At 56.2% G+C, this 108783-nt stretch carries 89 protein-coding genes; 53 read left to right on the plus strand and 36 right to left on the minus strand.

Annotated features, from left to right (window positions below):
* Positions 1-180 precede the first annotated feature (180 nt).
* Positions 181-732 (plus strand): transposase, encoded by a 552-nt coding sequence (locus VNX88_13035; protein ID HWY69586.1) that lies wholly within the window; start codon positions 181-183, stop codon positions 730-732.
* A gap of 104 nt (positions 733-836) precedes the next feature.
* On the opposite strand, the gene VNX88_13040 is transcribed toward VNX88_13035, so the two are convergent.
* On the minus strand, positions 837-1364 hold the full coding sequence (locus VNX88_13040) for a DinB family protein (protein HWY69587.1): 528 nt from the start codon (positions 1362-1364) through the stop codon (positions 837-839).
* 271 nt (positions 1365-1635) lie between these two features.
* Here VNX88_13040 and VNX88_13045 point away from each other — a divergent pair, with 271 nt between their 5' ends.
* Together VNX88_13045 and VNX88_13050 are read left to right on the plus strand one after the other, a co-directional pair.
* Positions 1636-2196 (plus strand): hypothetical protein, encoded by a 561-nt coding sequence (locus VNX88_13045; GenBank protein ID HWY69588.1) that lies wholly within the window; start codon positions 1636-1638, stop codon positions 2194-2196.
* Positions 2197-2532: 336 nt separating this feature from the next.
* Positions 2533-5355, plus strand: a complete 2823-nt coding sequence (locus tag VNX88_13050; GenBank protein HWY69589.1) for a DUF6600 domain-containing protein — start codon at positions 2533-2535, stop codon at positions 5353-5355.
* A gap of 62 nt (positions 5356-5417) precedes the next feature.
* On the opposite strand, the gene VNX88_13055 is transcribed toward VNX88_13050, so the two are convergent.
* The gene (locus VNX88_13055) at positions 5418-6716 is read right to left on the minus strand and encodes an ATP-binding protein (protein ID HWY69590.1); all 1299 of its coding nucleotides are present in this window, start codon (positions 6714-6716) and stop codon (positions 5418-5420) included.
* Between the two features lie 258 nt (positions 6717-6974).
* On the opposite strand from VNX88_13055, the gene VNX88_13060 reads away from it, so the two are divergent.
* The 5 genes from VNX88_13060 to VNX88_13080 all read left to right on the plus strand — a co-directional run bounded on the left by VNX88_13060 (position 6975) and on the right by VNX88_13080 (position 10824).
* Positions 6975-7604: a DUF4230 domain-containing protein gene (locus VNX88_13060; GenBank protein ID HWY69591.1), complete on the plus strand. Its 630-nt coding sequence runs from the start codon at positions 6975-6977 to the stop codon at positions 7602-7604.
* Between the two features lie 3 nt (positions 7605-7607).
* A complete protein-coding gene (locus tag VNX88_13065; GenBank protein ID HWY69592.1) occupies positions 7608-9515 on the plus strand; it encodes a pyrroloquinoline quinone-dependent dehydrogenase in 1908 nt (635 codons plus the stop codon).
* 159 nt (positions 9516-9674) lie between these two features.
* Positions 9675-9956, plus strand: coding sequence for a hypothetical protein (locus tag VNX88_13070; protein HWY69593.1), 282 nt, complete (start codon positions 9675-9677; stop codon positions 9954-9956).
* A gap of 87 nt (positions 9957-10043) precedes the next feature.
* The gene (locus VNX88_13075) at positions 10044-10496 is read left to right on the plus strand and encodes an SRPBCC family protein (GenBank protein ID HWY69594.1); all 453 of its coding nucleotides are present in this window, start codon (positions 10044-10046) and stop codon (positions 10494-10496) included.
* Positions 10477-10824 carry a metalloregulator ArsR/SmtB family transcription factor gene (locus tag VNX88_13080; GenBank protein HWY69595.1) on the plus strand — a complete coding sequence of 116 codons (348 nt, stop codon included), beginning with the start codon at positions 10477-10479 and terminating at the stop codon, positions 10822-10824. Before VNX88_13075 ends, VNX88_13080 begins: the two co-directional genes overlap by 20 nt.
* Before the next feature lie 85 nt (positions 10825-10909).
* On the opposite strand, the gene VNX88_13085 is transcribed toward VNX88_13080, so the two are convergent.
* Complete coding sequence (locus VNX88_13085) at positions 10910-11392, minus strand: hypothetical protein (GenBank protein ID HWY69596.1); 483 nt, start codon at positions 11390-11392, stop codon at positions 10910-10912.
* Positions 11393-11756: 364 nt separating this feature from the next.
* Between VNX88_13085 and VNX88_13090 the strand changes: the two genes are divergently transcribed.
* The gene (locus tag VNX88_13090) at positions 11757-11900 is read left to right on the plus strand and encodes a hypothetical protein (protein HWY69597.1); all 144 of its coding nucleotides are present in this window, start codon (positions 11757-11759) and stop codon (positions 11898-11900) included.
* A 39-nt stretch (positions 11901-11939) separates the two neighbouring features.
* On the opposite strand, the gene VNX88_13095 is transcribed toward VNX88_13090, so the two are convergent.
* A complete protein-coding gene (locus tag VNX88_13095) occupies positions 11940-12752 on the minus strand; it encodes a C2 family cysteine protease (protein ID HWY69598.1) in 813 nt (270 codons plus the stop codon).
* A gap of 348 nt (positions 12753-13100) precedes the next feature.
* The gene (locus VNX88_13100) at positions 13101-13658 is read right to left on the minus strand and encodes a BON domain-containing protein (protein ID HWY69599.1); all 558 of its coding nucleotides are present in this window, start codon (positions 13656-13658) and stop codon (positions 13101-13103) included.
* Positions 13659-14205: 547 nt separating this feature from the next.
* Between VNX88_13100 and VNX88_13105 the strand changes: the two genes are divergently transcribed.
* The gene (locus VNX88_13105) at positions 14206-14943 is read left to right on the plus strand and encodes an OmpA family protein (GenBank protein HWY69600.1); all 738 of its coding nucleotides are present in this window, start codon (positions 14206-14208) and stop codon (positions 14941-14943) included.
* Between the two features lie 352 nt (positions 14944-15295).
* Here VNX88_13105 and VNX88_13110 read toward each other — a convergent pair whose 3' ends face one another.
* Positions 15296-15928, minus strand: a complete 633-nt coding sequence (locus VNX88_13110) for a TetR/AcrR family transcriptional regulator (GenBank protein HWY69601.1) — start codon at positions 15926-15928, stop codon at positions 15296-15298.
* Positions 15929-16039: 111 nt separating this feature from the next.
* Between VNX88_13110 and VNX88_13115 the strand changes: the two genes are divergently transcribed.
* Entirely contained in the window at positions 16040-19216 is a 3177-nt protein-coding gene (locus VNX88_13115; protein HWY69602.1) for an efflux RND transporter permease subunit, read from the plus strand.
* An 8-nt stretch (positions 19217-19224) separates the two neighbouring features.
* On the plus strand, positions 19225-20475 hold the full coding sequence (locus VNX88_13120; GenBank protein HWY69603.1) for an efflux RND transporter periplasmic adaptor subunit: 1251 nt from the start codon (positions 19225-19227) through the stop codon (positions 20473-20475).
* A gap of 279 nt (positions 20476-20754) precedes the next feature.
* Here the strand turns inward: VNX88_13120 and VNX88_13125 are convergent, their stop codons facing one another.
* The 3 genes from VNX88_13125 to VNX88_13135 all read right to left on the minus strand — a co-directional run bounded on the left by VNX88_13125 (position 20755) and on the right by VNX88_13135 (position 22927).
* A complete protein-coding gene (locus VNX88_13125; GenBank protein HWY69604.1) occupies positions 20755-21174 on the minus strand; it encodes a hypothetical protein in 420 nt (139 codons plus the stop codon).
* A gap of 462 nt (positions 21175-21636) precedes the next feature.
* Positions 21637-21960: a hypothetical protein gene (locus tag VNX88_13130; protein ID HWY69605.1), complete on the minus strand. Its 324-nt coding sequence runs from the start codon at positions 21958-21960 to the stop codon at positions 21637-21639.
* A gap of 133 nt (positions 21961-22093) precedes the next feature.
* The gene (locus VNX88_13135) at positions 22094-22927 is read right to left on the minus strand and encodes an ABC transporter permease (GenBank protein ID HWY69606.1); all 834 of its coding nucleotides are present in this window, start codon (positions 22925-22927) and stop codon (positions 22094-22096) included.
* A gap of 309 nt (positions 22928-23236) precedes the next feature.
* Between VNX88_13135 and VNX88_13140 the strand changes: the two genes are divergently transcribed.
* The 7 genes from VNX88_13140 (at position 23237) to VNX88_13170 (ending at position 28098) form a co-directional block, all read left to right on the plus strand.
* A complete protein-coding gene (locus VNX88_13140) occupies positions 23237-23767 on the plus strand; it encodes a helix-turn-helix transcriptional regulator (protein ID HWY69607.1) in 531 nt (176 codons plus the stop codon).
* Entirely contained in the window at positions 23764-24360 is a 597-nt protein-coding gene (locus tag VNX88_13145; protein ID HWY69608.1) for a hypothetical protein, read from the plus strand. Before VNX88_13140 ends, VNX88_13145 begins: the two co-directional genes overlap by 4 nt.
* Before the next feature lie 34 nt (positions 24361-24394).
* Entirely contained in the window at positions 24395-25849 is a 1455-nt protein-coding gene (locus VNX88_13150; GenBank protein ID HWY69609.1) for an SPFH domain-containing protein, read from the plus strand.
* Between the two features lie 74 nt (positions 25850-25923).
* A complete protein-coding gene (locus VNX88_13155) occupies positions 25924-26142 on the plus strand; it encodes a hypothetical protein (GenBank protein HWY69610.1) in 219 nt (72 codons plus the stop codon).
* Between the two features lie 21 nt (positions 26143-26163).
* Complete coding sequence (locus VNX88_13160; GenBank protein ID HWY69611.1) at positions 26164-26826, plus strand: PspA/IM30 family protein; 663 nt, start codon at positions 26164-26166, stop codon at positions 26824-26826.
* Between the two features lie 199 nt (positions 26827-27025).
* Positions 27026-27295 carry a hypothetical protein gene (locus VNX88_13165; GenBank protein ID HWY69612.1) on the plus strand — a complete coding sequence of 90 codons (270 nt, stop codon included), beginning with the start codon at positions 27026-27028 and terminating at the stop codon, positions 27293-27295.
* Entirely contained in the window at positions 27292-28098 is an 807-nt protein-coding gene (locus VNX88_13170; GenBank protein ID HWY69613.1) for a CAP domain-containing protein, read from the plus strand. Before VNX88_13165 ends, VNX88_13170 begins: the two co-directional genes overlap by 4 nt.
* Positions 28099-28412: 314 nt before the next feature.
* On the opposite strand, the gene VNX88_13175 is transcribed toward VNX88_13170, so the two are convergent.
* The 4 genes from VNX88_13175 to VNX88_13190 all read right to left on the minus strand — a co-directional run bounded on the left by VNX88_13175 (position 28413) and on the right by VNX88_13190 (position 35082).
* A complete protein-coding gene (locus VNX88_13175; GenBank protein HWY69614.1) occupies positions 28413-29279 on the minus strand; it encodes a maleylpyruvate isomerase N-terminal domain-containing protein in 867 nt (288 codons plus the stop codon).
* A 237-nt stretch (positions 29280-29516) separates the two neighbouring features.
* Positions 29517-32675: a carboxypeptidase regulatory-like domain-containing protein gene (locus VNX88_13180; protein ID HWY69615.1), complete on the minus strand. Its 3159-nt coding sequence runs from the start codon at positions 32673-32675 to the stop codon at positions 29517-29519.
* 606 nt (positions 32676-33281) lie between these two features.
* Positions 33282-34544, minus strand: a complete 1263-nt coding sequence (ispG, locus tag VNX88_13185; GenBank protein HWY69616.1) for a flavodoxin-dependent (E)-4-hydroxy-3-methylbut-2-enyl-diphosphate synthase — start codon at positions 34542-34544, stop codon at positions 33282-33284.
* A gap of 178 nt (positions 34545-34722) precedes the next feature.
* On the minus strand, positions 34723-35082 hold the full coding sequence (locus tag VNX88_13190; protein HWY69617.1) for a tetratricopeptide repeat protein: 360 nt from the start codon (positions 35080-35082) through the stop codon (positions 34723-34725).
* Positions 35083-35203: 121 nt separating this feature from the next.
* Here VNX88_13190 and VNX88_13195 point away from each other — a divergent pair, with 121 nt between their 5' ends.
* Positions 35204-35365 (plus strand): hypothetical protein, encoded by a 162-nt coding sequence (locus VNX88_13195; protein ID HWY69618.1) that lies wholly within the window; start codon positions 35204-35206, stop codon positions 35363-35365.
* A gap of 253 nt (positions 35366-35618) precedes the next feature.
* Here VNX88_13195 and VNX88_13200 read toward each other — a convergent pair whose 3' ends face one another.
* Both VNX88_13200 and VNX88_13205 read right to left on the minus strand, forming a co-directional pair.
* The gene (locus VNX88_13200; protein ID HWY69619.1) at positions 35619-36419 is read right to left on the minus strand and encodes an SAM-dependent chlorinase/fluorinase; all 801 of its coding nucleotides are present in this window, start codon (positions 36417-36419) and stop codon (positions 35619-35621) included.
* Positions 36420-36531: 112 nt separating this feature from the next.
* On the minus strand, positions 36532-37083 hold the full coding sequence (locus VNX88_13205) for a regulatory protein RecX (protein ID HWY69620.1): 552 nt from the start codon (positions 37081-37083) through the stop codon (positions 36532-36534).
* Positions 37084-37202: 119 nt separating this feature from the next.
* On the opposite strand from VNX88_13205, the gene VNX88_13210 reads away from it, so the two are divergent.
* Positions 37203-37700 carry a GNAT family N-acetyltransferase gene (locus tag VNX88_13210; GenBank protein ID HWY69621.1) on the plus strand — a complete coding sequence of 166 codons (498 nt, stop codon included), beginning with the start codon at positions 37203-37205 and terminating at the stop codon, positions 37698-37700.
* Positions 37701-38072: 372 nt separating this feature from the next.
* On the opposite strand, the gene VNX88_13215 is transcribed toward VNX88_13210, so the two are convergent.
* Positions 38073-38516 carry a MarR family transcriptional regulator gene (locus tag VNX88_13215; GenBank protein HWY69622.1) on the minus strand — a complete coding sequence of 148 codons (444 nt, stop codon included), beginning with the start codon at positions 38514-38516 and terminating at the stop codon, positions 38073-38075.
* 63 nt (positions 38517-38579) lie between these two features.
* Here VNX88_13215 and VNX88_13220 point away from each other — a divergent pair, with 63 nt between their 5' ends.
* The gene (locus tag VNX88_13220) at positions 38580-38969 is read left to right on the plus strand and encodes a VOC family protein (GenBank protein HWY69623.1); all 390 of its coding nucleotides are present in this window, start codon (positions 38580-38582) and stop codon (positions 38967-38969) included.
* 72 nt (positions 38970-39041) lie between these two features.
* Here the strand turns inward: VNX88_13220 and truA are convergent, their stop codons facing one another.
* On the minus strand, positions 39042-39839 hold the full coding sequence (truA, locus tag VNX88_13225; protein HWY69624.1) for a tRNA pseudouridine(38-40) synthase TruA: 798 nt from the start codon (positions 39837-39839) through the stop codon (positions 39042-39044).
* 369 nt (positions 39840-40208) lie between these two features.
* On the opposite strand from truA, the gene VNX88_13230 reads away from it, so the two are divergent.
* From VNX88_13230 to VNX88_13240, 3 genes are all read left to right on the plus strand, one after another.
* The gene (locus tag VNX88_13230; GenBank protein ID HWY69625.1) at positions 40209-42296 is read left to right on the plus strand and encodes a TolC family protein; all 2088 of its coding nucleotides are present in this window, start codon (positions 40209-40211) and stop codon (positions 42294-42296) included.
* A gap of 219 nt (positions 42297-42515) precedes the next feature.
* Positions 42516-43289 carry a glycosyltransferase family 2 protein gene (locus tag VNX88_13235; protein HWY69626.1) on the plus strand — a complete coding sequence of 258 codons (774 nt, stop codon included), beginning with the start codon at positions 42516-42518 and terminating at the stop codon, positions 43287-43289.
* Between the two features lie 24 nt (positions 43290-43313).
* The gene (locus VNX88_13240) at positions 43314-44024 is read left to right on the plus strand and encodes a haloacid dehalogenase type II (GenBank protein ID HWY69627.1); all 711 of its coding nucleotides are present in this window, start codon (positions 43314-43316) and stop codon (positions 44022-44024) included.
* Positions 44025-44441: 417 nt separating this feature from the next.
* On the opposite strand, the gene VNX88_13245 is transcribed toward VNX88_13240, so the two are convergent.
* The 5 genes from VNX88_13245 to VNX88_13265 form a co-directional block, all read right to left on the minus strand.
* A complete protein-coding gene (locus VNX88_13245; GenBank protein ID HWY69628.1) occupies positions 44442-45512 on the minus strand; it encodes a DUF6599 family protein in 1071 nt (356 codons plus the stop codon).
* Between the two features lie 174 nt (positions 45513-45686).
* On the minus strand, positions 45687-46115 hold the full coding sequence (locus VNX88_13250) for a hypothetical protein (protein HWY69629.1): 429 nt from the start codon (positions 46113-46115) through the stop codon (positions 45687-45689).
* Between the two features lie 719 nt (positions 46116-46834).
* Positions 46835-49102, minus strand: coding sequence for an N-acetylmuramoyl-L-alanine amidase (locus VNX88_13255; protein ID HWY69630.1), 2268 nt, complete (start codon positions 49100-49102; stop codon positions 46835-46837).
* A gap of 82 nt (positions 49103-49184) precedes the next feature.
* The gene (locus VNX88_13260; protein ID HWY69631.1) at positions 49185-50093 is read right to left on the minus strand and encodes a lytic transglycosylase domain-containing protein; all 909 of its coding nucleotides are present in this window, start codon (positions 50091-50093) and stop codon (positions 49185-49187) included.
* Between the two features lie 495 nt (positions 50094-50588).
* Positions 50589-51548, minus strand: coding sequence for a VWA domain-containing protein (locus tag VNX88_13265; protein HWY69632.1), 960 nt, complete (start codon positions 51546-51548; stop codon positions 50589-50591).
* Between the two features lie 538 nt (positions 51549-52086).
* Here VNX88_13265 and VNX88_13270 point away from each other — a divergent pair.
* From VNX88_13270 to VNX88_13295, 6 genes are all read left to right on the plus strand, one after another.
* Positions 52087-53823, plus strand: a complete 1737-nt coding sequence (locus VNX88_13270) for a SulP family inorganic anion transporter (protein HWY69633.1) — start codon at positions 52087-52089, stop codon at positions 53821-53823.
* A gap of 294 nt (positions 53824-54117) precedes the next feature.
* Positions 54118-55305, plus strand: coding sequence for an alanine transaminase (gene alaC / locus VNX88_13275; protein HWY69634.1), 1188 nt, complete (start codon positions 54118-54120; stop codon positions 55303-55305).
* A gap of 85 nt (positions 55306-55390) precedes the next feature.
* Complete coding sequence (locus tag VNX88_13280) at positions 55391-55777, plus strand: type II toxin-antitoxin system RelE/ParE family toxin (protein ID HWY69635.1); 387 nt, start codon at positions 55391-55393, stop codon at positions 55775-55777.
* Positions 55761-56105: an XRE family transcriptional regulator gene (locus VNX88_13285; GenBank protein HWY69636.1), complete on the plus strand. Its 345-nt coding sequence runs from the start codon at positions 55761-55763 to the stop codon at positions 56103-56105. The genes VNX88_13280 and VNX88_13285 overlap by 17 nt, the downstream gene beginning before the upstream one ends.
* Before the next feature lie 471 nt (positions 56106-56576).
* Positions 56577-57398: a hypothetical protein gene (locus VNX88_13290; protein ID HWY69637.1), complete on the plus strand. Its 822-nt coding sequence runs from the start codon at positions 56577-56579 to the stop codon at positions 57396-57398.
* Entirely contained in the window at positions 57398-58702 is a 1305-nt protein-coding gene (locus VNX88_13295; GenBank protein ID HWY69638.1) for a glutamate-5-semialdehyde dehydrogenase, read from the plus strand. Before VNX88_13290 ends, VNX88_13295 begins: the two co-directional genes overlap by 1 nt.
* Before the next feature lie 218 nt (positions 58703-58920).
* On the opposite strand, the gene VNX88_13300 is transcribed toward VNX88_13295, so the two are convergent.
* Complete coding sequence (locus VNX88_13300) at positions 58921-59574, minus strand: response regulator transcription factor (GenBank protein ID HWY69639.1); 654 nt, start codon at positions 59572-59574, stop codon at positions 58921-58923.
* A gap of 19 nt (positions 59575-59593) precedes the next feature.
* Positions 59594-60517, minus strand: coding sequence for a trypsin-like peptidase domain-containing protein (locus VNX88_13305; GenBank protein HWY69640.1), 924 nt, complete (start codon positions 60515-60517; stop codon positions 59594-59596).
* Positions 60518-61064: 547 nt separating this feature from the next.
* Here VNX88_13305 and VNX88_13310 point away from each other — a divergent pair.
* The 5 genes from VNX88_13310 to VNX88_13330 all read left to right on the plus strand — a co-directional run bounded on the left by VNX88_13310 (position 61065) and on the right by VNX88_13330 (position 68091).
* Positions 61065-62195 (plus strand): AAA family ATPase, encoded by a 1131-nt coding sequence (locus VNX88_13310; GenBank protein ID HWY69641.1) that lies wholly within the window; start codon positions 61065-61067, stop codon positions 62193-62195.
* A 284-nt stretch (positions 62196-62479) separates the two neighbouring features.
* Entirely contained in the window at positions 62480-62824 is a 345-nt protein-coding gene (locus VNX88_13315) for a YbjQ family protein (GenBank protein HWY69642.1), read from the plus strand.
* Positions 62825-63142: 318 nt separating this feature from the next.
* The gene (locus VNX88_13320; protein ID HWY69643.1) at positions 63143-64552 is read left to right on the plus strand and encodes an FtsX-like permease family protein; all 1410 of its coding nucleotides are present in this window, start codon (positions 63143-63145) and stop codon (positions 64550-64552) included.
* A gap of 258 nt (positions 64553-64810) precedes the next feature.
* The gene (locus VNX88_13325) at positions 64811-65443 is read left to right on the plus strand and encodes an ABC transporter ATP-binding protein (GenBank protein ID HWY69644.1); all 633 of its coding nucleotides are present in this window, start codon (positions 64811-64813) and stop codon (positions 65441-65443) included.
* 200 nt (positions 65444-65643) lie between these two features.
* The gene (locus VNX88_13330) at positions 65644-68091 is read left to right on the plus strand and encodes an ATP-dependent Clp protease ATP-binding subunit (GenBank protein ID HWY69645.1); all 2448 of its coding nucleotides are present in this window, start codon (positions 65644-65646) and stop codon (positions 68089-68091) included.
* Positions 68092-68168: 77 nt separating this feature from the next.
* Here the strand turns inward: VNX88_13330 and VNX88_13335 are convergent, their stop codons facing one another.
* Positions 68169-69059 (minus strand): hypothetical protein, encoded by an 891-nt coding sequence (locus tag VNX88_13335; protein ID HWY69646.1) that lies wholly within the window; start codon positions 69057-69059, stop codon positions 68169-68171.
* A gap of 307 nt (positions 69060-69366) precedes the next feature.
* On the opposite strand from VNX88_13335, the gene VNX88_13340 reads away from it, so the two are divergent.
* Positions 69367-70332, plus strand: a complete 966-nt coding sequence (locus VNX88_13340) for a serine protease (protein HWY69647.1) — start codon at positions 69367-69369, stop codon at positions 70330-70332.
* A 2-nt stretch (positions 70333-70334) separates the two neighbouring features.
* Here VNX88_13340 and VNX88_13345 read toward each other — a convergent pair whose 3' ends face one another.
* Together VNX88_13345 and VNX88_13350 are read right to left on the minus strand one after the other, a co-directional pair.
* Complete coding sequence (locus tag VNX88_13345; GenBank protein ID HWY69648.1) at positions 70335-73487, minus strand: multidrug efflux RND transporter permease subunit; 3153 nt, start codon at positions 73485-73487, stop codon at positions 70335-70337.
* Positions 73488-73495: 8 nt separating this feature from the next.
* Positions 73496-74581 carry an efflux RND transporter periplasmic adaptor subunit gene (locus VNX88_13350; protein ID HWY69649.1) on the minus strand — a complete coding sequence of 362 codons (1086 nt, stop codon included), beginning with the start codon at positions 74579-74581 and terminating at the stop codon, positions 73496-73498.
* Positions 74582-75075: 494 nt separating this feature from the next.
* Here VNX88_13350 and treS point away from each other — a divergent pair, with 494 nt between their 5' ends.
* Both treS and malQ read left to right on the plus strand, forming a co-directional pair.
* On the plus strand, positions 75076-78459 hold the full coding sequence (gene treS / locus VNX88_13355) for a maltose alpha-D-glucosyltransferase (protein ID HWY69650.1): 3384 nt from the start codon (positions 75076-75078) through the stop codon (positions 78457-78459).
* Positions 78456-80009: a 4-alpha-glucanotransferase gene (gene malQ / locus VNX88_13360; GenBank protein HWY69651.1), complete on the plus strand. Its 1554-nt coding sequence runs from the start codon at positions 78456-78458 to the stop codon at positions 80007-80009. Before treS ends, malQ begins: the two co-directional genes overlap by 4 nt.
* A gap of 292 nt (positions 80010-80301) precedes the next feature.
* Here malQ and VNX88_13365 read toward each other — a convergent pair whose 3' ends face one another.
* From VNX88_13365 to VNX88_13385, 5 genes are all read right to left on the minus strand, one after another.
* Complete coding sequence (locus VNX88_13365) at positions 80302-82062, minus strand: DUF885 domain-containing protein (GenBank protein HWY69652.1); 1761 nt, start codon at positions 82060-82062, stop codon at positions 80302-80304.
* A gap of 139 nt (positions 82063-82201) precedes the next feature.
* On the minus strand, positions 82202-83029 hold the full coding sequence (locus tag VNX88_13370) for an ATP-binding cassette domain-containing protein (GenBank protein ID HWY69653.1): 828 nt from the start codon (positions 83027-83029) through the stop codon (positions 82202-82204).
* A gap of 276 nt (positions 83030-83305) precedes the next feature.
* Positions 83306-84100, minus strand: coding sequence for an ABC transporter permease (locus tag VNX88_13375; GenBank protein HWY69654.1), 795 nt, complete (start codon positions 84098-84100; stop codon positions 83306-83308).
* Positions 84101-84208: 108 nt separating this feature from the next.
* The gene (locus VNX88_13380) at positions 84209-85654 is read right to left on the minus strand and encodes a sigma-54 dependent transcriptional regulator (protein ID HWY69655.1); all 1446 of its coding nucleotides are present in this window, start codon (positions 85652-85654) and stop codon (positions 84209-84211) included.
* On the minus strand, positions 85647-88478 hold the full coding sequence (locus tag VNX88_13385; GenBank protein HWY69656.1) for an ATP-binding protein: 2832 nt from the start codon (positions 88476-88478) through the stop codon (positions 85647-85649). Before VNX88_13385 ends, VNX88_13380 begins: the two co-directional genes overlap by 8 nt.
* Before the next feature lie 552 nt (positions 88479-89030).
* Between VNX88_13385 and ggt the strand changes: the two genes are divergently transcribed.
* The 11 genes from ggt to VNX88_13440 all read left to right on the plus strand — a co-directional run bounded on the left by ggt (position 89031) and on the right by VNX88_13440 (position 100071).
* Positions 89031-90689: a gamma-glutamyltransferase gene (gene ggt / locus VNX88_13390; GenBank protein ID HWY69657.1), complete on the plus strand. Its 1659-nt coding sequence runs from the start codon at positions 89031-89033 to the stop codon at positions 90687-90689.
* Positions 90690-90829: 140 nt separating this feature from the next.
* A complete protein-coding gene (locus VNX88_13395; protein HWY69658.1) occupies positions 90830-91762 on the plus strand; it encodes an alpha/beta hydrolase in 933 nt (310 codons plus the stop codon).
* Between the two features lie 60 nt (positions 91763-91822).
* Positions 91823-92437 (plus strand): DedA family protein, encoded by a 615-nt coding sequence (locus tag VNX88_13400; GenBank protein ID HWY69659.1) that lies wholly within the window; start codon positions 91823-91825, stop codon positions 92435-92437.
* Positions 92427-93854, plus strand: coding sequence for a DUF58 domain-containing protein (locus VNX88_13405; GenBank protein ID HWY69660.1), 1428 nt, complete (start codon positions 92427-92429; stop codon positions 93852-93854). The genes VNX88_13400 and VNX88_13405 overlap by 11 nt, the downstream gene beginning before the upstream one ends.
* Before the next feature lie 104 nt (positions 93855-93958).
* On the plus strand, positions 93959-94174 hold the full coding sequence (locus tag VNX88_13410; protein ID HWY69661.1) for a hypothetical protein: 216 nt from the start codon (positions 93959-93961) through the stop codon (positions 94172-94174).
* A 96-nt stretch (positions 94175-94270) separates the two neighbouring features.
* The gene (locus tag VNX88_13415; GenBank protein HWY69662.1) at positions 94271-95725 is read left to right on the plus strand and encodes an FAD-linked oxidase C-terminal domain-containing protein; all 1455 of its coding nucleotides are present in this window, start codon (positions 94271-94273) and stop codon (positions 95723-95725) included.
* Positions 95722-97104, plus strand: a complete 1383-nt coding sequence (locus VNX88_13420; GenBank protein HWY69663.1) for an FAD-binding oxidoreductase — start codon at positions 95722-95724, stop codon at positions 97102-97104. Before VNX88_13415 ends, VNX88_13420 begins: the two co-directional genes overlap by 4 nt.
* Positions 97101-98429, plus strand: coding sequence for a (Fe-S)-binding protein (locus VNX88_13425; protein ID HWY69664.1), 1329 nt, complete (start codon positions 97101-97103; stop codon positions 98427-98429). The genes VNX88_13420 and VNX88_13425 overlap by 4 nt, the downstream gene beginning before the upstream one ends.
* Positions 98430-98500: 71 nt before the next feature.
* Positions 98501-98731 carry an AbrB/MazE/SpoVT family DNA-binding domain-containing protein gene (locus VNX88_13430; protein HWY69665.1) on the plus strand — a complete coding sequence of 77 codons (231 nt, stop codon included), beginning with the start codon at positions 98501-98503 and terminating at the stop codon, positions 98729-98731.
* Positions 98721-99140, plus strand: a complete 420-nt coding sequence (locus VNX88_13435; GenBank protein HWY69666.1) for a PIN domain-containing protein — start codon at positions 98721-98723, stop codon at positions 99138-99140. The genes VNX88_13430 and VNX88_13435 overlap by 11 nt, the downstream gene beginning before the upstream one ends.
* A 46-nt stretch (positions 99141-99186) precedes the next feature.
* Positions 99187-100071, plus strand: a complete 885-nt coding sequence (locus VNX88_13440) for an MBL fold metallo-hydrolase (protein ID HWY69667.1) — start codon at positions 99187-99189, stop codon at positions 100069-100071.
* Between the two features lie 236 nt (positions 100072-100307).
* Here the strand turns inward: VNX88_13440 and VNX88_13445 are convergent, their stop codons facing one another.
* The 3 genes from VNX88_13445 to VNX88_13455 form a co-directional block, all read right to left on the minus strand.
* Positions 100308-101351, minus strand: a complete 1044-nt coding sequence (locus VNX88_13445; protein ID HWY69668.1) for a DUF4424 family protein — start codon at positions 101349-101351, stop codon at positions 100308-100310.
* Between the two features lie 283 nt (positions 101352-101634).
* Complete coding sequence (locus VNX88_13450) at positions 101635-102921, minus strand: DUF4147 domain-containing protein (GenBank protein ID HWY69669.1); 1287 nt, start codon at positions 102919-102921, stop codon at positions 101635-101637.
* Positions 102922-102960: 39 nt separating this feature from the next.
* Positions 102961-103629, minus strand: a complete 669-nt coding sequence (locus VNX88_13455) for an alpha/beta family hydrolase (GenBank protein ID HWY69670.1) — start codon at positions 103627-103629, stop codon at positions 102961-102963.
* A gap of 92 nt (positions 103630-103721) precedes the next feature.
* On the opposite strand from VNX88_13455, the gene VNX88_13460 reads away from it, so the two are divergent.
* The 3 genes from VNX88_13460 (at position 103722) to VNX88_13470 (ending at position 107834) form a co-directional block, all read left to right on the plus strand.
* Complete coding sequence (locus VNX88_13460) at positions 103722-104714, plus strand: M20/M25/M40 family metallo-hydrolase (protein HWY69671.1); 993 nt, start codon at positions 103722-103724, stop codon at positions 104712-104714.
* Between the two features lie 93 nt (positions 104715-104807).
* On the plus strand, positions 104808-106955 hold the full coding sequence (locus tag VNX88_13465) for a thioredoxin domain-containing protein (protein HWY69672.1): 2148 nt from the start codon (positions 104808-104810) through the stop codon (positions 106953-106955).
* Positions 106956-106970: 15 nt separating this feature from the next.
* A complete protein-coding gene (locus VNX88_13470; GenBank protein ID HWY69673.1) occupies positions 106971-107834 on the plus strand; it encodes an NAD(P)-dependent oxidoreductase in 864 nt (287 codons plus the stop codon).
* A gap of 344 nt (positions 107835-108178) precedes the next feature.
* On the opposite strand, the gene VNX88_13475 is transcribed toward VNX88_13470, so the two are convergent.
* Positions 108179-108783, minus strand: a 605-nt coding sequence (locus VNX88_13475; protein ID HWY69674.1) for a lysophospholipid acyltransferase family protein, incomplete at its 5' end; no start/stop codon positions are given.

The following is a 108783-nucleotide window of genomic DNA, read 5'->3' on the forward strand; positions in this document are numbered from 1 at the left end:
AGGGGGTGCCCCACTCTCCGTGGTGTTCGGAGGGTGGGCAGCGAGGATGTGAGGAGCGTTGGGTTAAAGGTCGATTTGTATAATGCTGGACCATGCCCAGGGGATTGATACGCATACACGGCGGCGGGATTTTGCATTTCATTACTACGAGCTGCTATCGGCGCGAGGCGCTCTTGGGGAGTGGTCCGAGCGCGTGATGTATTTCTCGAGATCTTTGAGCAGGTTCGCAAGGGCTATGGTTTCGAGGTCATTGGATTCGTGGTTATGCCTGAGCACATCCATATCCTGATCAGCGAGCCAAAGCGAAAGACAATTCCCATTGTGATGCAGGTTCTGAAGCAGAGAGTGGGACTGCGACTGCTTCCTAAGCGCCGGCCTCGTGCTCAGCGTGAGTTCTGGGAGACCATCCGCCGACACTTTTGGCAGCCACGCTCTTATGACTTCAACGTGTACTCGGATCGGAAAGTGACCGAGAAGTTGCGTTACATGCATCGAAACCCGGTGCGGCGAGGATTGGTTTCTTCGCCTGAGCTGTGGAGGTGGAGCAGCTATCGGGCGTTTGCTTTCGGTGAGCAAGGAGTGGTGAAACTGAACTGGCAGCCGGAGCGCAAGAAGCGAAACGCAAATCCAAATCGGGAAAGGGGCGTCCCCGACATCCTCGCAGCCCACCCTTCGAAAACCGCGAAGGATGGGGCACCCACATTCTCGACCCATCAGCGAAAACCGAAATGAAACATGGGGCACCCGGCCTGAGTCCGTTGCTCGCCACCCGTCTCAGAAACGGGAAAGATGATGAGCCGTCCCTAGCCACCCATCCTCGCTGATACTCCGGGCCTTTAGTTCACCCCGTTCTTCGGATCCCACGAGCCTTGTTCTTTGCGGACGTAGATGATCTGACCGATGTGGTAGGCGTTGTGAGTGCTGATGTGGGTAAGCGTCTGGGCAGACTCCTTCAGTTTTGCTTCGTCTGCGGTTTCGACCCACTTCTCAAGGTCGGTGAGAACCTGATCTAGCTGTTGTACGGTTTCATTCCAGGACTTGCTGTCGAACTTGTTGAAAGTCTCGTCGTTGTTGCCGCTGAATTTTTCTGGCGTCTCGCCTTTGAGTTTGGCGAGGCTTTGCCGATTCCAGAACACCAGGTGATGGGCAAGCTGGCCAACCGAGTGATTTCCTTTGCCGTCGGTCCAACTGGCCTGCTCAGCAGTCAGTCCCTTTACTGCGGTGTTTGCCGGGACGAACCATTCCGCCTTGTTGTGTGTCGAGCGCAGCTCGGACAGTAGTAGGTCGCGAAGAGTCGTGGGTTTCTTCTCTTGCGCATAAACGGCAACAGCCAACAGCAGAAACAACGGCAAGCGTTTTGTCATTCGAAAGATTCCTCCGCGGTGTTAGACGTATCCGGCAGCCGAAGGGTATTCAGAAATCCCGTCAGGGAGGCTGGGTCGAAGCGAAGCCGAAAGAGGAAGCCTTCCGAGCCAAAACTCGTGTTCAGCAGTTACGCTGGTAATCCGAGAGCCGTGGGGCAGAATTTACTTTGCTGGCAGTCGCTGGCAAAGTGCGCTCATGCCAGTCACAGTCAATCCTTCTACTCCTCCGCAAACAAGAACGGCGGGTTCCTCGAGCCGATCGGCTGGATTCATGCCGGATATCGAACTACGCCTGAGCGGGTTGTATGCGTGGATTGTCATTGTGTCTGGTCTGGTGTTCTTCTTCCTCAGTTTGCTGTTTATGGCACCGCAATCGAAGGGTCGCAATGTTGGGCTTGGGGTCTTCCTCTGTTTGCTGTCGATCGGCGCGGTGATCGGCGGTAATTATTGGCGACACCATATGCCCGTGATGGTACGGATGAGTCGGAGCCATCTTTCTCTGCCGGGCATGTGGCCACGGAGGCTGGTTATTGGTTGGAGTGAAATCGAGGCGATCGATAAGAAGACTGTGAGTGTGCTGCGCCACGGTGTGCGGCAAAGTTCTGAGTTCGTGTGTATCAAGCTGCGAAAGACTCCTGCCGCCACTGATCCGCTCAGCCAGGCTTGGCCAGCGTATAAGCGCTTGAATGAAGCGCTGGTAAAAGGCGTAAAAACGCTGGTGGGCGGTTACGACGTATTTATCAATCCGGCGCAGGACTTTATGCGCGATACGGATTGGTTCATCGCCGAGTGCAGAAAGCGCATGCCTGCCAATTCTGCCCAATCGTCCTGACGCGATGTGCCAGCCTTGCTGCACACCCCCGGTTGGCGGCCTCCTTTCGTAATTTGCCTGCTCTTGGCAAACCGGGTGACTATCCGCAGACGGGCACTCCTTTTTAGGTTCGTCATTATCAGGCACTGATACCAGGCTCCTCCCCCGAAAATCGGTCCAATTGGCATTCCGGTCAATGTTGCGAGCGTCCGCCGGATCGCCGTTACCTAGGTAATCACTTTCGTCCCGGAACCCCCCCGCAACAGGCGGGGTCGTTCGGGGGTTGTCACCAGTGCAGGGCAAAAAAAAGTCCAGAGGCAGTGATTGGACTGGAAATTGGAAGGGAGCTTGGGGCACATGCAAACTTTCCGCAGATTCGCATTTGGAACCATCGCAGCATGGTTGTTCACCGCCTCGTGTGCGGTGATGGCGTTCGCCGACGATCCGCCGTCGCGCGTTGCCCGCCTGAAATACATCAGCGGCGAAGTCTCGATGCAGCCGGGCGGAGTCGACGATTGGGCCGCCGCAGCCATTAACCGTCCGATGACAACCGCAGATCGTCTATGGACCGACAAGGATTCGCGCGCTGAACTGCATCTGGGCAGTGCGGCCATGCGGATGGACAGCGAAACCAGTCTCACGCTTACCAATCTCAGCGACAACACAGTGCAGCTCGAACTCGCCCAGGGCACGCTGAACATGCACGTCTCACGGCTGTACGACCAAGAAATCTACGAAATTGACACGCCCAACACGGCGTTTACGCTCTTGAAGCCGGGCGACTACCGCTTCGACGTTGATTCCAACGGCGACGTTACGCTGGTGACGGTGTGGAAAGGGAAGGGAATCGCCACGGGTAGCGGCGACGCTGTGCGTGTCGATTCGAACCGCCAAGTTCGGTTCTTCGGCGGCATATCGCTGGCGCATCAGAGCTTCAACGCTCCGAGACTCGATGGGTTCGACGAGTGGTGCCGCGTCCGCTCCTCTCGTGAAGGACGTTACGTTTCGGCTCGGTACGTTTCTCCCGACGTCGTCGGATATGAAGACCTCGATGACTACGGTGCGTGGCGAGAGGTCGGCAGTTACGGAGGCGTGTGGTTTCCGACCCGAGTCGAAGCCAGCTGGGCGCCTTATCGCTACGGACACTGGGCCTGGATCGAGCCCTGGGGATGGACATGGATCGATGATGCAGCCTGGGGATTTGCGCCGTTCCATTATGGGCGGTGGGTATTCGTTACAGGACGGTGGGGCTGGGTACCGGGACCTGTACGCGTGCGTCCGTGCTATGCGCCTGCCCTGGTCGCGTGGATCGGCGGAACTGGCGTTGGCGTCAGCACTGGATGGTTCCCGCTTGGATGGGGTGAGCCTTACATTCCTTACTACCGCGTGAGCAGGAACTACTTCAACACGGTGAACGTCAGCAACACGCGCATTACCAACATCACGTACGTCACGAACACCTATTACAACGTCAACAACGTTCGCATTAACAACATTCGCTACGTAAACCAGACGACTGCGACCACGATCGTGAACAACAACGTGATCATCAACTCGCAGCGGATTGATCACAACGTTTACATCAATAACTCGCACGATCACTACAACTCGCACGATCGTTGGGTTACAAGCGGCCCTGCCTGCCCGCCTTCACACGATTCAGTACTCGGCGGCCGTCGCGACGATCACGTGCCACCCGCGCGAATCATGAACAAGCGTGTGGTGATGAAGCTGCCACCTCCTGAGCGTCCGGTTCCATTCGAAAGCAAACGTGCCGACCTTGAGGATCGTCACGGGCGTCCATTGGACAGAGACGAAGAAGACCGGGTGCGCAGGCGCATCGCGGCTGGACATGACGACCGCGACGATCATGGCCGCTCAGTTTCAGACGGCGGGCGGAACTATCCAGGACCGAAACAGCGTGACGAGAATCCTGGCAACCACAACGGCGATCGCGCGGACAACCACGGCAATCCGAACCGCGGCACAGATCGTGATGACGCCAAGCATAACGATGACTCGTCAGCGCGACAGCAGGATCCGCGTCAGCCGCATCGGCAGGATGGTCGCGATGATGATCACGGCCAGTCGGCCTCTTCAAGCGGCAACTATCCTGGGCCGAAGCAGCGTGATCAGAATCCGCGTGGCAACGATGGCGATCAGGCTAACGGCCGGGATTCTCAACACGGTAATGGCGTAGCTGAAGGGCGATTCCCGCGTCCACCACGTCGCAACAACGACGATGGCAACAACGATCACGGGCAGTCCAATTCGGGAAGCGCCTATAACCCTGCTCCTAAGCAGCGCGATCAGAATCCTGATGCTTCTGGAGATCGTGCGGGCAACAACAACGGCCAGCGCAACGCTCCTGACTCACAGGGCAATCAAGGTGACGATCGGTCTGCCCGATGGAGAGTCCTGCGTCCGCCGCGCGGCAATGACGGCGGCAACGGCAACAACAACGCCAGCAACAATGCTAGCAACAATGGCAACAACAGCGCTAGCGACAACCATAGCCAGCCTGCGTCGGCCGGCAACAACAATCCGGCTCCGAAGCAGCGCGAGGAAAATCCGAGCGTGAACGATGGCGAGCGCAGCAGCAATGGACGAGGATGGCAGCGCAACAATCCAACTCCTGAACCGGCGCAGCGGGACGATGCGTCGAACGGACGGCAGATTCCGCGTCCGCCGAGTCGCAATGACAATGGCAACAACAACGCGAATAACAGTGCCAATGACAATCGCGGGCAGTCGCCTTCGACTGGAAGCTATTCTCCAGCTCCGAGGCAACGCGATCAGAACCCACGCGGAAACGATGGGGAGCGATCTTCACCTCAGATAGACGCCATGCGTGACCGCCGGCCTAGCCCCGCAGCAGAGCGGCCGACGCCAACGCCTTCGCCGTCGAATAGCGATCGCGGCGCCGGATCTCCGCCTCCGCAGCAGGACCACACGATGATGCGGCAAGCGCAGGTCGATCGCGGCAACAGCGATTCGCATCCATCCCAGCCGGCGCCACGGCAGGCGGAAGCGCAGAGAGCTCCTGAATCGGCGCGCGCTCCGCAACCTGAGTCTCGTCCCGCACCGAGCAAAGACTCAGGATCGAACGGCAACTCAAAAGGTAGTTCTCAATACCAGGACCGAGGCCACGGAAAAGACCACGATCCCGATCCCAAATAGGGAATCGCGGATCTGGATGAGAGAGGGCGCGGCAAACCATCCGCGCCCTTCTTTTTTGGAGATTACGCTGTCAACCGTCCGGCGTTGGCTGCCGCTCCTCTGGCGAGAGCTTCATGGTGTACCTGCAACTGCACTCTCTCCGGCTTGGCGCCGACGGGAGACTTGGTCAGTTGATAGGCGATCATGTCGTCACGGCGCAAACGATCTGATTCCGTCTCGGCTAGGGCTTTCAGCAATGCCTCGCTGTGCGTCGTAATCACGAGCTGCAGTCCGTGGGCAACCGCGTCGCACAGCATCTTTGCCAGGTCGCGCTGGGCCTGAGGATGCAAGCTGGCTTCCGGTTCCTCAATCAGGATCACGCTGTTGCTTGGAGCGGCGAAGATTTGCGTGATGATGGGAAGGATCTGTTGCGCTCCGCAGCCGGCAGATTCGAAGCCCAGCGGCGTCTCAAATTCGGAATCCAAGTACCCCGCGTGTAGCAGCTCTTCCATGACCCATCCGCTGGTCAGCGATCCCAGGCCGAAGACTTCGGCCCACTGCTGGATTTTTCTGGATTGTGCCAGATGTCGCGGGCTGGCGAACATCGCCGACAGCACTGTGATTGTCCGCTCGCCGCGTCTCCCTACGTTCAGCGGAGCCGAGTCGACACGCGGAGCTTCCCGCGTTGGGACCCGATTTGGTCCAACCATGAACACGCGGCGCCTGAGATAGCCAGCGATGTAGGAAGTAAACAGCCCAAAGTTGAGGAAGCGATGGTGGGTGGCCTCGTTCACCGCCTGTCCGCCGATCGCCTGCGTGCCCATGAAGAGCTTTGGAGACAACACTGCGGGTCCGCTCACCACCGGCTCGAACATGCGGTCAGCGAGCTGCGAGGGCGCGCACTCCAGGAGCGCCCCATGTCCCCTCTTCAGGAGACCGCGTCCTAGCGGCATGGTGGAGTTAGTCGCGATCGCCTCGCCATTCACAATCAATTCATGCTTCCACTCCTGGGTGCCGCGGCGATGTCCGACGCTGTATCCCAGAGTCGTTGCCTCGGCATCGGTGTCGTGATTGTGCTTCTGCAGCCAGTTTCGGAAGTAATCGCCAGCTTCGACTTCAAGCGACAGTGAAAGATGCAGATCGTGATCGGGCTTGTGAAAAGCGGAACTTCCCGTTGTTCCCAGGTCAACGTGCTGGTCCTTCCACTTGAACTCAGGACCACTCTCAGGAGGGGTAGCATTCTGGGAGAGCAGCCCAATTGCGTCCAGAACCGAGCTCTTGCCGCTGCCATTGGGGCCGATTAACACGGTCAGAGGACGCAGGTCGAAGCTGACCCGCTCTCCAAAAGCCTTAAAGTTTTGTGTCTCCAGTTTGGTTAGCATGTGGCCCTCCCCCGGTTCGGCCCCGAACTAAGCTGTTTACGCACTCTGTCCTGTTTTCAGGGATCTTGGGCCGACATCATAGCCCAAGTTTGCCCAAAAGATGGGTCTTATCTCGCCATTATCTGGACAGACTGCGGCCGGGACGGTGGCCGTGCATCACCTAGGACTGTAGCTTGTTTTGCTCTTGCTTTTAGGCACATTTTTCGTTTTGATTCAGATTCGATAGAGCAAAACTTTCGACCTCTTCACATGTCAATTGTGCCCACAGAGAATTTGCGGCCTCCGAGTCGGCTGGCTCGGTTCGGGATCTTCCTTGCCGGCTTTCTGACCGCCGTGCTCTTGTTGTTCGCGCTTGCTCATCCTTCTTCCAGTGGCTTTGCCCGCTGGCTGCAACGCACTCTTAATCTCGATATCGATCAGCCTGCGATCGTGCAGCGCATCCAGCGGCTGCAACGGCTGGAGTCGGTGAAATACACGCTCGAGAAAGTAGTCACGGGAGAAAAGCAGAGCCGATTCCTGCCGCAGTCGCTCGCGGGTGAGCGCCTGCTGCTGATTGTGCGCGGCGAAGTTTTTGCCGGCGTGGACTTGGGAAAGCTGCAGTCCAGTGACGTGCATGTGAATGGAAAGCAGGTGAAGATCACGCTGCCTCATGCGGAGATCTTCTCAACACGTCTGGATAACAATCAGACGCGAGTCTATTCGCGCGAGACTGGACTACTCGTGCCAGCAGATCCCAATCTGGAATCCGAGGTTCGTGCCGAGGCGGAGCGCCAACTGTTGCAAGCTGCGCTGACAGACGGCATCCTGAACAACGCGGCTACGAATGCCCGTGCCACCGTTACCACGCTAGTCCAAGCGCTCGGCTTTAGCGATGTCGAGGTAAATTGACCAATGAAAAAGTGCAAGCGGGTGAACTCCTGCTGCGTTGCTGTCATCATCATTTTTTTGGGCGCTACCTACCGTGGCGAAGCCCAGGCCAGTGCCGAACCAGGGTGGCCGACTTACGGCAACGATCGCGGAGGCATGCGTTACTCGTCCGCAACTCAGATCGACCGCACGAATGTCGCACGGCTGAAGGTCGCATGGACTTATCGCACCGGCGCCAATGACACTCCGACGCCGCTCGTCAAGAAAGCTGCCTTTGAAGCTACGCCGATCCTTGTGAATGGTGTGCTCTTTCTCAGCACGCCGTACAACCACGTAATCGCCCTCAACGCTCAATCGGGCGCCAAGTTGTGGGAGTACGATCCGCGGGTTGATCTCCAGCGCAATTACTCGGAAGTTGCTTCGCGCGGCGTTTCTGTATGGCGGGACTCAAAAGCCAAATCAGGACAGCAGTGCAGCCTGCGCATCTTCGCCGGCACGCTGGATGCGCGTCTGCTAGCGCTCGACGCTGCATCAGGAAAGCCATGCGCTGACTTTGGCACGAAGGGCGAGATCGACCTCAATCGCGACGCGGCAACGCAGACGGAGTGGACCGGCGGCTATCAGGTGACCTCCGCACCAGCAATCGCTGGAGACTTGGTGATTGTCGGATCGTCGATCGCCGACAACTGGAAGGTCGACACCGGACGCGGCATCGTGCGTGCTTTTGACGCTCGCACCGGGAAACTGCGCTGGACCTGGGATCCGATTCCGTGGGCGCAGACCACGCATCCACGGACAGGCGGCGGGAATGCCTGGTCAACGATCTCGGTCGATGCCGAACGTGACCTCGCCTTCATTCCCACCAGCAGCGCCGCTCCTGATTATTACGGTGGAGGCCGCAAAGGCGACAACAAATGGGCCAACTCGGTCGTTGCATTGCGCGCCTCCACCGGCGAATTTGTGTGGGGATTCCAGGTAGTGCACCACGACCTTTGGGATTTCGACGTTGCAGCGCAGCCAACGCTGTTTACCTGGAAAGACGGAACTCCGGCGGTAGTGGTCAATACCAAAATGGGCCACGTCTTTGTCCTAAGTCGTCTTACTGGCGCTCCCTTGCTGCCCGTGGAGGAACGTCCGGTTCCCATGTCGGACATTACCGGAGAAGAGAGCTGGCCCACACAGCCTTTCTCAACTATTTCGCTCGTGCCGGAAAAGATCGATACTTCCGATGCCTGGGGCCCAACTCCGGAAGACCTGAAGTGGTGCCAGGACAAGCTCAAGGCTTCCCGAGCTGAAGGAATCTTTACTCCGCCGAGTTTGCGCGGTACAGCGACTGCGCCTGGCAACGTTGGCGGTGTGAATTGGGGAGGAGCCGCCTACGATGCGCAGCGCCATCTCATGTTCGTGAATACGAATCGGCTGGCGGCCTGGGCCAAACTGATTCCGCGAGCAGACTACGCGTCGGAGACGAGAAAAGATCAGGACAATCGCATCTACGGCGAGTTCGGCGACCAGGATCCAGCGCCTTTCGGACTGTATCGAACGTTTCTCTTCTCTCCATCCAAGCTGCCCTGCAACGCTCCTCCCTGGGGTACCGTGACTGCAGTCGATCTCTTCGCGGGAAAGAAGTTATGGGAGACACCGCTGGGCACCTTCATTCCGGGCAAGAACACAGGGACCATCAATCTGGGTGGCCCCATGGCCAGCGCGGGGGGTCTGGTATTCACCTCCGCGGCGATGGACAACTTCTTGCGCGCGTTTGATTCTGAAACGGGAAAGGAATTGTGGAGCTTCGAACTTCCCGCTGGAGGTCAAGCTACTCCGATGACTTATTCCATCAATGGCAAGCAGTATCTGGTGATCTGCGCTGGCGGCCACGGTAAGCTCGGAACCAAGCAGGGAGACTTCGTAATGGCATTTGCCTTGCCTTGAACGAAGCAAACGACCCACTTTGGCGTCGTTCTCGGTGACTCCGTGTCTCCGTGGTGAAAAAACACCCCATTCCGCTACTCCGCTTTTCGGAAACTATTGCGTGTCTTACCCGCCTCCAGTCGGTATCCTTTAGCTTAAGAATTTGCGGAGGTAGTAATAATGAAGAGCACTGCAGTTAGACAAGTTCAAAACCACAGCTCAGACGTTGCGCGTCTGCCGGTAAAGGTTGTCGAAGAGCTCCGCCGCACGGTGGACTCGGCTTACGACGATGTTTCCCGCAGCATCAAGCGGGCGAAGCACACAGCCACAGACGCGATTGACGACAGCCGGCACCAGATTAAGCGCCATCCGCTTACAGCGGTGGGATCCGCAGCGCTGGCCGGATTGGCTGTGGGTTTCACGCTGGGGTGGTTTGCGAGGCGTAGCAAGCGCCTGTCCTAGACATCCCGGAAGAAAAAGATAAAAGGCAACCAAATGGTTGCCTTTTATCTTGCCCGCAGGTAATATGCAACCCGGAGGTTGCATAGCATGAGTGATCGTATCGAAAAGACGATTGAGCTGAAGGCGCCGGTTTCGCGCGTCTGGCGGGCGTTAACAGACTATCGTGAATTTGGCGAGTGGTTCCGCGTCAAGATCGATGGCCCATTTGTGCCCGGGCAGGTTTCAACCGGACAGGTTACCTATCCTGGCTACGAGTACCTGAAGTGGGAGGCAGTTGTGAAGAAGATGGAGCCTGAAAAGCTCTTCTCGTTCACCTGGCATCCCGCTGCAGTCGATTCCAAGAAAGACTATTCGAAGGAGCCGTCCACACTTGTGGAATTCAGATTGGAGAAAATACCGACCGGTACGCGGCTGGTGGTGACTGAGTCTGGCTTCGATAAGATTCCCAGCGAACGCCGTCTCGAGGCATTCCGTATGAACGAAGGTGGATGGACCCAGCAAATGAAAAACATCCAGAATTATGTCGCAAGCAAGCCATAGCAGCGTCGCCGCCAAACTCCGTACACGCGCGCCGGTCTTTGCCGCGCTGGGCGACGAGACGCGTTTGATGTTGGTGGGGAAGCTGTGCCGCGGCCAGCCCTCTTCGATCTCTGAGCTTACCGATGGGTCGAAGCTCACGCGGCAAGCGATCACCAAGCACCTTCGTGTTTTAGAAAGTGCGGGGATCGTGCACGGCGTGCGCACAGGCCGCGAAAGCCGATTCAAGTTCGATCCCCAGCCTCTTGATGAGATCAGGGAATATCTGGACCTTGTCTCCGAACAGTGGGATCAAGCGCTGTTGAGGCTGAAGTCGTTCGTAGAAAAGTGACTGTGTGGACTGCGATGGAGCTGTGATCTGCTGCCTGAGCCACGGAAGGCAGCAGGGAAGACGGCTCGCACTTCAACTGAGCTTGCTATTTGGATCTAACTAAGGCGGAAGCCCGCTTGGTTGAGAAGGTGCTGGTGTGCTGCGTCACGCGATCTGCAGCTATCTGCTGCGGAATTCCGCCGTACCCAGCGCGCTGCGCTTCCGAGGCGCTTGCACTCTCATTTTCTTGTGTTTTGCTGGCGTTCAAGCCGCTGCGCTGCGGAATCCCAGCATATCCACCTCGATCCGGAGCATCGGAATTCTGACCCTTCTGATTGCGAGCGTCGACTGATGCTGGTTGGGGAAGTTCCGTCTCGTTTTTCCGACGCGGAAGGCTTGGATAACGCTGCCCGGCAAGGATGCCGTCGTGCTGGATCAAGCCCCGATTCAGGCCATTGCGCACAGGAATACCCTGATAGCCAGCGTGCTCGTCGCCCGGTGAGCCGGCAGCAAAGAGCATTCCGGCCGAGGACCCTACGAACAGAGCTGTTGCAAGTAGCCTCAGAGACCAATCGCCGCCATTCTTCATTCCCTACTCCTCGAAAGACCGATTGGAACGATCAGAAAAACGAGCACAAAATTGATTTTCAGAATCGGTATCGTTGCTTAATGAAAGCGCATCTGAAGGGAGGGCCCTGTGCGGATAGTGAGCTTCTTTTCTAACGTCAGCAAATTACGGAAGGAGGCCCGCCAATTGGGGTTGACTGCGCCGACTGGCACTTCTGGCAGTGGAAGTTCCGTGTCTCTTTAGCTGCAATGATTTGCAGCGGTTTTGACACACAGGGATTTGCTTAACTGCCGAAGAATCCTGTTTTTCGGGGTGGTTTTCCGGGTTTTTCCGGATCAAGTCGGTGGGCATTTGATTGCAAATTCGGTCGCGGGAGTTACTCGTCGTGAGGATTACGGTCAAGGGGATGTTGATTTTCTGCTCTCTGCTCGCCGGGCTGGTTGCGGCGGAAGTAATGGCGGCACCAAGTCCGACCGACAACGCGGGTGCAGTCGCTCCAGACGTGCTGTGGATGGCTCCTGTCGCTTAAGTAACGTCGCGCCTGCGCCTGTCTGGTTGTTCCGAGCTTCTACTTCGCCGAATACATCGCCACGAAGTATGTGCGAAATTCCTTAAATGACAGCTTTATAGTCTTGCCATGCGGATCGTACAGCTGAACGCCCGAACTGGTGAGACCCAAGACGGCATAACCGTGCCAACCACTTATTTTTCCGCCGGAGCGCGTCTCGATCCGGTCCTTCTCCGGCAATTCCATATCGTCCCGTGAGGCTGAGATCGTCGGCACCTTGCTGGCTGCGGAAGCTACCTTTTTGATGTCCTCATCTTTCACGTTATCGATATACAGAGGTTGAGGATCCGAACCTACTAAAGTCTTCCAGGTTTCTTCAACCTTCAGCGATTCGATCCCGGGATAGCCGTTCTTTAGGTCCGCATAGCCTTTTTCGATCACAGCAGGCCAAAGAACCCTTTTCTTGGACTCCGCTTTCGGACTAGGCGGCTCCTGCTGCATATAGATCAGGTTCCAGGTGTCCCGATCACCGGCATCGGTGTAGAGCACGTCACTCACTTCCGTTCCCTTCAGGATCTTTACCGTGAAATAACGATTCGACTTGATCCGTCGCTCCTGATTCGCCTCAGGATCATCGTCAAGGTCGCTGAATACGCTTGCCAGGTCTGTGATCACAGGCCTCAGGTGCTCTTCAACTATGCCAAGAATCCGTTTGCGTCCGACTTGCGTGTGAGCCATTGCCGCCAGGATTGAGGCGACCGGACAATTCGCCAGATCTCCCTGGCGCACATCGGTCGCGGCCGGATCGCCATCAAAGAGCTTCCATTTCACCTCATGCGCGTGCTTGGTCCGGTCATGGAGGGGAGGTGGCATGTCAAAAGTCTTGGAAGGTTTTGGCGCGTCAGCCACACGGACCAGCCGTCGCCGCACCGGTCCTGGAGTCCTACCACCAAGCCCAGTGTGGTTGCCGAGTGGGCCTGGGAGTCGCATCGAATCTTGCCCGCCGATTGTCATGTCGTCCCCCTGTTGAGCGTCCTCAACGAGATTGGATTGTCGGTCGATAAGTGTACGAGATGGACAAGAGTTTGGCTTTCGCTACTACAAGATCATCGAGCAGGCGCCCTCTACAGCAAAACATCGTCGCGGATCGACAGAATTTGGTGCAAATAAGAATGCCGTCCCAATGTGGGACGGCATTTTGCTGCGAGTGTGGATGAACAACTAGTTGCCGGATGCACGACGGGCTTTTTTCGCGCCCTTGACTTCCAACTCATTCACAACTTGAGTCACGTTAGGAATCTTGGCGGCCATCTTCTCGGCAGACTGGCGTTGAGCTGGGCTGTCTACATCGCCTTTGAGCGTGAGGACGCCATTGTTTGCTTCGAAACGGATGTGCTGGTTGTCCATTCCGTTCTCGGTCAACGCTGCTTTGAAATTATCTTCGATGCCCTTGTCCAGGTTATTGTCTACCTTCTTGGCATCCCCTTCGGCGCCTTCCGGACGTACACCGATCTCATTCGCGACAACCAGACCGCCGGCGCTCTTCCTGGCGATGTCTTCAGCCTGAGCCTTTTGTTCTTCCGTCTTCACGTCGCCGGAAAGGGTTACAACGCCCTTGTCACGATCTTCGCTGACCTTTACGTCGTTGAGGTTGTTGGCTTTGAGCGAGTCTTTAATCTGATCAGTGACATCAGGTGTGTTCGCCTTCTGTTGTGAGCAGGCGATGGTGAACACCGCGGCCATCAACGCGAACAGGGCTAAAATACGGGTAATGCGCATGGGGTTTCTCCTCCCGAAACGGGTTTGTTTTTAAAGAAGTAGCGCGCTGCGGAACCGAGGATCGGTTCCAGAGCTGCGTCACCCGGGAGAGTCTCCCGGCAGTGCATTCTCAAAGATGCGAGATGCACTCGGCGGGAGGGCTTAAGGTCCGAGGAAAGAAGTCCTAGCCCTGAGAGCAATTCAAGAACTCTGCTGGACGGCTTGTGCTGAAGACATTTGGATTCGCTTCTCTGGACCATCCACTCGCCCGATTTTCTTCTTCCTCGCTGCACTCGAAGAGCACAACGTTGCACCATCGCTCTGTAAAAATTTTATGGCGCAAGCATTTACGCGCTTCTCCGGCCAGAGTTGCCAAGGACTTCGCACAACATGAGGTTCGTAACCTCATGAAAACAAGAATCGAAGCTGATTAGGTTATGACGATCAACTTGGCAGCGGCATTGCTCATGCAAGAGATAAGAGTATTTGCCAGCGGGCTGCTGGCCACCGTCTTGTCCCACGCTTAGTAGTTCCGGGGTGTAGGGGTTAGGGGTTAAGGAGCCAAGAAATGATGTTAACGAATCGCTCATTGCTAGTTCTTGTAGCGGGCGCAACCATGGTTTTCAATGCCGGATGCGCTACCAAGAAGTATGTGCGCAACGAAGCTGCGCCTGTAATCAATAAGACCAACGAACTCGACGACCTGACCGCGAAGAACACGCGCGACATTCGCGATGTCGATACGCGCTCACAGCAGGGAATTCAGGGTGTAAACGACAAGATCGCATCGGTCGATCAGAAGGCTCTGGCCGCGGGCCAGGCAGCCGATCAGGCCAATCAGGCGGCCAGTCAGACGACCACCAAAGTCGACACGCTTACCAACACCGTCGCCAACCTCGATAACTACCGTCCGGTGGCCGAGACCTCGGTGCACTTCGCTTTCAACAGCGCTGTGCTTAGCAAGAAGGCAAAAGAGGCTCTCGATCAGCTCGCCGCCGACATTCCGAACACTAAGGGATACGTGCTTCAGTTGATTGGCGGAACCGATTCCGTGGGCAGCAAGCAGTACAACTACAAGCTCAGCGAAATGCGTGCGTCAGCGGTAGTTCAGTACCTTGCCACTCAGCACAACGTACCGGCTTACAAGATTTACCTGGCGGGATTGGGCAAGGATAAAGAAGCTGCCCCCAACGGTACGTCTAAAGGACGCGCCCAAAATCGCCGCGTCGACGTGCAGCTCATGACTAACGTGCAGGAAAACGCGGCTGCGCAAAACGTTACTCCGGCTGCCCCCAACAGCCGGTAAGTCTTCCTCGACACCCCGAGGAAGCCCCGGAAGGGCCGTTCCGAGTTAGCTCGGGATGGCCCCTTTTTACTTGCTGTGGTTGTCGCTGATGTATGCCAAAACCAAAACCCAACCCGAAAAGCTCACGCAGATGAACGCAGATTTTTGGGATTCACGCAGATTTCTTAAGGATTCTGTAGCAAGTGCACCATGAACTGCTCGGCCTACTAACATCCAGTGAAGACTCGTTCGTAGCCACTTGGACGGCCCAACCCATCTGAAGCAGTAGGGTATTTAGCATCTAAAAAATCTGCGTCAATCCCTAGAATCCGAGTTCATCTGCGTGAGCTTTTGCTCTTGAGTTTGCTAGAGGCTAGGCTCGCATGGCAGCGCCATCGAAAACCAGAGCGACCACTTCGTCGACGTAATCGTCAGTCAGTCCGGTCTGCCGAATCAGGAAGCGCATGTAGAGTGAGCCGTAAAGCGTGTCGAGCGTCAGATCGAGGTCAAGGTCTTCAGGCAGTTCTCGGCGGGCAATGCCGCGGCGCAGAGTCTGGTAGGCCTCTTGCCTGCGGGGCAGCATGAAGCGATCGCGGAAGGCCTGGATCAGCTCAGGATCGGACTGGCCTCCCCCAATCAGTGCGGCAACGATTCGTCCACGACGGCCACGCAGAACGCGCACCAGATGCTTCATCTGAATACTGACGTCGTCGCGAACTGATCCCGTATTAGGAAAGCGCAGCTCTTCGTCGGCGCTGCGCGAGAACGCTTCGGCTACCAGCGAGGCTTTGTTCGGCCACCAGCGGTAGACAGTTGCTTTGCCCACGTCGGCGTCGGCAGCGATGGCTTCAATCGAAAGGTCGGGGAACCCTGTCTCCTGAAGCAGCTTCAGCGTGCTGCGAAGAATCGCTTTGCGTGCGTCCTCGCTGCGTGGCCGTCCCGGAGCCCTCTTACCGTTGCCGGCTTTCTCCTCGGCGTTCTCAACCGGAGAGTAGGTTTGCGCCATGCGATGACGGTAACATAAAATTAAATCCGATACGTTCTGTTTCGGAATTAAGATAAGGAATCTACTCAATCTGGTTGCAGAATCAATAGTTAGTCGGGAGTCTCTGGTTCGATGTGGATTGTTTCGTTAGCGTTGCGGCGTCCTTATACCTTCGTGGTGATGGCGCTGCTGATCCTGATTCTTACTCCCATCGTCATTCTGCGCACTTCCATTGACATCTTTCCTGACATAAATATTCCCGTCATCAGCATCGTGTGGCAGTACTCCGGCATGCAGCCGCAGGAGATGGCAGACCGCTTCCTCAGTAACACGGAGCGCGGGCTCACGACGCTGGTCAACGACATTCAGCACATTGAGTCCGTGGCTCTGCAGGGCCGCGCTATCGAGAAGATTTATTTTCAGCCAACTGCGAATCTGCAGATGGCGGTCGCGCAGGTAACCGCAGTTTCGCAACAGATGGTCCGCCAACTGCCTCCGGGAACGCAGCCGCCGCTGGTCATTGTTTACTCGGCCTCGAGTGTTCCGATCGTGCAGGTGGGCATTAGCAGCAAGAGCATTCCCGAGCAGGAACTGAACGATCTCACGCTGAACTTTGTTCGTTCTCCGTTGACGACGGTGAAGGGTGCGGCGATCCCGTACCCCTATGGCGGCAAGTCACGCGTGATCGCGGTTGACCTGGATACGCAGGCTTTGCAGGCACACGGGCTCACTCCCGTGGACGTGGTGAATGCGGTCGATGCGCAGAATCTGATTCTTCCTTCCGGCACAGCGAAAATCGGCAGCCTGGAAATGAACGTGCGCATGAATGCCAGCACGCAGACGGTCGCCGAGCTGAACGATCTTCCGATCAAGACAAAGAACGGTGCGACGATCTACGTCCGCGACATCGGACACGTGCGCGATGGCTTCACTCCACAAACCAACATCGTGCGCCAGGACGGCGTGCGCGGCACTCTGCTAAGCGTGATGAAGAACAGCGGCGCGTCGACGCTGGATATCGTTGCTCAACTTAAAGCTCGTCTTCCAGTCATCGCTGAAAGTCTGCCTGAGGACCTCCAGATCAAAACGCTGTTCGATCAGTCGCTGTTTGTCCGAGGTTCGATCCAGGGAGTCTTGCGAGAGGGCGCTATTGCGGCAGCGCTTACCGCGCTGATGATTCTGCTGTTCCTTGGCGATTGGCGCCCGACGGTGGTGATTACTGTCTCCATTCCACTCTCGATCTGCGTGTCGATCATCCTGCTCAGTGCGCTAGGCGAGACCATCAACATCATGACGCTGGGAGGTCTGGCGCTCGCCGTAGGCATTCTCGTCGACGACGCTACGGTTGCGATTGAGAACATCGAGCGCAACCTTGCGATGGGCAAGGACATGAAACAGGCCATTCTGGATGGCTCGCAGCAGATCGCGCTGCCGGCTTTCGTCTCGACGATCTGCATCTGCATCGTGTTCGTACCGATGTTTTTCCTGACCGGGGTCGCCAAGTACCTTTTCGTGCCCTTGGCCGAGGCCGTGGTGTTCGCGATGCTGGCATCGTATTTCCTTTCGCGAACGCTCGTACCAACGATGGTGCTCTACATCATGCGGGGCCACGAGCATAAGGCTGCGGCGCCGAAGACGATCCTCGGAAGGTTTCAGCGTGGCTTCGAGAACGGCTTCGAACAGTTTCGCGAGACTTACAGGGATCTGCTCGGCAACGCTCTGGAGCATCGGAAAATATTTGCCATCGCCTTCCTGGGGTTTTGCGTTCTGTCCTCTGGACTTATCTTCTTCCTGGGTCAGGACTTCTTTCCCGCAGTTGACGCTGGTGTCTTCCGTCTCCACTTACGGGCTCGCGCCGGCACGAGAATCGAGGAAACAGCGCGCCTGTGCGATGAAGTTGAGAAAGTGCTGCGGCAGGAGATTCCCAGAAACGAACTGGTCACGATTCTCGACAATATCGGCCTACCCTTCAGCTCGATCAACACGACTTACAGCACAAGCGGAACCATCGGCACGTCTGATGCCGAGATACTGGTTTCACTGAATCAGGACCATCATCATCCGACCGCGGACTACGTAAAGAAGCTGCGCGAGGATCTGCCGCTGTATTTCCCGGGGACGGAGTTCTTCTTTCAGCCGGCGGATATCGTGAGCCAGATTCTGAATTTCGGCCTCCCATCTCCTATTGACGTTCAGGTCGTTGGCCGCAACCTCAACGCGAACTATGCAATTGCGGAACAGATCGCGAACCGGATGCGCCATGTTCCCGGCGCTGCGGATGTGCATGTGCAACAGTTGATGAACGGTCCCGCGATTGACTTGGACATCGATCGCTCGCGGGCAAAAGAAGTTGGGCTCAATCAGGAGGATGTCGCGCGCAACCTGCTGGTATCGCTGAGCGGCAGCTTTCAGACTGCGCCAAGCTACTGGCTCAATCCTGAGAACGGAGTCACGTACAACGTCGCTATACAAACTCCCGACTACCGTCTGGATTCCATGCAGGCTCTCATGAATACGCCCGTAAGTTCGTCGTCGGCTCCCTCGCCACAGGTGCTGGCAAATCTTGCCACCATTAAGCCGAATACGACCCCGGCAGCAATCTATCACTATGACATCACGCCCGTGGTGGACGTGTACGCTTCGGTGCAAGGGCGGGATCTGGGCGGCCTCGCGAGTGACATACGCGAGGTATTGAGGCAGTTCGAGGGCAAACTGCCGAAAGGCACACACATTACTCTACGAGGTCAGGTGGAGACCATGACCTCGTCGTTCGTCGGGCTGGCGTTCGGTCTGATTATGGCGATCGTGCTGGTGTATCTGCTGATTGTCGTGAACTTCCAGTCGTGGCTCGATCCTTTCATCATCATTACTGCCTTGCCGGGCGCGCTGGCTGGCATCATGTGGATGTTGCTGCTGACTCACACCCGTTTGAGTGTGCCTTCACTGACCGGCGCGATTATGTGCGTGGGTGTTGCGACTGCGAATAGTATTCTTCTGGTCTCGTTTGCTCGGGAGCGCATGGATGCTGGACTCTCGGCGTTTCAGGCGGCGATGGAAGCCGGATTCACGCGAATTCGACCGGTCATCATGACTGCTCTGGCAATGATCATCGGCATGGTGCCGATGGCGCTGGGAATGGGAGAAGGCGGCGAGCAGAATGCTCCGCTTGGACGGGCCGTGATTGGCGGTCTTCTTTTTGCCACGGTAGCGACTCTGTTCTTTGTGCCAGTGGTCTTTACAATGATTCACGGTAGAAGAGCTGGACACGTGCTAGAACAGGCTAGTCCAGAATGGGTACACGAAGAGTAGGACAAGGATTGAGAAAGGAACTGCAGGAAGACGTGAGTTATCCGGAAGTCATCAATTTTCCGCCCGAGACGGAGCACCCTTCTCCAAACCGGCCATCGCGCGACAGCTCAGCGCGCAAGGCAGGATGGGTTGTGGGCGGTCTCATCCTTATTCTGCTGATTGCGGGCGCGGTTACGATTGCCAGCAAGTTGGGGGAGAAGAAGGCGTTGGCGGCTGAGACTGAGCGTCTGGCAACCCCGAATGTTTCGGTCATTCATCCCACGCAGGAACAATCGCACGAAGAGCTGGTTTTGCCTGCGACAGTGCAGGCTTACCAGGAATCGCCGATTTACGCGCGCACCAATGGATACGTCTTGCGCTGGTACAAGGACATCGGCTCACATCTAAGTAAAGGGGACCTGCTCGCCGATATCGACACGCCTGAAGTCGATCAGGAATTGTTGCAGGCTCGGGCCACGCGTCAGCAGATCCAGGCGCAGTTGGGATTAGCGAAGAGCTCGGCTGAGCGCTGGCAGAATCTGAGCAAGAGCGACTCCGTCTCGCAGCAGGAAGTTGACCAGCAGGTAAGTGGGTACCAACAAGCCGAGGCCAATCTTGCCGCGGCGGATGCGAGCGTTCGCCGGCTTCAGCAAATGGAGTCGTTCAAGCACGTGTACGCACCCTTTGCCGGGGTGCTGACCAAGCGCAACATCGATGTCGGAGCGCTCATTAATGCGGGCAACATGGGCTCGAACAAAGAATTGTTTGACGTTGCCCAGGTCGATCCGCTGCGCGTGTACGTCAGTGTGCCCCAGACCTACAGCCCGTTCATTCATGTCGGCATGAAGGCGTCTTTGGAGCAGAGAGAGTATGCCGGTCAACGGTTTGAAGGAAAGGTCGTACGAACCTCTGAGGTAATCGATCCTTCGACGCGGACTTTGCTTACTGAAATCGACGTTCCCAATCCGGGAGGAAAGATTCTTCCCGGAGCTTATGCACAGGTGCACTTTGCGGCGAAGATCGACGCTCCCAGATTGACGATTCCGATCAATACCTTGCTCTTCCGTCCGGAAGGTCCACGGGCCGCTGTGGTCGATTCGGATAAGAAGGTCAAACTGCGCGCTGTAACCATCGGACGAGACTACGGCAGCGCCGTCGAAGTGCTTGGTGGGCTGGAGCCGAGTGATCAAGTGATTGTGAATCCTGCTGATTCTCTGGAAGACGGCCAGCGGGTGAATGTTGCTCTGCCCAAAGCGGGAACGCAGAAGCAGGGGAACTAAGCCATTTTCATGCTTGCTATGGACATAGCTTGAGCCGTCTAAAGCGCATGTTCCGTTCTTGCGCGCTTTAGCGCCTGCGATAAGGCACTCATTTTGGAATAAACGCACTTACTTCAGCGGCTGAAGCCGGCGACGGTTCAGCTCGCTTTACGACACCGATGAATCCGTGCCCTTCCCTAAATCACACCACACCAACTGTGCAAATGCTGTAGACAAGACCGGGAGCAGTAAAAAAGGGCAGCCACTTCTGGCTGCCCTCTTTAATTTGCACTGTGTTTCTTAACGCCAGGCTGAACTGGCAAATTGGATCCAGTCCATGGTGCGCTCATAACGGTCTCTTTGGGCCGTCTGTGAGTCGTACCAGGTGTCGCCATATCGATCGCGCATCCTTTCGCGCTCGCGTTGAGCTGCGCGATAGTTGTGCTCGCGTTCGTACTGACGGAGTCTCCAACGATCGCGTTCCAATTGCCGCTCGTCGCGACGGATGTCGCTATAGACGCCGCGGTTTTCGCGACAGCCACGATTTTGATCGTGGCGGACGTCGTCACCGCGTCGCCAGTTCCGGTCATGGTCATGGCGACCATAATCAGCGCGTCGCCAATCGCTGCTGCGATGCGATCGCCAATTGTGATCTGCCGCCATCACCGTGCCGGTACCGGCAAGTGTGAACAGCAAGAGCCCCACTGCTATTCCTTTCATTTGATTTTCTCGCTTGATCAGAATTCGGCTTCAGGGGTTAGCCGTTATCGTCAGCAACCCGGATTCAGGAGAGAGTTGCGGTGTGCGGCGAAATTCTTTGTAGAACCGCGACGCGAGTCAGTCCAAATCGCCCGCCGGCCAACCAAGATGATGATGCAAGAAGTCTGAGTGTCTCGAATCTATAGGAACACTGTCATCCCTCCGGCCACCGCGAAAGCCGCTAAAGGGGTCATCAAAGCTGACGCGGCCTGGGGGATCTGCTTTTTGCCGAATCGAACCGAACAGTAGATCCCCCGCGCCGCAAACCAGATTCTCAGCAAACTGCGGGATGTAGTTGCGGCGCGGATGACAGTTCCAAAAAGGACTGAGCTAACAAAGAGAAAGGGCAGTCCGTCACCGTGGACTGCCCTCTCTACTTGGCAGAAGCTTTTCAGCAAACGTGCTGGCTTCCGCAGTTAAAACTTAGCGCCAACCCCAATTGCGGTCGTGACGGATGTCGCGGTTGTCACGCCGAATGTCGCCTCGATCGCGAGACAACTCGCGGTAGTCGTTCCGCAATTCTGCGCGCTCTCGCTGCACTCCACGCCAATCGCCTTCACGGTATTCCTGGCGCAATTCGCGCTGATCCCGCGCAATTTCGGCGTTGTCGCGGCCAATATCCCGACGGTCTGAGCGTCGATCTGCGTAGTCGTGGCGAAGGTCCGATCTCCAGGGCCGTTCTTGTGCCATCAGTGAGCCGGCGCCCATGATTCCCATAAGTACTATGCCAACTAACGTGCGTTTCATGATTGTTTTCTCCTCGTCCTAAGCCCGCCGGCGGGCCTACCAGTACTAACACCCGGCCGGAAAAGAGTTGTGGTGATATTCGCTAGGGAAATCAGCACGCTAGGGGCAGAGTCGTCGTGGGGATGCCAAATGCTTACAGCCCTGCTTCAATCCGCGAACGTGGATCGAGGTAATCACGCAGCGCATCGCCAATAAAGTTAAACGACAATACCGCCAACATGACCGCAGCAGCAGGGAAGAGCACGAGGTGCGGCGCGTCGAACAGATGAGAGCGGCCGTCATTCAACATCGAGCCCCAGCTTGCTGTCGGCGGCGGTATGCCTAATCCAAGAAAGCTCATGGTCGCCTCGGCGAGCACAGCTCCGGCCATGCCGATCGCTGCCTGCACAATCACCGGCTGAATGATATTCGGCAGAATATGACGCGTGATCACGCGCCAGTCGCTGGCTCCTAAGGCTCGAGCAGCTTCCACAAATTCCCGTTCCCGAACCGAGAGCACCTGCGCGCGCACCAAACGCGCGTAGCCAACCCATCCGCCGATCCACAGAGCCAAGATCAAGTTGAAGACTCCGGGCCCGAGAAAGGCGACGAAGGCAATGGCCAGAAGAATCCCAGGGAAGGACAAAAATGCGTTCATCACCACAATGTTGAAGAAGCGATCAATGCGTCCGCCGTAGTATCCGGCGATCGATCCAAAGATCAGACCGAGCAACAACGATCCAGCCACAACGCTGATTCCCACCAGCATCGAGATGCGCGCACCATAGATAACGCGCGAAAGGATGTCGCGTCCAAGCTCATCGGTGCCGAACCAGTGTCCATGGCTGGGCCGCTCAAGCCGCGTTGCCAGATCGAGCTGCGCAGGATCACGCGGTGCGATCCACGGGGCGAAGAGCGCGAAGATCACGAACAGGCAAACAAGTGTGACGCCGAATGCAGCGAGCCGATTGTGGAGCAGTGAGCGCATGAGGCTGAAATTCATTTAACCACGGAGACACGGAGGCACGGAGAAAGCTAGCAAAGCTAACCACGAAGGACACGAAGGATCACGAAGGAAGCGGCTGTGGACTCTACGTTGGGAAGATTCCTCTTCCTGTTTCCTCCTTAGTGATCCTTCGTGTCCTTCGTGGTTTCCCACCGGGTTTTAGTTGAAGGGCCGAGCAAGATCCATAGAAACAAGCACTTAGCGCTCGACGAAATCCACAGGCAACCCTCTTGACATGTATCGCAATCAGTAATATTGTTATCGCGATTTGTAATAACACAAAAAGAGCACATGAAGCTGGGCGAAAAAATTCGGTACCTGCGCGAGGTGGAAGGCAGCATTCGCGGGCTTGATCGCGAGATGACGCAGCAGGAGATCGTTCGCGCCTTGAAGAAAGAGTTGGGCGCGAGCATCAGTCAGTCGTATCTCTCGCAGATCGAGAAGGGCGTGCGTCCGCACCTTACTAACACAACGCGCCTGTTGCTCGCCCGCTTTTTCAAGGTGCATCCGGGATACCTGGTGGACGATCCCGAGGGCTATCACACCGAATTGATGTCGGATGTGCGCACCCTCGAAGAACGTCTTGATCTTTGGCTGATCGCCGGTGCGGAGCGCTTTCGCCGCGATCCGCAGGTGAAGCATGCGCTGCTGGAAGTTGCCAAGCACAATGACTCGCGGGGATGTCTGGTGCTGCTGGGCGCGATCTTGGATACCCCGGGATTGGCGGAACGCTTGCTTCAGGTCCTGAAACCGAATGGACACAGCCGCGAAAACGGAAAGCGCAGGCTGGATAGCAACACGCGCGGAGAGGAGATCTTATGAATTGGGAACTCTTCTATCTGATCTGCTTCATTGTGGGATTCGTATTTAGCACGCTCTCGTTTTTGACTGGGACTCTGCATCTTCATCTGCCGGTCAAGTGGCACCTACACGTTGGGAGTGATGGATTTCATGCGCACGGCATTGGATCGTTTTTTAATTCATTCACGCTAATGGCGTTCCTTACCTGGTTTGGCGGAATGGGCTATTTGCTGACGCACTATTCCAGCATCTGGATTGGCTTCGCGCTCTTGCTGGCGACGCTTGCGGGCCTAATCGGTGCTGCCATTGTCGGATGGTTTTTCGCGCGCGTGCTGATGAAACACGATGTGGGCATCGATCCCGCGGAATATGACATGACCGGAGTTCTCGGACGAGTGAGCAGCTCCATCCGTGGAGGCGGCACTGGCGAGATCGTTTTCGAACAAGTAGGCACGCGGCGCAGTTGCGGCGCGCGCAGCGAAGTTGGATTGCCGATCGCGAAGGGCTCAGAGATTGTGGTCACGCGCTACGAGCGAGGAATCGCATACGTGCGCACATGGGACGAGATTTCCGGCGAGGCAAACGCCAAAACCGGAGAGGTAAGCAAGCTGTAAGCGGGTTTCGCCGAGAAGCCCAAGGAGAAATGTTATGCCGAACTTTTCATGGCAGGTAGTTACTGGACTGGCGGTGCTGGGAACGATGTTCCTCCTGGCAATGCTGGCAAAGCTCTTCGTCAAGGCCGGACCGAATGAGGCGCTGATTGTCTACGGTTTCAAAGGAAAGCGCGTGCGGATCGGACATGGGACGGTGGTATTTCCGTTATTCGAAAGCTGCCGCATGTTGTCGCTCGAGCTGATGTCGTTCGACGTCGCGCCACAGCAGGACCTGTACACCAACCAGGGCGTCGCTGTGTCCGTGGAAGCGGTGGCGCAGATCAAAGTGAAGTCCGACGAGGTCTCGATCTTCACCGCTGCCGAGCAGTTCCTGAGCAAGACACCGGCGCAGCGTGAAGGCCTGATTCGTCTGGTGATGGAAGGACATCTGCGCGGCATCATCGGACAGCTCACGGTGGAACAGATCGTGAAGGAGCCGGAGATGGTTGCCGACCGCATGCGATCGACTTGCTCCGACGATCTGAACAAGATGGGACTCGAAGTCGTGTCGTTCACGATCAAGGAAGTGAAGGACAAGAACGAGTACATCGCCAATATGGGGCGTCCCGACGTTGCTCGCATAAAGCGCGACGCTGATGTAGCCGCCGCCGAAGCCGAACGCGATACAGCAATCAAGCGCGCGGAGGCTCTGAGGGAATCGGCGATTGCGAAGGCTAAAGCCGACCAGGAGCGCGTGCTCGCCGAAACGCTTTCGCAGGCCAAACAGGCCGAGGCGCAGCGCGATCTTGAGGTCAAGAAAGCTACTTACTCGGAGCTGATTAAGAAGCAGCAGGCACAGGCCGATAAGGCTTATGAGATCCAGGCCAACATTCAGCAGCAGACGGTGATTGCCGAGGCTGTGAAGGTGCAGCAGATCGAGAAAGAGCAACAGATCAAGGTGCAGGAAGCGGAAATCCTACGCCACGAGAAGGAACTGATCGCAACCGTGCTGAAAGAGGCTGAGATCGAGCGTCAACGCATTCAAACGCTGGCAGAAGCCGATCGTCAGCGCCAAATGTTAGAAGCCGAAGGTCGCGCCTCCGCGACGCGCGCGCAAGGTGAGGCTGAAGCCGAGATTATCTTCAAGAAAGGCGAGGCTGAAGCCAAGGCGATGAACGTGAAGGCCGAAGCCTATCAGGAGTGGAACCAGGCGGCTGTGGTCGATAAGCTGATTACCAGTCTTCCCGAAGTGGTCCGTGCGATGGCCGCGCCACTCGCGAACGTCGACAAGATCACGATTGTCTCCACTGGAAACGACGGAGCTGCCGGTGCCAGCAAGATCACCGGCGATATGGCGAAGATCGCGGCGCAGGTTCCGGCGTTGTTCGAAGCCTTCTCGGGCATGAACATGAACGAGTTGCTCGGCCGGGTGAAGCAGTTGAAGCCCGACAAGACAGATGGCGATGCCTCAAAGAAGAAGTCGGCGGGCGCCGGTTCGCAGACACAGTAGTGGTCGCTGGCAGAGACGCCCGCCGCGGTGGACGTCTCTAGCCAGGCTGAATGGGTTCTCGAAGGAGAGAGGTCATGAATACATGGAAGGGTGCATTCGTCGCGGTGCTGCTGAGCGGGGTGGTCTTCGGCATTCTCAACGGACACCTCGCTGTGTGGACCGCCGTGGGAGCGGCGCTCGGCGCCGTGCTGGCAGGGCGCGAAAGAAATCGGGCTACCTGTGCATCGAGTGATTGTGCGCCTGACGCCAAATCGCTGAAGACGCAAACCACGCAAATGCAGGGGAATGGGTGAGGAATGGAAAGGAGTTGAGTCATGGCATTACTGGAAAGAGTTTCGACGTTAATCCGGGCCAACATCAATGACCTGGTCGATAAGGCAGAAGATCCCGAGAAGATGATCAAGCAGGTCATCCTCGACATGCAGAACCAGCTTCTTCAGGTGAAGACGCAAGTGGCGATTGCGATCGCCGATCAGCATCTGCTCGAGAAGAAGCAGAAAGAAAACCTCGAGAAAGCGGCCGAGTGGACGCGCAAGGCGGAGCTCGCTGTTTCGAAGAAGCAAGACGATCTCGCGCGGGCCGCTATCGAGCGCTCGCTAAGCACGAAGCAAACTGCGCAGAACTTCGAGCAGCAGGTTGCCGATCAGAAGATCGAGGTCGAGAATCTGAAGACCGCTTTTCGCAAGCTCGAACAAAAGCTCGAAGAAGCGCAATCGAAGTGCGACGTGCTAGTTGCCCAGGCTCGCCGGTCTCGCGTGGTCGGGAAGGCTCGCACCGCGCAGTCCGCTGCTGGCAATGGCAAGCATGTTGAGACGTTCGACCGCATGAAACAGAAGGTCGAGCGCGGCGAGGCCATCAACCACGCGCATCAGGAGCTGACCGGCGAGTCGATCGAGGATCGTTTCGCGACGCTGGAACGCGAGGACGAAATCGAGCGCCTGCTGACCGAGATCAAGAACAAGAGCGCGTCAGCGTAAAGCGGCTGTCGGCACTCGGCTCTCGGCGTTCGGCCAGCAAACTATTTTAAGTAGCACCGAGCTCGCCCGGCAATCGAAGACATGGGAATCTAGTCTTGGTGCTCAAGGCTGGTTGCTGGCCGAACGCCGACAGCCGAGTGCCGCGGCCCACCGCGCCTGCGCTCTCGCCTTATCCACTCATTTGTGCGATTCTTTTTCCGTGAAGAACCAAAGCCAACGCGATCTTGAAAAACACTGGGCCGAGCAATCAAAGAAGCAGACGCCCGCCGAACGCCTTCAGATGAAGGCGGAAAAGCTGCGCAAACAAATCGAGCGCGACAAAGCCTTGCTCGAGCGACGCCAGAAGCTGGACGCCGGATCCGCACTTCAACCCACGGGACAGGCCGCATCTGCAGCTCCTGCGCAGAATGAAGGCAAAGCCGGCAATTCCAAGTCGGCTGGATCAGCGCGGCGCAAACCTACGAAATGATTCGAGTATCGTGCGTTGTATTGCTGCTCTCTATTTTTTTTTCGCTGCGGCTGCTCGGTCAAGAGATCACCAGCACCACGCAGATGGAGCAGCAAATCCTGGAATGGACGAACCAGGAGCGCGCAAAAGTAAATGCTCCGCCGCTCAAGTGGAACAACAGATTGGCTCTGGCTGCTCGCCTGCATTCCGATGAGATGGCGGGTCGCAAGGAACTGAGCCACCAGTTGAAGGGCGAACCGCCCTTTACCCAGCGGCTATCGGAGCGTGGCGCGAAGTTCAGCGGCGCGGCTGAGAACGTAGGATACGCCGACAGTGCCGAGGAGTTGCAGAGCGGATGGATGCGCTCGCCCGGGCATCGCGCCAACCTGCTGAATCCTGTCTACAACGAAATGGGTGTGGGAATCGTGCGCTCCGGCAACCGACTATGGGCAACCACGGACTTTGCCACCGGGCTCCAAAATCTCTCGCCGGAGGACTTCGAACAAGCGGTTGAACAACAGCTCGCGTCCCGCAGAAGTAACCGTCGGCTGGCAGTGCTGAAGGCAACGCATTCTTCTCAGTTACGCCGCGTGGCCTGCTCAGGAGATAGTTCTGCGAGCGCGGCCTTCGCTGCCTTGCCGCATCCGGGCGCTCAGGCGTCCGCGTTTAACTTCACCACTCCAAGTCCTACCGATCTTCCTTCCAATCTCATGAACAAGGTGCTCGAACTTCCCTCGGGCAACTATTCCATCGGAGCCTGCGCCACCAAGGCCGGAAATGATGGCATGAGCACCTATCGTGTAGTGGTGATTCTGTATCGCTGAGGCCCCCTGGCCAGTTTTCCTGAACACCACTCTTCCAGTTTTCTACAGACTAATAATGCGATGTTCCCTTTTAGAACCGTCATCCCTCGCGCCGCATGTGGTCCGCCTGCGCTTCGAGAACTCGTTGTTGCAGCGCGGGGGGAACTGCTGTTCTTGGCATCCACGGCGTGGCAGACGAACAGCAGATCCCCAACTCCGCGGTTCAACTCACTCACAGGACAAAGGGCTTCGCTGCGGAGTGAGGGATGACAGTCCTAATAGTAACGATGACACTATAGAAGGATGACAGTACAAAGCACTTAGTTAGAAGATGTCTACGCAAGCACCGCAACTAGCGATAATGCCTGCATCGCGAGAGAGCGATCGCCTCTAACGTCAACCTCGCGTGCCGCGGTTTGCACGTCAACAGCCTTAGTGAATACGCGCCAGGCCAGCTCCTGATCCATCTTCAGCGTCGCCTCCGCAGACGGCGCGTGTTGTTCCAAGATCCAGGCGGAATCCGTCCTCTCCACGAACCATGAGCCTCCAGCCTCACCAGTGATTTGAATCTCGACAACCGTTCCTTCGCGAGCCTTCACTGAGCGGAACGCATGTGGCATGCCGCGCATGAACGTATCGAGCACTGGGAAGTAAAGTTCACGGCTGCTGATTCCTGGTCGATCAACCGCGACCCGAATCTGCTGCTGATGGTGCCACCGTTCCGTGTACTCGCGTGCAATGTCGAACCAGTTCGCAGAAGTCTCTTCTCCCGCCCATGTGACTCCCCAGAGCGCAGGTGCATCGGGATCAAGTCCGCGGAAGAGATCGTGTACTTCCTTCGACGTGATCTCCATAAAGTCAATCAAGACTCGCGAGCTAAGCCGACGCGCGGCCTGCACCCAATCGGTATTGTTGCGGTTGATGAATCCCACGAAAGCCTCGTAGCCTTCTCGCGGCGGAGGCGCAAGGCCGAAGAAGCCATCTCGTTGGATTGAGAGCCGTTTTAGATTGCCGTCGAGCAGGTGAGAGGCGACGTCTTTGACCGTCCACTGCTTTGCCAAAGTGGGACGCGACCAGTCGTCATGTCGCAGGCACCTGAGCACTTCGATGAGCATGCCTTCGAGCACGGGGAACAGGTCGACGGTGAGGATGGGCTGAAGGGGCATGATTTGGCCGATGCGTTCGTGACTAAATACTGTCATCCTGAGTCCGCCGCGGCGGACGAAGGATCTCCCGCGATGTCTCAGACGTAAATGCTGCTTCGAGGCTTTACACGAGGATTCTGGCCGAAGAGCCGGGCCGGAGCAAGTAAGTCCAAAAAATTCCGGGAGAACCTTCGGCCAAAAGAGGGCCTCAGGATGACAGTGTAAGAGAGCGTCGCCGCGAGCAAAGCGCAAAAAGAGGGCTGCCGCAGCAGCCCCTCACGACTTCGTACTGGATCAGAAAGTGAACTTCACCGACAACTGAACTTGCAGCGGATCGCCTACGCCTTCGCGCAGAAACCCGTCGAAGTTAAAGAGTGCCGGACTCACTAGCGGATTGATGTTGTTCTTGTTGTTGAAGCTGTTAAACATCTCAATTTGAGGAATCAATGCGTAACGATCCCCAAAATGGAACGGACGAGCTCCACGCCAATCGAAGCTGAAGTAGCCGTTGTCCTTGCGCAGGTGATTGCGCCCGCAGTCGATTCCGTTCACCACGCGAGTCCTCGAATTGTTAGAACTGCATGGCGCTCCAGTGCCAGTGCCTAAAGGGTTGTCAGTGATCGGCTGAGCCGTATGTGCCTGCATACGCGGACTAAATTCAATTCCGTATGGCAGCTTCATGTAGCCGAACAGATTGAATCTGTGTCGCTCGTCACGATCCGAGAACGCATAGTCTCTGCGGAAATCGAAGCGATTGAAATAACGGAAGGTGAAGGGATCGCGTTCGTTGGAGTCATCGTCTACGTCTTCCGAAAGCACGTAGTTGAATTCCAGCTGATAGTTCTGGCTGAACCTCTTCCTGGCTCCGACTGTGAGGCCTCGATAGAGCGAATGGGCACTGCTCTGCGTATCCGTAATCGTACCGAGGTTGGTGAACGGTCCGGGTGCGTAACTCACGGTGTCGACGTTGTCGGTCGGCTGAATGGGAAGAGCCGCGCCAGTGTTTGGATTCACGAAGCGCGTCAGATAGACACCCTGGGAGTAAGTGAGATCGAGGTATCCTGCCCAATTGGCTGCCAACTCCTGCTGATACCCAAAGTTCGCAGTGTAGGTTCGAGGATTGTTGTAGTTGCGGTTAAACACCGTAACGCCGGGCTGGAATGGGAACCCTCCACCAGACGGAGTGAACGGAATCACGTTCGGCCACTGCGGCTTCGGACCGTTCGGGCTGATGAAGACCTGCGTGTAGGCTGCTGGAACGCCGGGGCAAGTGCCGTTTGTTGGAGCCGGCGTCAGCGGACAAGTGGCCACGTTACCTGCAAACAATGTTTGCTGTTGAACTCCGTTAGTTGTAATCGCTCCTACTTGAGTGAGCATGTTCAATTGTGCGTTGTAGATGCCCCAACTGGCTCGCACAACCGACTTTTGGTTGTTCCTAATGTCCCAGGAAACGCCGATTCGCGGCTGAAACATCTTGGTGGCGTTCGGGATCTTGCCGTCCGAAGGAAATCTTGGATCGCTCAGATTTGTGCCGTACGCGGTCTTTGATGGCGGTATCACCGGATCCGGAAATGTTTGAGATTCCCAGCGCAAACCGTAATTGAAGGTGATGTTCGGACGGAATTGCCATTTGTCTTGCAGGAAGAAGGCGTAATTGTTGTTGCTGATGTCGGAAGCTCCGGGAGTAACGTTCGTTAAACCAGTGCCGGCGCCCTGAAGATAGAGAAGCAGCGGGCTCGCGGTGGCAGTGAATCCATCGGGACACTTCTCGCCCTGATTCACGAAGCTTCCGTTGGCGCACTCCGCTGTGTTCGGACCAAAGCCGTGGCTGGTGGCAGTCGCCGGCGTGGCGAAGTGCATGAAGCCAACGACTGAGTCGAAGATGTAACGGCCCTGGAAGAATCCGCGGAAGACCTGCGCGTTGTTGCTGTGTAGGAACTCTCCACCAAACTTGATCGTGTGATTACCGGAAACGATCGAGAAGTTGTCGCGCACCTGAATACGCTTGAAAACTTCATCGATATTGGGTCCCAGGAAGAACGGATGCCCAAAACGGAAGGATGGAGCGAATCCCATCGCGGTGTCTGCCGGTACGTTTGATGTAACCGCCGATCGTGGACGATCCTCTCGCGAAAAGCTGAAATGACCTTCGTTTACTTTCTTGCTCGATACGCTGGTGAAGAGATTGAAGTTGACCGAGTTAATTTTGGAAGGACCCTCGATTCCATTGGCCGAGGTCCCGTACGTAGGCACGTCGAAGGTCTGATTGGGATTATTGGAGCGATCGAAGTTGTAGGACGCGCTCAGGTTGTTGGCAGTGTTGACGGTCCAGTCATATTTGCCGAGGAGCGCGGTATTGTGAATCTCATGCTGGACCGGAAGCCCCTCGTTCTGATTAACGCTGTTCTTGAAGAAGTTGAGCAGAGCCAGGCGCTGGCACTCGGAATTGCCTCCGATCAGCGCGTCATTCGTTCCAACCACGGGCGTACCTACAGAACAAGTGCCAAGCGGCGAGCTTAGGTTTGGCCGATTGAGATTTTCGAGAATCTGCTCGACCGCTCCGAAGAAGAACATCTTTTGCTTGATGATCGGACCGCCCACTGTTCCGCCAAACTGCTCGCGATGGAAGTCCTGGAGGGGCTTGCCGTCGGACGTGTCGGCGCTGAGCGCTTCCAGGCGTTGGAAGTGAAAGGCGCTGCCGTGGAACTGATCGGTACCTGATTTAGTGATCACGTTCACCACTCCGCCGGCGGTGCGTCCGAACTCAGCGGTGGCTCCGGTAGCTACTACCTGAAACTCTTTTACGGCGTCGAGAGTTATGTCGATGGCCGCCCGCTGTCCTCCGACTTGCTCGCCGAAGAAGCCGTTGTTGTAGTCGCCGCCGTCAAGGCTGATGTTGTTGTAGATTCCGCGTTGGCCGGCAAAGGTGATCTCGTCGCCATCAGGCCCCTGCACGATGCTTACTCCGGGAGTGAGCGTAAGCAGGTCTTCAAACTTTCTTCCCAGAATGGGAGTTTGCGCAATGGTGATGTTGTTCAGCGTGCTGCTTGATTCGGTCGCCGTCGTGTCGATGACCGTAGTGGCATTGACGGTGACCGTCTCGCCGGCGGAGGACACCTTCATCGTGAAGTTTAGAATCCTTGCCTGGCCGACAGTTAAATCGACGCCTTGAGTGACGACGGTCGAAAATCCTTCTTTCTTGGCGATGAGTTCGTATCGTCCCGGCGCTAGCGCGAGGAACGAGAACCTGCCACTCTCGTCGCTGGTTGTCGCTTGCCTTATTTGAGTATCAAGATTGTGGGCCTCAACCGAAGCCCCCGGTATTACCGCTCCGGACGGGTCAAGTACCGTGCCTTGGATGACGCCGCTTGTGATCTGGGTTTGAGAAAACGCAACGCTTGTCATCAGGAAAATGGCAAGCACGAACAGAGAGATACGACGCAGGGAGATCATTCGGGGCTCCTCATCACATTTCCGGCCACACGCGACCGGGAACTTCGTTCAGCTTCTTGGGAAGTCGCAGAATGTTAATCCAAAATTCACGTACTTGCACTATTCAAAATTCGAATTTCTGAGTGGCTGCGAACATTTGAGTGGAAAACCTGAGAGGGAGGCCCTGACGATAAAAAGCCTTCGCGGTTAGCAAGCCATGAACAAAAATATAGTGATCCCGCAATGGAACCCTGCGACATTTTTCCGCGTATTCACTAACGACAGCACACAAATGCCGTCTATAGATACGAGAGGAGAAATACAATGTTCGACGCAAAGTACAACTCACTGTTCGACAACGCGTGGTTCCGCATCGCTGTGAACTGTGCCGTGTTTGCGGTATGGGCTGGCGTAGCGTTTGGATCGTTGGCAGCCAAGTAGTGTTTGTACGGGGTTATTGGATTACTAACTATTAGGGCCCGTAGTACAAATACTCCGCATTCATAACCGGTCCTGATCGCTTGCGACGGGATCAGGGGCGGCTAACCGGCCGCCAAGTTTAGACGCCCTTTTGGGGTGACGAATAGTCAGGCGAAGGCAGGGCGTCTCCGCTGAAGTAATGGCGAACTAGGCCTTGGTCGCGAACTCGGCCTTGTTCGCAGCGGATGTGGCAGCGGCGCCGTATCGGGTTTCGACATACTCATCGAGAATCCCGATGAATTCCTTGACGATGTGATCGCCGCGCAACGTCGTCATTAATCTTCCATCCACAAATACTGGAGCCTTTGGCTCTTCAAACGTTCCCGGCAGCGAGATGCCGATATTGGCGTGCTTCGATTCACCGGGTCCGTTCACCACACAACCCATGACCGCGAGCTTCATCTCTTCCACACCCGGATATTTCTCTTTCCATACCGGCATACTGCTGCGTACGTGGCCCTGAATCTGCTCTGCCAGTTCCTGGAAGAAGGTTGACGTAGTGCGCCCGCAGCCCGGACATGCCGTAACCTGCGGAGTAAAGCTGCGAATTCCGAGCGACTGCAAGATTTGCTGCGCGACGAGTACCTCTTCCGTACGATCGCCGTTGGGAGCCGGGGTGAGAGAGACGCGAATGGTATCTCCGATACCTTGAGTGAGCAGCGGAGCCAGTGCTGCCGAGCTGGCGACGACACCTTTCATTCCCATTCCGGCTTCGGTCAATCCGAGATGGAGGACGTAGGAGCAGCGCGATGCGAGGCTGCGATAGACATCCAGCAGATCCTGTACGCCGCTGACCTTAGCGCTGATGATGATCTGGTCGGCGCGCAAGCCGTACTTCTCAGCAATGGCAGCCGAGTTGAGCGCGCTCACAACCATGGCTTCCATCGTCACTTCGCGCGCGTCCAGCGGCTCGGCAAGACGAGAGTTCTCGTCCATCATGCGTGTGAGTAACTGTTGATCGAGCGATCCCCAGTTAACGCCGATGCGCACCGGCTTTTGATTCTCGACGGCAACTTCCACCATGGTGCGAAAGTTCTCGTCGTCTTTTTTCCCAATGCTGACGTTCCCGGGGTTAATGCGGTATTTCGCCAGACTTCGTGCGCAGGCCGGATACTTCTTCAGCAGAAGGTGTCCGTTGTAGTGAAAGTCCCCAATCACCGGAACGGTGAGGGCGATCTTCTCCAGCCCTTCAACGATATGCGGTACCGCCTGCGCAGCCGCGTCGTTGTTTACGGTCACCCGGACCAGCTCCGAGCCGGCGCGAGCCAGCGCTGCAACCTGCTTAATGGTGCCGGCAATGTCGGCAGTATCGGTATTGGTCATCGACTGCACCACTACTGGTGCATCGCTGCCAACGCGCACCTGGCCGATATGAACGGTCGGGGTCTTTCTACGCTGAATCTGAGACATGGAATCTTTAGTTTAACAAAGAGCGTTCTAACCACGGAGACACGGAGGCACGGAGAACAGCCGGATAGAACCTCAAAGGGCAAGAACAAATACACAGGCTCTGGGGATTTGGCCCTGATCTCTTAGTGATCCTTCGTGGTTAGCGCTGGCTGTTCTCCGTGACTCCGTGTCTCCGTGGTTAGAACGATTTGTCTTTTCCCTCACGAAGCTGCTTCTTCCACCCGAGAATCCGCGCCTGATTTGCGGCCGCCTCGGCTTCGGGGATCATGCCTTTCTTTTGATACGCGATCGAAAGGCTGGTGTGGGCGAGGATGTCGTCGGGATCGAGTTCGACTAATCGCTTGGATATCTGAATCGACTCATCGAAGCGATTCGCGTCCTGATAGGCGCGAGCCAGGCCGTGTAACGCCTCGGAGTGGCACGGATCAAGCTCGAGGCATTTCTCGTACTCAGCGACAGCTTGGTCGTGCTTGCCCTCAGCGAAGAAATCGAGCGCCGCGTAGTAATGATCTTCAGCCTGCTGCCTGGAGTCGGACATGAACAAAAAAGTCTAGCAGTTTTGAACCGCTATACTGCCAATCGAGAGAATGAAGAAAGTTCTGCGATTCATTTGGATTGCCACGCGTGGCCATCGATTGGCTCCGTGGCGGAGTCCGTACTTGCGTTGGAGAATTGAAACCTACACCGGCCTAAAGATGGACAAAATCGGTTTCATCGAATTCTGGGGATTTCTTTGGCGCGAGCGTCGCGAACTGAAGCGATTTCTGGAGTGGACGGCGACGATGGAAGACTACGCGCGCCCGAAGCCTAAAAACCCGTAATTCGTCGCGCAATCAGTTCCACTAGAACTGTCATCCTGAGCCCCTCTTTTGGGCGAAGGATCTCCCGCGATGCTTCGGACTTCAAATGCCATTTCCTGGCTCTTCGGCCAAAGAGTCCGATTTAGCGGATTTCAAATTGAAAAAAACTAAAGCACGGCCAAAGAGCTACGAGGCAGCATTCGAGTCAGATACATCGCGGGAGATCCTTCGCCCAAAAGAGGGGCTCAGGATGACAGTGAGAGACGTTTGAGAATTAACCCAAAACTACCGTTACATCACTTCCCCGATCCGCCCCTGCCAGACGATTCGCCGCGGCACGATTGGCCGAAATCTCCAGATATCCCATGCTGCCGAGGATTCCGAACAGCTCTCCAGGTGTAGCTTGCGCGTAGGCATTCTTCATTTTTGTGATTTCAGCTTTGCCCACGGTGACCTTGAACGAAGGCGGCGCCTCCTCAAATAGCTGTGGAATGTCTTTAGCGGTGATGTTGGTGATGAGATTCCCGAACTTGTCAGTCTTCAGCACGACGCCCTTGAAGCTCTTTTCATCAATCGGTTTTGGTTTCGGCGCGGCGAAGCGAATGTAGTCCGTGATCTCTTCGCCGAACTTACTGACTTCGACTCCCTTGCTCAGCCAGCCGGCACAGGCTGCAAAGACATCCCGTCCGTGGAAAGTCTGACTGACCGGCTGCAGAAAGTAGTGTTCGGCGGTCACGTGCCTTACGCTCAGACGCTCGGAGCGCTCGTAGACCAGAGACAGCACTCCGTTATCAGGCGCTAAGAAAACCTGTTTCTCGTTGGTGACGAGAATAGGCCGGCGCTGTGATCCGACCCCGGGATCGACGATCACGACATGCAGAGTGTCGGAAGGGAAGTACGAGGCTGCCTGGGCGATGGTAAGAGCGCCATCGAGAACGTCGAAAGAATTCACCTCGTTGCAGATATCAACGATCTGCGCCTGCGGGTTGATGTTAAGGATCACGCCTCTCATGGTGCCGACAAAGTGATCGTTGAGTCCAAAGTCCGTAGTGAGTGTGACTAGTCGGTTGGGCAAGAGCGATCCTCAGAGAGTTGAGCTAACTATAGAAGCTGCGCGAAGTTAACTTGCGCACACAGGGAAGTCAAGAATGCAATCGCGAGTTGTCAGTCGCGAGTAATCAGTAGGTTCATTCCGAAGAAAATTCATCGGCCTCGGATGACAATGCCGTAATCACATCGTCGTCCACGTCCCAACGTTTTAAGACCTTGAAGATAGTGCCCTGAGAGAATCCAGCCCGCACCAGCATGCGAAAGATGCGCGCCGATTCACGTTCGTTCTGCGGCTTCTTACGCCGTTTACGCTCCAGGAACTGACGCGCGAGCTTCTCCTCGTTTACATCCTCATACGCAGCATCAACCGCTTGCTGGATGACTTCGCTGTGGACGCCCTTGATCTTGAGATCGGTGACCACGCGTCGGCGTCCGAATTTCTCGTTGCTCTGCCGGTATTGGGAATAAGACGCCGCATAGCGGGCATCATTCAGGAATTTCTGTTCTTTGAGCTTGGCGATTACCGCCTCTACTGCCAGGGCCCCATCCTCATTAGGCTCAGCTCGCAGCCGCAAGAGCCGCTTCAGCTCCGCTACCGTTCGCATCTTGCGCGCCAGCGAGCCGACAGCATAGTCATACAGCTCCACATCGGTCAGGGTCCGCTTTCGCCTGGTTCCAGGGAACGACATGGGCAAAGGGTAGCAGAGACACGTGGAACCTTTGCTGCCAAAGTGCGTTGACGAATTTTCCTGAGACTCCAGAGGTTAGTGGTCATCCGATAATCGCGGTTGAGATAGACCTGGATTCCATGCGTGAATCAAAGCGATACTCGAAGGTCGCGGTCGAAATTCGGCAGGCGAGGGAAGGGGACGAGCAGCCCATTCTGAAGTGTCTGGCGGAGGCCTTCGAGCCATATCGTGAGCAATACACTGCTGGAGCTTATGCCGATACTGTTATCGATGAGGGCGCGCTCAGTGCGCGCATGCAGACAATGCATGTGCTGGTTGCGATCTCGAACGGAGAAATCATTGGAACAGTTGCCGGAACGGAATCTCACCCTGGCGAAGGACATCTTCGCGGCATGGCTGTGCTGCCGCAATACAAAGGCTCTGGAGTTTCCGCAGAACTGTTGGCCGCGATTGAAGCCTGGTTACGAGCACGCGGATGTGTTCGTGTCACCCTCGATACGACACAGCCGCTACTGACCGCAATGAGGTTCTACGAGAAGCACGGGTACGTTCGCTCAGGGCACGTCTCGGATTTCTTTGGTATGGCTTTGATTGAGAACGTGAAGGACATCCGATAGTCTGAAGCCACTTTTCGCGAATTTGCCATTCATCGGTTGATGAAACGATTGAAGTTTGATGAGACCACTGAAGCAAGAATGAGCTTTCCTTTACAGCTCTGTCATCCTGAGGCCCGAGGTTGGCCGAAGGATCTCCCGCGATGTGTCGATCTTGAATGCTCTTTCCTGGCTCTTCGGCCAGAGACTTCATTTTGGCTGAGCCCAATTACGACAGAGCGGAACTGGGCCAGAGAGCCGCGACGCAGCGTTCGAGTCCTAAGCATTCCGGGAGATCCTTCGCCCGAAATCACGGCTCAGGATGACAATCTGATTTCTTTCGGGCCGAATTTGGAGTTGAAAGATTTTTGTCAACGAGAAATCAGAGATAGGAAATCAGATTCGTCGAATCACTTGATTCAGCAATTCGACGCTCTTCCCGAGTTGGTCCAACTCCACCTCTTCGCAAGGCTGGAGCGCCTTCGCCAGGGACTCCACCCGCCGCTTCTTTCCCGCAAGTAACAAGGCCTTGCCGCGGCGAGTCGGAGTAATCAGAATCGACCGTGCATCCTCTCTTGCCCGCGCGACCCGCACGAGGCGCTCGCGCTCCATCGCCGCAATCAGGCGGCTCATGGTCGGATTCTTCACCTGCTCGGCTGCCGCAAGCTCGGCCAGCGTGAGCGGTCGTCCAGAAAATACGAGTACAGACAACGCCGATAGCTTTGCCGGACCGATTCCACTGGCGAGGTCCTGAATGCGCAAACGCCGCAGCAGGTGAATGGCCGCAGAATGCAGCCGGTCGGCAAGCTCCAATTCGCGCTTTTCCTTTGCCGTTGACATCTTCTCGGCTAGATAGTTAGCATAGCTAACTAATTAGATCGTAGCACGCTTATGGAGGTTTGTATGCTGGCTGGAACCCAGATCGCACTCGACAAGATTGGGCAAATTGCCATCCTGGTAAAGGACATCCCACGCGCCACGGAGTTCTATCGCGACAAGCTGGCGATGAAGTATCTGTTCTCTGCTGGCAATCTTGCGTTTTTCGATTGTGGCGGCATTCGGTTGATGCTTGATAAGCCGGAGAAGGTTGAAGTGGGAACTTCAGTCATCTATTTCAAAGTTCCCGAGATCCACCAGGCGCATGAACAGATAAAGTCCCGCGGAGTTGAATTTGTCGACAAGCCGCACCTGATCGCGAAGTTGCCCGATCATGACTTGTGGATGACATTCTTCCGCGACAGCGAAGGCAATCTGCTGGGCCTAATGAGCGAAGTGCGCCCACCGAAGCCTTGAAGCCCTCCGCCTCGTCGTAGAGACGCAGCATGCTGCGTCTCTACCATGCTGATGCGTCTGCCATGCAGCCGATTAATACTCGACATTGACTAGAAACAGCCCGCTGGCCGGGGCTGTTGGTCCAGCATCGGAGCGCCGTCGAGCCGCAAGGATCTCAGGAATGGAATCAGCAGCCAAGCTACCTTTGCCCACAAGAAGAAAAGTTCCGACAAGATTGCGTACCATGTGGTGAAGGAATCCGTCGCCCCGCACTCTGTAGACGAATAGATCGCCCTGGCGGCTCCATTCCGAAGCGAAGATCGTGCGCACGTTGTCGAGCTCTTCGTCATCTTTTCCACGCTCCGGATCAACCGCGGCAAAGCTGGCGAAATCGTACCTTCCGATTACGCGCCCAGCAGCCTCCGCTATCGCGTCCTCGTCTAGCGGATACGGATGATGATGAACATAACGCGCCATAAACGGCGGGCAGACACCACCGCGAAAGATTCGATACTCGTAGGTCTTGGCTGTCGCGGAGTGGCGCGCATGAAATTCCGGCTGTACTTCCTCCACTGCTGTCACTCTTACTGAAACCGGCAGCGTGTGATTGAGCGCTGTAAGCAGATTTTCTGCGGGGATCGGCGATTCCAATGCGAAGCTCGCAACTTGCGCGAGCGCATGGACGCCCGCGTCGGTTCGTCCTGAGCCTTGAGGCAGAACGCGCTCACCGGTCACCCGTTCGATGGCGTCGGACAGCGTGCCTTGAATCGTCGGCCGCTGCGGTTGAACTTGCCAGCCGCAAAAGTCGGTGCCGTCATAGGCGAGTGTGATTTTGAATTTTCTAGCTATCCCGTCGTCCCTGTCGTTTTGATGCCCTGTCGAGCGTCTTATCTACGCCGGCAGGACTTTCTTAGAGGTCAGCAATGTAAAAAAGCAGCTAAGAATGAATCGAAATCCCAGTCTATTCATCGAAGGAAATCGTAGCCGTAATCTTAAGGGAGTGCCATCCGCGTCGTTGGCCTGATTTATACTAGGCGCTTCCCACTTTATACTAGGCGCTTCCCACAACGAATCATGGCCGGCGCTATGTTCGGGCTGTGATGGAACTTATCCGTCCAACGGATCGTATTTCAGGTTTGACCCGGGACAAACGATTTGTGATGACAATTCTCGGGTCGCAGCAGTTTCAATCTCGTTCACTTCCAAGGCAATTGGAGATCGCACATGTGTGTGTTGTGTTTCAAAGGAAATAAGAAGAGCATGCGCCGCATCGCCGCTGGCGTTGCCCTCACCGGCGGCCTACTGCTGGGACGTTCGCTCCTCGCTCAAGAGGCGCCCAATGCGCCAACCCCCCAGCATGCGACGGCTACACAGACCAGCCGTGGTGAGTCCTTTGGAGGACTGAACTACGCCAACGGATACAGCTTCCTGAAGGGCCCGATAGCTCCATACAAGACGCGGAACGTACCCGCTCCGAATCTAGCGAACTCTCCCCGTATGGACCAGCTAGTTCGCGATGGAAAGATCTATCTCTCGATGTCGGACGCGGTCGCTCTTGCCCTGGAAAACAACCTCGATCTGGCAATCGCGCGCTATAACCTGCCTATTGCCGATACCGATATCCTGCGCACCAAGGCTGGACAGGGATTCCGCGGTGTAAACACTGGGCTGGTTCAGGGTACGCCTGGGGGGCAAGGTGGCACTGGAACCGGCACGGGCAATCAGGGTGCAGGCGCCGGTGGTACGACGAGCGGGGCCGGCGGAGCCGGCACTGGTACTTCGGGAATTGTGTTGTCAACCGCCGGAGCAGGTCCCGGCGTGCCGCAATTCGATCCTGCGGTGACCAGCACTCTCACCGAGGAACACGCGATCTCGCCACAGGCCAACCAGGTATTCACAGGAGTTCCCAACCTGCAGTCGAATACCGGCACGGTAAACTTCAGCTACAACCAGGGATTTTCACCCGGCACGAACCTGTCCGTAGGCTTTCAAAACAATCGGCAAACCACGAACAGCCGATTTAACACTCTGAATCCAACGTTGAATTCGAGTTTCCGCGCGACGATCACGCAGCACCTGCTGCAAGGCCTTGGCTTGGGGCTGAACACGCGTTTCATTCGGATTGCCCGTAATAACCGCGAGATCGCGGACGTTGCTTTCCGCAACCAGCTTATCGAAACGATTTCCCAAATTGAAAATATCTATTGGGATCTCGTGAACGCCTATGAGAACGTAAGAGCCAAGGAGCGCTCGCTGGGGTTGGCCCAGAAGACCCTCTCTGACAATCAGAAGCAGGTTCAAATTGGGACCCTTGCCCCGATCGAAGTAGTTCGGGCGCAAAGCACGGTCGCAGCGAATCAGCAGGGACTGATCGTGGCGCAAACCAACCTCCAACTACAGCAGCTGCTGATGAAGAACGCGTTGTCCCGCAACCTGTCTGATCCGATTTTGGCCGCTGCCCCGGTGATCCCCACAGACACGATGGCGATTCCGGCAGAGGAACCGGTAACCCCAATTCAGGACTTGATCAACGATGCGTTGTCGCATCGTCCGGACCTCGCCCAATCGCGCATTGATCTCACGAATCGCGAGATTAACCGCAAGGCGGCGGGGAATGGCGTGCTGCCCAGCATCGACCTGGTAGCGTTCTATGGGGGTAACGGACTGGGAGGAACGCAGAATTCGTTGGCGGCATGCGGTCCAGGTTCGAATCCCCTCTTTTGCACTCCGCCCGGAACTATCCCTGCACATGGATTCGGCAATACTTTTGGCGACCTGTTCAACAGTACCGCTCCCGACAAAGGCCTGGGACTGCAAGTGAACATTCCGATCCGGAACCGCTCTGCCCAGGCTGATCAAATGCGCTCGGAACTCGAGCTGCGCCAGGCTGAAATGCGTCTCCAACAACTGCAAAACCAGGTTGCGATCTCAGTGCGCAACGCGCAGTTCTCCTTACAGAACAACCGCGCACTGGTCGAAGCCGCTGACAAGGCTCTTGAACTCGGGCAGCAGAGCCTGGACGCCGAGCAGAAGAAGTATGCGCTTGGCGCCTCTACCAACTTCGCCGTGTTGCAAACTGAAAGTGATCTGGCCACTGCTGACAGCAATCGCGTTGCGGCGCGCACGGCATACGAGAAATCGCGCGTCGAGCTCGACCGCGTAACCGGTTACACGCTCGTGCGCAATGGCATTGTGCTCGACGATGCCTTCAACGGAACGGTGACGAAGCAGCCAATTGTCCCTTACGTCACTCCGCGGACTGACACTACACCAACTCAACAGCAACAGAACCCACAAGGCGCGGCGCAGAATCAGACACCGCCGGTCGCACAGCAATCCCCGAAATAACTTCGGAAACATACACCTCCTCCAAGACTGTCATCCCTCGCGCGCCTTTTGCGCGGGGGATCTGCTTTTTGTGGATACTGCAGAACAGCCCATCCTCCACTCCGCGGTGAAGTTGCGTGAACATCGCAACATCATGGCTGCGGAGTGAGGGATGACAGTGTTTTGGAGCCAGCGGTTTTTCTTTGTGCTCACGAGTCACGAAAGTTATCCTGACCCGGCATGAGTCTCTCCGTGGTGATCATCACCCGAAACGAAGAGAGCAACATCGGACGCACGCTGGCGAGTGTCGCCTGGGCTGACGAACGCATCGTCGTCGATTCAGGATCAACAGACCGCACGCTCGAAGTTGCTCGCGAGCAGGGCGCCAAGGTTTTCGCAGAGGCATGGAAGGGTTATGCGCAGCAGAAAAACTCAGCGATCGCCAAGGCCTCCGGTGACTGGACCCTCTCGATCGACGCAGACGAGGAAGTCTCTGCAGAACTCGCCGAGAGCATAAAACGAGTGGTGGGAAATGCGACGCCCAACGTTTCGGGATACTTCATTTCTCGACGCAACCTGTTCCTCGGCCGGTGGATTCGCCATGGCGGTTTCTATCCCGACCGCAAGCTCCGCCTCGTTCAACGCGGCAAAGGAGAGTTCGTAGAACGAGCCGTGCACGAGACCATGCGCGTCGAGGGCCCCACCTCCGTGCTCCAAGGCGATCTCATTCACAACGCGTATCCAACTCTGACGGCCTATATCGAAACCATGAATCGATATTCCTCGTTAGGTGCAGAAGTGCTGGTACAAAAGGGACAGGTGAGCCAGTCCTTGCCATCGTTCTTTTGGAACGTCCGAGTTCGGCCCGTGGTGAATTTCATCTGGAATTACCTTTTCCGCGCTGGGTTTCTCGATGGAAGAGAAGGATTTCTGCTGCACCTCTATCACCACGGATATGTGAGCTGGAAGTACGCAAAGGCGTGGGAGGCAGCGCGAGCCGGCAACAAGCAATAAGCGATAGGCAATAGGCGAAACCAGATGCAAGAGACGAAAGCGCTCGATTTTTCAGAATTTGAGGTCCTAACCTTTGACTGCTACGGCACCTTGATCGATTGGGAAACTGGAATTCTCCGCGCACTTCGCCCAATCATTGAGCGACACAAGGTACGGGCCAGTGACACCGAGCTGCTCGAAGCTTACGCTTCAGCAGAAAGCAAGGCAGAGTCAGGAGAGTTCATGCCGTATCGGCGTGTTCTCGAGCAGGTTGTGCGGGATCTTGCGGCGAAGTGGGGCTTTAGCGTCAGTTCAGATGAGCAACATTCGCTTCCGGAGTCGCTGAAAACCTGGCAGCCATTTCCGGATACTGTTGCAGCACTTCGCAGGCTGCATCGGCGCTACAAACTGGCGATCATCTCGAACACTGATGACGATCTATTCGCTCATACCGCCAAACTTCTTGAAGTGCCTTTCGATTTTGTGACCACCGCCCTCGAAGTTCGAAGCTACAAGCCTTCATTCAATAACTTTCAGCGGGCACTGGAGAAGATGACAGTCGGCAAAGATCGTGTTCTACACGTAGCGCAAAGCCTGCATCACGACATCGAACCCACGCGTACTCTCGGCATTCATTCTGTGTGGGTAAATCGAAGACAAGGAAAGTCCGGCACTGGAGCTACCGTGGAGTCATCAGCAAAGCCGGATCTGGAAGTTCCTGATTTGAAAACGCTGGCCGATCTCGCAGGATGCTAGAGACGGATTCACCACGGAGACACGGAGGCACGGAGAAGAATGTAGGGAGAACTTCTGGAGCCTGCTCGACCAGATTTCGGGAAGCCCAGATCCGGCAACAGCTTTCCTCTGTGCCTCCGTGTCTCCGTGGTGAATCGGTTTTGTGGTCATAAAAACGAAAAGACCGCCCGGCAAATAGGCGGCCTTTTCTTTCAAGGGAGAATAGTTCCAACGGAGGCAAAGCCATCAGAACTTTCTGGACGAAATCTTATGGTCGTGCACAGGGGGTGTCAAGCGAATTTTCTGACACAAATGCCTTATAAATCAATGATTTACGAAAATTGTTCCCTGCATCGAAAATGTGGCAGTTGCTGGCGCACTTTTCCCACTGCAGTCGCTAATAGCAGCTGTTTCAATGACTTAGCTTGATTTCGATGATTAGTCCCGTAAATTCAGGGTAATGACGTTAGCGTCCTCTGGACGGTCGAAAAAGCGGTCTGGATAGAGTTTTTTAAGGATGACGCGCAGTCCTCCGAAGACCAGCCCGAATACAAGTGCGACGGCGAGGATCAATCCAATGAGTCCAAACGCCGCAACGATGAGATTGCCAATGTTGTCTTTTCGCGTGAGGAAGGTCGGCTCGTTGTAGGTGACATCAGCCTCGTAGTTCACTGAAGAGAGCAGGGAACTTACTTCGGATCGCGAAGCCTGACCGCTCACGATCACCAGCAGCGGTCCGGTTCTCTTGATTGAAAAGCTTCCTGCGCCACTCGCCTCAAGGTTTGCGTGATTCTGTTCGATGTTCCGCAGTTGCGTTCCCGCGATCTGCGGCGTCGGATAGGAGATCAGCGTGAGTTTCGCTTCGCCTTCATCGCTCTTGTAGAGAGCTGTCAGGACCTCTGGACTCTTGGAGAAGTCGATGGCAGAAGAGGGAAGCGGAGACGCAACCTGGTCGTATGACCTTGGACCCGTCGCGAACTTGACCGAATGCTCGATGAACGAAGGCTGCGGAAGCCAATGTGCGAGGCTCGGAGGCTGCGCCAGATTGCCGGCCGGCTGCGGAAGACCGGCAGCCAATTCACGCAATTCCGCTGCCGACATCGCATTCACACGATCAAACTTCGCCTCGATGACGATGTTGCCCTGCATGAACAGCACACGATCTCCGGCCCACTCACCATGGCGTCCAATATCCTCTGTTCGCATACCGGGCTGGCTGTAGAGCGAGTACCCGCCATAGGCGCCAGTAGCGTCGTCGAAGCGCGCCGCGCGCACACTGAGCTTGCGATCGCCCTTCGCGTAGTTCGCCGATTGAAAATCACTAAAGCCGTATTCCTTGAGCACACCCGCCAAACCGGCGTCAGCATCAGCGGGATTGGAGCTCGTCTTCGCCGTCGCAGCTTCCTGCTGCCATCCGGCAAAGGCTTGAGGAAGGATCGGAGAGTTCGCGGCGTGGGTAACCGAGGCAAACGCGATAACTAAGGCAAGTAGTTTGACGGAAAGTCGCATGTACAAAGCTGGGATCGACAGATACAGTCTATTAGACACCACCTGTGCGGTGCACGATTCCGATTTGGCCTTGTGGCATAGCCGGCCTCGGCCTACTGCTGGGCAGCAAACCGACATCACTGCACGATCTGCCGGGGGCATGGCTGCGAGGTTGGCACGGTAAGGCCAGCCAAGCTAGAGCGGGATGGCTGAGCCTCGGTCTGTGGAGTGGGACTCTGGCTGCCGAGAACTCAAGTCTGACTCCCTTTTGAGTTGCTTACGCAGTACAAACCCAATGTGAGCGGCAATCAGAAACCCAATTTGGTAAGTCAAGTCGTACTGTAGCATCCCAAACGTGTACAGCGGAGAATGTCCCCACCATAACGAGCCTGCGGTGGCCACCGCACTAATCCAACCCAAGACCAGCGTCCAAGCTGGCTTTACGATAAAGAGCAGAGCAGCAAGAGTCATGGAAAAAGCGATGCACTGGTGGACCACTACGGGCTTGACAAATACCTGCTCTGCAAAGATCACGATGTCCTGCAGGACTGTACAGAGCGTTATAGCTACGCCACAGATGCCAATGCCAACCTTAATTAGTCGAGCTTTTTGCTGTCCCGTCATCTGTCAGTGAACCCCTGTTCCAGGTGCGAGTGGACCGCCAGGTATCAGACCCAAATATTTGAGCCACAACGTGACTGCAGCTGCTCCATACCCCTTGATGCCCTTGGCCGCATCGTATAGTGTCTGGTTGCACTTTTGAAGCGCGGCAGCTTGAGCAAGACTCCCCGTCCCGGGTGTGCCGATACTATTTATGTCCGCTGTCGCACGAACCGCATCGTAGCACGTATCGTGGGCGTGACACGCAGCATCTAGCTCGTTAAGCTCGGGTCCGCCACCGCCTTTTCCACACCAGTGGGTACCGAAGAAAAGAATTGGTTAGGATCATAGTCTGTGGGTCTGCTCAAAGCTGAAATAGGCCGATGTGGTCTGCATCCATCAGCCTCGAATTGCGTGCCGGGTTTCGCGGCACGCATCGAGTTGAGGCTGGCAGGAACTGCCGGGAAGAAGTTTTTGGTAATTGAGCCCCGGGTAGGGCGGCACTCTTCTTAGAACGTGTCGCCCTTCCAGGGCTCAAATCTATGCGCTGTTATCCCGGCACTGGGTGCCGGGCTCAAATCTATTCGTGCCGCGAGACGCGGCACGCAATCTCTGACGCTGCAGCACCCTGTTTTCAGGCTTCTACGCAGCGATACCGAACATTTTCAAGGCTTGAGCGTTTCAGCTTCGCCCCAACTCGGATTCGTTGAGGGAATGTCAGAAGAAATCGCAATGTGCGTTGGTTACTGCCCGGCCGCAACGGGCTGTTTCGCGCTCGCCACCTTAATTCCACTGAGCCCCTGGGCGTAGCGCGACACGCCGCGGTAGAGCGATTCAGCGACGCGCTGGCGGTATTCAGGTGTACGCAGCTTGCGTTCGTCCGTTGGATTGCTCACAAACGAAATCTCCGCGAGAACCGAGGGCATGTTGGCTCCGATGAGCACGATGAACGGCGCCTTCTTTACTCCACGATCTCTTATCCCCGGACTCTTCGCCGCTTCCCCGGCATGGAGCGCCTTCTGCACATTGGCCGCGAACTCGCGCGATTCATCGATCTTGTCTTTCAACGCGATCTTCTTCACCAGGTCTTGCAGGTCATGCACCGAGGTCTCAGAGACGGAATTCTCGCGAGCCGCAACTTCCAAAGCCTCTGGCGATGAGGTGAAATTCAGGTAGTAAGTCTCTACTCCACGCGCTGAAGGATCGGAGCTGGAATTGGCGTGGATCGAGATGAACAGATCCGCCTGATTCTGATTCGCGATAGCCGTCCGCGTCTCCAGCGGAATGAAAGTGTCATCGTGTCGTGTGTACACCACATCCGCGCCGAGCTTCTGCTCCAGCAATTTGCCCAGGCGCAGCGCCACGTCGAGTACGAGATCTTTTTCCAGCAGTCCGTTTGGACCGATAGTCCCGGTGTCGTGTCCGCCATGGCCTGCGTCGACGACGATCTTGCCGATCTTCAGTCCCAGCGCCCGAACAAGCGACAAATCGCCATCCGCTGTTGGCTTTGCCGTACGAGTCGCGCTGGCGACCACTGTTGGCTTGCCGTTGCGTTTCTTTTGACCTTTCTCTGCGGTCAGCGACGACTCAGAGGACTTCTTGGCTGGTTCTGCGTCCTCAGTCTTCTCGCGTTTTGCGACTCTCTCGACAACGGCGTCACTCGTGGGCTTGCTTGTCGCCTTTACTTGCTTAGGATCGTCGCTTAGCGAAGCGATCTCAGCCAAACCGAGATCGCTGCTTTCCATGGGTACTTCGGTGCGCTTCGGAAGAACTGGTTTCTTAGGAGTCGCCTTAGCGCTCGTGGTCGGGGCTGATTGGTCATCTTCTTCGTCGTCCGAATCTGCGGACGCTGGACTCTTCCGGCTGGCGGCAACCGTCTTGGTGTCAGTTCTCTTTGTGACGGCAGCTTGCGGTACTCCGGTAGACGAGTTGGAGCGAGGATCCGAAGTCGGACTCTGTGAACTCGCCGTCTGCACCTGCGGCGCAGCCTTCTTACCGTGAACGTCGATGATCAGCCGATACGGATTCGGCAGAAGGAACGCCGAGTACTCAGCCAGGTTGTCGACTTCCAGCACCACGCGAGCCATGTTGGCTTTGTACTGCGCAACGCGGACTTTCTTCAGGAGCCCGTCTTCAATGTTGTAGCTCTTGCCGATCAGCTCCGAGGCCAGCCGGCTGTCATGCAAGTCGAAGAAGATGCGATCGGGAGAAGGAACCCTTCCCGCTTCATACTTCACTTCATCTTCGAGATCGATCGCGATGCGGGTGTAGTCGGGCGTTGACCAATAACGCAGGCTCGTGACGCGCGGCAGTCCCTGGCGCTTCGAGGCGACGGTTTTCAGCGGCGGAGAGCTCGGCTCCTCATCATCGGCCTCGTCACGATTTGCTTCCCGTCGCTTGCTAGATGCGACCTGATCCTTGCTCTTCTTGCTGGGAGCACTGGGACGCTTAGCTTCTTCGTCCATCTCACGAAGAGCGGCTTTGGCTTGCTGAGCGAGCTCATGATTGGGATATCGCTTAAGGAACTCTTCAAAGGTTTCCTTGGCGATAGCCAGTTCGTTCAAGTCCTCACGATAGATCTGGCCGATGCTGAGTAGCGCCCCAAAGCGATACTTGCTCCCGGGATATTCCCGTCGCAGGAATTCATACTGCCCAATAGCAGACTTGAATCCCGTTTTGTCGTCATCGAGGCGAGCTTGCTCGGCAAGAAGTTCGGCGACTGCGAGCACGCTGGCATCCGCGCGTGTCGATGTTGGAGCCAGGTGATAGACCTTGCGGAAAGCGTCGATTACGCGGTTGTAGTCTTCGGTGTCGCGATCGCCTTCAGGACGCCCGTTGAGCGCTTCGCGCATCTGAACGGCCTTGTGATAGGAGTCGAGCGCGATGTGTTTTTTGCGCGCAACACTCATCGCTTCCGCGCGTCCTGCATGGAGGAAGATGAGGAGGCTTGCGGCCACTAGAGTCCAGATTGCGAAGTGACGAGTCGCGCTGCTGACTGACCTGCCGGACATTCTCTGCATCCCTGTTGCACCCAGCATCAGGTGCGATTCAACGTTTGCTGCCGGGCAGTTCGAAGGGCTGCAGTTGCGAACCCTACTCCATATCGCTGACCGACAAGTGTCCTTCGGCATCCCTCTTTACCTGCAGGGGATGTCCGGGTGTATTGAGTCGTGCTGTGTTCGACCCATATATACCTGTGATGCGCTTTACATAATTCCGAGTTTCTGAATATTTCGGAATTCCCCGGCTGCGCCGCACCGCGCCAACGCCGGCGTTATATGCCGCTAACGATAACTCTACATTACCGTTATAGGAATCGAGCAACTCTTTAAAGTGGCGCACTCCGGCGTCCACATTTTGTGCAGGATCGTAGGGATTCCGCACATTCAATGACTTAGCGGTGCGCGGCATGAGCTGCATCAATCCGATGGCGCCTTTCCGCGAGACCGCATGCGGATTGAAGTTCGACTCAACCTTGATGATGGCGCGTACCAAATTGGGATCGACGGAATGCTCTGTGGCGGCTTGCTCGACGATCTTGTCGATCCACTCCGATCCGTTCGGAGGCAACGATGACTCTGTGTAATGAACACGTCCCAGAGCAGGATAGTTGCGCGGGGCAGCGGCTGTTTGCCCTGAGGTCGACGAACTCTGCACCTGCTCTGACGCCAAACGCAGAGCATTGCCGCTCGCAGCAAAATTAGGATTCTTCAACGCAGCCTGGCGCAGCAACCTGCGGACATCTTGCGCCGCAGATTGCGCTGCCTTGCGCGAATGCGAATACATCGGCGGCACCGGTTTCCAGCGATGCTCGCGGTTGCTCCAGTAATAGTATTCGGAGTTCAGCGGAGGGGCGGTCTGCACGGCCCTTTCCGGCGCGTTTTCGTACACCAGGCGCCCGTCGCTTGTTTGCGAAGCGACGATGGTTTGCGCGTGCGTGGCGGAAGGGAGGCCGTTCAGGAACAAGCCTGCATACAGGACCGAAATCAGGTGTCTACGCATCTAGTTCTCATCTCCGAACGAGCTGCCAAAAAGTCTCGCGCGGTCCGACAAGGACCTCATTTCGCCGCACTTAGCAGACGGCCCCAAAGTGAGCGTACCCGCCGGGCGGTCTTCACCTAACCCCAAATCCTGACGGAGAAATACATCCAGAGTAGGTCGATTATAGGGGGCTTAAGCACCTGAAACAATTACCAGAAGGACAGGAACCAGCAGGGTGAATAGCGAAAACTTACATACAAAACCGGCAGAAAACCCGAAGAACGAGGCCGTAGGTTGTTGAGGACATTACCAAAGTGTCTAGGAGCAGGAGTTGGGGCTCGACAGCTCCTTTGGGATCGCCAAAAAGCAACTACTCACGCAGATGAACGCTGATTAACCGATGGACGCAGATCACGCTAATACTCCTAAATCCCGCACTCCAAAAAAATCTGCGTGAATCCCTAAAATCTGCGTTCATCTGCGTGAAGCAGTTGCTTTTGGTTTTGACCTGTTTCACTAATCGCGACGCGGCACATACCCAGTGCGGTAGTAAACCTGCAACGGCAGAAAATCCTCCGAGCGGGTGACCTTCACTTTGATCTTGCGCCACTTGCTGTCTTCCACAGCACGACTCGGGCGATACCCCAGAATGTACTGATTGCGCAGTTCGCGGCTGGCGCGGGCGGCAGCGTCGGGAATGCCCGCAGGATTATCAAGCACGATCGCCCGGCCGCCAGTCGATTCGGTGACCTCAGTTAACCACTGCCGCCCGAATCGTTCTTCCAGCTTTTTCGTGAGCAGGAGAGTCGGCGCATCGCAAACGTCGATGGCGTAGATCTCGGTGTCCGACTCGCGCGCAAGCTTCTTGATCTGCCGCAAGCTGTGACGGCTATTGTTGTCGCCACCGTCGGAGATGACCAGAAGCGCCTTGCGTGTGTACCTGGCATGCCGAAGCTTGGCGAGTCCCATGTAGATCGCGTCGGCGAGCGCGGTATTGCCTTTGGGCTTTGCCGCCGCCAGCGCAGCGTGGATGTCCTCGAATGACTGCGTGGTGTCCGCGAGCAGCTTCGGCTTATCCGCGAAGGTGATGACGAAGTAATCATCCTGGGGATTCGCATTGTCGAAGAACTCCGACGCGGCCTCGCGCACCTCGTCGATCTTGTTCGCCATGCTGCTGCTGAGATCCACCAGAATCCCAACCGAAAGAGGCGCATCTTCGGTATTGAAATACTGGATTTTCTCCTCGCTCCCCCCCTCATAGAGCTTGAAGTTGTGCCGGGCGAGATCGACGACTGGATGGTTCTTCACGTCAGTCACAGTCACGGGCACGAGAACCATCTCAACATCCACGCGCAGACGGCCCGGCGTCTGCGTCGATCTGCGTTCTGCACGCTCCGCCTTGGTGCGTGGAACGATGTGGATATCGTCACTGGATTGCGCGGCAGCGGATGTGGCAACCAGGAAAGCGAAGAGCACGACGTATCCGCTTCGCCAAAGGTTCTTTTTCCTGCATTCGGTCGATCGTGAAGAAGGTGCAGCGGGGAGAGATACCGCGAACAAAGATAAAGCCATGACAGAGTCCCTGAGAAATGTGCCCGCGATTATGTCCCAGGGGCAGGCGTCGAGGAAAGGGTTATTTCGAGTGGTCTTTAAGAATTGCGTTTCTTGACACTTGAGCCGAGCTTGAAGATGCCAAACCCGCGAAACTCGTTCACAAAGAAACTGCCCAGCCCCAAGATACTGTCATCCCCCGCTCCGCCGCGCGAGCGATTGCGTGACGAGAACTCTACTGCGGAGCGGGGGATCTGCTGTTGTTTGCGGTACGACAAACCTAAGAACAACAGATCCCCGCGCGAAAAGCACGCGCAGGGATGACAGTCTCTGTAGGGAGTGGGCACTGTCTGCAGCATGTCACTGTTGACACGAAGACTGTCGTCGGATGTCGCTCTAAGCAACTTGCCTATTGTAAGTAGCCACTCGCACCCCTAGCATAGAATTCCCAATTCATTTCTCAATGGCGAATCTTTCAGAGTGGCTGCCGAAATCGGTTCTCTGCTTGCGGAGCTACACGCTCCAGAAGCTCCTTTCCGATCTGCTCGCGGGCATCACCGTAGGACTGGTGGCCCTGCCTCTGGCTATGGCGTTTGCCATCGCCTCGGGGATGCCGCCGGAGGCGGGCTTGTACACGGCAGTCTTCGCGGGCGGCCTCATCTCTGCTCTCGGCGGCTCGAGCACTCAGATCGGTGGACCCACCGGAGCGTTCGTCGTTGTCGTGGCTGGAATCATTGCCCGTTATGGGATTGAGGGCCTCTACATCTGCACGTTGCTGGCCGGAATCATTCTGATCTTCATGGGCGTTACGGGACTCGGCACAGCCGTCCGCTTCATTCCGCGTCCGGTCGTTGTCGGCTTCACGAACGGGATCGCGATCCTCATCGCCAGCACTCAGGTCAAGGACTTCTTCGGCCTCCAGATCGATCATGTCCCCGGAGATTTCTGGGGACGCATGGTGGCGATCGTCAGGAACTTTCACACACTCTCCCCGATCGCGACCTCGCTGTCGGTAATTTCGCTCGCCGTCATCCTGCTGACTGCCCGCTACGTGAAGCGCGTTCCCGGATACATAGTTGCGCTGCTGGGCGGCACTGCGATCTCGGTATTGCTCAAACTGCCGATCGAAACCATCGGAACGCGATTCGGTGGAATTCCGTCCGGCCTGCCCAACCTGGCGATTCCGCCTCTGCACTTCAGCCTGATTCGCCCGCTGATCTCGCCGGCCATCACAGTGGCGATGCTGGGAGCGATCGAGTCGCTGATGTCCGCGGTCGTGTCGGATCGGATGAGCGGGGATCGGCATAATCCGAACGTCGAGTTGGTTGCTCAAGGCATCGCCAACGTCGCTTCTCCGCTGGTAGGCGGCCTCCCCGCGACCGGCGCCATCGCGCGAACCGCAACCAACATTCGTTCCGGAGCAAAGACTCCTGTTTCGGGAATGATCCATGCCCTAACCCTGCTGGCCATCCTGCTCTTCGCCGCGCCCCTGGCGAAGTTTATTCCACTGGCCGTGCTCGCGGCCATCTTGATGGTGGTCTCCTGGAACATGGGCGAGTGGAAACAGATTCCCGAACTACTGCGCCTGAGCAAGCTGGAAATCGCCGTGTGGTTGATCACGCTGCTGCTCACGGTCTTCGCCGATCTCACCGTCGCGGTCGAAATGGGAATGATCCTGGCAGTGTTGATTTACATCCGGAACGTCACCGCGACGACTACCGTGTCAGAAGTTACCAACGAGTATCTAGAAGACGGCCGTCTTCACATCCTGCAAGACAAGCAGATTCCGCCTTATGTAACCATACTGCGTATTCACGGCCCGTTCCTGTTTGGCTCATCCGACAAGATCAACGACATTTTGGGGAAGATTCCGGAGATGCCCGCGATCATCGTGGTCAGGCTGCGCAACATGACTGCGCTGGATGCGACAGGTCTGCAAGCCCTTCAGGAATTTGCCGACGCTGTGCACGAAACCGGGCGCGGACTGATTTTCTGTGGTGCGCCCTCGCAGCCCGCCAAGCTCATGCACCGTGCCGACTTTGAAGAACATATCGGCACAGGAAATGTATGTCCAAATGTGCAGGCTGCACTCGCGCGAGCCGCGCAAATATTCCAGGAGCTCCCCGAAGCCACGCGAACATTGGGTTTGCATCGGCGTCGCTCCGATCTGGTAGCGCATTCTGCGTCGCCGCAGGGCTAACAAGCTGCCTCATCGAGCGATCACACCGAACACTGTCATCCTGAGCCCCTCTTTCGGGCGAAGGATCTCCCGCCATGCATCATGCGGTTACGCGCTGTCATGGCTTTTTGGCGAGTACTTCTGGGCCGAAAAGCCACGATGCGGCAGGTGCATCCCATAGCTCGCGGGAGGTCCTTCGCCGGGCTCAGGATGACAATAGAAAATTGATTCGCAAATCGACGGAGTCCACGAATTGAGTTCCTCGATTCCTTACACTGATCCGTCAACAGGGCTGAGATACAGTAATGGCACCGCATGACCGAATTCACGAGAATCAGCCGGCTCCCGCCCTACGTCTTTAACGTAATCGGCGAGCTGAAGGCGGCCGCGCGCAAGCATGGCGAAGATGTGATCGACTTCAGCATGGGTAATCCCGATGGCCCCACGCCGCCGCACATCGTCGCCAAGCTGGTGGAGGCGGCGAAACGTCCAGGCACGCAACGCTATTCGGTTTCAAAGGGAATTCCACGCCTGCGGCGCGCGATCTGCGAGTGGTATCGCCGGCGCTATCAAGTAGAACTCGATCCCGAAACCGAAGCGATCGTCACCATCGGTTCCAAAGAGGGAATCGCGCATCTGTGCCTCGCCGTGCTCGACCGCGGTGATGCTGTGCTGGTGCCGAATCCCAGCTATCCGATTCATATCTATGGACCGGTTATTGCCGGAGCCGGCATTCGATCCATCCCAATGCGGACCGGCGTGGACTTCATTGCCGAACTTGAGCAGGCCATACGGCTGATGTCTCCGCGCCCCAAGCTCCTGATCCTGAACTTTCCTTCCAATCCCACAACCCATTGCGTCGATTTGGCGTTTTTCGAGCGCATCGTCGCGCTCTGTAAAGAGTACGGCGTCTTCGTGGTCCACGACCTCGCCTACGCCGATATCGTCTTCGACGGTTACTGCGCGCCGTCGATTCTGCAAGTGCCCGGCGCCCGCGAAATCGCCGTGGAATTCTTTACTCTGTCCAAGAGCTACAACATGCCCGGCTGGCGCGTGGGATTCATGGTCGGCAATGCAAAGCTCGTCGCAGCACTCGCCCGCCTGAAAAGCTACTTCGACTACGGGACGTTTACGCCGATTCAGGTCGCGGCCATCGCCGCACTCGATGGTCCACAGGAGTGCGTGAAGGATATCTGCGAGACCTATCTCAAGCGACGCGACTGTCTCGTCGATGGCCTGGCGAAGTTGAAATGGCAGGTTGAGCGACCGAAAGCCACAATGTTTGTGTGGGCTCCAATTCCTGAAAGCTATCGCAAGTTAGGATCGATCGAGTTCTCAAAAAAACTGCTGACCGAAGCGCAGATAGCAGTGAGTCCAGGCATCGGCTTCGGCGAATTGGGTGACGACTCGGTGCGTTTTGCTCTCATCGAGAACGAAGAACGGACGCGCCAGGCGCTGCGTGGGGTGAAGAAGATGTTCAAGAAGGGTGGGGTCGGTGGTTGAACCCGACGTGTTTGCGATGACCAGATTGCATTTCAGTCGCGTCGTTTCCATTGACGGAATATTCCATAGATGATATATTCCCTCTATGGCATGGGAGGTGGAATTCACCAATGCATTCGAGCTTTGGTGGGGCAGCCTCAGTGAAGATCAGCAGGAGGAAATCAACGCCAAAGTCTTACTCTTGGAAGAGCGGGGTCCGATTCTTCCACGCCCGCATTCGGACCTAATCAGCACTTCCAGACACTCGAACATGAAGGAACTTCGCGGGAGCGTGAATGAAGCTCAGCTTCGAGTCCTGTACGCCTTCGATCCGCGTAGAACCGCAATTTTGCTTATTGGAGGCGACAAGACGGGAAACCCAAACTGGTATGAACAATTTGTTCCCATTGCCGACGATCTATTCGATCGGCATTTGAGGCAAATAGAGAAAGAAAGACAAACCAAGAGGATTCGTCGTGGCAAAAAAGTTTAGTACGTTACGATTCAAGATGTCTCCGGCGTCGCGGGCTCGGTCGGAGCAGCGAGCCGATCGGTATCGTGCTGAGATGGCTCTGGACGAGTTGAGGGAAGCTCGCCAGTTGACACAGAACGCCCTGGCCGAGATTCTCAACGTGAATCAGTCAGCCATATCGAAGCTTGAACGCCGGACTGACATGTACGTCAGCACTCTGCGACACATTGTGAAGGGCATGGGTGGCGAGCTGAAGATAGAGGCCGTTTTCCCCGATGGCAGAGTCGTCATCAAGAAGTTTCGAAGTGTCAGCAAACCAGCGCGACGCGTGCGCAGGGCGGCTGGTTAAGGCCTGCATACGCGGATCAATCCGGCACGCGATTGACAATTTACCCCCCACCCGCGAGAATGTGAACTCAGTGAAGCTGCATACGCTCATCCCGGCCCCGCTCCCGTGCACCCCGCCGGTGTACCTGCGTCCGCGGGATTGGAGTGAGCGCTTTCACGAATAGTTAATTAAACGCACTTATCTCCAAGGCCCACGGTCGCAAGACCGTGGGCTTTTTGCTTTTGGTTGCAACACATCGATGTCCGAGAAAACCAAACCTTCCAAAACTGTCATCCTGAGTCCGCCGCGGCGGACGAAGGACCTCCCGCGATGTGTCGAACTTAGTCGCCGCCGATCGGCTTTTTGGCAAGGGTGCTCGTGTAAAAGCCACGACACAGCAATTGAGTCCGACATATTCCAGGAGGTCCTTCGGGCCAACATCGGGCCTCAGGATGACAGCGTCAGAGTAGGCCACTTATAGGCAGAAGAATCATGAATACCAAAACAGAACTAAACAACCTCCGTCACCAACTACGCCGCGCCAGAACCATCGTGGTCAAAGTCGGAACCAAAGTCCTGGTGCAGTCCGATGGCAGTGTCGCTAAAGACGTGCTGAAGGAGCTAGTGAAATCCGTCAGCACGCTGCGAATGAGTGGACGTCGTGTTCTCCTCGTCACATCTGGCGCAATTGGAATTGGCTCCAGGCGGCTCAGCGTCTCTTCCGAGATGGTGCCGGTATGCGCCGCCGCCGGCCAGAGCGCGCTTACCGCGCTCTATCACGTTGAGTTTGGGAATCTGGGAATCGCCGCTGCGCAGGTGCTGGTGACCGATCAGGACTTCACAGAACCCGAACGCCACCGGCGACTCTGCGACACGCTGAACTACCTCACGCGGTTAGAAGTCGTTCCCATCATCAACGAGAACCATTTCGCGACGCACACGCCGAACGCGAAGATCGGGGACCGGGTGTTCTCCGAGAATGACATGCTTGCCTCGCTGATTGCCTCGGCGACCCGCGCCGACTTGCTTGTGCTTTTGACCGACGTTGATGGCGTTTACACAGAACATCCAGCCGGAGCGCGCGCCGCAATCATTCCCGAGATCAAGGGAAGCGCGCGGGAAATTGGACTGAATGAGCAAGTGGGCGAGCTTGGCCGCGGAGGCATACGCGCGAAGCTTCACGCCGTCGCGCACGCCATCGAAAGCACGCGGCTGTTCGCAGTGATTGCCAACGGGCGCACTCCCGAAGTTCTGGAGCAGATCGTCAGAGGACACCAAATTGGGACTCTGATCGCTCCCGCGGAGGCCCAGTGATGTCTGCCATCGTGCAAGATGCAATCGCAGCGAAAGCAGCTTCCCGGCTGCTGGCGGTGCTTGATTCAGCCACCAGGAACGACGCTCTGTACCGGATGGCTAGCTCGCTTGAGCAATCTTCCGACGCGCTCCTCACGGTGAACCGCGAAGACGTGGAAGAAGCTCGAGCGCAGTCTCTGTCCTCTTCCTCCTTAACTCGCATGACTTTAACCACCGAAAAGGTGCAACAAATGGCGGTTGGCCTCAGAGCAGTCGCCGCGCTGGAAGATCCGGTCGGAAAGGTTCTGCTTCGCTCTGAGCTAGACGAAGGCCTCGAACTCGAAAAGATCACGACTCCCTTCGGAGTGATCGCAGCTATTGTCGAGGCTCGGCCCGATGCCGTTACACAGCTCTGCGCGCTGGCTTTGAAGTCAGGCAACGCGCTCATGATCAAGGCCGGCACCGAGATCAGCCGCACAACGCGCGCAATTCTCGCTGCATTCGCGAAGGCACTCGAGTCAACACGCATTCCGCCGCACGCATTCACGAATGTCGAAGGACGAGAGGCAACCCATGAACTTCTCGCTCTGCAGGATTACGTGGACCTGGTTGTGCCTCGCGGCAGTTCCGATCTGGTTCGATTTGTCGCCGCCAACACCCGGATTCCAGTGATTGGCCATGCGGACGGTGTCTGCCACATCTACGTAGAGACCTCCGCGAGTCGGGAGATGGCGATTTCCCTGATTCTCGACGCCAAGACTCAGGCTCCAGCCACCTGTAACGCAGTGGAAACAGTTCTCGTGGACCGGGTGATCGCAAGTGAATTCCTGCCGGTGTTGTTCGAAAAGCTGCGAACGGCTGGAGTGAAAGTGCGGGGTTGCGCGGTCACACGCGCGGTGTGCGGGCAAGCAGTCGAATTAGTTGAGGAAACCGAATGGCACACGGAATACGCAGATCTGACGCTCGCGATTCGCGTTGTGCCCGGCATGGAGGCAGCGATCGGACATATAGAAACCTTTGGCTCACACCACACCGACTGCATTGTGACCGAAGACGACAGACTCGCAAGCCGATTTCTGCGCAGTGTAGATTCAGCGGGAGTGTTTCACAACGTTTCCACCAGATTTGCAGATGGATATCGCTATGGTTTCGGCGCCGAAGTGGGAATCGCGACCGGGAAGCTACACGCGCGTGGACCCGTGGGACTGGAGGGACTGGTGACGTACAAGTACGTGTTGGCGGGGAATGGCCAGTGTGTTGGTCAGTACGTTGGTGCCAATGCGCGTCGGTTCAAGCATTCAGATGGAAGAAGTGAGATGGCGTAGCGAAGAATTCAAAGCACTGTCATCCTGAGGCCCGGTCTTGGCCGAAGGATCTCCCGGAATATGTTGGACTTAATTGCTGCATCGCGGCTCTTACACGAGGATTTCGCCAAAGAGCCGCAACAGTGCGACGAAATGCGAAGCATTGCCGGGAGATTCCTTCGACAAGCTCAGGACCAAAACCAGGCCTCAGGATGACAGACTCTCAATACACCTTGGGCCTAAATCGTCACCCGCCCACTACGAATCCCAATACTCACCGCCTCGGTACGCGACGAGGCTCCGAGCTTTCCCAGAATAGAGCTAATGTGAAACTTCACCGTGTGCGTTGAAATGTGCAGCCGCGATGAGATCTCCTTATTCGACAGTCCTTCGGCCAGCATTGTCAGCACTTCCTGCTCGCGTTCTGTGAGTTCTTCGGGAGAGGACGTTCCGACAAACGACGATCCAGATTCCTCGCGTGTAAAGGCCGGGTCGATCACCTGCAACCCAGCACGAACAGCTCGCAAGGCAGATTGAAGACGAGCGGGGGCTATGTCAAGCGATACCACTCCCGCCACCCCGGAGCGCAACAAGTGAGAGACGGTGCCGCGTGGGGGAGCCTTGCCGATCCAGATCACGCACACGTTCCCCGCGGCTGGGGTCAGCAAGCTTGGCGCTGGCGATGACGGCAGCGGAGTTGAAGGGTCTAGCGTGATCAGGAGGACATCGTAGGACTCTCTCTCGGCGCTTACCCGTGCTCCAGCGCGACGCGCAAGCGCCTCAATTCGTGCACGCAGTGACGCAGAACTGGCGCTAATCGCCACCATGAGTGGCGCATCCTCCTCCGCCAACGCTGCTTTGCGCGGCACATCTGCTACAAAAGCCGTCCGCATAGGTTTCTTTATTGATGCTTTAACGCCGCGGCCGGTCCGCTAATTTCACTTTTAGCGATGCCAACTGGCCTCCACGCACGTATCCGAGATCGACAGAATCGCCGCGTTTGGCTTTGCCAAGCACGCGCTGAACGTCCTCAATCCCGCTCACTGATTGCGAATTAATGCTGACGATGAGGTCACCAAGCGTGATTCCTGCCTCCGAACTCGGACTTGCTGGCTCAACCTGCATGACCATCAACGCCGATTCCTGTTCCATCTTTAGCTTGCTCGAAAGATCGGAAGGCACGGCAACGGCTTGCATCGCTAGCCCAAGATACGGACGGAAGACGCCACCATGTTCCACAATCTCATTCACCACGCGCTCGACGGTCGCAGCAGGAACTGTAATCGTCGCCGCTCGCGCGAGCGCAGAAGTGTTCAGACCGAGCACACGGCCGCGAGAATCGACAAGCGCGCTGCCCGATTGTCCGGGATAGAGGGTCACATCGGGCCGCAACAGCGTGTCCATCTTGCCGCCACGCCACGTCTGCCACGGCGCTCCAAGGCGCGCAATGATGCCCGCAGCGGCAGCTAAGTCGCCCAAAGTCGAGCGTCCAACAGCTAAAACAAGCTGCCCCACACGTAGTTTGCTGGCCTCGGAAAGCAGCTCAGGAGCCCCAGAATCGGCTTTTTCAAGCCTCAAAACTGCAACGTCAGTGCCCGGATCGCGCCCCAAAAACGTCGCCTTGTGTCGCGATTGACCGCCAAAAGTGACCTCAACGTCGTCAGTACGGCGCAACATGTGGCTCGCAGTGACGACAATTCCCGGCCGCCAAACGATCCCGCTGCCCGCAACCCGACGTCCGCCGTGTACCGCGACTATGAACTTACCGGTCTGTTCTGCTACCTCCGCGAACTGATTCGAGAGCGTGTCCCATTCGTTATGAATTGCAGATGCCATGTGATCCTCGACTACTTCCAGCACCAATATCGCGCGGATGCGAGGAGCACACATCGCCCAAATGGGCAGGTTTGGGATGGAACACCTTGCGAACAACAACCCTGTCATCCTGAGGCCCGATGTTGGCCGAAGGATCTCCCGCGATGCTTCGTGTGTCGTCGCACTGTCGCGGCACTTCGGCGAGAATCCTCGTGTAAGAGCCACGACGCAGCAATCAAGTTCGACACATCGCGGGAGATCCTTCGGCCAACATCGGGCCTCAGGATGACAGGCCAAGGAGTGGTCGACAGTCAAAGAACAGTTTCTAGAGCAACGGATGAAAATCCGTCGTTCGCAGTGGAAAACTCGAAATCTCTCTTGTCCCAAATCGACTTTTGCGGTTACATAGAAGCGACGATTTCTCCACTTAGAAATCGTTTCCAGCGCCCGGACAGGGCTGCACCTCTCGTTCGCTTTACGTGTGTCACCGCTCGGTGACGCTCGCGTTACCTCAAAACCCATCGACCTGCAGCAAATCCAAAAAATCCAACTCCACTGGAGACAATCTATGTCCGCGTTTATCGCCGGATACGGCGTACTGCCAAATCCACAGCCTCAACCTCAACCTATTTTCCATCCCGAACCCATAGCTGTTCCCGCCGCCGCAGAGCCTCCAAGTCCCAAAACGGAATGTGCCTCCTCGATACAGCCGACCGTCGCAGCTTCGGAAGCCGCGACTCCTTTGGCGGTTGCAACCAGCGCTGTGCGCGACGACGAATCCCAGGCGCTTGCGGCGGCATCCGCCGACGAGTTCCTTAACACACAATTTCCTCCAAGGGAGATGGTGCTTGCGCCGATCCTGCCCTCGCAGGGACTGGCGATGGTTTATTCGCGACGTGGCGTGGGCAAGACCTATCTCACGCTGGCAATCGCGCACGCCGTGGCCCGCGGCGGCAACTTCCTACGATGGTCGGCTCCACGGGCTCGCCGGGTTTTGTTTGTCGACGGAGAGCTACCCGCGCCGGTGTTGCAACAACGCCTGCGCACGATCGTCTCCGGTCTTCCCAAAACAGAACCCCACTTGCCTGATTCTGGATATCTCAGGATCATCACACCAGATCTGCAACGTGGGGCGATGCCCGACATTGCTACCGCACGGGGGCAGGCCATGATTGAATCGCGGCTCGAGGGCGGAGATCTTCTCGTGCTCGATAACCTGAGTTGCCTCGCGCGTTCAGGGAAGGAGAACGAAGGCGAGAGCTGGATTCCAGTGCAGGACTGGGCGTTGCGGCTTCGGCAGAAGGGGGTTTGCGTGCTCTTCCTGCATCACGCCGGCAAAGGCGGACAGCAGCGCGGAACGTCTCGTCGCGAGGATCTCCTGGATACAGTAATCGCCCTGCGCCAGCCGGATGATTACTGCGCGACCGAAGGGCTGCGCGCGCAGGTGCGCTTCGAGAAGGCTCGCGGATTTTTTGGTGAAGACGCTCGACCTTTCGAGGTTCGGATGGAAATTCGGGAGGGAGCTGCGGTGTGGGCCGTTAGCTTTGCGGAGCCGAAGCCGAAGCTGACGGATCCGTTGCTGGACAACGCTTCAGAACTCTTTGCGCAGGGCTTCTCCGTCCGTGATGTGGCGGAGCGTTTAGGAGTCTCCAAGAGCCGCGTTGGGAGGCTTCGAGAGGCTTGGGACAGCGAAGATTAGGGTCTTGCCATCGAACCTTATTTGTCAGTCACTTACACTGTCCCACTGTCCCAAATCCCTAGGGGCGCTGGGACAGCGGGACAGCAAGAAACCATGTGGCACAGGTGCCCTCGCCTGTGTCGACTCTGGCCAGAGCCACAGCCGGGGCGGCTGTGCCACGGCTTGCCCATCGGGTTTCACTTCACCCGATCACCCGATCACCGATGACCCGATCACCCGATTCCTCATTGTCTCTCTCAATTCCCACCTGTCTCCGCTCCGCGCATCCCGCGCATAATGCCTCCATGTCCCCCTCTCCTGCTCACCAGATGGTTTCAACAACCTTCGACCTCCCTGGCTACCGCGTTGTGCGCACGCTGGGAGTAGTGCGCGGCATCGTTGTGCGCTCCCGTTCCATCTTCGGAACCATCGGCGCCGGCTTTCAAACGCTCATCGGCGGCAATATTACGCTGCTGACAAATCTGTGCGAGAAAACGCGCAGCGAGGCATTCGATCTGATGCTGCAACATGCCGGGGAACTCGGTGCCAACGCTGTACTGGGTGCGCGTTACGATGCAACTGAGTTAATGCAGGGCGTCACTGAAGTGCTTGCTTATGGAACTGCGGTCGTCGTCGAGCGCGTCGCATAGGTTCGCTGCTGCGCCCGAACATCTCGGAACTGTCATCCTGAGCCTGATGTTGGGCGAAGGATCTCCCGCGATGTATCAGTTGTGAATGCTACATCATGGCTCTTCGGCCGAGGATTTGGTTTTCGTAGCCTGGAACTTCGACACTCGTCGCCAGAGAGCCAGGCAAGTCCATTTCAGAATGACACATTGCGGGAGATCTTTCGGCCAATGGAGGGCCTCAGGATGACAGGCATGGGTATTGCGGGGATCAGGATCCCAGCTGTCTCCGTGTACTCCGTGCCTCCGTGGTGAAATCCCCCTGTTGTATTCTGCTTTGCAGTGAGCTTTGAACTCTTCATCGCGGCGCGATATCTCAGGGCCAAGCGCCGCCAGGCCGTGATCGGAGTGGTCACGGCGATCTCGATTGTCGGTGTTGCCGCCGGTGTTGCATCGCTCATCATCGCGCTCGCCATCACCAACGGATTTCGTCAGGATCTGCAGAGCCGGCTTCTTGGATCCACCGCGCACGTGAGTATTGAACGCGCGCGGGGCGACGGCATTCGCGACTGGCGTGCTCTGCTCAAGAAGGTTCAGAACCAATCACATATCGTTGCTGCTTCCCCAGCGTTGTACGAGAAAGTGCTGGTTTCACGAGGGGCGCGGGCGAATGGACTCTTGCTGAAGGGCGTCATACCGCAGTATGAGTCGCGGGTTAGCGAATTTTTGAGCGACGTGAAGATTGGTTCGGCGGATCCGTTGAAGGCGAGCGACGCTTTTATCAGGGGTGCCTCGCAAGCTGGTGGGGAGTCGCAAGCGGACGCCCAGCCGGGGTCGGGGTCCCCAGCAGGCGCCGCTTCTGCGAGTACTGGGCAGGAGGCGTCGGCCGGATCTACGGGAAGTGGATCCACTAAAGCTGGAAATACACAAGCGGGATCAACGGAAGCTCCCGTAGCCGGTTATCCACCCATTGTGCTCGGGGAGGATCTCGGTGACGACCTTGGCGCGACCTTGGGATCAGTGGTGCTCGTAACCAGCCCGCAGGGCGAGTTGACCCCTTATGGGCTTGTGCCTAAGTACAAGCGCTTCAAAGTGGTCGGGTTCTTTAAGTCGGGTTTTTTTGACTACGACAGCGCCTGGGGGCTGATTCGCCTGCAAGACGCGCAGGCTCTGTTCGGGTTGGGTGACATAGCGTCGGTCATTGAAACCAAAATTGATGACATCTACAAAGCTCCAGAAATCGGACTTCAATTAGAGAATGCTGTCGGACCTGGCTTCATGACGACCAACTGGCAAGAGCAGAATCGGCCATTGTTCCGCGCATTGCGGCTTGAAGGAGTGGTCACCTTCATCACCATTAGTTTGATCGTCTTCGTAGCAGCCTTGAACATCCTGATTTCGCTCACGATGATGGTGATGGAAAAGACGAAGGATATCGCCGTGCTGATGTCTATGGGCACGCGCAAAGTTCAGGTGCGGAAGATATTCATTTATCAGGGGCTTCTGATCGGAGTTGTGGGTACCATCATGGGCCTGGTCGCGGGCTATGTTCTTTCCTGGGCCGGGGGGCACTATCACTGGATCAAGTTGTCTGCGGAAGTCTACTCAATCGATTACGTTCCATTTGCACCCAAGGCGGTGCACGGAGTGCTGGTGGCCGCGACAGCGATATTGGTGTCCCTTCTGGCGACTGTCTACCCCTCCTGGTCGGCAGCCCGGATTCTGCCCGCAGAGGCGTTGCGATATGAGTAAGGCAGCAAGTGCACTTTCTTTCACAGTAACTCCTCCCGACACTTCAGTAACAAACCGAGGGCTTGCAGGCAGTGTTCTAATTGGGGTAGGCAAAGTCTATTTGGAACAGGGCCTGAGGGCGCTTGGGACCGCAAAACACGGGGGTTTGGCGCTTCTGCATTGCTCCTTTGGCGAGGCCACTTGCATCCAATAGACCAAGCAGAGCTTCTACAGGTCCAGAACCTGAAGAAGGAATACCGGTCTGGCGAGAGCCGATTGGTGGTCTTTGAAAATTTGTCCTTCCAAGTGGGGAAGGGAGAAATGCTGGCGATTGTAGGCGAATCGGGCACCGGCAAGAGTTCGTTGCTGCATGTGCTGGGAACTCTTGATAGGCCGTCAGAAGGTGACATATACTTCGCGCAACTTTCGCTGAAGTCGCTTTCCGATGATGCGGCTGCGGAGTTCCGCAACCGCGAACTCGGTTTTGTCTGGCAGTTCCATTACCTGTTGCCGGAGTTCGACGCGCTGGAGAATGTCGCTATGCCGCTGTTGGCGCGGGGCGAGAACCCGAAGCAAGCTCAGGCCCGAGCAGCCGAATGGCTGCGCGAAGTGGGACTCGGGGACAGAATGCATCACCGCTCAGGCGAGCTCTCCGGCGGAGAGCAGCAGCGGGTGGCTTTAGCGCGCGCACTGGTGACCGGTCCGAAGTTGCTCCTGGCCGACGAGCCGACAGGAGATCTGGATACCGGCACCGCCGAGAAAATCTTCGATCTCATTGCGCGACTGCATTTACAGCATCAACTCACCTCGATTATCGTCACTCACAACGTGGAATTTGCGAAGCGCTGCGGGCGCATTCTTCGCCTGCATAGAGGACGCCTCGAGGAGCTTGCTCCATCTCGCTTGACCTGATAAAGATTGCAGTAACGAAGGACAGATGTACTAGTTAGTCTGTGGGTAATCTGAAACGATACTCTCAGGCGTTAATTGAATAGGAGTAAGTTCTTCCCAAAGAGCTGACCGGTTTTCGGGATCGTAGGCGCGGAGGTGGAGAGGTAACGTGGGCCGCTCAGAAGTGAGGGCGGCGGGTTTAGGGACCTTCAAGGGGGAACATGTTTGAACGCTACACAGAAAAGGCGCGGCGAGTAATATTCTTTGCTCGTTATGAGGCCAGCCAGTTCGGCTCACCATATATCGAGACCGAACACCTGTTGTTGGGCTTGCTGCGCGAAGATAAGGCATTAACCAATCGCTTTTTGCGTTCACATGCCTCTGTTGAATCTATCCGTAAACAAATCGAAGGACATACCACGATCCGCGAGAAGGTATCGACCTCCGTCGACCTTCCGTTAAGCAACGAGTGCAAGCGCGTGCTTGCCTACGCCGCTGAAGAAGCCGAGCGGCTTTCCCACAAACATATTGGAACTGAACATTTACTGCTCGGCCTGCTGCGCGAAGAGAAGTGCTTTGCCGCCGAGATTCTGCATGAGCGTGGACTGCGCCTGAGCGCCATCCGCGAAGAACTTGCCCGTAGCACCCAGGAGAAAGCCCAGCCACAACGCTCGCGTGAGTCGTCGTTGCTGAGCGAATTTTCCCGCGACCTCACGCAAGCGGCGATGGATAACCAGCTTGATCCGCTGGTTGGGCGCGAGGGTGAATTGGAGCGCGTAGTCCAAATCCTCTGCCGGCGCACCAAGAACAATCCGGTGCTGATCGGCGAACCCGGTGTTGGCAAAACTGCGATCGTCGAAGGGTTAGCTCAGCGCATCGCTGACGGCGATGTGCCCTCGTTCCTGGCTGAGAAGCGCATTTTGGCACTTGATCTCTCATTGATCGTCGCCGGTACGAAATATCGCGGACAGTTTGAAGAGCGTCTGAAGACCATCATGAAAGAACTGATGGAAAACCAGAACGCCATCATCTTCATTGACGAATTGCACACTTTGGTTGGTGCAGGATCGGCCGAAGGTTCGCTGGATGCCGCTAACATCCTGAAGCCCGCGCTGTCGCGCGGCGAGATTCAGTGCATCGGTGCGACTACGCCTGGTGAGTATCGCAAGTCGATCGAGAAAGATCGCTCCCTTGAGCGCCGCTTCCAATCCGTCAAGGTTCCGCCGCCAAACGAGTCCGATGCCGTGAAGATCATCAACGGCATTAAGGAGCGCTACGAGAAATTCCACGCGGTTACATACACCGAAGAAGCGATTGAATTCTCGGTATCGCATTCGAACCGGTACATTCCTGATCGCTTCCTACCCGACAAGGCCATCGATCTCATCGATGAAGCAGGCGCGCGTGTAAAGTTGCGCCAGACTTCGCTGCCCGACGAAATCACAGATGTGCAGAAGCGGATCAAGTTCATCGTGCACCGCATGGAAAACGCGATCGCGAGCCACGAATTCGAGAAGGCCCGCTTCTACTCCGATGAAGAACGTAAGGAGCGCGAGAATCTGCGCGGGCTGCGCGAGAAGTATCACCTCGATGAATCATCCACGGGCGTAGTTACGCGGGAAGACATCGAAGATGTCGTTTCCCGCTGGACGGGCGTGCCCATCACCTCGATCAAGGAAGAAGAGACGCAGAAGCTCCTACGCATCGAGGAGGAGCTGCACCGTCGCGTCATCTCGCAGGAGAAGGCAATTTCAGCACTCGCTCGTGCCATTCGCCGGTCGCGCGCTGGACTGAAGAGCCCACATCGTCCGATCGGATCGTTCTTGTTCCTTGGTCCTACTGGCGTCGGCAAAACCGAAGTTGCGCGTACGTTGGCACAGTTCCTTTTTGGGAGCGAGAAGTCGCTGATCCGCTTCGACATGTCGGAGTTCATGGAGAAGCACTCGGTCTCGAAGCTGATCGGATCGCCTCCGGGATATGTTGGCTACGAAGAGGGCGGACAGCTCACAGAACGTGTGAAGCGCGCTCCTTACTCGGTGGTTCTGCTCGATGAAATCGAGAAGGCGCATCCGGATGTGTTCAACATCCTTCTGCAAGTCTTTGAAGACGGGCAGCTTTCTGATGGTCTCGGCAACACAGTCGATTTTAAGAACACGATTGTCGTGATGACCTCGAACATCGGCGCGCGTCACCTGATGAAGCGCTCCGGCTTGGGCTTCCAGTCGGACAAGGAAGACATGGTGTCGACGAAGGTCGAAGAGCTGGTGAAGAACGAAGTGAAAAGGACGTTCAACCCAGAGTTCTTGAACCGAATTGACGAAGTCATCCTGTTCAATGCCCTGGTGGACACCGATTTGATCCAGATCGTCGAACTGATGGTCCAGCAGCTCAACGCCAATCTGGCGCAGAAGGCGATCACGATTTCGGTGACGGACGAGGCCAAGAAGTGGGTGCTCGACAAGACGCTCGGCGATCGCAGCTACGGCGCTCGACCCCTGCGTCGTGCCCTGCAGAAGTACATCGAGGATCCGCTTTCAGAGGCGATGATACAGGGCACCATCAACACGCGCCCTGCATTCATCGAGGTTTTCCTCGAAGGCGACAAGCTCTTCTATCGCCCAGTCGGGGAAGAGAAGCATGAAGGCGTGTTGCTCTACAGCAACGGCTAAACGTTCAACCAATTCAAAATGAAAACGGCTGCCGAAAGGCAGCCGTCTCGTTTTTGCCCGAAAAGTCGCGGTGGCACTTACTTGTTTGTCTTTTCCTTGAGTGCAGCAGGTTGTACTTCCTGCTTCTTGTTTTTCTTCTTGGCTACGACGGGCGCTTGTTCAGTCTCCTGCACCGTCCAGAAGCTCGGATTTGCCGCGACCATGCTCGGCGCTGGATGACTCAGCTCCGGCTTCACGCGGTAGATAACGCTTTCCGAAAGAATTCCGTTCTCATGCGCCCATGATATTTGCTGCTGCCGCAGGTTGCTTGCTACCGCAGCCTCGTAAGCTTTCGAGTTATCGGTGTCGAGATCGGCTAAAGACTTTAAGTCTCGAACCACGACGAAGGTTGGAGTGGGCATGCCGTACTCGACTTCATACGTCAGCCAATGATCGTCGTAATTTGCAGCTTTGAGTTGCGCCATGATGTCCTTTCGAAGGGACGTGAATTGTGGGCCGCTGCCCGGCTTGTTTCGGCGGTAGCCTACATACCAGAACTTGGCGTTTGCTGCGTCGAACTTATCAGCGTTATAGGACAAGTCGTCTCGAAGCTTCGCGATAATGGATCTGCCTGACTCTTGCGATTCCGCGACGGTCTGATTGAAGTCGGCGCTCATGAACAGCGAGCCTGCGGCTTTACCAAACGCAGCATCTGCCTTCTCGATATCAGCGTAGTTGTTAGCGAACTGGAAATAGGTTTCCTCGTTGTCGGCGCCGGTAAAAGCGGTGGCGGTGATCCAATTGAGATTGGGATCGCTCTTGTGCACTACTTGGCGCACTTGTTTGTCGAGCCCTTGGTATTGCCCCATCCTTCCTTCTTTGATGGTTTCCCGGGAGATGACCAGGAGTTTGGGTGCGCTTGTCGCCTGTGCCCATGCGAGCGTGGCCAGGAACATCATTGCGAAGGCGATAGAGATCGCTTTCTTCATCGAAGTGCTCCTTTGTGATTCTTAGATTTTTGGGGGCCTGCGCAGAACGCGCGATCGGAGATTTCGAGCCGGAATCTACACCCACGCCGAAACCACTGTCAATTCCGTCCCTTGATCAGGATTTTTTAAAGGGGACGAGCGCTCTCAACAGGAAGAGCTGCCAATTCAGGGTTACCAAAGTGCTTCGGCGCAAGTTAGATTGGCATCCGTTGATGTACGGTACACACTAATACTTTATAGGGACCGAAATATCTGAGAGGCGCAACTGCCTGCAGCTTTTAGCGAGTTACGGCAGTCTAAACTTTAGATGAAGATCAGCACCATCTCCATCTGGCGACGAGCTGCACTAGCGTTGGCAGCAACGAGCTTGATATTCGCCGCCGGAGTGCTGGCTGGTTCCCGCTTCCTTACTCCGGGGGGAACCCCCGCCGCGACTAGTGACCTGCTAGGGCGTGTCAACGAGCTTGACGCGGAGTTGAACCAACTTCGCAACTCTGAGAAGCAGCCTTCCGAGATCATTTCCAGTGCCCGCAACTCTGTTTGCTTCATTGTGAGCAGCTACAGGCTCACGTCATCCGACGAAACGCCATCAGTGAGCTTGCGTTACCGTCTTTTTGCAACGGGATTCCTCACGAATGATGGCATTGTGGTTTCAAACCGCCATGTCATGGAGCCTTGGTTTGGCGATGCGAAAGCACAGCGGCTCATCTTTCAGGGATTTCTTCCACTTCGCGAACGAGTGCTTGCATATTTTCCAACGCTCTCCACTCCCGTCGAGCTTTCAGATTTTCTCAGTGCAAGCGACTCTGACGTGGCTATCGCACACGTGCATCTTCCTTCAGGCGCGTCCGTTTCGCCGCTGAACCTCGCGCGTGTGACCAGTGCTCCCGGAGATCCGGTATTGGTCATTGGATACCCGCTGGGTGTTACGACCATGCTGGCGAAATCGACGGCGCTACCCTATGAACTTTCGGGACTGCGAGATGAACAACAGGTCGATCGGCTGGCACAGATCAACCTGATTCGCCCCTCGGCCACTCAAGGGCACCTCTCCGATGTGATCGGCACGTCGCTTATGTACGATGCCACTACAGCACACGGCAGTAGCGGTGGACCTGTTTTGAATATGCAAGGGGAAGTAGTCGGCGTGAACGCCGCACTGATCAACGGATTCAACGGGACATCCCTGGGCGTCTCTGTAGACGCCCTCCACGATCTGCTACGTAAACTTGAACAGCGCCGTCAGGTGCTTCACGCGCATTCCAGACAATAGAGCTAGACTGCGACTCGCTCTTCTTCGCTTCCCACAAGCTCGGGTTTGCGACCTCGGCCTCCTCTCTCCTGCAGGGTTCTGAGTGCTACATACAGGATCGGAATGAAGAGCAGATTTAGCGTAGTTGCCGCGAGCATTCCACCGAACACCGTCGTGCCCACAGATTGACGCCCATTTTTACCCGCGCCGGTCGCAAGTACCAGTGGCATCACGCCCAGGATGAAGGCGAAAGAGGTCATCAGGATCGGACGTAGACGAATGCGGGCAGCTTCGATAGCGGCTTCAGTGATGGATAGTCCACGCTGTCGCAGTTGCTCAGCGAACTCCACAATCAGGATGGCGTTCTTGCTGGAAAGTCCAATCAGCATCACGAGTCCGACCTGACAGTAGATGTCGTTGATCAGTCCTCGCAGCGATTGCGCCAGTACGGCGCCGAGGATCGCCATTGGCACCGCGAGGATGACGATGAAGGGCAGCGACCAACTTTCATACTGAGCCGCAAGAGTCAGATAGACGACCAGCAGACCCAGAGCAAACAGCATTACGACTTGGCTGCCCGATTCGATCTCCTCGAGCGAGAGCCCGGTCCAGGCAAAGCTGTAGCCTTGTGGCAGGAGCTTCTTCGACAGCTCTTCCATCTTCTGAATGGCTTGCCCTGAACTCTGCCCTGGGGCCGCCGATCCGTCGATTTCAACCGAGCGGAACAGGTTGTAATGGCTGATCACCGGCGGGGTGATCGTCTGTTCGATCTTAACGATGTCAGCAAGGGGAATCATGCCCCCACGATCAGAGCGCACGTAGAACTGCCGCATGTTCTCTGGAGACATGCGCCACTTGGTGTCCGCCTGCGCGTACACCCGATACGCGCGATTGTTGAAGTCGAAATCATTCACGTACACCGATGCCATGTAAACCTGCAGGGTATTCGTGATCTGCGTTAGCGAAACTCCCAGGCTCTTAGCCTTCTCGCGGTCGATGCTCACGAGGAACTGAGGATCGGTTGCGCTATAGCTGGTGAAGAGTCCGGCAAGGCCGCTCTTCGGATCGCGGCCGGCACCGATAAGCTTGTATGCAACTTGACCAAGCTGTTCCGGTGTGTGTCCGCCTGCATCCTGCAGGATGTATTGGAAGCCGCCGAAATTTCCGAGGCCATTAACCGATGGTGGTGCGAACGGCACGACTATAGCTCCGGAGATGCCGAACAGCGGCCCGCGCAAACGAGCGATGACGGTGTCAGCAGAATGCTGTTCGCCCTTGCGCTCTGCCAATGGCGCGAACGTTCCGAATACCATGCCGCGATTCGATGAAGAACCCGTGAAGCTGAATCCAGAGACGGCGAAGGTGCCGATGATCTCCTTCTGCTTCATCATCTCGACTTCTACCTGCTTGGCGATGTTTTCCGTGTATTCGACCGAAGCTCCCGGCGGACACTGGATTAGAACCATGAACCAGCCCTGATCTTCCTGCGGAACAAAGCCGCGGGGCACGCGCTGGTAATACCAGTAGGTAAATCCCAGACCAGCGAGGAAGACGAGTACCACAATCCATCTCACCGGAACTAGGCGCTTCAAGGTATCGCGATATGCGTTTGTCGCCTTGTGTACACCGCGATTGAAGAGACCGAAGAGTCCGCGATTCGATTCGCCGGTGTTACGGCCGAGCATCAATGCCGAGAGCGCAGGAGTAAGTGTCAAGGCATTGAAGGCGGAAATAGCCACAGAAAACGCGATCGTCAGCGCGAATTGGCGGAACATAATGCCAGTGGTTCCGGGGAAGAATGCGACAGGTACGAACACAGAGACGAGTACAAGGGACGTCGCCACGACTGCGCCCGCTACCTCGCTCATAGCTACCGAAGCAGCATTGTGGGCTTCGGTGATTCCCTCGGAGATATGCCGCTGAACGTTCTCGATGACGACGATTGCGTCATCTACCACAAGGCCAGTAGCGAGCGTGATGCCGAATAGCGTGAGTGTGTTGATCGAGAAGCCCAGCGCCTTGACGAAGATGAAAGTTCCCACCAGCGAGACGGGAATCGTGACCGAGGGGATGACGGTTGAGCGCCAATCTTGGAGGAACAGGAAGATAACGATGATCACCAACGCGATTGCTTCGAGCAGGGTAGTGACAACGTCTCTGATCGAGTCCGATACAACGTTGGTCGTATCGAAGGCGACGTTGTACTTCAGTCCTGGTGGAAAACTCTTCGAGAGTCGCTCAAGTTCCGCGAGCGCCTGCCGATCTACTTCGAGAGCGTTCGCATTTGAGAGCTGTGTGACTCCGACGCCGACGGCCGGATATCCATTGAACCGCAAGCCGGAACCGTAGTTCTCGGCTCCAAGTTCGGCACGACCAACGTCTTTCAATCGGACAATGGTTCCATCGTTCGCCGTCTTGAGGATGATGTTCTCAAATTCGGATGGTTCCGTAAGACGTCCGACAGCGCGGACGCTGATTTCAAACTGCTGATTCGTTGGTGCCGGTGCTTGTCCAACGGCTCCGGCTGCTACCTGAACGTTCTGCTCCTGAAGTGCATTGACCACGTCGCTCGCTGTTAACTGACGAGTAGCCATCCGCACTGGATCGAGCCAAATGCGCATGGCGTACTTGCGCTCGCCGAAGATAAAGACGTCGCCGACTCCCTTAATGCGCTTCAGAGCATCTCGAACGTATATGTCGAGATAGTTACTGATGAAAAGGCTGTCGTAGCGATTGTTCTCGGCGTAAAAGCCCGCGCCAAAGACGAAATTGTTGGTCGCTTTCACGACACTTACGCCGGTGGTCTTTACTTCATTCGGCATGCGCCCAAGCGCTTGATTGACGCGGTTCTGCACGTCCACGGCCGCGATATCGACGTCACGATTCAAGTCGAACACAACGCTGATGCCACTGCTGCCGTCGTTGCCGCTGGTCGAGGTCATGTACTTCATGCCTTCGACGCCATTGATCTGCTGCTCTAGAGGAGTTGTCACCGACGTCTCAACTACCTGCGCGCTCGCACCGTTATAGAAAGCACCGACTTGCACCGTAGGAGGCGCCAGGTTAGGGAACTGCGAGATCGGGAGCGTTGGAATCGAGACAGCTCCGCCGAGAATGATGAGCAGAGCGCAGACGGTTGCGAATATCGGCCGCTTGATGAAGAAATCGACGAACATAGAATCGCCTAACTTCCCTGGGTTTGTGCATTTACCGGCATGCCATCTGCCAGCATCTGCGTATCCGAGACGATGACCTTGTCCCCGGGTTTTAGGCCATCCGTCACAACATAGTTGTTGCCATTCATCGGGCCCACTTTGATCTGCCTCTGATGAGCAACGCTCTTTCCGCCGCTGTCTTCCGCGACGTACACGAAGAACTGTCCCCCGATGCGCGAAGTAGCTAAAACGGGAATTTCAATTCCCGGATGCGTTCCCCATTGCACCCGCGCGTGCACTACCTGTGCAGTGCGCAGCAAGCCCTTGTCGTTGGGCACCGTCGCCTTTGCCAGGATAGTCTGGGTTTGGTTGTCCACCTGAGGAGAGATGAACGTTATCTTTCCTTGAGCGACCTTGTTGCCGTCCGCATCGAGAATCTGAACCTCTTTTCCCAACTTGAGATCGGCAGCGCGCTCGACCGGCACCTGAACATAGGCTTCAAGATTTCCCGGCTTGTCGACGGTAGTCAGCATCGTGGAGGTTGTAACCCGATCCCCGACGCGCACCGGAATATCACCGACAATGCCGGACATCGGCGCGACTACCTTGTAATAGTGGAGCTGGGTTTCCTGCTCGTTGACTCCCGCCTGCAAAGCCGCGAGCTGCGCCTTAGCGGCGTCGAGGTTGGCTCGCGATTGGTCGAGCTCCTGCTTGCTGGTCACGCCGGCAGCGGCAAGCTGGGAGTTACGGTCATACTGTTGCTGCGCCCACTTCAGGTTTGCTTCCTGCGCCGCAGTACTCGCTTTTTGATTAAGGACGGTGGCCTCCTGTTTCAGCGGATCAATCTGAATGAGCGGAGCGCCAGAGTTGACTCGATCACCAGAGCGCACAAAGATCCGGGTAATCACGCCTTCCACCTGCGGACTTATGTTCGCCGAGTCGCGCGATTTGAGCGTTGAGACGTACTCCGACCAATCCGTGACTGGCTGAGGAGTTACCTGCACAACTTTCACCGCCATTGCCGGCGGAGGCCCTTGCGGACCCTGGGACTTTCCGCCGCAACCAATCAGTATGGACAGTGCAGCTGCTCCTGCTAAAAGCAATGGGATTTTCATGACACACGAAGGAATTCCAGAAGCTGCCTTGAGAGCGGCAACGAGGAAACAACGGCTTGGATTCAATTCACGCATAGCCCCCAACATATCTGCAGGATCAAAGAGCGCGTTCTCCTGCAATGACAACCAATTAAGAGTGCGTTCAGACTTGGCTAGTGTCGGTGGACAAAAGCCAAGACTTTTCGGGCTTTCGGGGGAACCTTAAATGCTAAATGTCGCAAGCAAGCGCTGTCGAGCGGTTTCCCGACCTGGGCGTTTCCAGCATATTGACGTGTTCCGGGTACGGAAGTCGACAGTTCCGGAAAGATTTTACAAATGTCTGCCCAGTCGGGCTGGAGCTGTCTGTCGTGCATCCTTGTTGGTCGCGAATTGGTTGCCGAGTTGTCCATACGGTGGTCGAATGGTCAGTGAGCAAGAAATGGGGGATACTCCTTGCAATGCAGAACTTTGCAGTGAAGGAGCATCCTACTAAGTTTGCAAATTGAGGAACTTGGATGCCGCGTGAGCAAGAGACCACGGCCCTAAAGCCAGAGCCCACCCTAACGCGACCTACCCAGACCGTTGTTGGCGATCCCTTCTGGTACAAGGACGCGATCATCTATGAGGTGCACGTCCGCTCCTTCTATGACTCAGTCGACGACGGAATGGGTGACTTTCCTGGTCTGACGCAAAAGCTGGATTACATTCAAGATCTGGGCGTAACGGCGATCTGGATTCTCCCGTTTTGTCCGTCGCCGTGGAAGGACGACGGATATGACATTGCCGACTACACGAGCGTTCATCCGTCGTACGGCACGTTGCGCGAGTTCGAGACGTTCCTTCGCCAGGCACATCGCCGCGGCTTGCGCGTAATCACGGAGCTGGTTCTCAATCACAGCTCCGATCAGCATGTGTGGTTCCAGCGTTCGCGGCGGGCGAAGCCGGGATCGCATTGGCGAAACTTCTACGTGTGGAGCGATTCGCCAGAAAAATACAAAGAGGCTCGGATTATCTTCAAAGATTTCGAGCCATCGAACTGGACCTACGATCCGATAGCGAAGGCATATTACTGGCATCGCTTTTTCGCGCACCAACCTGACCTGAACTACGACTATCCGCCGGTGCGGAAGGCCATGCTCCAGGCGATGGACTTCTGGCTGGACCTGGGAGTCGATGGGCTGCGACTCGACGCCGTGCCCTATTTGTTCGAGCGTGAAGGCACCAACTGTGAGAACCTGCCGGAGACGCACGAGTACCTGAAAGAACTGCGGCAGCATATCGAGTCGAAGTACCAGGACCGGATGATCCTTGCCGAAGCCAACCAATGGCCGGAAGACGCCATTGCCTATTTTGGGAAAGGCGACGAGTGTCAGATGGCCTTCCACTTTCCCCTGATGCCGCGCCTCTTCATGGCAGTGCGCATGGAGGACCGATATCCCATCGTCGACATCCTCCAACTCACGCCCCAGATACCCGAGAACTGCCAGTGGGCGCTGTTCTTGCGCAACCACGACGAACTCACGCTGGAGATGGTTACCGACGAAGAGCGCGATTACATGTATCGCATGTACGCCGAGGACCGTCCCATGCGGATCAATCTCGGCATCCGTCGCCGCCTGGCGCCGCTGCTCGGAAACGATCGCCGCAAGATCGAATTAATGAACGCGCTGCTACTCTCCTTGCCGGGAACGCCAGTCATCTATTACGGCGACGAGATCGGCATGGGCGACAACTTCTATCTCGGCGATCGCAATGGAGTGCGCACGCCCATGCAGTGGACTGCTGATCGTAACGCAGGATTCTCGCGCGCCAATCCGCAGAAGCTCTATCTGCCGGTAATCATCGATCCCGAGTATCGGTACGAGGCGCTGAATGTTGAGGCTCAGCAGAACAACAGCAGCTCGCTGCTGTGGTGGATGAAGCGCATTCTGGCGCAGCGCAAACGCTCCAAGGCTTTTGGCCGTGGCACCTTCGAATTTCTAACACCCGAGAACCGTCGGGTCCTCGCTTTCTTTCGAGCTTATGAAAATGAGCGCATTCTTGTGGTCGCGAATCTCTCCAGGTTCATCCAGCCGGTAGAACTCGACTTGCGAAGTTACTCCGGTTCCAAATTGGTCGAGATGTTCGGAGGTAATGAGTTTCCCCCGATAACAGAGCGACCGTACCTGCTCACACTTGGTCCCCATGCCTTCTACTGGTTCACACTCGAACCAGGAGAGGCCGCCACCGAAAGCACAGGATCGCGATCCGGCGAGCAACGCGAACGTCCGATTCACCTGACTTCATGGGAAGACGTTTACACCGACTCTGTGCAGGCAGCCCTTGCGCGCCTGTTGCCGTCGTTCCTCCGCTCCCGGCCATGGTTCCTGAGCCGCAACCGTCGGATCCGCGCTTTGGATTTAGCCGACCTAGTGCACTTGCCTGAAACCAGCGCGTATCTCCTGTTAGTGCGTGTGGAATTTGACGAAGGCGAGCCAGAGATTTACCAGTTGCCGCTCTCAGTGGCGCGAGGTGCGGAAGTGGATCAGGTTGTCGCCAACCTGCCGGAGTTTATTCTTGCCCACCTCGAATCGAGCGATGGAACCAAAGGCCTCCTATACAGTGGCTTCCGCGACCGTCTGTTCCCCGACGCTCTGTTGGGCACGATCTCACGCCGGCGGCGGGTTCGCGGACTGCGCGGGGAACTCACCGGGTCGCACACGAAAATGTTCCGCCGGATTCTTGGAAGCGATCGTCCTAATTTGGGAGCCTTTGTGCCCCGCCCTGCGCCACAGAATAATACTGGGATCTACTTTGGCGATCGCTTCATGATGAAGGTCTACCGCCGTTTGGAAGCGGGTCCGAATCCGGAGCAGGAGATTCTGGAGTGGCTCACGGCCGAGGGTTTTGCCAATTCCCCAGCTCTGGCGGGACATATCGAATATCGCAACAGCGCAGGCGATCCGGTGACGACTGCAATCCTGGAATCGTATGTCACACACCAGGCCAATGGATGGGACTATACGCTCGATAATCTCGGACTCTTTCTAGAGCGCGCACTGACTGTACAGGACGACCCACGTCTCGCCCAGGTGAAACAGGGGCGCCCTCTGGAACTTGAAGGCGAGCAACCTCCCCAGATCGTGTTAGAGCTTGTGGGATCGTTTCACGACTCAGCTTGTCTTCTCGGACAGCGGACCGGCGAGCTGCATCTAGCGCTGGCGCGCAATCAATATCCTGCCTTCATTCCGGAGCCATTCACCGATTTCTATCGACAAGGCCTCTATCACGGCATGCTTGGTCAGGCTGCGCGATGCTTCAACGGCCTGCGCAGCAGCTTAAGGACATTTGAAGGAGAGGTCCGGGCTGAAGCCGAACAGTTGTTGGCTCGTGAAGAAGAGCTGCGCTCGCTTCTGAAGCCGCTGCGTGACCGCCGCATTCCAACCATGCGAACGCGTATTCACGGAGACTTCCATCTCGGGCAGGTACTCTTTACCGGCAAGGATGTTGTCTTCATCGACTTCGAAGGTGACCCACGACGTTCAATTGGCGAGCGTCGCATCAAGTACTCGCCGCTGCGCGATGTAGCCGGAATGCTTCGTTCTTTTCATTATGCGGCTCACGCCGTGCTGTATGGGAAGGTTCCAGGCATCGTTCCAGCCAAGGAGTCGAGCGCGCAACTGCACAAGTGGGCTGGATTCTGGTATCGCTGGGTTGGAGCGGCTTACCTGCATGGATATTTGCAGGCGGAGGGAGTCTCCTCGTTGTTGATGATCCGCGGTGAGGAACTCCGCATTTTGCTTGACGCTTATCTCCTGGAGCGCGGGATGATCGAAGTGCTCTCCGATCTGCAGAATCGGCCGGAATGGACGAGAATCCCGATTGTGGGCATATTGGAAATCCTTGGATCGGAACCGTGAGCTTCCCCAGATCGAGCGGGATTCTTCTGCACCCCACATCGCTACCTGGACCATTCGGCATCGGTGACTTAGGCCCTGCAGCGTACGAGTTCGCTGATTTCCTCGCCAGCGCCGGCCAGTCAATCTGGCAGATGCTTCCACTCGGCCCTACCGGTTACGGCGATTCGCCGTACCAATGCTTCTCGGCGTTTGCTGGAAACCCTGCGCTGATCAGCCTGGCACAGTTGGTTGATGAGGGTCAGCTTGACTCGCAGGAGCTTGACGACCTTCCGCAATTCTCCGCCGAGCAAGTCGAGTACGAACGTGTAAATCAGTTCAAGCAAACCACGTTAACGAAAGCGTTTGCGGAGTTCCAACGCGGCGCCCCCGAGCACCGCAAGCGGGATTTCACACAATTTATAGAGGCGGAACGCGACTGGCTCGCCGAATACGCGCTCTTCCGCGCATTGAAAGATAAATTCGGCGGCGTGGCATGGCCGAAATGGGATCATGAGTTCGTATCGCGCGAATCAATCGCGCTGGAACGCGCACGCAAGGAACTTTGGTCGCAAATCGCCGAGCAGGAATTCCTTCAGTTCGTCTTCTTTGAGCAGTGGCAATCTTTGAAGGTGTATTGTCATCAGAAGAAGATCCGCATGATGGGCGACTTGCCAATCTACGTCGCGCACGACAGCGCCGATGTGTGGGCCCATCCGGAATACTTCCATCTTGATGATCGTGGAAACGCGACGAAAGTCGCCGGTGTCCCTCCTGACTACTTCAGCGCAACGGGTCAATTATGGGGGAACCCCATCTACCGCTGGGAGCGCGCGGCTGCCGACGGTTATTCCTGGTGGGTCAAGCGCTTCCGCGCTGCGTTTCGCATGTTCGACATGCTGCGAGTCGACCACTTTCGCGGCTTTGAGGCTTACTGGGAAGTCCCCGGTGGCGACAAGACAGCCCAGAATGGGAGGTGGATGAAGGGACCTGGGGCGGAGCTGTTTGCGGTAGTCGAAGCGAAGCTGGGTCACTTGCCGATTCTTGCTGAGAATCTCGGCGTGATCACTCCAGAAGTGGAAGCGATTCGCGAACGCTTCGGGTTTCCTGGAATGGCGATCCTTCAATTTGCTTTTGGGAATGATCCTCAGGGCCCAAGCTTTCGTCCGCACAATTATCCTCGGAACATCGTTGCGTACACCGGCACGCATGACAACAACACAGTCATCGGCTGGTGGACTTCGAAGCCGGGAGAGGGAAGTATCCGTAGCGAAGAAGACATCCGCAAGGAACGCGAATTTACCCGCGCTTATCTAAACCTCGAAGACAGATGTGTGAACTCTGCCGCCGATGGGATCAACTGGGTTTTCATTCGCACCCTCATGGCCTCAGTTGCCGATACCGTCGTTTTCCCGCTGCAAGACGTGCTTGGCGCGGGAAGCGAAGCCCGCGTGAATGTTCCCGGAACCGCGACTGGCAACTGGCGCTGGCGATTTCGTGGCGAACAGCTCACAGTCGATGAGGCCAGCCATTTACGGGAAATGACCACAATATGCGATCGATTACCAGTTTGATGAACGAATCACTGCCGAAAACGCGGCTGTTCAGCCTTTGAATGCGGCAATCAGCGCCGAAGGCGCGTCATTCTTGTAGCCCATGTGCGGCGGAGCCATGGGGTGCTGAGATGGAAAAATATCGTGAGCCCGTAGGGCGGCATTCTCGACCGTGTGTTCGCCTGTATCGCGCAATTCAAAATGAATGCCGCCCTCCGGGCTCGGATCAAATCCGACGGCACATTCCCATGGCTCGGTCGCACAGGGGCTACAAGAATGGCGCGCCTTCGGCGCTCATCGGTGGCGATGCCCGCTACAACGTCGGCGAATCATTCCCAAGCAGAGCCTGCCGCACAATCTTGATCGGCGGAAATCCCTGGCGCATAAATGCGTTGTGGAACTCCTCCAGGCTGAACTGATCGCCTTTCATTTTCTTGTAATCATCGCGCAGCTTCATGATTTGGAGTTTGCCCAGTGTGTATACGAGATACGTGGGATCACTCGTCCCACGCTTAGCTTCCTTTTCTGCGACGGATCGCACTTGATAGCCTTCAGTTACGAAGAACTCCTTGGCTTCATCGAAGGTCATTTGTCCGGTGTGCATTTTGATTCCGACGATAAAGCGGGCATTGCGTAATAGCGCGTCTTGCAGTTGTCCTAGCCTCAGCATCTTTGCTTCGCGGTCGTCGCGCGCTCCGGCACCGGGCTGCCCATATCCCTCATCGAGCATCATCTGCTCGCAGTAATGCGCCCATCCTTCCGCGTTGGTGCCTGAGCCGAGTAGCTTGCGCACTTTGGAGGGAGCATCCTTCATCCAGAGAAATTGGACGTAGTGCCCCGGATAAGTCTCATGAACCGCCGTGCTGATGATCGTTCCGCGATTGAAGCCGCTCATGTAGTCGTCGACCTGCTCCTTCGCCCAATTCGCTTCGGGGAGTGTGACGTTGAAGTAAGCCTCCTTCGCAACTGACTCGTAGGGACCGGGAGTATCCATCGAAGCCGTAGTGAGAGCGCGCTCGAAGGGCGGGGTTTCTTCGAGGGTGGGGAGCACAGGTGAGGGAATGGTGATGATGCGCTTCGTTTCGATGAAGCCGCGCAAGCTGCTGAAAGTAGCACGAAACGCCTGCAGTAGCTCATTCGGAGCGGGATGATCGCTCTCCAGCTCTTCGAGAATCTGCCGTGGAGTCTTGCTTGCGTCGATTTCAGCTGCTACGCGCTTGAACTCTTGCTGATTCTTGTGCAGGTCAGCCGTACCGATTTCAAGTAGACGCTCCAGCGGCGTATCCACCATTTCGTCATACAAAAGCTTCTTGCGGTAGTTGTCGGCACCGATCTTGAAGTCGCCATTTGAATGCGGGAGGACTTCAGTCTTCAGGTACTGCTCATATTTCTTGAGCGCATCAATCAACTGGGAATTTACGTTGTTGAACGCCTGTTTGATTGCGGGATCTTTGCCCTCAGCAAACGCCTCGGGCACATCCTTCTGGAAGAACCCGATGATGCCTGGGATTTGCTCCAGAGCCACTTCGGTATAAATTCGCGGAGGATTCTTTAAGTTTCTGCGCGCCTCATCTAGCATAGCGGGCATCTTCCGCTCGCGTTCGGTCAATGACTTTAGACGTTCGTCAGCTGGAGCATACTTACGGCTCATGATCGTGAACGCGCTCGCAGCGGTCGAGCTGGAGTAAATGTCAGGATTCAATTCCCAGGGGCGAATCTTTTCCAGCGCGAGAAGAGTTCCCATGATGTTTGAGATCAGCAGGTCCCGGTCGGCTCGAGTCTCGGGTGACAGCCTGCCTGGGTCGAGTTGATCGAAAAGAGCGCGGAAGCGATAAAGGGCTCCAACCTCAGCGCCGATGTTTTGCGAGGAAAGATCTTCAAATTGCGCGTCGTACTGATGAAATCCGGCCGCGGTTCCCTGCGTCGGATTGAATTTGAAATAAACCTCGTCGAAGTACTTATCGGCAAGTTTACGGAATGCTGCGTCTCCGGAGGCTTGTGGCGTAGTTCTCGGTGCGGGCTGTTGAGCAAAGACACAGGAAACCACCAGGATCATGAATACGAGAGTCTTCATTGCGTAGGTCCTTGGAAAAGGAACATTGTATGGAAAGACGAAGCTGCGTCTTGGATGATGGGACAAGGACCGATCGCCTGTTCTGTGCCGAAGTCCGATGGCTAGTGCCAGCGTGGGGCGAAGCACTGTGGGCGGTGCCTTACGAAATGTATTCCCTAATGTATTCGTCGGTGCTGGCGGCAATTTCATGTCCACCGCCGTCGAAGATTACCTTGCCATCCCTCAAGATCAGGAATGAAGTGTTGGTATTGATGCCCGAATCTCGTACCGGAACCATCTGGCCTTTTTGTTGATCGTAATAATGTGTTGCCATCGTGAAGCCGTCCTGAAGGCGATGCGTAACCATTAGTGCGGAAGTTTGGTAGACGTCGCGCTGCTTGACGAGCAACTCGACAATCGTAGTAGAAGTGATCGGATCGAGGCCGCCAGTGGGCGAATCGTACAAAATGATCTCTGGCTGAGTAACGATGGCGCGCGCGATGGCAACGCGGCGGCGCATGCCGCCGGACAATTCGGAAGGAAACTTCTGCAAGGTGTGTTCGAGTTCCACGAAGCGGAGAGCTTCCGTAACCCGTTCACGAATCTCGTCAGGTGGTATGTGCTCCTCAATGAGGCGGAACGCAACGTTTTCTTCCACAGTCAACGAGTCAAACAGTGCGCTTTCCTGGAAAACCATTCCAATTCGACGGCGAAGCTCGAACAGCTTGTTCTCCGGCATCGAACTGACTTCATTTTCCAACACGGTAATCGTGCCGGCATCTGGCTTCAAAAGACCCATCGCGAGCTTTAGGATCACGCTCTTTCCGGATCCGGCAACGCCAAAGAGAATTTTCGTTTCGCCACGATGCAGGCGGAACGAGATCCCACGCAGCACGAGGTGCTGGTCAAAGCCCAATTCAACATCCTTGAATTCGAGCACGACTTCGCCGGGAGGGTGAAGGCCGTTGGTGATCGCCGCGGTGGTCATGAGCGAATTGCGGGTTCAGCGAGTCTCAGAAGGGTTGCGGAATTCGCAGCTAGCCAGCGGTTCTTCGTTCCTGGCTGGAAACGATTGAAACTGTCATCCCTCAGGCCGCTCGCGTAGCCGTCAATTGTGCCATCGATGCTGGTGCGGCCTGGGGGATCTGCTGTTCCCTTCATTTGGCCACGCAGCAGAAAAGCAGATCCCCCGCTCCGCACCCATTTCCTTGGAAACGCAGGCAGAGTCGTGGCGGAGCGAGGGATGACAGCGAAAACGAGTGTCTCACCTTCCGAAAATCCCGATCAGCAATTGCGTGAGGAAGAAGTCGACGACCAAGATCAACACTGAGGCTGCAACCATCGCCTGCGTGGTAGAGCGTCCTACTCCCTGTGTTCCACCCTTAGTAGAAAATCCGAAATAGCAGCCGACGGTGGCAATAATGAAGCCGAAGAAGAACGGTTTGAGCAGGCCCTGAAAAACGTCGGGAAACTGCAGAGCCTGATACGTGCTCGTCCAGTACTGTCGTGTGCTGAGCCCCAATCGGCTGACAGCAACAGTGTATCCTCCGAAAAGGCCCATGAAGTCGGAGAGAATCGTCAGAAAAAAGAGCATGATCACGGTTGAAATTACGCGTGGCGTCACGAGCTTCTTTACTGGATCGGTCCCCAGCGCACGCATCGCGTCGATTTGTTCCGTCACCTTCATCGATCCCAATTCACTAGCCATTCCCGTGGCGGCTCGCCCTGCAAGCATCAGGCTTGTGAGCACTGGGCCGATCTCTTTAATCATCGAGAACGACACCAATTGACCGGTAAGAGAGATAGAACCGAATTGCTGCAAAGTAGTTGAAGTTTGCAGCGCGAGCACCGCTCCAATGGAAAGTCCGGTCAGGACAACAATCGGAAGTGAACCCACACCGATGAAGTCCATTTGCATCAGCATGTCGGCAAAGTAGCGTGGGCGGCGAAAGAGATTCGCCACGGCCTCCGCGGCGAGCAGCGAATATTCCTGAACGGAAAGAACCTTCTCTTTGACAATTTCGTCGGGCGAAGTGAGCAGAGTCTGCAGGAATGGCATGTGTTGGGCAGGCTACAGAGGACAGGTTACAGTGAAAACAGAGAATAGGGAACAGTCAACAGAGGACACCTACGATCGTGGAGACGCAGCATGCTGCGTCTCTAGGCCCTAATTCTCCCGTCCGCGCTTGCGTACCTCGATGCTGAGGCGCTTGATCTTCTGGTTCAGCGTTGACAGTGGGATACGGAATCGCTCGGCAGCTTCGGTTTGGTTCCACGAGCATTTTTCGAGCATTCCAATGATCACACGCCGCTCGCACTCTTCCATGATGTCGAAGAGCGATGCGCTGGACGACTCTTCGGCTAGCACCGGAATCGAACTCTCGCCGAGAATTGAATCGGGCAAAAGGTCGACGCTGATGTGGACGCCCGAAGAAAGAACAACCGCGCGTTCAATCACGTTTTCAAGTTCGCGCACATTGCCGGGCCAGGCATAGTTGAGCATGGGGCGCATCGCCTCTGCTGTGAAGTGGCGGGTAGGAAGACCGTTCTCCTCCGAAAAGCGACCCAGGAAGTGATTGACGAGCAGCGGAACGTCTTCCATGCGATTGCGCAGTGGCGGAAGGTTAACGCTAATGACGTTCAGGCGGTAATAGAGATCCTCGCGAAACTTACCTTCTTTCACTAGCTGCTTCAGATCGACATTCGTGGCAGCGATGATGCGGACATCTACCTGGACTTCCTGAACGCCGCCAAGGTGCATGAATCGGCGATCCTGCAGAACACGCAGGATCTTCGCCTGAGTATCAACGCTCATGGTGCCGATTTCGTCCAGGAAAAGCGTGCCTTTGTGAGCAACTTCAAACAGGCCCTTCTTGGAAGCGATCGCGCTGGTAAACGCGCCCTTTACGTGACCGAATAGCGTGGACTCGAGCAGTTCCGTCGGCATGGAGCCGGTATTTACGGGAACAAACGGTCCGTCCTTGCGTGGCGAACTTGCATGAATGGCTTTTGCGATGAGTTCTTTTCCGGTGCCGCTGTCTCCCTGGATGAGAACGGTTGAGCGGCTGGGAGCAACCTGAGCGACCAGGTCGAAGATCTTCAGCATCGGCTCGCTCTTGCCGATGATATTTTCGAAGTTGTAGCGCTGCTTCAGAGCGCGCTTCAGTTGCCGATTCTCTTCCTCCATACGCAAGCGCGAGATGGACGCGCGCACATCGGCAAGCAGCTTCTCGTTGTCCCAGGGCTTCTGGATAAAGTTGGTGGCGCCCGCCTGAATTGCTTTGACTGCATTTTCCACGGTCCCGTAGGCGGTGATCATGATCACCGGCAGACCAGGATCGCGTTGCCGCAACTCATCCAGCACTTCAAGTCCGTTGCGGTCGGGAAGAGCGAAGTCGAGAAGGACAAGATCGCGCGGTGAACCGGCCAGCATTGCGAGCCCTTCTTCAGCGGTTCGAGCGGTTTCTACGCTGTAGCCTTCGATTGCCAGCAGTGTCTCGAGCGACTCGCGGATGGCGGCTTCGTCGTCGATGATCAGGATCGAGCCAGTCGCGGGTTCAACTTGGTGCATGTGTCGTCGCGCCATTACGGCGGATACTGCTGCCTCAGACATTGACTGCCTTTCTCATCATGGGAAATTCGAGCGCAAATGTCGTGCCTTGCCCCGGACGGCTGTCTACCTGAATCTTGCCTGCATGCTCCTGGATGATTCCATAGCTAACGGAAAGTCCCAGTCCGGTGCCGCGACGCTGTCCTTCTCCGGGCTTCACCTTTGTCGTGAAGAAGGGATCGTAGATGCGATTCAAGTGCTCTGGCGCGATGCCCGAGCCCGTATCGGATATTACGACTCGCACTCCATCACCGTTCTCAGTGCTGACCTTTAGCGTGCCGCCGTTGGGCATTGCATCCTTAGCGTTCAGGAAGAGGTTCAGGAAGACCTGCTGCAGCTTGCCGCTGTTGCCCATAATGCCGGGAAGTTCTCGGTACAGGTCGCTGTGGATGTGCACTCTTCCCGTTTTGAACTGGTGCTCGAGCAATGTAAGTGTGTCCTGAATGACGCGGTTCAAATCGACAAGTTGGAACTCGCTGCCGCTCGTGCGCGAGAAGTTGAGCAGACTGTTGACGATCTCCGAGGCGCGGAACGTTTGTTGCGCGATTTTCTCCAGAATCGCGGAACGCTTCTCGTCGCCTTGGAGCTGTTTAGCGAGTAATTGCGAATAAGACGAAATGACGGCAAGGGGCGTGTTGACTTCGTGGGCAACGCCTGCGGCCAGCAGACCGATCGATGACATCTTTTCCGCCTGGCTGAGCTGCGATTCCAGTTCGAGGCGATCGGTGATGTCGTCTACGATGATGATGCGCCCAACCACTTCGAACTGGCGCGTAACCAATGGCGCGATCGCGATATTTGCAACCCGGCTCTCGCCCATTGGCGTGTTGAGTCTGAATTTGTAAAAGTTGTGAATGCCCGGCGACTGGCGAACGCGGTAGTACTCTTCCACGAACGCTGAAGGGAATATCTCACTCAGCGGGCGCCCGAGCGCCTGCGCTCGCGGCTTCGCGTACATCACTTCCATCTGCGAGTTCCACGACTCGACGCGGTCGGCCAGATCCACCGCTAGGACACCGACGCTGATCGATTCAACAATGTTTTCGTTGAATTCTTTCAGTCGCTCGTATGCGGCGATGCGCTGTTGCAGGGAAGCGTAGAGTCGCGCGTTCTGGATGGCGATGCCGATATATGCGGATAACGTCTCGAGGAGTTCCACGTCCTCGCTGGACAGGTAGTCGCTTTCGACGGTCTTGCCCATACCAAGCACGGCAATAGTACGGTTCTGGACGCGACACGGGATGTAGTAGTTCAGCTCCAGCTTCGCAATTGTTGCCTGCGCCGCCGGACTTGCGTTCAGCACGTGATGAGTGTTCTCGAAGAACAGATGTGCTGGCGCTTTCTGGCTCGCGAGTCTGCCGAGAAAATCAAGCTCCAGGTTTTGTGCGGAGGAGATACCGAACGACTTTGCCAGGAAGAACTTCTCTAAGTCTTCCGGCTTTTCACTGGCGAGAAAGACCGCGACGCGATCGACGAGAAGCGTGTGCGAAAGCCGATCAACTACCGCTGAAAGCATGGCCCGCAGATCGGTTTCAGAGTTGAGGTCACGCGCGAACTCCACCAGCGTGCGTCGATAGTCGTAGCGCTTGCGGTAGAAGACGCGGTCAAGGCGCTGTTGGATGACGCGCTTGATTGGGTCAAAGAGAAGCGCGGTAATTACGACTGCAACAATCAATCCCCACTCACCTGCATTCGGCAGGTTCGAGTGCACCTTTTCGGCGACGACTCCGATCACCAGCAGGTTCAGCAAAGTGACGATTGCCGTGGCGAGCGTATACGTCATGCCACGCTTGAAGATCAGGTCAACGTCCATCAAGCGATAGCGGATGATTGCGTATCCAAACGTCAGAGGCAGGAACACCAGCGAGAGGACCGAGACCTTCATTGTGGGGCTCGGGTCTATGCCGCGGAGATAAGGAATCACGTAGAAGATGGTGTAAGGCGCGATTGCGAGGATCGTTCCGCGCGTTACCCACTTCATCTGCTGCCGCAAGAGCGGCGTCTTGCTCTCGCGATATGTATCGACCAGCACGATGGCCGCGAGAACGAAACAAACGGTTGAGTAGACGATGTCGAGCCGGTTCAGGTTCCACAGAAGACGCTCACTGGGCGCAAACTTCATGATCGCCAAAACGTTGACGGCGACTGTGAACGCGCCGGGAACGTACAGCAGAGGTACTAGCCAACTGCGGCGCCGTAACCACTCCTTAGGCTCGGGGAAGGTGAGCGCGAAATGCAAGAACAGTGCCGCCTGCAGCGCGCTCGCGGTGACACTCGACCAGCGAATAATCCAGTCGAATCCGTTTAGCTTGCCTGTGTAATGGAAGGCATAAAGAACGAACGAGGCCAGACAGAAGACGAAGAAGTGAGACGACTTCGGAGCGGACCAACGTCGCAACAGAACATACAGGCCGATTCCGAGGTAAATCAGCGCGATCAAGCGCAGCCCAAGGTTCAGCGACTTGTCGGCGGGCACAAGGATCACGGGAGCTTCAACGCGTACACCGCCGCGAACTACCCCGTATGTCGCCTTCGAGTAAGCTCCTGTTCGAACGAGGCTGCGGACTTGGTCGGCCGCGGAGTGAATGGGTCTTCCATTGATATCGGCAAGCTGATCGCCTGCTTTGAGTCCGGCACGCTCGCCTGGGCCGAGGGGAGTTACTCGTTCGGCGTAGAGTTGGCCTCTACTCTCCAGCCACCACACGCCGTCATCAGGAACAACGTATTCCCGCTCTTTCTGGAAGTTGATAACCCCAAACACGATCACTGCGACAGTGCACAGTGCCAGCACAACGGCTGCGGCTCGCAGTTGGGATTCCCTGGTCATGCGCTCATACCGAGGGCGCGCGTGCCCGTTGGAAGGCTCGCTTGCTTCTCTCTCGGCAATAAGCAACTCAGGTGCCAACGGATGATCCTTCAAGATTTGTCTAAACCTTGGGAAAGTAGGGACTTGCGCCCATTATATTCTGGGAATAGGAACAGCAGTATGCATATTGGGACCCCCCTATGAAAAAACATAGGGGCGCGTAACTTGCGGTTAGGTACTCGGGCGGTGGGGGATGGCAGCACCTGGTTGATTGTTCCATTTTGGGGCAAGAAATTCCGTGGTAATTCGCTATTATTTCTGGGGGTTGTAGCAATAAATAGTCGTAAGTTACATGTTTTTAGCTACTTAGAGAGAAAACTGTTGCAATCCCTCTTAATTCCCTGACTGGCGGCGATTTTTTGAAGTTCTGGGCAGAAATCGACGATTTTGGGCCTCAACTTCCAATAATCGCTGCTTTTCCTCGCTGTTCTTGCGAAGCGAAGAGCCGTCACCCTTGTTCTTCCGCACTTGTTTCTTCCTGTGGTTTCCATTTAGCTTCTGGTCCGACAACCTATGCGACCATTTACCCTCTTCGCGATGACGCTCCTCGTCTCCACTTTCGCTTCTTCCCAGGATCGTGCTTATGGCCGGTCTATGGTGATCACGCCCAAAGGCATCGTCGCCACGAGCCACTATTTGGCGTCCCAGGCCGGAGCGAGAGTGCTTGCTCAAGGCGGAACTGCGGTCGATGCGGCCATTGCTGCGAACGCGGTGCTTTCGGTGACCGAGCCGATGATGAATGGCATCGGCGGAGACATGTTTGCGATTTACTGGGACGCCAAGACGGGCAAGCTGTCGGGCATCAACGCCAGCGGATGGGCGCCGAAGGCCCTCACGCCCGAACACTTGCGTTCCAAGGAGGGTATCAATCAGATGCCGAGGCATGGGATCGACAGCGTCACGGTTCCAGGTGCGGTTGCAGGATGGGCGGCGATGCACAAGCGCTTTGGCAAACTTCCGTGGCGGGATCTGTTTCAGCCGGCTATCTACTACGCTGAGAACGGATATGCGGTCCCGGAGATCATCCATGACGCCTGGTCAAACGCAAATTTCACCGACGAAGGCAAACGGGTGTTCTTGCCTAATGGACACGCTCCGGAATTGGGAGCACTCTTCAAGAATCCTGATTATGCCCGGACACTTCGTGTCTTGGCGGATCGAGGACCCGATTCCTTCTACAGAGGAGAGATCGGACAGGCGCTGATTGCCACCTCAAACGAACTCGGCGGCACCATGACGGCCGACGATCTTGCGCAGTTTGCCCCGGAATGGGTGGAACCGATCTCCACGGAATATCGGGGCTGGCGGGTCTACGAACTTCCTCCGAATGGGCAGGGCATGGCCGCACTGTCCATGCTCAACATCATGGAACAGACGCCGGCAGCGCCCGATGGGCCGCAGGGCACTGCGGAAATGCACAAAAAGATCGAAGCGATGCAGTTAGCTTATGCCGATTTGCAGCGCTACCTGGCGGATCCTCGAGTTTCACTAGTGCCGACCGTGGGCCTGCTTTCAAAGGAGTACGCGGCCAAACGCGCAAGACTGATCGATCCCAACAAGGCGCATTGCGATTACGGCGCCGGAGTGCCAGTTGGAAGCGACACCACATATCTGACCACCGTCGATCGCGACGGGAACATTGTTTCTTGGATCAATAGCAATTACTCCGAGTTCGGCTCTGGGGTGGTCGTGAAAGGAATGGGATTTCCTTTACAGAATCGTGGTGGGCTGTTTGTCCTTGATCCGGCACACCCGAACGTCCTCGCTGGACGCAAGCGGCCGTATCACACGATTATTCCCGCCTTCATGGAGAAGGGTGATCAACACATTGGGTTTGGCATCATGGGAGGTTCGAATCAGCCTCTTGCCCATGCTCAATTTGTTTCCAACCTGGTGGACTATGGAATGAATATTCAGGGAGCTCTTTCGGCGCCCCGATTCACCGTCGGAAGCAGCTTCTGCCACATACCAATCGAGAGCCGGGTAAAGCCTGAAGTAATCGATGCACTGCGCGCAAAGGGACACGACTTGGAAGTGCGTAAGGAATATTCCGCGCGGATGGGACGCGGACAGGCGATTCTTCATGACTCGAGTAAGAAGATGAATTTCGCTGCTTCAGATCCCCGGGCTGATGGATCGGCTGAAGTTGAGCCGCCGGAGTTTCCGCAGTAGCAGACAAAAAAACGGGGAGCTTATTCAGCTCCCCAAACAGAAGCGACAGAGGCGATACGTATGGAGTTGGAGGTAAGCTGCTGCTTCTGAGTTGCCAGCCAGCTGCAATCCTGATTTTTTTTTGATACTAGCCAGTTACTATGCCCTCCAAGCATTCACGGCCAATCTTCGATGGAATGGAAGAGCGCTGGGCGACTATTTCGGGTGGACATCTTCGTTATCTCGTAGGGGGCAAGGGCCGTCCGCTGCTTCTCGTGCATGGAATTGCCGCGTCATCATTCTCTTTTCGCTTCAATTGTCCCGAACTGATGCGCGAGTTCCGCGTGTTCGTGCCGGATCTAATGAGCGTTGAGTCTTCGGAACGCATAGCTGGAATGGATGGTTCACTATTTGCCACCGCACGCCGCCTTGCCGAGTTTCTTGAGAGCTTAGGGCTTCAGCGTGCGAGTATCCTTGGCAGCTCCCATGGAGGCTCAGTCGTATTGAGGCTGGCCGCACTCGCTCCGGAGCGCTTCGAACGATTGCTCCTGGTCTCGCCCGCGAATCCCTTTGCCCGCCAGTACCGGGCAGTTGTGAAGTTTTATTTGAGTTCCGTAGGCAGGATGTTTATTCGTTTAGCCCCTTTCACCCCCGGCCGTATTTGGGACTATGGAATCGGTCGCATGTATGCAAATCCGAGAGGCATGGCTGCCGGCACCGGCATCGGTTATGCGCGTCCCCTAAGGGAAAAAGGGACCACCCAGTACCTGCTTTCCTGCCTGGAAACATTCAATGAGGATATTGAAGGGTTGAGCGATCAACTGACTACGCTCGCCGGGATTCCAACCCTTCTCATCTGGGGAGACCGTGATCCTGTGGTGGAGATTGAATCTGGATATCAACTCCAAAAAGCGCTTGGTGCCGAGATGGTGGTGATGCGCGGCATCGGCCACCTTCCTTATGAAGAAGCTCCTCAGGAATTCAATCGTATCCTCCTGGATTATCTGGGGGGAGAACCCTCAAGGGTTGGACAGGGGGATGATACCTGGCACGCCGAGGGAAGAAATCCTCGCGGCGGGGAATTACTCAAGTAAGTACTCTGTGGTTCCCCGTTCTCCAGACAAAAACCTCCCCTGCTATTCTCACTTCAACCAATGCACCTGCACGAGCTGCTGCGGAAGTACTTTGCTGAGTATGGTTACTGGACCGTAGCCGTCATCTTGCTGCTCGAGAATGCCGGCATTCCTCTGCCCGGCGAGACCACGCTGCTCTTTGCCGCTTTTCTGGCATTTTCGGAGCATCGGCTTACGCTTTGGGGGATCATTATCGTGGGTGTAGTCGCCTGCACGATTGGCGATAACCTCGGCTATTGGATTGGCTATCGTGGCGGTCGGCCGCTGCTTGATCGTCAGCGACGGATCTTTCGCATCTCCGAAGAACACTTGCGCCGTGGTGAGCAGTTCTTTGCGCGTTACGGCAGCATAACGGTGCTCTTCGCGCGCTTTGTCTTTGGTATGCGCATCATTGCCGGCCCTTTGGCAGGCGTGCTGAAGATGCCCTGGAAGAAATTCGTGTTGTTCAACTTCCTGGGCGCGGTGCTTTGGGTGAGCGTAGTGGCGTCCCTCGGCTACTTCTTCGGGAGCCGATGGGAGTGGCTGATGACTGAGCTGGAAGACTTCCAGATAGTTCTGGCCGCCGTTGCTGTGGTAGTACTGCTGGTCCTGTGGCGGCGCGAGCGCAAGCGCAAAAAGGTAGCACGTGCCAAATAGAGTTGCGACACTCTTCGAGAACCTCGACCGCGAAGCCTGGGCGCGCTTCTTTGTAGCCCTGCTCGGACTCATCTTCTCGTTCGCTTTTGCCATCCTCTCTACAAGCTTTCGAGATGAAGGCAATGTTCTTGGCACGGCGATTACAGCTTCACTGGCGCTGCTGACGGCCGGAGTTGTTGGGATCGCGACGATTCCCTTTCTGGCACGGCGCGTCGCTTTGGAGCGATTGCGCTTCAATGTGCGTTATGAACTCACGCGCGAAGGTGTTGCCTATATTTTGGCCGTGATAGTAATCGGAATCGCTGCCCTCAATACCGCCAACAACCTTCTCTTCATTGTGGTCGCGGCTATGCTCGCCGCAGTATTGGTTTCAGGCATATCCTCCACCATCGTTCTATTTGGACTAAATCTCAAAGTCGCCTTGCCCGAGAATGTTTTTGCCGGCAAACCTTGCATTGGGAGTGTCACGGTTCGCAACGACGGGCGCTTGCCGTCGTTCTCGGTAAGCGTAGTTCCAGAGAAGCCGAGTCAGCGCCGAAAATGGAAGTGGCAGCGGACCGAACTGGGAATTCCTCCATTCCGTCCGTCGGCCAGGCAGTGGTTTCGCTTGCCGGATCTTCAACTCAGGCCCGTGCCTCCTCGGGCGCCCGCGGAACCGATCCTCAACTCCCCGGTCTACTTTCCGCACGTGCGCTCTCATCATTCCGAATCGGCCCCGGTGGAATTGAAGTTTCCGCGCCGCGGGCGATACGCGCAGAGCGGCCTTGGCCTGGCAACGCGTTTTCCATTTTCCTTTCTGACTAAGACGCGCATTATTGCGTTCGAGCGCGAGTTGATCGTTCTGCCTGAAGTGGAGGAGACCGAGCAATTCCTCACAATCCTGCCTACGCTACGAGGTGAGTTTGAGATGTTTGTGGCGGGCCGGGGATACGACTTGTACCGCTTGCGCGAGTTCGCCGCCGGAGATGCGGCTAGACACATTCACTGGAAAGCCACCGCGCGCGCGCAAACTGTGATGGTTCGCGAATTCACGCGCGAGGACGAACGTAAGCTCAAGATTGTCTTCGACAATCCCGCGCCGGGAGAAGTGAAGTCCGAAGACTACGAATCGGCAATCAAATTAGCCGCGTCGCTTGCCTGGCACTTTGCTGACGGCACTACCGACATCAGCTTCGCTGCCCCAGGGTATTTAGGTGTTGGCCCACAGCAGGCACTCAGCTTTCTGCGACATCTCGCGGTTGCTCAACCCGCGGCTCAGAAGCTTCCTCTGGAAACGCTGGCTTCACGTGACGCGTACAACCTTGTGATCACCGCGCGGCAGAGAGGCTCAATTCCGACGCAGCTCTGGACCAGTTCTTACTTCATCTTTATCGGAAATACGAGCGGAAGCATCACGACCTCAAGTGAGAACGTTTGAACGGCTACTCTGTCCAGACTGCAAAAAATACCCAGGAATGCCTCCCAGTTGGCACAACTTGACATCCAAAGTAAGCAACCGTCAATTGAGAGCGGTGAATTGCCATGGATGAATATCTGCCTTCATTTCGCCTGGAATTTCACAATACCTACAATGAATACCGCATCGTTGATGGGCATGTGCAATTCCGTCCGGAACGTGGAGAGTGGCGTACCCTGGATATGGAAGACATCCAGATGCACTTTTCTTTGCGGACGCCTGTAGCCAGTTGGATCCGCAACACCACCGACCGCGTCCACTATCTTCCCTTAGCCGTGTGAGCGCCTTCTTTCTCGAAGCTTGAGAGATCGTTGTTTACTGCGGATACTGCGGAAGTAGGGGTCGAATCCGGTGTTAGAATCCGACTCGGCTCCCCCATGTTTGCATCTGGAGAAAGCAACAAGCTGAAGAGGATCGTCGGCCGCGATGCCGTGCTCGACAGGCATGAAGACCTCATGCTCTACGAGTACGACGGTTCCCTCGCGCGTGGAGAGCCGAACTATGTTGTCTTTCCCCAGACAGCGCAGCAGGTTTCCGAGATCGTAAAACTGGCGCAACGCGAGGGGCTGGCCATTGTTCCCCGTGGCGCAGGAACCGGATTGAGTGGTGGTTCCATAGCCAGGCAGGGCGGCATCGTTCTTGCCTTCGCGCGGATGAACCGCATCCTCGAGATCGATCTGGCGAATCTGCGTGCAACGGTGCAGCCGGGGATCGTGAATCTCGATCTGAGCAACGCGCTCGCTCCCCACGGTTTTTACTTTGCTCCCGATCCTTCCAGTCAGAAGGCGTGCACGATTGGCGGCAATGTTGCCGAGAATTCAGGTGGTCCTCATACCCTGGCCTATGGCGTGACGGTGAACCATGTCACAGGACTAGAAGTTGTTTTGCCAGATGGGCGAATTGTTCAACTCGGTGGCGCTGCTGCAAGCTCCGCCGGATACGATCTCACTGGATTCTTTGTTGGTTCCGAGGGAACGCTCGGCATCGCCACGGCCATCACGGTAAGACTCACGCGTTTGCCGGAGTCCGTCGCGACACTGCTGGCGATTTATGACGACGTTCAGGCGGCCGGTAATACAGTGGTCGCACTTACTTCAGCAGGCATCACGCCTGCAGCGCTGGAAATGCTTGACGGGTGGACGCTACGAGCTGTCGAAGCGTCGGTTCACGCCGGATACCCGCTTGACTCCGCTGCTGTCCTCCTCATCGAGTTGGAGGGATTGCGAGAGGCCGTCGAGGAGCAAGCCGAGCTCGTATCGGAGCTGTGCCGCAAGTCTGGCGCACGTGAGGTTCGCCGGGCTCGCGATGAAAATGAACGCCAGCTGTTATGGAAGGGCCGCAAGACTGCCTTCGGAGCAATCGGGCGCATTTCGCCTTCATATTACGTCCAGGATGGCGTGATTCCCCGCACGCGAATTCCAGAAACTCTACGCAAGATCGACGAGATCAGTAAAAAGTATTCGCTTACTATCGGGAACATCTTTCACGCAGGTGACGGTAACCTGCATCCCCTGATCCTGTTCGATGCTCGCGATGCCGACCAGACGCGGCGTACGCTCGACGCAGGTCGCGAGATCCTCGAGTTTTGCATCGATATCGGAGGATCCATCACCGGTGAGCATGGAGTCGGAATGGAAAAACAAGATCTCATGTGCACTCTGTTCACCGATTCCGAATTGGAAGTGATGAGGCGTTTGCGGAACTGCTTTAATCCCAACTCGCTGCTCAATCCGCAGAAGATGCTCCCATCGGTGCGCACTTGTCGGGAAGCTGTTGCCCCTGGCCATTCGAGCCTGGATGCTCCCGTTTCCTCTGGAGCCCCATTGCAGTGACTCACGGCGTAACCATGCCGGCGGGAATCGGTTCTCGCTTCGAGAGCCTTCTCGGCGCGGGCGGGATTCTCGTTGAGCCAACACCACTAAAGCGATACGCGATTGAGGGCATCGTTCCGTGTCTGGTTGCGTTGCCTGACAATATTGAACAGGTTTGTGCTGTCTTGCGGATCTGCAACGAGAATCAATGGACGGTTGTACCATTCGGCTCGGGCGCGCAGCAGCACGTCGGCAGACTGCTTGAGCGCGTCGATCTCGCTCTCTCGACAGAGAAGTTGAATCGGATTGAAGCCTACGACCCAGGCGACCTGACGATTTCTCTGCACGCGGGTTTGCCCGTAGCAAAGGCAGTCAGCGCGTGTGCCGAACATCGTCAATTGTTGCCGATCGAGACGGCATCGGAGCGCACGACGGTCGGAGGCGCTTTGGCAACGGCCCAAAGTGGGCCTTTGCGCACTGGCTTCGGGAGCCTTCGCGATTCGTGCATCGGCATTAGCTTTGTCACCGGCGATGGCGTCAGTGGACGTGGTGGAGGACGCGTCGTAAAAAATGTCGCAGGCTACGATCTGATGAAGTTGCTGATAGGCAGCTATGGCAGCCTGGGCATCATCACCTCTGCCAACTTCAAACTATTCCCAGCGCCCAACCAGACCATCACACTGACTTGCGAATTCGGTTCTCTGAAAGAGGCCTTGACCCTGCGCGACTCGCTGACTAAATCGCCTTTGTCTCCGATTGCCTGCGAAGTCATGAATCCTGCAGCCATCGAGTACCTGCACGACTCTGAGCCTCGCGATCCGGACCATTGGGCGCCGGACTCGCCGAGTTCTCCGGGCAGCATGAACTGGCGGCTCGTCCTCCGTTTTTCAGGAAGCGATCGCGTGTTGGCGCGCATTCGTAGGGAATTGAGTTCTTCAGTCTCATCCGAGTTAGGCGGCACTGAAGAGGTGGAAATGTGGAAGCAGGTCGGCATGTTTGAACAGCGGCTCGCCCTACGCCATCGAAATGCGATGATCTTTCACGTAGACGTCCCCATAGCGCAATCCCAGGCTGCGCTTGAAGCTGCTGATGACGCTGCGACCGACTATAACTTTGTTGCGGCCTTCATCGGACGCGCCCCCATTGGATCGTTCGTAGTCGGCTTTCTTCCACTCGCCGTCGATCCACCCGCTGTTACACAGTATGCGGGTGCCGCGTCGGACTTTCGTTCACGCTTGTCAAAAGCCGCATCGGCCGTCGTCGTGCGCTGCCCGCGCGAAGCCAAGCAGCACTTTGATGTCTGGGGTTCTACTCCTACTGATTTGGAGCTTATGCGAAAAGTGAAGTGCGCGCTCGATCCAGGAGGCATACTGAACCCAGGTAGATTCCTGGCCGGATGAGCTCAACTACACACACTGCCCCGAGTGACCTTCACGGACACACTCTGCAAATCGACGAATCGAACTTTGCCGGGCCCGATCGTCCGACCTGGGACCTCTACGCAACCTGTGTCCACTGCGGACTCTGCCTGAACCATTGTCCAACGTACCGCGTGCTGGGCATGGAAATGGACTCACCGCGTGGGCGCATCTATCAGGTATTGCAAGTCGACTCAGGGCGGCTGCCGATCGGCGAATCTTTTGTCACACACATCGATCGATGTCTCGACTGCCGGGCCTGCGAGACCGCGTGTCCATCGGGTGTGCAATACGGACACATTGTCGAACGCGCCCGCGCGCAGATCGAGCAACATTATCGGCGTCCATGGTTTGGGCGGCAGCTGCGTAATCTCTTTTACCGCCGCGTGCTCGGCAACCAACGACGACTAGCCGCTCTCGCGCGTTTGCTGCGTCTTTATCAGCGATCGGGACTCCAGAAAGTTGCGCGCTCTTCAGGACTGCTGAGACTCATGGGAGCTGCACAGCTCGAGCAACTTCAGCCCAAGATCGATGACCGATTTTTCTTCGAACAGATTGGGAAGGTGTTTCCGGCTCAAGGAGAGTTCCGCGCACGAGTTGCCCTGCATGCCGGATGTATCGCAAATGTTGCCTTCTCGGAGCTGAATCAAGCGACGATTCGGGTGCTCAACCAAAACGGTGTCGAGGTGTGGGTGCCGCAGGGACAGAACTGCTGCGGAGCACTTCAGGCTCACGCCGGATACCGGGACGAAGCTCGTAAGCTTGCGCGGCAGAATATCGCCGCCATGCTCGACGAAGGGTTCGATGCTATTGTCACGAACGCCGCAGGCTGCGGATCTACGCTCAAAGAATACGGCGATCTGCTCAACGAAGATGCTGACCACGCTGCTGCCGCGAAGTTTGCCGGAAAGGTGAGAGACGTTTCCGAGTTTCTTCAACAGCTTGGTTTGCGGAAGCCCGTTAAGCAAATCAACATCAAAGCCACCTATCAGGATCCCTGTCACCTGGCTCACGGACAGAAAATTCGCACCGCACCACGCGAGTTATTGCGTGAGGTCGGATTGCAGCTCGAAGAGATGCCGCATCCCGATCAATGCTGCGGGAGCGCGGGCAGTTACAACATCACTCAAAATGATCTTTCTATGAAGATTCTCGATGAAAAAATGAAAGACATCGCTTGTACGTCCGCGGAGTTAGTTGTAACGGCCAATGTTGGATGCATGCTGCAGCTCCGAGCCGGAATGGAACGCACAGGCCGTAAGCTCCGCGTTGAGCATGTGATCCAAGTACTTGATTCTTGTTACTAGAGATTCTTCGAGCCAGTCTATGAAGCCAATGATATACTAGCTGAAACGTATATCTATATCGAGAGGCCAATATGCAGGTTTCAAAGTGGGGGAACAGTCTCGCAATCCGCTTGCCCGCAGATGTGGTTGAAGCGCTGGAGCTTAAGGAAGGCGATCAGATTGAAATCTATGTCGCCGGTGATCGCAAATTTGAAGTGAGCCGCGACAAATCCAGGCAACGGGCGTTAGAGCGACTTCGGAAGTTGAGCCGCGCACTACCACCGGGATTTACATTCGACCGAGAATCCGCGAATGAGCGCTGAGGCGTTCTTCGATACCAGTATTCTTGTCTACGCGATTGCACGTGGCGATGCGCGCCACGACATTTCTCATAAGCTGCTGGAGGCTGGTGGAATTCTCAGCGTTCAGGTGCTCAACGAATTAGCCGCCATCGCGCGCCGAAAGCTGAATATGTCTTGGACTGATGTTGCCAAAACCCTGTCTGCTGTTCGCGAGCTGTGCGGACCTCCAGTGCCTATCACCCTCGACTTGCACCAGGCAGCGCTGCAAATAGCGCAACGATACCAATTTCACATTTATGATTCGCTAATAGTCGCGGCCGCTCTTGATGCACGCTGCACAGTACTCTACTCAGAGGACATGCAGGATGGTCAGGCAATTCAATCAGTCACAGTCCGCAATCCGTTTCGGGCGGCTAAGCGAACGACTTAGCGCATCTTTCAGGGTTGATCTTTCGTCTAAGATAGTAAAGCCTTAAATGCTGAACATCACCATCCGGCGCAAGGCGAAGCAGTTCGGACAACTAGTTCGAACGTCGGCCGTCACTCCACGAACTGGGCGCTCGCATAAGCCGCATCTGGTAAGCGAGCGTGAATTAGGCGTCACCTTCATTGGTCACAGCAGTTTCCTGATCCAGATCGCAGGGCGCAACCTGGCGATCGATCCCAATTTCGCGCGTTGGCTGTTTGTGCTGAAGCGGCAGCGGCGTCCAGGGATTCGCCTGCGCGACCTTCCACCCATCGACTATGTACTGGTGAGCCACGCTCACTTCGATCATTTGCACCGGCCCTCTTTGCGAGCCATCGCCAGACTCACGCGCTGGCGCTCCGGAAGTGCCCCGCAGATTATCGTTCCCAAAAATGTTGGCGACGTTGTCGCTCGTCTGGGATTCAGTCGCGTTCACGAGGTGGAGTGGTGGCAGGAGTTTCACGAGGGCAGATTGAGCGTGACTCACACCCCAGCGCAGCACTGGGGAGCGCGAATGTTGCGCGATTTTCATCGCGGTTTTGGCGGCTACGTCGTGCGGTCGCAGCAGCATTCGATTTATCACGCCGGCGACACCGCGTATTTCGAAGGCTTTCGCGAGATTGGCAAACGACTGCATCCCGAATTGGCACTCTTGCCGATTGGCGCATATCATCCGGAGCACTTTCGCAATGTGCATACGAGTCCCGAAGACGCATTGCAGGGGTTTCTCGACCTGCGGTCGAGAGTGATGATCCCCATGCACTACGGAACCTTCCGGCTCTCTTACGAGCCTATGGAGGAGCCGGTGAAACGTTTGCGCGCCGCTGCGGACGCGGCTGGAGTAAGCGATCGCGTGTTGGTGCTTGAAGAGGGCAAGACGCGGATTTTCAAGTAACGTGGATCCCCCGCCGAAGAATGCGCAACCTCAGCTCAAACTGGGTGAGGGTGAGTAGTGTGGTTCTCTACACATGCAACTGCGCACTGCTCAATGCACAATGGGGGGCGAACGGTCCGCGCTTCGGTCTGGGATGTTGACTTTTAGACAGCTGCGTGTTGAATCCTGACGGTTCCCGAGACCCGGAGTGATGAGTCAAATCAGGATTTCACAACAACGACTTCGTGCCGGTGGGCTCATTGGACAAAAAATGCTACGTGGAGCTCTTTCTTTGGAACGAAATCATGCGCGTCAGCCTCAAAATGATCTTTATCCAGCCGACGAACCGGACCGTCCCAACAAAAGCTCACGTACGAACGGGGGCGCGGTCCACTTGGTCCGTCGTCCTGAGGCCGCTCCAGAATGAGTCGGAAATCAGAAATTGGGGTCTTCCACGTGTTTGCAGTAGTGAGAATGTAGTCGACCCAAAACGCTTCGACGTAACTGTTGTCCGCCTTCGCTTCCGATACCATCTTCTCCCGCAGCTGCGGCGTGACGCAGGCATCCGCGAGCAGTTGATCGTCCTGCTTCGACATAGTCCATCCGTCAGGCAATCCGCTAGTTGAACGTGTTGTGCGCAGTGGAAGCTTGTCCGGAGCGAGTTTGATCGGTGTGAAACCAATGACCGGCTGATACTGATGGCGAATGTGGATCGTAGCGTGTGCCGGGAAAGTCTGCCGCCAGTAGTACGTTTTCTTAACGGTCCACTCCGGAAACCCGAGGTCGCCCTCGATCAAGCCGGATTGCACCAGTGCCTGCTGGTCTGCTTGTGGCAGCCGTGCGATTTCCGGCGACTGCGGGTTAGGCTCATGCACGAAATCAAAATGGCCGAACGTATCGGCGTCAATTCCCAACCTTTTCAGGTCGGCGGTAACATCTTTTCCGTTAACCCAAGCGGTAACCAGTTTCTCGCACTTTACAGGCGCATTATTCACCCACACCTCGAAATCGTTGAAGCCTCTGAACCCTGCCGGCGCCCCCGGATCGTTAAAGGCGAAGGTGTACGGCGGGATGGGAAATGCCACTTCCGTTGTGATGTCGTGGTCGGTGTCGTTGGAAAAATCGTAGTCAACGGTGATTTTTTCACGCGCGATTGTGAGCTTCTCTGTTCGCATAGCGATACGGGGTTCGCGCACGAGTTGAATCCCACCCACTGCCGTGGATGCGGCGCCATCATTCCCGGCAGCCAAGCCGGTCCCGATGAAGAAGAAAAAGAGCAATTGTGTACGCGCGGCGCGCATGACTGAAGATTATCGCTAGAAATCGTCCTTGCGAGCCATAACCAATAACGGCCATGTATCGAAAGTCACATAGCCAATCAAAGCGGGCCCGTTGTCCGAATGGCCGCTCTCTAGCTCGATGTACCTTAGAAGCTTCACTGCAGTAAACCAGATTCGTGCGGACCAACCCCACTAATTACCCATTGCGCGGTGCGCTGCTAAGCGACAACGGTTTGCGTATCGGTCTGGACTTCGCGTCCTTCCACAACAACATCGCGAGGCTCGCCGGTTTCGTTGACCGCTCTCAATACGCGATCAGAATCCGAAGATCCCTCACATTGTTACCTGTAGGACCGGTAACAACCGCATCGCCCAGCTTCTCAAGAAGCGAAAACGAATCAAAACTTTCCAGGACTTGCTTCACATCCAGTCCTGCCTCTCTCGCGCGAACAACGGTTGTCCCATCCGCCACTGCGCCTGCGGCAGCACTGTTTCCGTCGGTTCCGTCCGTACCTGCACTTAGAACGGCAATGTTCTCTCCCGCAATTTGCTGAGCACAGTGCAAGGCGAAGTGCTGATTACGCCCACCGCGCGCTCCCGTTGCGGGAACGGTCACGGTAATCTCGCCCGCTGAGACCAGCGCAACGGCAGCGACCTTCTTGCGCAGTTCGCGGATCCTGCGAAGTAGATACTCCGCCGCGCGATCGAAGGACCAATCGTCAGTAGTGCTGTCGATCTCTACGGTGAACCCGCGCTTCGAAAGGAGTGCCGCGGCAGCCTGTGCTGCCGACGCGCTCGAGAGAATCGGCCACCACCTGGAGTTCACAAATGAGGGATCGTCTGCCTTCGGCGTGTCTTCAAGTGCGCGCTCGTCGAAGATCGTGCGCACGCTCTCCGGCAATTTGGCACACAGTCCATAAGTCTCAGCAATGCGATAACAGTCGGCTTCCGTGCTGGAATCGGGCATAGTTGGCCCTGACGCCAGAGCATCCAGGGAGTGCTCAGGGACGTCGCTCACCATGATGCTCACCTGCCGGGCGGGAAAAGCCGCTTGAGCTAGCCTGCCGCCCTTCACGGCAGAAAGATGCTTGCGGATGGAATTGATCTCAGCAATCGTCGCGCCGGAGTGCACCAGCACGCGGTAGGTTTCAACCAGATCGTCGAGAGAAATTTCTTGGTCGAGCGGAACTTCCACCATGGCCGATGCACCACCGCTGATCAGGTAAATCACCAGCGAGCGCTCACTCAGTGACGAAACCGCCTTTAGGATGGCCGATGCTCCGAGAACTGATTCTTCATTGGGCAGCGGATGTCCGCCAACGAAGTAACGGAACCCAGGTTGTTGTGACATACCTGGAACCGAGCAGACGATTCCCTGCATAGGTCCCGTCTGTGCGAGTAGCGATTCGAGCATGGCGTGGGCTGCCTTGCCCATCGCAATCACTACCACGCGTTCGAAGGAACTCAGGTCGTAGAGATCCTGCTCAACCCGCAGGACTCCCCGTGAACATTCAACTCTCTGACTGAATACTCGAGGAATACTGATTTCGACCAACGTGTCCTTGAAGACCTCACGCAACAAGCGACGCATTTCAGCCTCGCTGCTTTGTTGGCCGCGTTCCATATTGGATCAGGTGCGCTGTTGCAGGTTCAGAGCGGGGAAGTGCCGGGGCAGCCATTCAGTAATGGCCTCGCGCATAGTCGGGAGCTTGCCTTCGAAGAAGTGGTCTGCGCCTTCCACCAGGACAAATTCCTTTGGTTCGGCGGCCAATTTGAATATTTCGCGGAGATTTGCAGCCGGGGCGAACTGGTCGTGGTCGCCGCTGATCATCAGCTTCGGCTTAGTGCAAGTTGAGAGATACGAATAGGTGTAGAGACGCTCCTGGGCACTGAGCGGCGTGCCGAGCGCGATCAGTCCCACAACTCGCGGATCGGGACAGCAGGCTTTTAATCCGGTGGCAGCGCCAAAAGAGAATCCGGCAAAGATGATCGGCAGTGAGTATTCGTGCTCCAACCAGTCGAGCGCAGCCCGAATGTCATCGCGCTCCCCTCGTCCCCCATCGTGAGTTCCTTCGCTGAGTCCCGTTCCGCGGAAATTAAAACGCAGAACTGGCAATCCAAAGCCATGCAACGCCTTCGCTGCGTGATACACGACTTTGTTGTGCATCGTCCCGCCGTGCAGCGGATGAGGATGGGTAACCAGTGCAGCGAATGGCGCGCCCGGCTCACCAGCGTTCAACAAAGCTTCCAGCTTGCCGGCCGGGCCTGGAACGAATATCGACTGAATTGCACTCGCCAATTGCTTTAGATCCTCAAGCCTTCGCTGTTTCCGGAAAACGATAATTCACGCTGTTTTCGATTCTACGCGAGTCCTTCCGCTATGCTGTGAGCATGGACCCTGTTCGGCTCACGCGTGAGCTCATCGATATCGAATCGATCACCGGCAATGAAGCCGAAGTCGGCGATTATCTCCACGCGGTTCTTTCCAAGCTTGGATATCGCACGGAAAAGATGCCGGTCGAAGGCGCTCGCAAAAACATCTACGCGACTCTCGACGGAAAGCCTGATCTGATCTTCTCGACCCACATGGACACGGTGCCGCCGTTCATTCCATCGTCGGAAGACGGGGGGAAGATCTACGGACGCGGCTCGTGCGATGCCAAGGGAATCATAGCCGCGCAGATCGCGGCTGCGGAAACACTCCGCCATAAGACGTCCAAGATTGGGCTGTTGTTTCTAGTGGGGGAAGAGCGCGACAGTCAAGGAGCAAAGGAAGCAAATCTTCATGCTCCAGGATCTCGTTTTCTGATCAACGGCGAGCCAACGGAGAACAAGATTGGCCGCGCCTCGAAGGGAACGCTGCGCGTGCAACTCACGGCCAGTGGGCGCATGGCTCACTCGGCCTATCCGCACCTGGGTGAGTCGGCGATCGAGAAGATGGTCGAGGCATTGTATCGTTTGCTCCAGGTGCCGCTGCCGAACAATCCCGAGATCGGTCCAACTACCGTTAATATCGGACTCATCGAGGGAGGGCGGGCTCCGAACGTGATTCCCGATTTCGCACGCGCGCAGTTGCTTTATCGCCTCGTGGGACCCACCGACAAGCTTCGCAAGGATATTCAGGCGGCAGTCAACGGTCTCGCGACTGCCGAGTTCGCGCTCGAAATTCCACACGTAAAGCTCCGCACGGTTGACGGCATTCCTGAAATGATCGCGGCCTTCACGACGGATATTCCGGCACTCACGAACTGGGGTGAGCCTGTGCTGCTAGGTCCGGGGTCGATTCACGTTGCGCACACCGATGGCGAGTTTATTTCAAAGCGTGATCTGACCGAAGCGGTCGGGCTCTATGTCTCAGTGGCCGAAAAACTGCTTTCCTCTTAGGAACCCGTCATAGCACACGGCATGGTAGAGACGCAGCATGCTGCGTCTCTACGAGAATGTGTGGATTCCCGGGCTGCGCTAGACTGAAGAGTTATGTCCGAATCGAAAAACTCTCTGGAGCACGCGTCTTCCTCGTATCTGCGGTCCGCGATGCATCAGCCGGTGGACTGGCACGAGTGGAGCGCCGACGCTTTTGACAAAGCTCAGCGCGAGAACAAGCCGGTGCTGCTCGACGTGGGCGCGGTGTGGTGCCACTGGTGCCACGTGATGGATCGGGAATCCTACGAAAATCCAGAAGTCGCGAAACTCATCAACGACAACTACGTTGCCGTAAAGGTAGACCGTGACGAACGTCCTGACGTTGACAGCCGCTATCAGGCCGCCGTGCAGGCCATGAGCGGACAGGGAGGATGGCCCCTCACCGCCTTCCTGACTCCCGATGGGCGACCCTTCTTCGGAGGAACCTATTTCCCGCCGGACGATAACCACGGGCGTCCTGGATTCAAGCGTGTTCTGCAGACTCTCGCTTCACGGTACAGCGAAAAGCACAGCGACGTAATGGAGTCGGCCGAGCATGTGATGAGCGCGATCGATCATGCGGAATCATTCGCCGGACGCTCAGGCGAAATCTCCCCGGGCCTGGTGGATGGCATGGTGAAGTCTGCGATACAGAGCTTCGATCCGCACCACGGTGGATTTGGCTCGGCTCCAAAGTTTCCGCATCCTTCCATACTCGATTTGCTCATCGATTACTGCGGTCGCACTGGTGATGAAGAAGCGTTAAAAGTAGTGACGACTACGCTCGACCGAATGGCACAGGGAGGCGTCTACGATCAGCTCGCCGGGGGATTTCACCGCTACTCAGTCGATGAGCGCTGGGTAGTTCCGCACTTCGAAAAGATGTCATACGACAACTCGGAACTGCTGAAAAACTATGTCCACGGCTACCAACTCGCCGGAAATGAGTTCTACGCGCACGTTGCCCGCGACATCATTCGTTGGATGGACGACTGGCTAAGTGATCGTGAGCGCGGCGGGTTCTACGCTTCGCAAGACGCCGACATCGATCTGCACGACGATGGTGACTACTTCACCTGGTCGCTGGCAGAGGCGCGCGACGTCTTGAGTGCGCAGGAACTGGAAGCTGTGGCGCCGCTTTACGACATCGGCGAAGTCGGCGAGATGCATCATCGGCCGGAGAAAAATGTGCTGCACATTCGTGCGACTCCGGAGCAGATCGCGACGCGAATGAGACTTAGCGTCCCCGACGTGCAAAAGCTGATTGCGTCGGCGCAAGAGAAAATGCTCAAGGCACGACTTACTCGACCGACGCCTTACGTGGACAAGACGGTCTACGTGAACTGGAACGCGCTCTGCATTTCTGCGTATCTTGAAGCGGCAAAAGTTCTCGAAATTCCTGAAGCAGAGCATTTCGCATTGCGTTCCCTTGATCGTCTTCTCTCTGAAGCGTGGTCCGCAGAAAGCGGACTGAAGCATGTCATCACGTATTCGGATCCGGCCGCGCAGCATCGCGATGTTGATGGATTGCTTGATGACTACGCATTCACGGTGACCGCATGCATCGATGCCTACGAGATCACTACCGATCTCAGCTATTACCGATTCGCCCAAAAGATCGCGGCAAAGATGATGGAGAAGTTTCACGACGAAACTGGCGGCGGGTTCTTCGATACTTCTCGACAATCATTACACGGCAATCTGGGAGCTCTCACCGCACGGCGTAAGCCGCTGCAGGACTCGCCGACGCCCGCGGGAAATCCGGCGGCCGCGATCGCTCTGTTGCGCTTGCATGCCTACTCCGGGGACAACAAACATCGCGACATCGCGGAATCGACACTGGAAGCCTTCGCCGGTATTGCCGGTAACTTCGGGATCTTTGGCGCGACGTATGGAATCGCGGTAGCTCTCTACTCGCGTCCGCACACGCAAGCCGTGATCGTGGGCAAAGATGAAAATGCGCGCGAACTGTATCGTACTGCGCTCTCACCATTCAGCATTTCAACGTCGGTGCTGCGGTTCGATCCTGATCATGTGGTCGAGAAGAACCTCCCTCCGGTGTTAGCACAGACAATCCCGAGCCTTCCGGCGCTCAAGCAGCACAAGAGCGTCGCTGTGCTGTGCTCTGGATTTACATGCCAACCGCCGATGGAGTCGGCGAGCGTTCTCAAACAATACTTGCACCAGCAGGAGCAAGCGTCTTCCGCTAGAAAGATCTCGTAACGTCCAGGAGCAAGCATGCGAATTGCATTTCTCGGATTGGGAATCATGGGCAAGGCTATGGCCCAAAACCTGGCTAAGGCCGGTCATGAACTGAGAGTATGGAACCGTTCCCCAGGCAAGTCGGTAGACGGTGCCCACCCCGCTTCGACTCCCAAAGAAGCTGCGAAGGATGCTGAGATTGTCTGGCTCTGCGTGTCTGACACGAAGGCTGTGGAAGAGGTGTTGTTCGGAGAGGACGGAGTGATCGAGTCGTTGAAGGCCGGTGCAATCGTTGTTGACTCCAGCACGATCCTCCCCGACGCCAGCCTCAAGTTCGCGGAACGAGTACGACAAAAGGGGGCCGATTTCGTCGACGCTCCAATGACGGGTTCCAAAGTGGGAGCCGAGAGCGGCCAGCTTATCTTTATCGTCGGGGCTCGCGAAGAAACGTTTGAGAAGCTGCAGCCGCTCTTCAGCGTAATGGGAAAAAGCGCGGTGCGCGTAGGCGCAAATGGCAAAGGGTTAGCGGCAAAGCTATCAATGAATCTGATGATCGCGCTTACTTACGAAGGATTTGCCGAAGCTCTGGTTTTGGCGAAAAAACAGGGCGTCGACCTGAAGCCCCTCATGAGTTTGATTAACCAGTCGATGGTCCGATCCGGAGTTGTGGACTACAAAGCCCCGTTCGTAATGGCGCGAGATTTCTCCGCCAATTTCCCCATGCGGCTGATGCACAAAGATATTCGTCTCATGCTCGAGGCAGCGCGGCAAAACGGAGTGAAGCTTCCCGGACTTGAAACCGTCGACAAGGTTTATGAATCCTCGACGCGCGAAGGCAATGCCGACCTGGACTACGCTGCCACTCTCATGACGCTGGAAAAAGCGGCGGGTGTGAGCTGATACGTGGAGGCTCGTGCCGCGTTTGGCGGCACTATTCGATGTGAGCCCGGCACACGGTGCCGGGTGCTGAAGGCCTGATGCAAGCCCTGTAAGGGCGACACTCCGGTGTTCAGATTCTGACCAACCAGATTGCATGTCCCGCAAGTGCCGCCCCTCTCCGGGGCTCTGCTCCACAAAACTTCGCCCCGGCACATCGTGCCGGGCTCATCTCGCATCGTGCCGCGAAACTCGGCACGAGTGGGTACTCCGTTAAAAGGAGTTTGTCCCGCTGTCCTAAACCCTAGGGAGCGGTACTCAAAAACGACGAATTGAAAAGCGCGGGACCGGCTTCCAAAAAGGCTCGTTCAGCGTGCGGTTGCAACCTGGTGTTGTGAGCGCACGCCGTTGTGAAGGTCCATCCACATGTCCATTACCCGCTGCCGCAGTTCAGTGGTCAGGCTCTCATAGGTCTTTTCCGAAGCGCCTCCCACGGCGGGTGGTTCGATGGGCGAGCCAATGCGAACTTGCAATGTCTGAAAGAGCCTGATTCCTTTTCCTCGTCCCCATGCTTTTTCGAAGCCGTCGATCGCCACAGGAACGATCGGTACCTGCACATGTGTCGCGAGAATCGCGGCACCTTTCTTGAAGGCTTTAGGCTCGCCGGTGATGCTGCGCTCGCCTTCGGGATAAAGGACAAGCGCCTCGCCCCGGCGAAGGCCGTAGGCCCCGGCGCGCATTGCGGGCACGAGGTTCGCATCAGGATCGATGGGCACCAGCTTCATCGAGCGCGCAATGTGGCGGCGGATTCCGGTTCCAAATATTTCACTCGTACCCACGTAGAACATTTTGCGGAAGATCCGAAATGGGAGATAGCTCATGATCAGAGGCGCGTCCATGAAGCTTTGATGGTTGGGCGAGAAGATGAAAGATCCATTTTGCGGAACTTGTTCAAGACCAGTGATCCGAATTC

The organism is Terriglobales bacterium (assembly GCA_035567895.1).
GTDB lineage: Bacteria > Acidobacteriota > Terriglobia > Terriglobales > Acidobacteriaceae > Gp1-AA112.

What these genes read in the sequence shown, in the direction of transcription:
- VNX88_13315 (HWY69642.1), top strand. Translation starts at nt 62,480, where the DNA reads ATGTCCCCCTCTCCTGCTCACCAGATGGTTTCAACAACCTTCGACCTC.
- VNX88_13435 (HWY69666.1), top strand. Translation starts at nt 98,721, where the DNA reads ATGAGCGCTGAGGCGTTCTTCGATACCAGTATTCTTGTCTACGCGATT.
- VNX88_13220 (HWY69623.1), top strand. Translation starts at nt 38,580, where the DNA reads ATGCTGGCTGGAACCCAGATCGCACTCGACAAGATTGGGCAAATTGCC.
- alaC (HWY69634.1), top strand. Translation starts at nt 54,118, where the DNA reads ATGACCGAATTCACGAGAATCAGCCGGCTCCCGCCCTACGTCTTTAAC.
- VNX88_13085 (HWY69596.1), bottom strand. Translation starts at nt 11,392, where the DNA reads ATGAAGAATGGCGGCGATTGGTCTCTGAGGCTACTTGCAACAGCTCTG.
- VNX88_13380 (HWY69655.1), bottom strand. Translation starts at nt 85,654, where the DNA reads ATGTCTGAGGCAGCAGTATCCGCCGTAATGGCGCGACGACACATGCAC.
- ggt (HWY69657.1), top strand. Translation starts at nt 89,031, where the DNA reads ATGCGACCATTTACCCTCTTCGCGATGACGCTCCTCGTCTCCACTTTC.
- VNX88_13310 (HWY69641.1), top strand. Translation starts at nt 61,065, where the DNA reads ATGTCCGCGTTTATCGCCGGATACGGCGTACTGCCAAATCCACAGCCT.
- ispG (HWY69616.1), bottom strand. Translation starts at nt 34,544, where the DNA reads ATGTCTCAGATTCAGCGTAGAAAGACCCCGACCGTTCATATCGGCCAG.
- VNX88_13450 (HWY69669.1), bottom strand. Translation starts at nt 102,921, where the DNA reads ATGCGTCGCTTGTTGCGTGAGGTCTTCAAGGACACGTTGGTCGAAATC.
- VNX88_13305 (HWY69640.1), bottom strand. Translation starts at nt 60,517, where the DNA reads ATGGCATCTGCAATTCATAACGAATGGGACACGCTCTCGAATCAGTTC.
- VNX88_13175 (HWY69614.1), bottom strand. Translation starts at nt 29,279, where the DNA reads ATGACAGTATTTAGTCACGAACGCATCGGCCAAATCATGCCCCTTCAG.
- VNX88_13070 (HWY69593.1), top strand. Translation starts at nt 9,675, where the DNA reads ATGAAGAGCACTGCAGTTAGACAAGTTCAAAACCACAGCTCAGACGTT.
- VNX88_13160 (HWY69611.1), top strand. Translation starts at nt 26,164, where the DNA reads ATGGCATTACTGGAAAGAGTTTCGACGTTAATCCGGGCCAACATCAAT.
- VNX88_13050 (HWY69589.1), top strand. Translation starts at nt 2,533, where the DNA reads ATGCAAACTTTCCGCAGATTCGCATTTGGAACCATCGCAGCATGGTTG.
- VNX88_13040 (HWY69587.1), bottom strand. Translation starts at nt 1,364, where the DNA reads ATGACAAAACGCTTGCCGTTGTTTCTGCTGTTGGCTGTTGCCGTTTAT.
- VNX88_13445 (HWY69668.1), bottom strand. Translation starts at nt 101,351, where the DNA reads ATGCGCGCCGCGCGTACACAATTGCTCTTTTTCTTCTTCATCGGGACC.
- VNX88_13290 (HWY69637.1), top strand. Translation starts at nt 56,577, where the DNA reads ATGAATACCAAAACAGAACTAAACAACCTCCGTCACCAACTACGCCGC.
- VNX88_13235 (HWY69626.1), top strand. Translation starts at nt 42,516, where the DNA reads ATGAGTCTCTCCGTGGTGATCATCACCCGAAACGAAGAGAGCAACATC.
- VNX88_13280 (HWY69635.1), top strand. Translation starts at nt 55,391, where the DNA reads ATGGCATGGGAGGTGGAATTCACCAATGCATTCGAGCTTTGGTGGGGC.
- VNX88_13190 (HWY69617.1), bottom strand. Translation starts at nt 35,082, where the DNA reads ATGTCCGACTCCAGGCAGCAGGCTGAAGATCATTACTACGCGGCGCTC.
- VNX88_13100 (HWY69599.1), bottom strand. Translation starts at nt 13,658, where the DNA reads ATGCGCATTACCCGTATTTTAGCCCTGTTCGCGTTGATGGCCGCGGTG.
- VNX88_13065 (HWY69592.1), top strand. Translation starts at nt 7,608, where the DNA reads ATGAAAAAGTGCAAGCGGGTGAACTCCTGCTGCGTTGCTGTCATCATC.
- VNX88_13365 (HWY69652.1), bottom strand. Translation starts at nt 82,062, where the DNA reads ATGAAGACTCTCGTATTCATGATCCTGGTGGTTTCCTGTGTCTTTGCT.
- VNX88_13330 (HWY69645.1), top strand. Translation starts at nt 65,644, where the DNA reads ATGTTTGAACGCTACACAGAAAAGGCGCGGCGAGTAATATTCTTTGCT.
- VNX88_13470 (HWY69673.1), top strand. Translation starts at nt 106,971, where the DNA reads ATGCGAATTGCATTTCTCGGATTGGGAATCATGGGCAAGGCTATGGCC.
- VNX88_13205 (HWY69620.1), bottom strand. Translation starts at nt 37,083, where the DNA reads ATGTCGTTCCCTGGAACCAGGCGAAAGCGGACCCTGACCGATGTGGAG.
- VNX88_13395 (HWY69658.1), top strand. Translation starts at nt 90,830, where the DNA reads ATGCCCTCCAAGCATTCACGGCCAATCTTCGATGGAATGGAAGAGCGC.
- treS (HWY69650.1), top strand. Translation starts at nt 75,076, where the DNA reads ATGCCGCGTGAGCAAGAGACCACGGCCCTAAAGCCAGAGCCCACCCTA.
- VNX88_13430 (HWY69665.1), top strand. Translation starts at nt 98,501, where the DNA reads ATGCAGGTTTCAAAGTGGGGGAACAGTCTCGCAATCCGCTTGCCCGCA.
- VNX88_13075 (HWY69594.1), top strand. Translation starts at nt 10,044, where the DNA reads ATGAGTGATCGTATCGAAAAGACGATTGAGCTGAAGGCGCCGGTTTCG.
- VNX88_13055 (HWY69590.1), bottom strand. Translation starts at nt 6,716, where the DNA reads ATGCTAACCAAACTGGAGACACAAAACTTTAAGGCTTTTGGAGAGCGG.
- VNX88_13415 (HWY69662.1), top strand. Translation starts at nt 94,271, where the DNA reads ATGTTTGCATCTGGAGAAAGCAACAAGCTGAAGAGGATCGTCGGCCGC.
- VNX88_13095 (HWY69598.1), bottom strand. Translation starts at nt 12,752, where the DNA reads ATGCCACCTCCCCTCCATGACCGGACCAAGCACGCGCATGAGGTGAAA.
- VNX88_13045 (HWY69588.1), top strand. Translation starts at nt 1,636, where the DNA reads ATGCCGGATATCGAACTACGCCTGAGCGGGTTGTATGCGTGGATTGTC.
- VNX88_13370 (HWY69653.1), bottom strand. Translation starts at nt 83,029, where the DNA reads ATGACCACCGCGGCGATCACCAACGGCCTTCACCCTCCCGGCGAAGTC.
- VNX88_13255 (HWY69630.1), bottom strand. Translation starts at nt 49,102, where the DNA reads ATGTCCGGCAGGTCAGTCAGCAGCGCGACTCGTCACTTCGCAATCTGG.
- VNX88_13115 (HWY69602.1), top strand. Translation starts at nt 16,040, where the DNA reads ATGTGGATTGTTTCGTTAGCGTTGCGGCGTCCTTATACCTTCGTGGTG.
- VNX88_13125 (HWY69604.1), bottom strand. Translation starts at nt 21,174, where the DNA reads ATGAAAGGAATAGCAGTGGGGCTCTTGCTGTTCACACTTGCCGGTACC.
- VNX88_13210 (HWY69621.1), top strand. Translation starts at nt 37,203, where the DNA reads ATGCGTGAATCAAAGCGATACTCGAAGGTCGCGGTCGAAATTCGGCAG.
- VNX88_13140 (HWY69607.1), top strand. Translation starts at nt 23,237, where the DNA reads ATGAAGCTGGGCGAAAAAATTCGGTACCTGCGCGAGGTGGAAGGCAGC.
- VNX88_13295 (HWY69638.1), top strand. Translation starts at nt 57,398, where the DNA reads ATGTCTGCCATCGTGCAAGATGCAATCGCAGCGAAAGCAGCTTCCCGG.
- VNX88_13155 (HWY69610.1), top strand. Translation starts at nt 25,924, where the DNA reads ATGAATACATGGAAGGGTGCATTCGTCGCGGTGCTGCTGAGCGGGGTG.
- VNX88_13300 (HWY69639.1), bottom strand. Translation starts at nt 59,574, where the DNA reads ATGCGGACGGCTTTTGTAGCAGATGTGCCGCGCAAAGCAGCGTTGGCG.
- VNX88_13130 (HWY69605.1), bottom strand. Translation starts at nt 21,960, where the DNA reads ATGAAACGCACGTTAGTTGGCATAGTACTTATGGGAATCATGGGCGCC.
- VNX88_13150 (HWY69609.1), top strand. Translation starts at nt 24,395, where the DNA reads ATGCCGAACTTTTCATGGCAGGTAGTTACTGGACTGGCGGTGCTGGGA.
- VNX88_13410 (HWY69661.1), top strand. Translation starts at nt 93,959, where the DNA reads ATGGATGAATATCTGCCTTCATTTCGCCTGGAATTTCACAATACCTAC.
- VNX88_13375 (HWY69654.1), bottom strand. Translation starts at nt 84,100, where the DNA reads ATGCCATTCCTGCAGACTCTGCTCACTTCGCCCGACGAAATTGTCAAA.
- VNX88_13180 (HWY69615.1), bottom strand. Translation starts at nt 32,675, where the DNA reads ATGATCTCCCTGCGTCGTATCTCTCTGTTCGTGCTTGCCATTTTCCTG.
- VNX88_13340 (HWY69647.1), top strand. Translation starts at nt 69,367, where the DNA reads ATGAAGATCAGCACCATCTCCATCTGGCGACGAGCTGCACTAGCGTTG.
- VNX88_13335 (HWY69646.1), bottom strand. Translation starts at nt 69,059, where the DNA reads ATGAAGAAAGCGATCTCTATCGCCTTCGCAATGATGTTCCTGGCCACG.
- VNX88_13230 (HWY69625.1), top strand. Translation starts at nt 40,209, where the DNA reads ATGCGCCGCATCGCCGCTGGCGTTGCCCTCACCGGCGGCCTACTGCTG.
- VNX88_13250 (HWY69629.1), bottom strand. Translation starts at nt 46,115, where the DNA reads ATGACGGGACAGCAAAAAGCTCGACTAATTAAGGTTGGCATTGGCATC.
- VNX88_13135 (HWY69606.1), bottom strand. Translation starts at nt 22,927, where the DNA reads ATGCGCTCACTGCTCCACAATCGGCTCGCTGCATTCGGCGTCACACTT.
- VNX88_13465 (HWY69672.1), top strand. Translation starts at nt 104,808, where the DNA reads ATGTCCGAATCGAAAAACTCTCTGGAGCACGCGTCTTCCTCGTATCTG.
- VNX88_13245 (HWY69628.1), bottom strand. Translation starts at nt 45,512, where the DNA reads ATGCGACTTTCCGTCAAACTACTTGCCTTAGTTATCGCGTTTGCCTCG.
- VNX88_13240 (HWY69627.1), top strand. Translation starts at nt 43,314, where the DNA reads ATGCAAGAGACGAAAGCGCTCGATTTTTCAGAATTTGAGGTCCTAACC.
- VNX88_13145 (HWY69608.1), top strand. Translation starts at nt 23,764, where the DNA reads ATGAATTGGGAACTCTTCTATCTGATCTGCTTCATTGTGGGATTCGTA.
- VNX88_13400 (HWY69659.1), top strand. Translation starts at nt 91,823, where the DNA reads ATGCACCTGCACGAGCTGCTGCGGAAGTACTTTGCTGAGTATGGTTAC.
- VNX88_13345 (HWY69648.1), bottom strand. Translation starts at nt 73,487, where the DNA reads ATGTTCGTCGATTTCTTCATCAAGCGGCCGATATTCGCAACCGTCTGC.
- VNX88_13425 (HWY69664.1), top strand. Translation starts at nt 97,101, where the DNA reads ATGAGCTCAACTACACACACTGCCCCGAGTGACCTTCACGGACACACT.
- VNX88_13260 (HWY69631.1), bottom strand. Translation starts at nt 50,093, where the DNA reads ATGCGTAGACACCTGATTTCGGTCCTGTATGCAGGCTTGTTCCTGAAC.
- VNX88_13170 (HWY69613.1), top strand. Translation starts at nt 27,292, where the DNA reads ATGATTCGAGTATCGTGCGTTGTATTGCTGCTCTCTATTTTTTTTTCG.
- VNX88_13215 (HWY69622.1), bottom strand. Translation starts at nt 38,516, where the DNA reads ATGTCAACGGCAAAGGAAAAGCGCGAATTGGAGCTTGCCGACCGGCTG.
- VNX88_13080 (HWY69595.1), top strand. Translation starts at nt 10,477, where the DNA reads ATGTCGCAAGCAAGCCATAGCAGCGTCGCCGCCAAACTCCGTACACGC.
- VNX88_13460 (HWY69671.1), top strand. Translation starts at nt 103,722, where the DNA reads ATGGACCCTGTTCGGCTCACGCGTGAGCTCATCGATATCGAATCGATC.
- VNX88_13270 (HWY69633.1), top strand. Translation starts at nt 52,087, where the DNA reads ATGGCGAATCTTTCAGAGTGGCTGCCGAAATCGGTTCTCTGCTTGCGG.
- VNX88_13350 (HWY69649.1), bottom strand. Translation starts at nt 74,581, where the DNA reads ATGAAAATCCCATTGCTTTTAGCAGGAGCAGCTGCACTGTCCATACTG.
- VNX88_13440 (HWY69667.1), top strand. Translation starts at nt 99,187, where the DNA reads ATGCTGAACATCACCATCCGGCGCAAGGCGAAGCAGTTCGGACAACTA.
- VNX88_13110 (HWY69601.1), bottom strand. Translation starts at nt 15,928, where the DNA reads ATGGCGCAAACCTACTCTCCGGTTGAGAACGCCGAGGAGAAAGCCGGC.
- VNX88_13385 (HWY69656.1), bottom strand. Translation starts at nt 88,478, where the DNA reads ATGACCAGGGAATCCCAACTGCGAGCCGCAGCCGTTGTGCTGGCACTG.
- VNX88_13105 (HWY69600.1), top strand. Translation starts at nt 14,206, where the DNA reads ATGATGTTAACGAATCGCTCATTGCTAGTTCTTGTAGCGGGCGCAACC.